The sequence below is a fragment of the Rhizobium sp. SG741 genome (assembly GCF_012275435.1).
Lineage (GTDB): Bacteria > Pseudomonadota > Alphaproteobacteria > Rhizobiales > Rhizobiaceae > Rhizobium > Rhizobium lusitanum.
In genome coordinates this window covers 284,622-397,562 of the sequence record NZ_JAAZQP010000005.1, presented here as the reverse complement: position 1 = coordinate 397,562, position 112,941 = coordinate 284,622, and the positions used below count along the sequence as shown (strand labels likewise).

The window sequence follows — 112,941 nt, the reverse complement described above, 5'->3', positions numbered from 1 at the left end:
AACGTGATCGCGAAAAACGGGAATGAGGCCAAATCTTGGCCACATTCCTGTTATCGAAGCTTTTATGGCAAAGAAAAGCTTGCGGCGCTTCGCGGGCGCGTCATAGGCTGGTAAGGAATTTTCAAGTATAAGCCATCTATGATTCCGTTTCATGCTTCGAAGGGGAGCGGCGAAACAGGTCGAGCTGCCGCTCTTCGCATTTATGGGCCAAGTCAGAATGCGCATTCGTCACCTTGCTTACATCTTCCTGATGACGCTGGCACTCGCCGGCTGCAACGACGCGTTGGATACCGCGTCGATCGACCTGTCGAAGGTGACGAACAAGGTCGAGCAGCCGCTACCCAGCCATATCCTTGCCGACATGGCGAAAAAGGGCATGGACCGCAATTCGCCGATCATGATCCGCATCTTCAAGGAAGAAGGCGCGATGGAGATCCTGAAGGCGAACCAGAACAATCGTTTCGAAGTGATCGCCGCTTACAATATCTGCGCCTGGTCCGGCCGCCTGGGCCCGAAGGTCAAGGAAGGCGACCGGCAAGCGCCGGAAGGCTTCTACATGCTGACGCCGGCCAATCTCAATCCGAATTCAAAATACTATCTCGCCATCAATACCGGCTTTCCGAACCGTTATGACGCAGCCAATGGCCGCACCGGCGCCAATCTGATGATCCACGGCGCCTGCTCGTCGTCGGGCTGCTATTCGATGACCGATCAGCAGGTGCTGGAAATCTATGCCTTCGCGCGCGACGCCTTCAAGGGCGGCCAGAAGGCCATTCAGCTCGAGGCTTTCCCCTTCCGCATGACGGCGGAAAACATGTGGAAGCACCGGCTCAGCCCCAATATCGAATTCTGGAAGATGCTGAAGGTCGGCTATGACAACTTCGAAGTCACCAAGCGGCCGCCGGAAGTGGAAGTCTGCGAGAAGAAATACGTCTTCAACCAGCAGGCCAGCGGCCCGTTCAACGCCGGCGGCAAATGCCCCGTGATGACGACGCCGCCTGCCTTGCAGATGGCGCTTGCCACCTACGACAAGCAATATCAGGCCGATTATGCTGCGGCCACGAAGAAATATAGCGACATGGCCTGGTACGATCCGACCGAAGCCGAGCGCAAGGCCGTCGTCGCCAAGCAGCGCAAGGGCCACGATCTTGCCTATGCTCCCACAGGCACCGCGCTTGCCGCCGGCAAGATGATGAAGGTCGCCGATCTCGAGTCGATGATGTCCAATCAATCGGCGCAGCAGATCGCACGCGGCGGCACCGTGGCCAGCCCGACGACGACCGCAAGCATCCGCCTGGCGACATCAGCTCCCGATGCGGCGGCACAACAGACCGGCGGTCCGCTGGTTGCGGCCAACATTCCGGCGAATGTCCCGATCCCGATGGCCAATCCGATGAGCCCGGTCGTCTATCCGTTGGCCTATGCGCAAAATCCGGCTGTCGAAACCGCACAGACCGAGCCGGCAAAGAAGCCGCCGTTCTGGAAGTTCTGGGCGAAGAGTGAATAGTTTCGACGCCGAGATCTACGATCTGCGCGGACTGAAGTGCCCCTATCCGGCGATCAAGACGGAAAAGCGCCTGCGCGGCATGCCGAGCGGCACCACATTGACGGTCGAAACGACCGATCCCCTCGCCGTCATCGACATTCCGCATCTCTGCAACGAAAAGGGCCATGCCCTGCTGGCGAGCGAGAAGACGGAAAGCGGCCATCGCTTCGTCATCCGCAAGGGGTGATCCATTGTCGCCGCTGGGCCATCCTCGCGGTGCGAGGATGGCTTCGCTCTCGCCTCACCATGAGGATGAGGGTCGTTCGGCCGTGTTTTGGTGACGACGAATTTCGCAGCAACGCGAGTGGATCAGCCTCGCCCTGAGGTGGCCCGCAGGGCCCTCGAAGGGCGAGGCGGGTTGCTTGGCACCTAGAGCGGCTACGCGTTTCACGGAATCGCTTAACCGCTCTATGTTATTGTTTTTACGCAATTCCGGATGGAAAACCGCTGCACGCTTTTCCTGGAATTGCTCTAGAACCTCATCCCCGGCACCGCCAGCGGATTGTCCTGAAGTGCGGCCCGATCAGGCATATCGACCTGCGGCTTGCTGAGAAACGCATCGAACAGGCCTTTCACGAAATCCTGCGGCAGATCCTTGGTGATGATCACCATGCGCGTCCGCCGGTCCTGAGGATCGGGCCAGGCAGGCAGGCGCACCGGCGGATGGAAGATATTCTGCACGCCGTGCAGCACGACCGGACGCTCCGGCCGGTCGGACACGGCAACGATCGCCTTCATGCGCAGCAACTTTTCGCCATGCGCCGAACGCAAAAGATCGATGAACATGTCCAGCGCCATCGGATCGATAGGCTGGGTCTCAACGATCGAGAACGACCGGATCGATCCGTCATGGCGGTTCACGTCATGGGCGTGCTGATGCCGATGGCCATGATGGTGATGGCCGTGCTCACCGTGATGATGGTGGTGATGATCGTGGTCGTCGTGGTGATGGTGGTTATCGTCGGCCTCCAGCTCGTCATGCAGCCAGCGGCCGACATCGGCGATCTTCGACGCCGGGTCGTAGAGACCGTTGATGAGAATGGCGGCGCGTCCGGCCTCGTCGCTGTCGGCGTTCAGGATCTGCGCGCGCGGATTGAGCGCCCTCAGCCGGCCTTCCAGCAGGTTTTCGGGTGTTGCGCCGGCAATCCCGGTCTTCGAGACGATCAGGCGGTCGGCGACCGCCACCTGCTTGCGCGCCTCTTCATGGTTGTCGAGCGTCTGCAGCCCGTTGACGGCATCGACGACGGTAATGACACCATCGAGATCGAAATTGGCCGCGATGATCGGATTGCCCATGATCGACTGCATGACAGGAGCGGGATCGGCAAGACCTGTTGTTTCGATGACGACACGCTTCAGCGGCCGGATACGGCCGGTCTGCATGGCGTCCATGAGGTTCGCGAGCGTATCCACCAGCTCACCGCGCACCGTGCAGCACAGGCAGCCGTCGGACAGCTCGATGATGGAATCGCCGGAGCTCTCGACGAGCAGATGGTCGATGCCGACATCGCCGAACTCGTTGATGATGACCGCCGCATCGCGCATGTCCTCATCCTTGAGGATGCGGTTGAGCAGGGTCGATTTACCCGCCCCGAGAAAGCCGGTCAGGATCGCGACCGGCACTCTTTGCTGCGAAACGCTCATGGTTCCAATCCGATATCAGAAAGTGGGACGCGGCATAGGGATCGGCACATTGTCCGCCGCCCGACCGGAGATGGCAATCTTGTCGCCCTTGATGGCTTTGTCGCCCTTGGCGGTGGCATCGTCCTTGTCGCCCTTGCTGGCGGTCATGACGTCCTGGCCACCGATCAGGCCGGCATAGATGAAATTCGGCTCGTGATCCATTTCATGGATATAGGGCGACTGTACCTTGGTGCGGCCGAACGGATCGCGCGTTTCGCTGCGCGCCTGCGCGCCCTTGGCGCTGCAGATATCGGCGGTAACATCGGCGACCTCGGCCGACTGAGGCGTGTCGGGCCGCAGGCTTGCCAGCGTCTCCCTGCCGGAAAGCTGATTCTGGAAACCCTTCTCCAGAAAATTGGCGGAATCGTCGGCGCGCGCCGCTAGGCTGTCGGTGCCGAGCACGACTGAGATCAGCGTGCGGCCGTTGCGGGTCGCCGATGCGATCTGGTTGAAACCGGCAGCACAGATGAAGCCGGTCTTCATGCCGTCGGCGCCATCGAAGCGGCCGATGAGCATGTTGATGTTCGGCACCTGCTTCACGCCGTTGGTAAAGCCTTCCAGCGCGAAATAACCGGCATATTGCGGAAACTCGCGGCGCAGCGCGACGCTGAGAACGGCAAGGTCACGCGCCGTCGTATATTGCCCCTTGCCCGGAAGGCCGTTCGGATTGATGAAATGCGTGTCACGCATGCCGAGGCGAGCTGCCTCCGCGTTCATCCGCGCCACGAAGGCCGGCTGCGAACCGCCCACGGTCTCGCTGACCGCCATGGCAAGATCGTTTGCCGATTTGACCAGCATCATCTTCAAGGCATTGTCGAGCGTCATCTTCTGCCCGGGCTTGAAATACATCTTCGCCGGCGGCTGCGCGGCGGCGAGCTTCGACATGACGACGGGCGTATCGAGATTGATCTGGCCGGACTGGATGGCGCGGAAGGTGACGTAACTGGTCATCAGCTTGGTGAGCGAGGCGGGATACCAGCGGCGGAACGCCTCCTGCTGGTCAAGCACGCGCCCGGTGCCGACATCGACGAGGATATGCGGGTTGGCTCCGGCCGTTTGCGCGGTCGACAGGAAAAGCATGGATGCGGCTGCGGCCACGGGAACGAGCCGCAGGGCGGCATACAAACGATTCTGCTTCGTCGGCACGATCTATCCTTCAGAGGTCCGGAATTTTCTCGAAAGCTTCGTCTATTTAACCTATATGGCTAGGAGAAGGCAAAGGCGATTGACGACTTTATTTCCCCGTAGGCGAGACGCTTTGGCATCACGACCTTTTGATCGTGCGTGATATTGGAAGATGCGCTGCGCCGGCCAAGGCTATGCGACGAACCGATGAGTTGAACCAGAACAGATATTGAGCAGCAGGAACATCAGCATGCCGATCTTGAACAGAGCCGCAGAACTCCAGGGCGAAGTGACCGAATGGCGCCGCTATATCCACACGCGGCCGGAGCTTCTCTATGCGGTTGAAAATACCGCCGCTTTCGTCGCTGAAAAACTACGCTCCTTCGGCGTCGACGAAGTGGTGACCGGCATCGGCCGCACCGGCGTCGTCGGCCTGATCCGCGGCAAGGGCGAAGGACGCACGGTTGGCCTGCGCGCCGATATGGACGCGCTACCGCTCACCGAGATCACCGGCAAGCCCTGGGCTTCCGAAACACCGGGCAAGATGCATGCCTGCGGCCATGACGGCCACACCGCCATGCTTTTGGGTGCCGCGAAATATCTCGCCGAGACCCGCAACTTCAACGGCAATATCGCCGTCATCTTTCAGCCGGCCGAAGAAGGCGGCGCCGGCGGCGACGCCATGGTCAAGGATGGCATGATGGAGCGCTTCCAGATCGCCGAAGTCTACGGCATGCACAACCTGCCGGGCCTGCCCGTCGGCCACTTCGCCATCCGCAAGGGCCCGATCATGGCGGCAACGGACGAATTCACCGTTTCCATCAAGGGCGTCGGCGGCCATGCCGCCATGCCGCACAAGACGATCGATCCGATCGCCATCGGCGCGCAGATCGTCTCCAACCTGCAGCTCATCGCCTCGCGCAGCGCCAATCCGCTGAAGTCGGTCGTCGTCTCCGTCACCACCTTCAACGCCGGCAACGCGCACAACGTCATCCCGAGCGAGGCGAGCTTTGGCGGCACGGTGCGCACGCTCGATCACGAGATGCGCGATCTCGCCGAACAGCGCTTCAAACAGGTCGTCTCCGGCATCGCCGCCAGCCACGGCGCGGAGGTGGCGATCGAGTTCCACCGCAATTACCCCGTCACCTTCAACCATGCCGACGAGACCGACCACGCCATCGCCATCGCCGAGGAAATCGCCGGCGCGGGCAATGTCGTCCCCGACATCGACCCGATGATGGCCGGCGAGGATTTCTCCTACATGCTGCTCGCCCGCCCCGGCGCCTTCATCTTCGTCGGCAACGGCGATTCGGCCGGCCTCCACAACCCGGCCTACGACTTCAACGACGAAGCCATCGCCCACGGCATTTCCTACTGGGTGCGGCTCGCCGAACAGCGCCTCAACGCCTGAGACACATCAACCATTTCCCGTGCGCCTACCCGGGCGCGCGGCACAGCAAAAGCGAATTGTCCCGAGGACGTAAAAGGGCTTGGCTTCGGGCCTTTGCTTTTGTATGGATCATCTCAAGTGGTCTCGTAGCTCAGCAGGATAGAGCACCAGATTCCTAATCTGGGGGTCACGCGTTCGAATCGCGTCGAGATCACCATTTCACTTATCTTCTCTCTGACGCGACCTCAGCAGCCTTTGCGTCAATACCACAGTCAGGTTATCTTTCATCTATGACGCGAGTGATGGTGATCGGCAATGCAGGCGGCGGAAAGTCGACGATGTGCAAGGCGTTGAGCTCATCACATGCTTTGCCTCACCTCGCAATCGACAAGATTCAGTGGAAGCCGAACTGGGTCGAGGCATCGCAGTCCGAATTTGCAGCGTCCCATGACGCCTGGCTTTCGCAAGACCGATGGCTGATCGACGGCTACGGATCGTGGGAGTCCGTTCAACGTCGCATGAATATGGCCGATACGATTGTCTTCGTCGATCACCCGATATGGGTTCACTACTGGTGGGCCGCCAAGCGCCAGGTGAAGTCGCTCTTCCTTGGCCGCGCGGACGGACCTGACGGATGCCCCATGTTTCCGGTTACCATTCGTCTCTTCAAAATGATGTGGTGGCTGCATCGGGAAATGCGCCCAAAACTGCTTGCCGCGATCGAAATTCACCGCGGACGGGCGCGGATCATCCATATTCGCTCACCAAAAGAGCTTGCCGAGTTTGCCGCCAATCCAAGATAGGCAACCAGATAGCTGTCTCCACATGTCGCTCTTGCAACTTCGCCCCTGAATTCTGATTGTTATCTGTCGTCTGGATATGGCTGGCATCGAAGTGTCGGAAGGGGAGTAGGAATGGCAGAACACCAGGCCCCAACTGCTCCGACCAACACCGTGGTCCTGATTGAGCCGAGCTTGCTCAACCTGCAAGGCTTTGAAGAGGCACTTGCGCGGGGATGGTCACCTGATCCCAGACGCCAGCAAGACAAAGTCTACGCTGAAGCCGAACTCGAGATGCTCAGGCATGACAGGGCAGGTTTCCTGAGCCGCCTTATATCCAGTGAAGTCATCGCCACATCGGTATCGAACCGAGCGCCTCAATATCTCGCCATTCAGCCATTCTGGATCTGGGACGGGGGTTTCTGCGGTTACATTACACTTCGCCATCTGCCCGGAACAACTCGATTTCCGCTGCATGTGCCGGGTCATGTGGGTTACTCTATAGTTCCCTGGAAGCAGGGCAGAGGATATGCCACTCAAGCGCTGCTGCTCCTGTTGCCAATCGCGGCGAAAACCGGCCTCGCGAGAATAACCGTCATCTGCAACGAGAATAATCTCGCCTCAAGGCGGGTCATCGAGAAAGCGGGAGGCATGCTCCAGCGCACAGGCACCGATCCATCGGATTCCCCGGACATAACCAAGCTGTTCTTCGACCTACCGACTACGCATAATTAAAAGCATCAGATGCGTCGCGAACCCGCGTCGGGGGACAAGGGCACAAGCAGCACCTCACCCCACCGCGATCCTGTTCCTCACCAGCCTGACGCCGGGGATAGACTCCGCCACCGTAGTCGCCCGCTTCACCTCCTGCTGGGTGGCGACGGTGCCGTCCAGGCGGATCTCCTGGCCGGCGGCGGTCACCGTGACATCGGACGCATCGATCCCGCCGGCGACGGCGAGTGCATTGGCAACTGTGGACTCCAGTGCCGAGCGTCTGGACTGCTCACTTTCCAGATCGAGCTCCATGCCGTGAAATGTCGCCGCTTTGAAAACCATCCATTACCCTCCGCATCCGAGTGGACGGAAAACGCAGCACTTCGCATTTGGTTCAATAATTGGCTGAAAATATCATCGAATCAGTGGTTTCGCCTTAAACGCGCATCGGCGGCCGGAGGGGGTTGCATGGCATCACACTTGCCGCTTCCCGCGATCCCCTGTAGAGCCTTAGGGAATTTCGGCAATATGCGGATACCTGAATGACCACCGGCAGCAAGGCGCGGCGCCGCCTGACGATATTGGGTTCGACCGGCTCCATCGGCCAGAATACGCTTGATGTCATTGCGCAGTTGGGCGGACGCGAAGCTTTCGACATCGCCGCGATCACCGGGCATGACAATATCGACCTTCTGGCCGAGCAGGCCAAAGCCTGTGGCGCTGCTTTCGCCGTCACCGCGAATGAGGATCGCTATCAGGCGCTGAAGGACGCGCTTTTTGGCACCGGCATCGCTGTTGGTGCCGGCAGAAATGCGCTGATCGAAGCCGCCTCCATGCCATCGGACTGGGTGATGGCGGCGATCGTCGGCACCGCCGGCCTTGCGCCGACACTGGCGGCCGCCCGCCGCGGCGCCGATATCGCTCTTGCCAATAAGGAATGTCTCGTCTCGGCCGGCGAACTTTTCGTGCGCGCCGTGGCCGAAGGCGGCGGCCGGCTGATCCCGGTCGACAGCGAGCACAGCGCCATTTTCCAGGCGCTGGAGGACGATCAGCAGCACGCGGTGGAGCGCATCATCATCACCGCGTCCGGCGGCCCCTTCCGCACCTGGTCGCGCGAACAGATGGCCAATGTTACGCCGACGATCGCCCGCGCCCATCCCAATTGGTCCATGGGCTTCAAGATCTCCATCGGCAGCGCCTCGATGTTCAACAAGGCGCTGGAGATGATCGAGGCCAAGCACCTGTTCAACGTGCGCCCCGACCAGATCGAAGTTGTCGTTCACCCGCAATCCGTCATTCATTCCATGGTCGGCTACAGCGACGGTTCTGTGCTGGCGCAGCTCGGCTGTCCCGATATGCGCACGGCGATCGGCTATGCGCTCACCTACCCCGCCCGCACCAAGCTCAGCGTCGATCGGCTCGATTTCGCCAAGTTGGCGCGGCTGGATTTTGAGGCACCGGACGAGGTTCGCTTCCCGGCATTGCGTCTTGCCCGCACCGCGCTGGAGCGCGGCGGCCTGCAGGGCGCGGTCATGAATGCAGCCGAGGAAATCGCCTTCCATGCCTTCGTGGACGGCCGCATCGGCTTCCTGGAAATGGCCGATATCGCCGAAGCCGTGATGGACGAGATGATCGCGACCGGCAGCGCCGAAACCATGGATGCCGTTTTTGCCGCCGATGAGGAAGCGCGCGGCCGGGCGGCCCTGCTTGTCGCGCAAAAAGAAAAGGCCGCGTAAGCCGCGGCCTTCCTGAGGTCAAACGTAAGCAGCCGCTTCAGGCAACTGCGCGGGCCAACGCACAGCGCGACCACAGCGCATGCAGCGCGCCGACCAGATGCTCGATATCGCCATCCGAATGCAGCGGCGTCGGCGTGATGCGCAGGCGCTCGGTCTTCTTCGGCACTGTGGGATAGTTGATCGGCTGGACATAGACGCCGCTGTCGAGCAGCAGGTCGGAAATCCACTTGCACTTGGACGCATCGCCGACCAGGACCGGCACGACATGGCTCGGGTTCGGCATGTGCGGAATGCCGGCAGCATCGAGCTGGGCGCGCAGCCTGCGCACGCGATCCTGATGGCGCATGCGTTCGAACTGGCTGACCTTCAGGTGCTGGATGGAGGCGACGGCGCCAGCGGCAAGCCCCGGCGGCAACGAGGTGGTGAAGATGAAGCCCGAGGCAAACGAGCGGATGAAATCGCACAGCGCCGTTGATGCAGCGATATAGCCGCCCATGACGCCGAATGCCTTGCCGAGCGTACCCTCGATGACGGTCAGACGATCCATCAGGCCTTCGCGCTCGGCAATGCCGCCGCCGCGCGGGCCGTACATGCCGACGGCATGCACTTCGTCGAGATAGGTCATGGCGCCATACTTGTCGGCGAGATCACAGATCTCCCTAATCGGGGCGATATCGCCATCCATGGAATAGACGGATTCGAAAGCGATCAGCTTCGGCGCCTTCGGATCGGCAGCCTTCAGCTTCGCCTCGAGATCGTGCAGGTCGTTATGCTTCCAGATGACCTTGTCGCACTTCGCATAGCGAATGCCTTCGATCATCGATGCATGGTTGAGCGCATCGGAGAAGATGATGAGGCCGGGAATGCGCGCGCCGAGCGTGCCGAGCGTCGCCCAGTTGGAAATATAGCCCGACGTGAAGATCAGCGCGGATTCCTTGCCGTGCAGATCGGCGAGTTCCTGCTCAAGCAGAACATGGTAGTGGTTGGTGCCAGAAATATTCCGGGTGCCTCCCGCACCCGCGCCACAGTGATCAATCGCCTCTTTCATCGCCTCGATCACTTTCGGATGCTGGCCCATGCCGAGATAGTCGTTGGAACACCAGACGGTCACTTCCTGCGGGCCATTGGGCGTATAGCGTGTCGCGCGCGGAAAATTGCCCCGGCGGCGTTCCAGATCGGCGAACACACGATAGCGGCCTTCATCGTGCAGGCCGTCCAGCTCACCCTTAAAAAATGCTTCGAAATCCATAATCTGCTCCAGAACCATGCAACCGTTTTTCATAAATGCCGGTCTGCACGTCAACCCCTCCGTATCGCTTTCGCGCGCCACTGCGGCAATTGGCCCATAATTTTGAACAATTCCAGACAAGAATAAATGATCGCGTCAAATTGACAATCCAAACCATGACCGAAACGAAGGAGCCGGAGCGGCGGTTCAAGCCGCCGCTCCGGCACGTTTCATAGCGGACCTATGCGGCAGCCACGGCGCGCTTTGCCATGACCTTGACCAGATTGGCGCGGTATTCCGCCGTCGCATGCAGGTCGGACAGCAGAGCCGCGGGATCGACGGTCACGCTCGTGATGGCATCCGGCAACCAGTTCGCCGCAAGTTCCCGTTCCATGTCGGTTTGACGGAATACACCGTCCGCGCCGGCACCCGTGACCGCGACGCGCACGCCTGCCTCGCTCCTGGCGACGAAGACGCCGGTCATGGCGTAGCGCGAGGCCGGATTGGGGAATTTGGCGTAACCCGCCTTTTCCGGCGCCTCGAAGGTGACGGCGGTGATCAATTCGCCACCTTTCAACGCCGTCTCGAACAATCCTTCGAAGAAGTCTTCAGCCGCGATCTGCCGTCGGTCGGTGACGATGGTGGCGTTGAGCGCCAGCATGGCGGATGGATAATCCGCCGCCGGATCGTTGTTGGCGACGGATCCGCCGATCGTGCCCATATGGCGGACATGCGGATCGCCGATCATGCCGGCGAGCTCGCAAAGTGCCGGACAGACAGAGCGGATCGCAGCCGAAGAAGCAACCTCGGCATGGGTGGTCGCCGCCCCGATGGTGACCCTGCGACCGTCGACACGAATGCCTTTCAGCGAAGGGATATGCCTGAGATCGACGAGATCGCTCGGCGAGGCCAGACGCTGCTTCATGGTGGCGATCAGCGTCATCCCACCAGAGACATATTTGCCCTCGTCGGCGTCAGACAGAAGCTTGACAGCCTCGTCGACCGAGGAGGCGCGGTGATAGTTCGTTGCGTACATGATCTTCTCCTCCTCTCTTCAGGCCACGGCCTGCGCCGCTTCCCACACCTTGAGCGGCGTGGCCGGCATGGTAAGCTTGTTGTTACCTATGGCATCGGTGATGGCGTTCATCAGCGCCGGCGGCGAACCGATGGCGCCCGCCTCGCCGCACCCTTTGATGCCCAGTGGATTGTTCGGGCATGGCGTGTTCTGGTGCGAGATCTTGAAGGACGGCAGGTCGTCTGCACGCGGCATGGTATAATCCATGAAACTTGCCGTCAGGAGCTGGCCGCTCTCGTCGTAATGCACGGCCTCCAGCAGCGCCTGGCCGACACCCTGCGCGATGCCGCCATGCACCTGCCCTTCAACGATCATCGGATTGATGATGTTGCCGAAATCGTCGGCCGCGACGAACTGGATGATCTCGGTCTTGCCGGTTTCCGGATCGACCTCGACCTCGCAGATGTAGCAGCCGGCCGGGAAGGTGAAATTCGCCGGATCGTAGAAGGCGGTTTCCTTCAGGCCCGGCTCCATTCCGGCCGGCAGATTGTGCGCGGTATAGGAGGCGAGCGCCACCTGAAACCAGGGAAGCGCCTTGTCGGTGCCGGCGACCTTCACTTCGCCATTCTCGATGACGATATCGCTTTCGTCGGCCTCCATCAGATGCGCGGCGATCTTCTTCGCCTTCGCCTCCACCTTGTCGAGGGCCTTGACCACGGCGGACATGCCGACCGCGCCGGAGCGGGAACCATAGGTGCCCATGCCCATCTGCACCTTGTCGGTATCGCCATGGACGATGGAGACACTGTCGATCGGCACGCCGAACCGGTCGGCAACGAGCTGCGCAAAGGTGGTCTCATGCCCCTGGCCGTGGCTGTGCGAACCGGTAAGCACTTCCACGGTGCCGACTGCATTCACCCGGACCTCGGCCGATTCCCACAGGCCGACACCGGCGCCGAGCGATCCCACCGCCTGCGATGGCGCAAGACCGCATGCCTCGATGTAGCAGCTCATGCCGATGCCGCGCTTCATGCCGCGCCGGGCAGCCGCCGCCTTCCGGACGGGGAAATCGTCCCAGTCTGCCTGTTGCATCGCGGCATTGAGCGAAGCTTCGTAATCGCCCGCATCATAATTCATGATGACAGGCGTCTGATGGGGGAACGAGCGGATGAAGTTGATCCGCCGCAGTTCCGCCGGCGAAATCCCAAGTTCGCGGGCAGCCGTTTCGACCGTGCGCTCCAGCACATAGGTCGCTTCCGGACGCCCGGCGCCGCGATAGGCATCGACCGGCACGGTGTTGGTATAGACGGCACGGACGTTGGCATGGATCGCGGGGATGGCATATTGGCCCGACAGCAGCGTCGCATACAGATAGGTCGGTACGCATGAGGAGAAGAGCGACATGTAAGCGCCAAGATTGGCGATCGTGTCGACCTTCAACGCCGTGATGCGGTGCTGCGCATCGAAGGCCATCTTCACCTTGGAGACATGGTCGCGGCCATGCGCATCGGTGAGGAACGCTTCGGTGCGATCGGCCGTCCATTTGACCGGCACGCCGGTCTTCTTCGACGCCCAGAGGCAGACGATCTCTTCGGGATAGATGTAGATCTTCGAGCCGAAGCCGCCGCCGACATCGGGCGCTATGACGCGCAGCTTGTTTTCCGGCGCGACATTGTAGAAGGCGCTCATGACAAGCCGCGCTACATGCGGGTTCTGGCTCGTCGTATAGCAGGTATAGTGATCTTCGGACGAATCGTAGATGCCGAGCGTGGCGCGCGGTTCCATGGCATTCGGCGAAAGCCGGTTGTTGTAGATCTCGATATCGGTGACATGCGCAGCCTCGGCAATCGCCTTGTCGGTCGCCGCGGCGTCGCCAAGCTCCCAATCGAAGATCAGATTGCCTGCGGCTTCCGGGTGTATCTGCGGCGCACCGGCTTTCAGCGCGTCCACGGCTTGGACGACTACCGGCAGTTCCTCATAGTCAACCACCACGGCCTCGGCGGCGTCGCGTGCTTCGCCAAGACTGTCGGCAACAACGATTGCAACGGCATCGCCGACATAGCGAACCGTATCGACCGCCAGCGGCCGCCACGCGCCCATCTTCATCGGCGAACCGTCCTTGGAGTGTATCATCCAGCCGCAAATGAGGTTGCCGATCCCATCGGCCAGCAACTGCTTACCTTCGAGCACACCGATCACGCCCGGCATCGCCAGGGCCGCGGCCGTGTCGATGCCCTTGATCTTCGCATGCGCATATGGGCTGCGGACGAAATAGGCATATTTCATGCCCGGCGTCACCATATCGTCGGTGTAGCGCCCCTTGCCCATCAGAAATCGCTTGTCTTCCTTGCGCGCAACCCGCGCACCAATGCCTTCAACGCCCATCACATCCTCCATTGGGGTTCCGGGGCCGGCAAACGCCAAGATAGCAGTCCAGGCGCTTCGCCAGACAATCTCGGTGAAATTCTATTCGGCCGCCCGATTGGCGGCGTGCATTTCGGCATTGGCTGACAGCACCGCCTGGACGATATTGTGGTAGCCGGTGCATCGACAGATATTGCCTTCAAGCTCGCTGCGCACCGTCTTCTCGTCCAGCGCTCCGCCATGACGGTTGATCATGTCGACGGCCGTCATCACCATGCCCGGGGTACAGAAGCCGCATTGCAGGCCATGATGCTCCTTGAAGGCGGCCTGAACCGGATGCAGCTCGCCATTGGCGGCCAGACCCTCGATGGTTGTGATCTTGGAACCGGAAGCCTGCACGGCCAGGATCGAACAGCTCTTGATCGACTTGCCGTCCATATGAATGACGCAGGCACCGCACTGGGTCGTGTCGCAACCGACATGGGTTCCCGTCAGGCCAAGCTTTTCCCTGATGAAATGGACAAGCAGCGTACGATCCTCGCACTCGCCGCTGACCGCACGGCCGTTCACCGTCAAAGTCACTTTTGCCATATTTTCCTCCTAGCCTCTCCTCCAGAGGCAAAGAGCATCATTTGACTTTTTTGCAGTCCAATCAACCTCTACTTTAGAAACGCGGCAGATTTTCTACGCCGCACCGAGTGTTTTATTGTCCGAATAAGAAGCCGCCTTCGTTCAGCAACAAAAAAACTGTTCGCGCCCAATGGACAATCATATTTTGCACGATATTTTCCATAGTTGCAGGACTGACAAAGACAGCCCATCGTGGTGGAGCTGAAGAATTGGGACGACGTTGCCGTGTTCGGCTTAACTAACGTTGGAGAGAGTAAATGAAAAAAGTTCTTATGCTCGCATTGATCGGCTTGTCCATCGCAAGCTGCACCCCGACTGAACAGGGCGCTGGCATCGGTGCCGCATCCGGCGCCATCATCGGCGGCGCGGTTACCGGCAATGTCCGCGGCGCTGCCGTCGGCGCGGCCATCGGCGGTGTTTCCGGTGCCGTCATCGGCAGCGTCCAGGAGCAGCCCGGCCAGTGCTACTATCGCGACAGGTACGGTCGTCGCTACATCGACGATTGCCCGCGCGGCGGCTATCGTGGTGGCTACGGCGGCTACTGATCGATCCTCGATCGAGATACCGAAGTCCCGGACCACAAGTCCGGGACTTTCTGATTCCAGCCAGGCGAAATGTCTTGGCTTCGACATGGCGGCGGCAACTCTTGCGCGTCGCCGCAAAGCTCGCCCAAACATGCAAGAACCCCACCGAAAATCCGGGCGTTCGCCCCTCGACGGTCATCTTTTCCAGGTTTTTGACTCCAAAACGGTACACCTGAGGGGCTTTTGCCTCTATGGTGACCGCGCGTTAACCCGGGGGAAACGTAAACCTGAGTAAGTTCTCATGTAACCGTAAAGCGGCGTATGCATAAAAGAACTGGACCGAGGAAGAGTATTGCGTATCGGCAAGCAGGAACCGTTGCAGCGGTTGCGGCAGCGCTTGCGCTCGGGCCCGTTTACGTTGAAAACGCCTTTGCTTTCAAGATTTTCGGCATAAGGCTATGGGGCAAGGACGACACCGCGGATCAGGTTTCCGACCCCGTCCGCTACACGGTCGATCTGAAGGCGGACAATCTCGACAAGGATCTGAAGGAAGCCTTGAGCGGTAGCTCGATGCTGATTTCCGACAAGGACAAGCCCGTCTCCGGCGACCTCGGCGTTGTCGTCAAGGCACGCGACGACCGGGACCGGCTCGTCGCCACGCTCTATGAAAAAGCCCGCTATGGCGCCGTGGTCACCATTACCATCAACGGCACCAGCCTCGACGCATTGCCGCCGACGCCGACCTTCGATCGCTCAAAGCCCGTTGCCGTCACCATCAGCGTCGATCCCGGTCCGCTCTTCAAGCTCGGCAACATCAGCTTGCTCGGCGATGCCGCCGGTCTGGACGCATCGCGTTATGGGCTGGTGCGCGGTGGAGACGCAAGCTCGCTGACCATCCTGAAAGCCGCAGACAAGATCGTCGCCGACTTCAAGAATGAAGGTCATCCGCTTGCCAGGTTGAACAAGCGCGACGTCGTCGCCGATCATGCGACCAATACGGTCGATGTGTCGATGAGGATCGATAGCGGCCCCGTCGCCCCTTTCGGCAATGTTGCCGTCACCGGCCAGAAGTCCGTCGATCCGGATTTCATCAAGCGCTACGCCCGCATCAATGAAGGCAAACCGTATTCGCCGGACGAGCTGAAGAAGGCCTCGGACCGCCTGAGAAAACTCGGCGTCTTTTCCAGCGTCACCATCCGCGAGGCCGACAAGCTGGCGCCGGACGGCAGCATTCCCACGACCATCGAGGTATCCGAAGGCAAGCAGCGCTATTTCGGTGTCGGCGCGCAATATTCCACCATCGATGGCTTCGGCCTGCAGGGCTATTGGGGACACCGCAATCTGACGGGACGCGCGGATTCGCTGCGTATCGAAGGATCCGTCTCCCGCCTCGGCGAAACGACCGATATCGGCCAGCTCGACTATACCGCCGGCATCACCTACGTCAGGCCCGCGACCTTCTATCCCTCGGCAACCTTCACCACCGGGCTGAAGATGCAGAGCCTGCATCCGGATGCCTATGATGCGAACACCGTCACGGCGAGCGCCGGTCTTGCCTACGAATTGAACGATCGGGACACCGTCTCCGCCGGCGGCGAGGTAAGCTACGAGTCGGACACGACCGACGCCTTCGGAAAGCACAACTATCTGACGGTGGCAATCCCGCTCGAATACGTTCGCGACACGCGCGACAATAAGCTCGACCCGACGGAAGGCTACCGTGCCTCGGTCCTGGCAAAGCCGAGCTATGAAACAATGGGCGGCACGGTGTTCAGCTCCTTCGAGGGATCCATCACCGGCTATCAGGGTGTCGGTGCCAACAACAATGTCGTGTTTGCCGGCAAGCTTGCCGTCGGCTCGCTGCTGGGTGCGAACAGTATCGAGGATATTCCCGCCACCCGGCGCTTCTATGCAGGTGGCGGCGGCTCGGTGCGCGGCTACGGCTATCAGGAAATCTCGCCCTACAACTCCAACGGCGATGCGCTCGGCGGACGCTCCTATGCGACAGCCTCGTTTGAAGCCCGCGTGAAGATCACCGACACGATCGGCGTCGTGCCTTTCGTCGACATGGGCAGCGTCACCGACAGCACCTTTCCGGACTTTTCCGATCTGCGCATTGGCGCGGGCGTCGGCCTGCGCTACGCTACGCCTTTCGGTCCGATCAGGCTCGATGTCGCCGTTCCGTTGAAGAAATATAACAACGGCACAGCCTATGGCATCTATGCCGGTATCGGCCAGGCCTTCTGACCGAACGTACAGTTGTCGCGGACGCTTCAGCACACGGTTACAACACTGAGGTTACTATCGCTTTCATGAGCATATTGATTCGAATTCTCGGGAAATTGGCACGCTGGATCGCCTACGCGGTCGTGGCGATCCTCTTGCTCGTGATCGCGGCTGTGCTCGTTGTCGGCCTGGTGCCTTCCGCAACCGGCTATGCCGTCGACCAGGTGGCAAAGCTCGCCTCGACACCCGACCGCACCATCACCATAGCAGCGCCTTCGGGGCTGCTCAGCGGCAATCTGCGGGTCGGCTCGATCACGGTCGCAGACACGAAGGGCGTTTTCGCCAAGGTCCAGAATCTCGCCGTCGACTGGTCGCCGGTATCGCTGCTGACAGGCACATTCCATGCCGATCGCGTTGCGGCAGACGTGGTCGACTTCCAGCGCTTGCCCGTCTCGACGGCCGCACCCGCACAGGAACCTCAAGCTGCGAGCAATAGCAGCAGCGGCTTTTCCCTGCCGATCGCCATCGATATCGGCGCCATCGCTCTGCCCGACCTCCGCATCGGACAGGCGGTTACTGGACAGGATTTCGGCCTGGCTGCCGATGGCAAAGTCAAGGCCAATAGCAGCAGCATCGGCCTGACACTCAATGCCAGCAGGCATGATGTGCCCGATGCCAAGCTCTCCGCCGACATCGCTTTTGCGCCAACCGAAAACCAGTTGAAGCTGAAGACGCAAATCTCCGAACCGCGCGACGGCATGCTGGCGGCTCTCCTGCACCTTCCCGGCAGTCCGGCCATCAATATCGACCTCTCAGGCGACGGTCCGCTTTCCAACTGGGCCGGCAAGCTGCAGGCGGCACTCGACGGCAAGCCGACGGTCGCCATCAACGGTCATCACAGCCTTTCCGCCGACGGCCTGCACCATATCGACGTCAAGGGCGGCGGCGACGTGGATTCGCTGCTGCCGCCAACCATGCGGCCTCTCTTTACCGGCCAGACGACCATCGACCTCTCGGCAACCTTCGACGGCAAGGGCAAGATCGACATTCAGACCGGCAATCTTGCCACCGGCAGTGTCGTCATCGCCGCCTCCGGTACGCTCGATCCCGCCGGCAACAACAGCCTCAATGCCAATTTGATCGGCACCTCAGGCCCCGTGGATTTCCGCTGGCCGATGGAGGACGGCGAGGTCCGCGCCCTGATTTCACGGGTCGATATCGCGCTGACGGGGGCAGCGCAATCGGTGAAGATCGATGCCAAGGCCGCGCTCGACAGCGCCAGTGTGCCGCAGGGCCAGATCGGCCAGGTGAACTTCAGCGCCAAAAGCGATGCCTTCAATCTGGCGACCATGTCCGGGCCGCTGCAACTGCGTCTCGTCGTCGGCCAGACGGCCTTCTTCAGCCCGGATCTCAATCGGCTGATCCGTGCGCCGATCTCCTTGACCGCACCGCTGCAGATTTCGCCTGACACGATCGGCTTCAACAACACGACGCTCGAAAGCGCCAGCATCGGCGGCACCGTCAACGGCAAGTATACACTGTCCTCGAAGGCGATTACGGGCAATTTCAAGCTGTTCGCCCTGCCCGGCGTGCTGCCGGACAGCGTATCGAACAAGTTCGAAGGGACGATTTCGATGGAGGGCCAGGTTGGCGGCACGGTGCCGACCAAGATGACACTCTCCAATCTGGCGGTGAAATCCAACGTTGCCGAAATCAGCGGCAATGTCGCGCTCAACGACCAGTCGCTGACGTCGGATCTTTCCGGCAAGCTGCTTGATCTTTCCAAGCTCATCCCGAATGCCGAAGGTCAGGCCGACATCGGCCTCAAGGCCAAGGGGCCGCTCACCGCGCTCGGCATCGATGCAACGGTAAAGGCCGTCAACGTCAAGCTGGCCGGACGGCTTCTCGATACGCTCGATATCGACGTGACCGGGACCGCCGACCCCAAGGCTCCGCAGGCAAACATCCAGGCGAGCGGCGCGATCGACGGGAAGCCGATCCGCATCACCGCCGACGCCGTTTCCAAGGACGGCCGCACCAGCATTCCCTCGCTATCAGCTGAAATCGGCGCGAACAAACTGCAGGGCAAGCTGGATCTGTCGCCGAGTTTCGAACCATCAGGCGCGCTGACATTCGATCTGCCCGATCTCGGCCTGCTCGCGGCGCTCGCCGGGCAGAAGGCCGAGGGCGACCTCAAGGGCTCGCTCGATATAGCGAGCGCCAACGGCAAGATCGGACTGAAGGTGAACGCCAACGGCAACGGCATCCGCCGCGACGATCTCGTCATCAGCAAGCCGGCCGTGGCGCTCAGCGTCGACGACCTCAAGGCATTCTCCGCCAATGGCAGCATTCGTGCCGCTGCTGTTGCCTCCGGCTCCAACCGCATCGCCGACCTCGGGCTGACCTTCACCCAGCAAGGCAGCCGCACGGATTTCGATCTGAAGTCGACCTATGACAACGCGCCTCTGACCGCGAGCGGCAATGTCGAAACCGCCGGTGGCCAGACCACAATAAGCCTGGACACTTTCGCCGGCGCGCCGCGCACGATACCGGTAAAGCTCGCCTCGCCGACCAAGATCGTCGTCAAGGACGGTGCGGCCGCGCTGAACGGGCTGACGATCCAGACAGGCGGCGGCTCGGTCACCGTCGACGGCACAGCCGGTCAGGCCCTGAACATCAACGCCAAGATCGCCAACCTGCCGGCGAGCCTCGCCAATGTCTTCGCGCCGACGCTCTCAGCCGAAGGCGTCATATCCGGCACGGTGACGGTTACCGGCAAGGCCACATCGCCTGTCGTCGCCTTCCAGACCAATTGGTCGGGCGCGGCAACCAGCCAGACGAAATCCGCCGGCCTTGCGCCGCTCGGCATCAAGGCTGACGGTAAATTCGCCGACAATGTCGTCACGATCAACACCAACCTGACCGGCCAGAATGGCCTGGCGCTCAATGGCGGCGGCACCGTCGCCATCGCCGGCAGCAAGGCAATGTCGCTGAAATTTTCCGGCAATCTGCCGTTCGATGCCCTTGCCGGCCAGCTTGCCGCCCAAGGCATGGTCATGACCGGTACGGCAAGGATCGACATGCAGGTGGCAGGCACGACGGCAGCTCCCGCCGTCACCGGCACGATTTCCACCGACGGGGCCAAGCTCGTCGATGTCCGCCGAAACCTGACCCTCAACGGCCTCGCCGTGACCGTGACGCTCGACGGCAAGCAGGCCGTCATCTCGCGGCTGAGCGGCAATCTCGCCAGCGGCGGCAGCATATCGGGCACTGGTACGGTCGGCATCACCCCGGACGGCGGCTTCCCGGCCGACATTCAGGTGAAGTTCAACAACGCGACCTATGTCGACGGAACCCTAGTGGCAGCAACCGTCAACGGCACGCTCGGCATCAAGGGTCCGATGCTGACAGCCCCGATGCTGACGGGCAATCTCAGGATCAACAAGGCGTCGATCACCATTCCAGAAAAGCTGCCCGCCTCGCTGTCCGAGATCAACATCAAGCACAAGAATGCTTCTGCTGCGGTCAATGCCCAGTTCAAGGACCAGAAGCCGGAAGCGCCGAGGAGCAAATCGACGACCCTCGGCATCGACCTGCAGCTGGAAGCGCCATCGCAGATTTTCGTGCGCGGCCGCGGCATCGATGCCGAACTCGGCGGCAACATCTCAGTCCGCGGCACCGCGTCAGAACCGGTCGTATCCGGCGGCTTCACCATGCGGCGCGGGCGCCTGACCATCCTCAGCCGCCGGCTGGATTTCACCGACACCAGCAAGATCACCTTCGGGGGAGACCTGATCCCGGCGCTCAACATGGAGGCCACGTCGTCGGTGAGCTCCACCACCATCACCGTCGATGTCACGGGTCTCGCCACCGATCCGCAGATCGGCTTCTCCTCCTCGCCTGCCCTGCCGCAGGACGAGGTGTTGGCGCAGCTGATCTTCGGCCAGTCCATGTCGAAACTATCGGCCATGCAGATCGCCCAGCTCGCCGATGCCGCAAGCCAGCTGGCCGGCGGTCGCTCCACGTCGCTGTTCGAAGGCCTGCGCAGCCATCTCGGCGTCGACGATCTGGACATCTCGACGGATGCGAACGGCCAGGCGCAGGTCGGAGCCGGCAAATATCTGAACAAGCGTACCTATATCGAGCTGCAGCAGGGCGCCGCCAACAAAACCAAGGCGATCATCAATCTCGATGTCGGGCGCGGTGTGAAGCTGCGCGGCGCCGCGGGCTCGGACGGCGCCGGCGAAGCCGGCATCGTCTACGAGCATGAGTATTAGGATCTAGAATCCGAGCTTGCTGGTCTTCAGCAATATATTGGATTCCGTTGTGTTTATGCCATTGATCAGCCGGATCCGGCGCAGCGTCTCATCGAAGGAAGCGAGGTCGCGATCCTCGAGTTCGGCTATGAAATCCCATTTGCCGTTGGTGCTGTGCAGCGCCCTCACCTGCGGCAGGCCGCGAAGCTGGTCGGCGACCTTGTCCGCCAACTTGCCGAGCACCTCGATGAGCACGATGGCCCTGACGCCAGCGGCGCGGGTTTCGTGGCCGGTTCGGATGGTGAAGGCGGCGATGGTGCCGTTTTCCACCAGCCGCTCTATCCGCGCGGCGACAGTGGCGCGCGAAGCGCCGGTTGCCGCTGCCAGGGACGAAACGGAGATGCGCGCGTTGTTGCGCAGAGCACTGAGGAGGTCGCGGTCAAGGTCATCCATATGCTTATCATTCTGGTAAATCGCATTGATCAATCTGTCGAAAGCTAATCTATTTTCGACAATTTTCCATCTTTTTGCTGTCACGCAGACAATCAATAATGCGGCCCGACAGCCTCTTGAGCGGTTCAGCTCTTCACCGAATCTCTGAACCACTTTATCTCATTGTCTTCACGTAATTCCGGACGGAGGCCGCTACGCGCCTCTCCTGGAATTGCTCTAACCCCTCGGAGCGACGCCGATGAATACGCAATCCACACCCATTACATTGATCGGCGTTCCCCTTGAGGAAGGCTCCGGCCGCCGCGGCGCCGGCATGGGCCCGACGGCGCTCCGTATCGCCGGCATCGAAACGACGCTGATCGAACTCGGCCACCGCGTCACCGACAGCGGCGACCTGCGTCCCGCTCCCGCCGCCGACCTGCCGGAGCATCCGCATGCCCATAACCTGAAGATCGTCGGCGCCTTCACGCGCGCGCTCGAGGCCAAGGTCTATGATGTCGCATCGTCCGGAAGCTTCCCGCTGATCCTCGGCGGCGACCACAGCCTCTCCATGGGCAGCGTTTCCGGCATGGCGCGCCATGCGGCGGAGGTCGGTCGTCCCCTCTTCGTCCTCTGGCTGGACGCACATTCCGATTTCAATTCGCCCGCCACATCGCCATCGGGCAATATTCACGGCATGCCCGTCGCCTTCTTCTGCGGCGAGGCCGAAATAGCAGGCGTTCTGCCGGCAGGCAGGCCGCTGGTCGATCCGACGAAGGTTTTCCAGGTCGGCATCCGCTCCGTCGATCCGCACGAGCGCGAGGAAATCCGCGAGCATGGTGTCAACGTCTTCGACATGCGGTCGCTCGACGAACAGGGCGTGGCTGCCATCATACGCAAGGTGCTCGATACGGTCAGCGCCGCCAACGGCCTGTTGCATGTCAGCTTCGACGTCGATTTCATTGATCCTGAGATAGCGCCTGGCGTCGGAACGACCGTGCCGGGTGGCGCGACCTATCGCGAGGCCCATCTCATCATGGAAATGCTCTCCGACAGCAGCCTGGTTTCGTCGCTCGATCTGGTCGAACTCAATCCCTTTCTCGACGACCGTGGCAAGAGCGCCCGCGTCCTCGTGGAAATGGCGGCAAGCCTCTTCGGCCGGCGCATCTTCGATCGTCCTACAAGAGCGGCGTAGCCGCGCATTTTCATGATCCCGAACCAACGTAGTCGGGATCATGCCCGTTTCGGCGGACAGGTACGTTTCGTCCTCTTACTGTCGAAACCGCTTGTATAGGTTTAGGTTTAAGCAATGTTCTTGCTCTATCGTCACGCTAATACGCCGAATCTGGCGTCACGTTTCAAATGGGAAGAACGTTCATGGCCACGATCAATTCCACCAGCTTCAGCGGCGATACTCTGGAGATCATTGCCTTTCGCCTTCATGAGCAGGAGTTCTGCGTCAAGACCACCACGATCCGCGAAATCCGCGGCTGGGCGCCGTCCACGCCAATTCCGCACGCGCCGGCCGATGTCATCGGCGTCATGAACCTGCGCGGCTCGGTCATCCCGATCATCGATCTTGCCTACAAGCTCGGCATGCAGAGCACCGTCGCCAACGAGCGCAGCGCCATCGTCGTCGCCGAAGTCCACAACATGGTCATCGGCATGCTGGTCGATCGCGTCTCCGACATCCTCACGATCGCCTCGAGCCAGGTGCAACCGGTTCCGGAAGTCACGGCATCCTTCGACCGCGCCTATTGCGAAGGCATCATCGCCACCGAGAACGGCATGATCTGCTTCCTGAACCTCGCCAAGATGTTCAAGGAAAGCGAAGCGGAAGAACTCGCCGCATAGTTCTAGCGGAACGTCCCTTTTTGAGAACCGTCACCTTCTCGGTGGCGGTTTTTTATTTGGCATTGAGATAGCTCCACCATCGATTCTGGAGCGAGGGTAAAAATACAATCTAAACATTCCCGCGAAGCGGATGCGCTACATACGCCTGCCAAATCGCTCTCCTTGCAATCCCGGCGAGGCCCCTCTATTTTTCGCTTGGGCACATGAACCAAAAGGAGGTTGCCTATGACATCGCGGGACGCCTGATACACGACTACCGTGACTACTGCCTTTCCAAAGGCATCGACTACGCATGCTTTCAATCCGTACGGCCGCACGACGATACCACGCTCTTCTGCAGCGCTGGCATGCAGCAGTACAAGCCGCTCTTCTCCAATCCTTCCCACAAGGGTACCCTCTCGAACAGTCAGGCTTGCCTGCGGATGGGAGATCTCGACGAGATTGGCGACGGCACACACTTCCTCCACTTCACAATGCTTGGGCTATTCTCCTTCCGGGAGATGACGCTGTCCGATGCCATCGAGTTCTGGCTTGAATTCCTCGCGCGAACCGGGGTGTGGCCGGACCATGTCACGATCCATCCGGACAGGATCGACGAATGGACGCCGCTCTATCGCGGTCGTATTCCCATCGTCGTGGATCCGGAATGCATGTGGAGCGACGGCAGCATCAGCGGATACTGTACCGAGTTCTACAAGGACGGGATCGAGATCGGCAATATCGTCAATCCGCTCGGCACCTGTATCGACGCCGGCTTTGGAGCTGAGCGCCTCGACATGCTTTCGAACGGGACCTCGCCGGAGAACGCTCTCGAGACGCTCTGCAGCACGGTTCTAAAGATCATCGAGAGCGGCTACCGTCCGGGGAACAAGGAGCAGGGCTATGTGCTTCGCAAGCTCCTGCGCCGGGTCCACTCCCTCGGCGGCTCGTTGGACCACCCGTTCTTCCAGGAAGAGGTGGAGCGTCAAAACCGTCTCGTTCGGAAGTATGAGCGGCTCCGTCACAGCTATCCCGACAAGTCCATCGAATGGTGGTTCGACACCCATGGCATCGACCCGGAGACGATTTCGTCTTACGGAACCTGATGCAACGATTTGGGTGTCCCGCAAGTCGCATTGACGAACGGGACACCTAAAACCAGGAGCCTTGTCTCTGCGGACCGCCCCAGATGGCGGCGGAGGAGCCCAGCAGCACGAAGAACAGCGTATAGATCCAGCCGAGATCGCTGACGCAACTCCTCCTCATTTCAAAGACCGGCACTTACACCTTAGCGGGAATCGTATTCGCGGACGGATTCTCACCTCTCCATCCCATTATCCTCGTCAACCTGTATGCTAAGCCGGTTTTACTTTTTCGGCCGGCGCCGGCCTGTGGATCAGCGGGGCCGCCTCCAGCACGAGAGGGCTCAACCCGCTATCGCCATGGTCGATGAGCTCGAAAAGCTGACGCCGCATGCGCGGCTCCCAGAATTTGTTGATATGCGTGGCGACACCGTTCACCGCTTCGCTTGCAGGCTGCGTCTTGAAGAAGGTCGCGATCTGGTTCGCCATATAGATGAGCTTCGTTTCGGTCTTGCCGTGAGGCTTGTCGTCAGGCGACATCGGCGATGCTCCCCGTAATAATGCGATGCGGATGGGTGAAAATCTCGAAGTCGTCGCCACGCACGAGCGCCACAAGCGTCAGGCCGGCCTCGTCGGCCGTGCGAATGGCAAGCGCCGTCGGCGCGGAAATAGCGACGAGCACTGAGCTGCCCAATATGGCAGCCTTCTGCACCATCTCGACGGATAGCCGGCTGGTGACGGCCACCACGCCGTCCGCTCCCTTGCGACCGGAGCGGATGACGGCACCGCAGAGCTTGTCCAGCGCATTGTGCCTGCCGACATCCTCGCGCACGGCAAGCAGTCCTTCTGCCGGGATATAGAACCCCGCTCCATGCACGGCCCGCGTCTCGCGGTGCAGCGGCTGGGCGTCATTGAGGAGAGCGATGGCGCGGACGATATCCTTTTGCGACAGTGACAGCGCAACCCCGGAAACATCCGGCACCTTGCGCACCGCCTGCTCGATCGATTCGATGCCGCAGAGACCACAGCCGACGGGACCCGCCATATGCCGCCGCCGGACACGCAACGCGTCGGCCACGTCATCGACCAGCGTGATCTGCACATCGATCCCTTGCTCGTCCTCGATAGGCTCAACGGCGGCGATCTGGTCGATATTCGTAATGATGCCCTCTGTCAGGCTGAAGCCGACAGCAAAATCCTCGAGATCGGCGGGCGTTCCCATCATGACGGCATGCGAAGAGCCGCCATAGGAAAAGGCGATCGGTACCTCTTCGGGGACGATACGCGAACCCGAATTGATGACGCCGTTGCGGCGCGCGGTTTCGGGGACGGTGGTGGTGGGGGTGAATTTGGTCATTACCGGGTCTCCCCTTCTCCCCCTCGGGGAGAAGGTGGTGCGGAGCGCCGGATGAGGGGGGCGAGGAGCGACAGCTCCGCGCGCAAGCGAAGCGCAGTTCTAACCACGCGGAAACACCTCCTCATCCGCCCTGCGGGCACCTTCTCCCCGAGGGGAGAAGGGGAAAGCATATCCATCGTCACTCCGCAGCCTCCATTTTCCCGGCAATACGGCGAGACTGCCGGGCCTGCTCATCGTATTCGACCTGCCACCGCGACGGGCCGTTGGACGGCGAGACCTGTACCGCCGTCACCTTGTATTCCGGGCAGTTCGTCGCCCAGTCGGAATAGTCCGTCGTGATGACATTCGCCTGCGTGTCCGGATGATGGAAGGTCGTGTAGACGACGCCCGGGGCGACGCGGTCGGTGATCAGCGCCCGGAGCGTCGTGTCGCCGGAGCGGCTCGTCAGCTTGATCCAGTCGCCGTCGCGAATGCCGCGCTGCTCGGCATCGTGCGGATGCATCTCCAGAAGGTCCTCTGCGTGCCAGACGACATTCTCCGTTCGCCGCGTCTGCGCGCCGACATTGTACTGGCTGAGAATGCGTCCGGTCGTCAGCAGCAGCGGGAAGCGCGGGCCGGTGCGTTCGTCGGTCGCGACATATTCCGTGCGGATGAACTTGCCCTTGCCGCGCACGAAGCCATCGACATGCATGATCGGCGAACCAAGCGGCGTCTTCTCGTTGCAGGGCCACTGCACCGAGCCCATTTTTTCCAGATAGTCGTAGGAAACCATGGCAAAGCTCGGCGTGGTCGCAGCGATCTCGTCCATGATCTCGGACGGATGCGTGTAGCTCCAGCGCAGACCCATGGCCTGCGCCATCTTCTGCGTCACTTCCCAGTCGGCATAGCCGTTGCGCGGGCTCATGACCTTGCGCACGCGGTTGATGCGGCGCTCGGCATTGGTGAAGGTGCCGTCCTTTTCGAGGAAGGTCGAGCCGGGCAGGAAGACATGGGCGTAGTTGGCCGTCTCGTTCAGGAAGAGATCATGGACGACGACGCATTCCATCGCGGCAAGGCCGGCGGCGACATGCTTGGTATCCGGATCGGACTGCAGGATGTCCTCGCCCTGGATGTAGAGACCCTTGAACGTGCCGTCGACGGCGGCGTCGAGCATATTGGGGATGCGCAGGCCCGGCTCCTTGTCGAGCTTCACGCCCCAGAGCTTCTCGAAGATATCGCGCGTCGCATCGTCGGAGACGTGGCGATAGCCCGGCAGCTCGTGCGGGAAGGAGCCCATGTCGCAGGAGCCCTGCACATTGTTCTGGCCGCGCAGCGGGTTCACGCCGACGCCGGGCCGGCCGATATTGCCCGTCACCATGGCGAGATTGGCGATCGCCATGACGGTCGTCGAGCCCTGGCTGTGTTCGGTGACGCCGAGGCCGTAATAGATCGCGCCGTTGCCGCCCTTGGCAAAAAGGCGAGCGGCACCACGCACGAGATCGGCGGGAACGCCGGTGTATTTTTCCGTTTCCTCAGGGCTGTGCTGCGGCTCGGCGACGAAAGCAGCCCAATCCTCGAATTCGGACCAGTCGCAGCGTTCGCGGATGAATTTTTCGTCGAACAGGCCCTCGGTAACGATGACATGGGCGAGCGCCGTCAGCACGGCGACATTGGTGCCGGGCTGCAGCGGCAGGTGATAGCTCGCCTCGACATGCGGCGTGCGCACCAGATCGATGCGGCGCGGATCGATAACGATGAGCTTGGCACCCTGGCGCAGGCGCTTCTTCAGGCGCGAAGCGAAGACCGGATGGCCGTCCGTCGGGTTGGCGCCGATGACGAGGACGACATCGGAATGCTCGACGCTGTCGAAATTCTGCGTGCCGGCAGAGGTGCCGAAGGCCTGACCCAGGCCATAGCCTGTTGGAGAGTGGCAGACACGGGCGCAGGTATCCACATTGTTGTTGCCGAAGCCGGCGCGCACCAGCTTCTGCACCAGGAAGGTCTCCTCATTGGTGCAGCGCGACGAGGTGATGCCGCCGACGGATTCGCGGCCATACTGATATTGAAGGCGTTTGAACTCGGTGGCTATATGGGCAAAGGCTTCGTCCCAGGTGACTTCACGCCAGGGATCGCTGATCTTTTCGCGCACCATCGGGTTGAGGATGCGGTCCTTGTGGGTCGAATAGCCATAGGCGAAGCGGCCCTTGACGCAGGAGTGGCCGCGATTGGCCTGGCCGTCCTTCCAGGGCACCATTCGCACCAGTTCCTCGCCGCGCATCTCTGCCTTGAAGGAACAGCCGACGCCGCAATAGGCGCAGGTGGTGACGACCGAATGCTCCGGCTGGCCGATAGCAATCACCGATTTTTCGGTCAGCGTCGCCGTCGGGCAAGCCTGCACGCAAGCGCCGCAGGAGACACACTCGCTGTCGATGAAATGCTCATGCATGCCAGGCGAGACGCGCGAGCCGAAGCCGCGGCCCTCGATGGTCAGCGCAAACGTGCCCTGCACCTCTTCGCAGGCACGCACACAGCGCGAGCAGACGATGCACTTCGAAGGATCATAGGTGAAATAGGGATTAGACTCGTCCTTCGGCATCCATTTCAGATTGATGTCGCCGCTGTTGCGCGCCTTGACGTGATTGTCGCCCTCATAGCCATAGCGCACATCGCGCAGGCCGACCGCACCGGCCATGTCCTGCAGCTCGCAATCGCCATTGGCGGCGCAGGTCAGACAGTCGAGCGGATGGTCGGAGATATAAAGCTCCATCACGCCACGGCGGATATCCTTCAGTCGATTGGTTTGCGTGTGCACCACCATGCCCGGAGAAACCGGCGTCGTGCAGGACGAAGGCGTACCATTGCGGCCTTCGATCTCGACGAGACAGAGGCGGCAGGAACCAAAGGCATCGACCATGTCGGTGGCGCAGAGCTTCGGCACCTTTATGCCGGCTTCCATCGAGGCGCGCATGATCGATGTGCCCTCGGGCACGGTAATCGGGCGACCGTCGACGGTCAGCGTCACCATGGTTTCGGAGCGGGAGGCGGGTGTGCCGTAGTCGATTTCTGGAACGAGAGACATGGGTCTTACTCCGCCGCTTCAATCAAGGGAATCGGAGAGAAATCCTCCGGGAAATGGGTCATCGCGCTCATGACGGGATAGGGCGTGAAACCGCCGAGCGCGCAAAGCGAGCCGAACTTCATGGTGTTGCAGAGATCGGCGAGCAGAACCCTGTTCTTCTCGGGCTCGATACCGCGGGCGATCTTGTCGGCTGTTTCGACGCCGCGGGTCGAGCCGATGCGGCAGGGCGTGCACTTGCCGCAGCTTTCGACCGCGCAGAACTCCATGGCAAAGCGCGCCTGTTTCAGCATATCGGCGGTATCATCGAAGACGACGATGCCGGCATGACCGATGAGGCCGTCCTTGGCGGCGAAGGATTCGTAGTCGAAGGGCGTATCGAACAAGGCGCGCGGGAAGTAGGCGCCGAGCGGTCCACCCACCTGCACGGCCTTCACAGGTCGCCCGGTCGCGGTGCCGCCACCGATCCTGTCGACGATATCGCCGAGCGAGAGGCCGAAGGCCGTCTCGTAGAGGCCGCCATGTTTGACGTTGCCGGCAATCTGCAGCGGGATCGTGCCGCGAGAACGGCCCATGCCGAAATCGCGGTAGAAGGCCGCACCCTTGTCCAGGATGACGGGTACGGAGGCGAGCGAAATGACGTTGTTGATGACCGTGGGGCAGTTGAACAGGCCCTTATGGGCTGGTAGCGGCGGCTTGGCGCGCACGATGCCGCGCTTGCCCTCGAGGCTGTTGAGCAGCGCCGTCTCCTCGCCGCAGACATAGGCACCAGCGCCGGTGCGGATTTCCATATCGAACGCCTTGCCGGAACCAAGCACGGATGCACCAAGAATGCCGGCTTTACGGGCGATTTCGACCGCTTCGGTCATCGCGGCGATCGCATGCGGATATTCCGAACGCGTATAGACGAAGCCCTTGGTCGCGCCGGTCGCCAGGCCAGCGATCGCCATGCCCTCGATCAGCACGAAGGGATCGCCCTCCATGATCATCCGGTCGGCGAATGTGCCGCTGTCGCCCTCGTCGGCGTTGCAGACGATATATTTGCGGTCGCCCGGCGCATCGAGCACGGTCTTCCATTTGATGCCGGTCGGGAAACCCGCCCCGCCACGGCCGCGCAGGCCGGAGTCCGTGACGTCCTTGACGATGTCGGCCGCTGCCATGCCGATGGCGCGGCGCAGACCCCTAAGGCCGCCATGGGCCTCATAATCTTCCAGTGAAAGGGGATCTGTAATGCCGCAGCGGGCAAAGGTCAGACGGGTCTGCTCTTTCAGAAATGGGAGGTTTTCGACCTCCCCAAGACAGAGCGGATGCTCGCCGCCTTCGGCGAGCCCGGCATCGAATAGTGCGGGAACATCCCTGGCCTTCACCGGCCCATAGCCGATGCGCTTGCCGCCGATCTCGACTTCGACCAAAGGCTCCAGCCAGAACATGCCGCGCGAGCCGTTACGCACAATCCGCGCGTCGAGGCCGCGTTTGGCGACTTCCTGCGCAATGGCCTTGGCGACCTTTTCAGCCCCGAGCGAGAGGGCGGCGGCGTCGCGGGGAACATAGATGGTCAAGGTCACTGGCGCGCCTCCTTCACGAGGTCTTCGACGCTCTCGTCGTCAAGCCGCCCGTAAAGCTCGCCATCCAGCATTGCCGCCGGCGCGCAGGCGCAAAGCCCGAGACAGTAGACCGGCTCAAGCGTGACATCGCCATCCAACGTGGTCTGATGAAAATCGATGCCCAGCAGCTGCTTGATGCGTTCGGCAAGAGCATCGCCGCCCATCGACTGACAGGCCTCGGCACGACAGAGCTTCAAGACATGGCGGCCGGCGGGATGGTCGCGATAATCGTGATAGAAGGTCATGACGCCATGGACTTCGGCGCGCGAAAGGTTGAGTGCCCTAGCGATCAGCGGCAGCGTGTCTTGCGGCACGTAGCCGAACTCTTCCTGAATCCCATGCAGGATCGGCAAAAGCGGCCCTTCCATCGACTTCATGGTGTCGATGATAACGCCGGCACGGGTCGCGATATCGCCCGCGCCCAAATTCAAACTCATAAGCATCCTCCTGCGCATAACCCCGAAAACCGCTGGCGATTTTCGGAAACGCTTATGCGGCATTTCCTCCGTGGGCGCGCGATCGATGCACACCTGGGACAAAAGTCGCAGGGAGGAGGCTAAGGATCAATAAGGCAGTCCCGTCGTTCGATAGAAGATTTCTATCGATCCTTATCGCGTTCCGCGAGCAATCTCGCCTCATGCAACAGGGCCGAGACGAGCGGTGTGAAAGGCTCGCGATGCGTAGCGACCAGGCCGACGAGATGTTCGGCATCCGGCTCTGTGATCGGGATCTTGCGGATATCGGCCGGAAAGCCGAAGGAATCGGCGATATTCTTCGGCATGATGCTCGCCCAACGTCCGGTCTGGACATGAGAAAAAAGCACGATCATCGAATTGGATTCGAGCGTCGGCTTCGCCACGGTGCCGGCCTCCGCCAGATGCCGGTTGATGATGCGGCGGTTCTGCATGTCGGCCGTCAATAGACAAAGCCGAAGGTCGCCGACTTCCTTCCAGGTCACGCTCTCACGCTCGGCAAGTGGGCTGCCCGCCGCGGTGATCAGGTGATAGCGCTCGGCATAGAGCGGTACGCTGGTGACGCGGCCAAGCGGCTCGTTTTCCAGATAGGTGATACCGGCATCGATCTCGAGATTTTCGAGCAGGCTCAGAACCTGCAGCGAGTTGCGCGATGTGATGGAGAAGGTGACATCGGGGTGCCGCTCCTGGAAAGGCGTGGTGATCTTCGACACCATGGCAAGCGCCGTCGGAATGGCGGCAATGCGGATATGGCCGGCAAGGCCTTTGCGCGCCGCCCGCATTTCCTCGCGCATGGTTCGGCTGTCGCCGACGATGCGCCTTGCCCATTCCAGCACGCGCTGCCCCTCCGGCGTCAGCCCCTGAAAGCGCGAGCCGCGACTGACGAGCATGACGCCGAGCTGATCCTCCAGCTGCCGGATCGCCGCGGACAAGGTCGGCTGCGTCACGCCGCATTCCTCGGCGGCGCGGCCAAAATGCTTCTGGTTGGCAAGCGCGATGAAGAATTCCAGCTTGTCGATCATTCAACTCTCCCGAATGAGACAGTTAAATGGGCTGGGCCGTCAGCGCAACATTGGAAAAAGGAGTGCGGCAAAGGCCGGATCACCGCAACCCACGGGCAATCACGCGCCGCCGCCGATTTCGAAGACGGTGCGCCGATTGCTGTCATCAAGAGGCCAGGCATTTTCGACGTCGGAAAGTGGAACGGTTTTGAAGGCAATCTTGAAGTTTCCCGGCACTGTTGCCCGGAGCAGCTCGGCGGTCGCGTTGATGATGCGGTCGAGAGCGATGCTTCCTATGCCGCTGCCCATCAGCGTGATGGCCGACGACCGAAGCACGGCGCTTGGCAGGCTTATCTCTGCACCGCTGATTGAGCCGACCTGAACATAGCGGATCGGTACCGCATCCTTGCCGGCCTTGGCTGCCGCGATGAGAAGGCTTTGCGCACTTTCACCCCACAAATAGTCGATGACGATATCCACGCCGGACGCGAACTGCTCCTTGAATGCATCTTCCAGAACCGATTTATCCTGGACGAGCGGAATCGTCACATCAGCGCCAAGCCCTTCCAGATCCTTGAGACTGTCGGCATTCCGGCCTGTCGCGATGACTTTGCTCGCGCCGAGATATCTAGCGATCTGAACAGCCAGCCGACCCGAGGTCCCGGTTGCGCCGTTGATCAAAACGGTCTCTCCGGATCTGAGCTTTGCCCGCTCTTGATAGGCCGCCCATGACGACATTCCCGGATTGGCGATAGCCGCCGCCGTGACATCATCGAGCTCCTCGGGCAGTTCAACGCACTGGGCGGATCGCACCGCGGCAAGCTCAGCCATGCTGCCATAAGGTGCGTTCGGCAGAACGAAATAAACCCGCCGACCGTCGTCAAGCCGTCCCACACCATCGATCCCCACGATGAAGGGAAATTGATTGCCGGAGCTATAATGCTTTCCCGACGCCCGGCTCTTCACGACCTGGCTGATTGCGGCGGCACTGACGGAGACAAGCTTTTCATCTGCGGATGGGACAGGCGCCTTGAAATCACCAAAGACAGGGACTCGTCCCGCGTCCAGTACGATTGCAGCTTTCATCGCATATTTTCCTTTTTGATCATCCATATTATGTGCATAATGCACGCATAAAGGAGACGAGCGATGGCGTCAAGAAATAATGTGCAAAATACACATATACAGCAGCAATTCCGGAAGCTCCACGCAGCAGTGCTGGATATCGTCAGCGTGATAAACCGACCGCAGCGCGACGAAGTGCTCATCAAGGAGGCCGGAATTCCGCTCGAGCGGGCGCTTTTTCCCCTGCTGGTCTCAATCGAGCGCTTCGGTCCGATCGGTGTCGTCGATCTGGCGGACCGCATCGGCCGCGACTATACGACCGTCAGTCGCCAGGTCGCGAAGCTTGAGAGCCTCGATCTCGTTGCGCGGCAGGCCGGTGCTGCGGACCGCCGTGTGCGTGAGGCTGTTATTGCACCAAAGGGAAAGCTCATGACGGACGCGGTGGACGCTGCCCGTGACAGGATCGGCAGTGCGATCCTTGGAGCTTGGGATATCAACGACATCGATGAGCTTGTCAGGCTCATGCGAAAATTTGCCGATGCGTTGAACGAGGATCCCCCAACTGCGTAGGAGCAACAGACCGGTGGGTGCAAGTTCAGGTAGTCGAGAGACTATTTCGTCCAGATCCTGGCCGGCTCGCAATCGCTACCGCAGTCATTTCGCTTGCGGCAGCGCCTCTCCTGAAACTCTTAGTAACCCATCTCACTACCGGCAGATGAACCTTCAATGAGCGCTATGGCGCCTCGTTCGCGAGAAACTGCATTTCTTGCGCGGGCCGTTTTTTCCAGAAGCTTCGCAAATTCGCTCAACGACACGCGATCGGCACGAAGCATTTGCCGGATCACCGGGTCCCGCAAAACTTCCGACATCGTCATTTCACTATTCTGCACGGACTATTCTCCTTCAATGCCATGAAGGCGTATTAGCGCTCCCGCGTAACACTGTCGTGTCGTGCAGTTGACGATACGATGATGAATTGAAGGCCAAAACGAGGCTTGGAATGTTTCCGAGCTTCTTGTCGCCGTTCACCTCGGCCTATAGGGCAAAAAGTTCGCCGCACCCGACGTTCCGGGGAAAGCGGCGGCATTCCGTCGTCAGCCGACACGCCCGACAGAGACGATCAACAATCGCTCTGACAGAAGGCCTCCTGCAGCCAATTGACCACGGTGCAGATTTCCGAACGGGCGACGGCATAGTGAATGAGCCGCCCCTCACGGCGCGTATCGACCAGCTTTTCCAGGCGCAGCCGCGCCAGATGCTGGGAAACCACCGCCTGCGGCAAGTTAAGAAGCGCCTCGAGTTCCATCACGGTTTTTTCGCGCTTGGCGAGCATGAACAGAATCACCAGCCTCGTCTCATGCGAGAGCGCTTTCAGCAAGACGCTCGCACTGCGCGCCTTCCCTGTCATTTCCTCGATATTATGCTCTGCGGCACCGCCTTGCGGTGGAGACGACGACATATCACACAGCCTCTAGTGAGAACTAACATAGGGATATGCTTATAATATTATGAATCCGCAAGTTGATTCAAAAGACACGGAGACCAAAAAAGGTCCGATTTCTCAGCAGATAAGCTGCCCGCCATTGATCTCGATCACCTGCCCGGTGATGTACCCGGAGAGCATCGGTGCGGCGAGGAAAAGATAGGCGGGGGCACAATCTTCCGGTGTACCCAAACGCTGAAGCGGAATCGACCGGCGCGTCTGCTCCAGTTTCTCCCGTGAGGAGTAACGCTCATGGAAATCGGTTGATATCGTGCCGGGCGAGACGCAATTTACCCGGATGCCGTCGGGCGCCAGCTCTCGTGCCAAGGCCTTCGAATAGGTGGCGACGAAAGCCTTCGATGCGGAATAGATGGCAGAGCCGGGGCTGCCGCCGGTCAGAGCGGAAATCGATACGGTGTTGACGATCGCGGCTTGCCCTGCGGCCCTGAGCAGCGGCAACAATCCTCTCGTCACCTCCATGACAGCGGTCTGATTGAGGTGGACGATTCTTTCATATTGCTCGTCCGTCACTTCGCCTGCGGGAAAGCGGCCGACCATGGTGCCGGCATTATTGACCAGCACATCGACGCGATCGAATCGCTCGCTGGCGGCGCTGACGAAATCCCGCGTGCCGTTGCCGGCGGCGAAATCGCCTGAGATCAGAAAGGCGCGGCGGTCGGTTTCCGCCTCCATCAGGAAATCGGGCAAGTCGCGTGCGGAGCCGCGCCCGATATGGACGAGAACGTGGGCACCGCAATCGAGAAACTGCCTGGCCACTTCCAGCCCTATGCCGCGACCGGCGCCGGTGACCACGACGTTGCGATTTTCGAACAGCTTCGGATGAAACACGACGATCTCCCCAGTCACACAATCCGCGCGTCGGTAATTGCGGAATTTTCACTTTATCATATGATGACAAAAAAACGAAAGAAAGGGAGCGAAGATCATGTTTCTATCCGGACGCCAGACGGAGATACTCGACATCGCCAAGGCGGAGGGGCGCGTGCAGGTGGAGGAACTGGCGCTGCGCTTTTCGGTGACGCCGCAAACCATCCGCAAGGACCTCAACGATCTCTGCGACGGTCGCGTGCTGTCGCGCGTGCATGGCGGCGCGATCTTTCCCGGTGGAACCGAGAATGTGAAATATGAGGCGCGCCGCTCGATCGCCGCGCCCGAAAAGCAGGCGATCGGCCGCGCAGCCGCCGGCCTCATCCCGAACAACAGCTCGCTTTTCATCAATATCGGCACGACGACGGAAGCCGTCGGGGAGGCGCTGCTCGGCCATCACGAGCTGATGGTCATCACCAATAACATCAATGTTGCCAATAAGTTGCGGATATTCCCATCCATCGAGGTCGTCATTGCCGGCGGCGTCGTGCGCGGTTCCGATGGCGGGATCGTCGGCGAGGCAGCCGTCGACTTCATTAAGCAGTTCAAGGTCGATTACGCCGTCATCGGCGCCTCGGCTATCGACGGTGATGGCGCGCTTCTGGATTTCGATTTCCGCGAAGTGAAAGTGGCGCAGGCGATCATCGCCAATGCCCGGCATGTCATTCTCGTGGCCGACAGCACCAAGTTCGAACGTACCGCCCCGGTGCGCATCGGGCATCTATCGCAAGTGCACACTTTCGTTACCGACGAATGTCGCGTCGAATCCGTGCGGACGACCGCGGCGGAGCATGACGTTCGCCTCGTGGAAACCTCCCGCCGACAGATCTGACCGGCTCGCTTTCTGCAAAAAAACGTTCGTTTGACATTCGTATCTATTTCGTTTTAGATGGATTGATTTTCGAATTTCCATCTTCACGAGATGGGCTGACCTTTGCGGAGGGGCGGGTGAGCGAACAGATCTACGACATTTTCGTTATTGGCGGCGGCATCAATGGTTGCGGTATCGCCCGCGACGCGACCGGACGCGGCTACAAGGTCGCCCTCGCCGAAATGAACGATTTCGCCTCCGGTACATCGTCCGGCGCCACCAAGCTCATCCATGGCGGGCTGCGTTATCTCGAGCACTACGAATTCCGTCTCGTGCGCGAATCCCTGATGGAGCGCGAAGTGCTTTGGGCTATGGCGCCGCACATCATCTGGCCGATGCGCTTCGTCCTGCCCTATCACAAAGGCGGCATCCGTCCGGCCTGGCTCATTCGCCTCGGCCTTTTCCTCTACGATCATCTCGGCGGCCGAAAGCTGCTGCCGCCGACGGCGACGCTCGATATGAAGACCGACCCGGCCGGCAAACCGCTGAAGGCGCTCTTCACCAAGGCCTTCGAATATTCCGACGGCTGGGTGGATGATGCCCGAATGGTGGTGCTGAACGCCCGCGACGCTGCAGACCGCGGCGCCACGATCATGCCGCGAACGAAGGTGATTTCCGCCCGCCGTGAAGACGCGGTCTGGACAATCGAAACGGAAAACACGATCACCGGCGAGAAGCGTCTGTTCCGGTCGCGCCTGCTGGTCAATGCCGCCGGCCCCTGGGTCGATCACGTTCTGTCCGACGCCTTCGGCAAGAACCAGGTGCACAATGTTCGCCTGGTTCAGGGCAGCCACATCATCGTGCGCAAGAAGTTCTCCGATCCCCGCGCCTATTTCTTCCAGAACCCGGACAATCGCATCATCTTTGCCATTCCTTACGAACAGGACTTCACCCTGATCGGCACCACGGATCGCGACTACAAGGACGACCCGAAGGATGTGAAGATCAGCGACGAGGAAACCACTTATCTGTGCAATGCCGCCAGCGAATATTTCAAGGAGCCGGTACGAGCAGAGGATATCGTCTGGACATATTCGGCCGTACGCCCGCTCTACGACGACGGCGCCTCGAAGGCGCAGGAGGCGACGCGCGATTACGTGCTGAAGGTCGAAGGCGAGGAAGGCCAGGCACCATTGCTCAACGTCTTCGGCGGCAAGCTCACCACCTATCGCCGTCTGAGCGAACATGCGCTGGAGAAGATCGGCGAGGCCATCGGCCTCAAGGGCACGCCATGGACGGCCAAGAGCTCGCTGCCGGGCGGCGACTTCCCGGCCCGCGGCTATGATGCAGAAGTCGCCAAGCTGAAGTCACGCTATCCCTTCCTTGCCGATCAGCATGCGCGCCGGCTGGTGCGCCGTTACGGCACCCGCGCCAGCATGATCCTCGCCGGCGCAAAGACGATCGCCGATCTCGGCCGCTGCTTCGGAAGCGATCTCTACGAGGCGGAGGTGCGCTATCTGATGGAACATGAATGGGCCTACACGGCTGCTGATATTCTCTGGCGCCGCTCCAAGAAAGGCCTTTACCTTTCGAAGGAAGAAGCAGTGGCGCTTGACGGTTACATCGCCGAGAGCCGAGTCCACGCATAAAGCTCTCGCCTCAATCTTCGGGGTCGAGCAAGCGCGGGCCCGCCCCCTCTTCGGAAAGCCTGTCCCAGGGATTTCGCAGCGGACAGCTTTCCAGCGAGAGGCAGCCGCAACCGATGCAGCCGTCGAGCTGATCGCGCAGGCCTTGCAGGCGCCTGATCCGGGCATCGAGATCACTCTTCCATAGTTCAGAAAGCGCTTTCCAATCGGCCGCCGTCGGCGTGCGCCCCTGCGGCAGTGCCTCGAGCGCCGCCTGAACGTCGGCAAGGGGAATGCCGACCCGCTGCGCCACCTTGATGACGGCGACCCTGCGCAGCACCTCGCGGGGATAACGGCGCTGGTTGCCACGGCTGCGATGGCTGTCGATCAGCCCCTTCGCCTCGTAAAAATGCAGCGCCGAAACCGCCACGCCGCTCCGCGCCGCCACCTCGCCGACCGTCAGCAGTCTGGAAAATTGATTGGGCTCGATTTTTTCCATGATACGCTATTGACCTCAACTTTACTTGAGGTCTTATAACCCGGGCTCCAAACCGCGTAAAGCAGGAGCAAGACATGACAGAATCAACCCGGCTGGCGATCGTTTATGGCAGCACGCGTCCGGGCCGCCTATGTGACCGGGTGGTCAATTGGGTCGCCCGGGAACTGGTGCACTACCCCCTCATTGAGATCGACATCATCGATCCCCTCGAATTCGATTTACCGTCCCAACATGAGCGCGAGCACGCTGGAGTCGCCGCGCTTTCCGCCCGGCTTTCGCGGGCGGACGCCTTCATTGTCGTGACGCCTGAATACAATCACAGTTTCACGGCCTCGTTGAAATTCGTGCTCGATCTCGTATACGAGCCATGGCACGGCAAACCCGTCGCCTTCGTTTCCTATGGCGGCATCTCCGGCGGCCTGCGCGCCGTCGAGCAGTTGCGGCTGGTCTTTGCCGAACTGCATGCCGTGACCGTGCGCGACACCGTGAGCTTCGCCAACCCCTGGGGCAGGTTTGCCGAGGACGGCTCGCTCGAAAATCCGATCGAGGCGCGTCAATCGCTGGTTCGATTGATCGCGCGGCTGAACTGGTGGAATGCCGCCCTGAAACCGGCCCGCGTCACCCGGCCCTATCGCTCGGTCGCTGCCTGATCATCACGCGCAATATCCGAATCCGGTCTTTCGTTTCTGGCAGGTGCGAAAGGCTGGTTTGACGTCCGGGCCCTCCTCCACCACGGACCCGGACGTCTATCACTCGCCGGAGCGAGACACAGTTGGCGCATAATCGCGACGATACTTGCCGATACCGCATCGATGGCTTAACCCACTACGGAGAAGATTTCGGCGGGGAGGCTGATGGATAAGACCGCGCGCCTGGGAGGAGCGGATTTCATGCGCGCCGTCGCATGTCTGATGGTCCTCGTTCACCATCTCGTGCTTCGAATGAATTTCTACAAGATCCCTCCGAGCCTGGATCTGACCTTCATATTGGCTCGTTTCGGCAATCACGGCGTCTCGGTCTTCTTCGTGCTTAGCGGCTTTCTTCTCGCACGTCCCTTCTGGCTGGCTCTGGATAAAGCCCAGCCGCTGCCGTCGCTGAAGATTTACGCGATGCGCCGAGCCGCGCGCATCCTTCCGGGCTTCTGGGTCGCCCTGACGGTCGGCTTCGTGATCAGCTTCACGATCTATGGCTTTCCGCTCGATGCGGAGCTCGTCAGCCGCTATGTCGCCGGCTTTTTCCTGATGAGCCAATGGCATTGGCGCACCTTTTTCCCGGTACAGGGCGACGGGCCATTGTGGTCGATCCCCTTCGAGACGACCTGCTATGTCCTGTTGCCGATTGGCCTCCTGCTGCTGTTCAATGAGAAGCTCAGAGCGCGCTCCGCTCTCGTCAGTCGCCTGCTATGGATCGGCATCATCGCGGCCGCTCTGATCGGCCATTGGCTGATAGTTACCTATCTTCCAACGGACAGCGCCGGGCGGGGATGGCAATATGGCTTTCAGGGCGGCGCCAAGGAATGGATGCCGCGCTACAACCCCATCGGCTTCTTCGCAATATTTGCGATCGGCGCACTGGCGGCCGGAATCCAGACCATCGTCCCCGCCCGCCGTTCGACAATATACGATGTCATAGGCGCGCTTGCGATCATCATGGGCGCATGGCAGCTACCGCAGTCGATCGGCGGTCCAGGAGAAGGCTATGCCTGGCTCGGCATTCCCTATCAATTCCCGCTGCTTCCGCTGGCGGTCGCCATCGCTCTTTGCACTCTGCCGCAATCGCTGTTGCTGGCAAAGGTGCTCGACAACCGCCTAAGCCGCTATGTCGCCACCGTCTCCTTCGGTGTTTACATCTGGCAGGATATCGTCCTGACGCTGATGCCACAGCTCCTCCCCTCGTCCTTCGGCTCAGGCTCGGACGACGTGCTGGGCGGTTGGATAGTCTCAAGCCTGATCGCAACCGCCATCATCTTCGCCATCGGCACGCTAAGCTATATGCTGCTGGAACGCCCCGTCATCGATTGGGCACGGACACGAGAAAACAGAGCCACCCGACCCGCCACTGCGTGACGGGTCGGGGAGAATATCATCGCGGAACGGAAGCGCCTCAGACGCGCGTCGCCTCCAGACGCTCCTCATCGAGAACGATGCCGAGACCCGGCGCTTCCCCGAGATCCAGCCAGCCCGCTTCGTGCTTCAACGGCGATGCCATCGGATAGTCGCGGCGCGCCTCGCTCCATTCCGGATTGTCATAGGGATATTCGAGCCAGGCGACATCGCCGACCCCTGCGCTCAAATGCGCATTGGCGAGAACGCCGATGCCGTTCGTCCAGGAATGCGGGGTGAACTGCACGCCCGCCTCGCGCGCCTGATAGACGAGCCGCCGGCAACCGGTGATGCCGCCAACGAGCGCCACATCGGGCTGCACGACATCGAAGGCGCGCTCCTCGATGATGTCGCGGAACTCATAAAGCTCTCGCGTCATCTCGCCGCCGGCGATGCGCAGCGATGTCGCCTGCTTCAGCTCCTTCATGCCCTTGCGGTCGGACCGATGCAGCGGCTCTTCCATCCAGTAGACGCCGAGACGTTCCAGTTCTCTCGCTACCGTCAACGCATCCTTGAAGGTCCAGGAGAGCGTCGTATCCCAGGGCATGCGCCAGCCCTGATTGCAATCGACCATGAGCTCCAGCCTGTCGCCGACGCGGGCGCGGATCGCCTCCAGCGCCTTGACGTCTTCGCGCCAGCCGCCACGGCCGCCCGCCGACGAGGAGAAGCGCACCTTCATCGCCGGAAAGCCTTCCTCGATGTAGCGCTCGGCCTGATCGGCCATTGCTGACGGTTCGCGCAGCACGCCGGAGGATGCATAGAGCCGCACGCGGCTGGCGCGGCCGCCCAGCATGCGCCAGACAGGCTCGCCGGTGACCTTGCCGGAAAGATCCCACAGCGCCAGATCCATCGGCCAGCAGCGGCCATAATGGAAGTTGATATGCGACAGCACTTCGTAGTGACGCTCGAGATGCCGGGGATCCTGCCCTATGAACAGATCCTCATGGCCCTCGAAGCCCTTCATGAGATCGCCGGAGCCGATGCCTTCGCGGCCCTCGTCATCCCTGACGCGCACGATGGTCGCATCGAAGTGCCGGCGCGGGCGGCCGTCCCAACTCGCCTTGAACGCCGGATCGAGCGGCAGGCGATGATGGGTGATCTCTATGGAAACGATCTTGCTCACGGTAGCTACCCTCTCTCCCCAAGCATGATCCCGAAACACCCGAAGCCGCTTTCGAGACCATGTTGATTTTTATGTCTTAGCCGAATTGCTGCCAGATGGTCTTGTAGTCGCAATATTTGTCGATCGCATGCACCGAGCGGTCGCGCCCAAAACCAGACTGCTTGAAGCCGCCGAAAGGTGTGGCGAAGTTCGACATGTCATAGGTGTTGATCCATACCGTGCCAGCATGGATCGCTTCGGAAAGGCGATGCGCCCGATCCATATCCTTGGTGAAGACGGCGCCGGCGAGCCCGTAGATCGTATCGTTGGCGATCCCCAGCGCTTCCTCTTCCGTATCGAAGGGAATGGCGGCAAGCACAGGCCCGAAGATCTCCTGCCGCGCCAGGCTCATGTCATTGGTCATGTCGACGAAGACGCCCGGCGAGACATAGTATCCCCCGGTCTCGCTCAGAACACGCTCGGCTCCGAAGGCGCGGCGCGCGCCTTCCTTCTCCCCGGCCGCAATCATCGCCAGCACCTTGTTCATGTGCTCTTCCTCGATCAGCGCGCCGATCTGGGCGCCGGGATCGAGCGGGTGCTTCAGCGCGATATCCGAGCGCGTCACCGCCTCGATCTTCTCGATCAACTTTTCCTGCACCGAGCGCTGCACGATCAGCCGCGTCGAGGCATGGCAAGTCTCGCCGGAATTGTAGAAGCAACCCCAGGCGGCAGCGACCGCGGCCGCATCGAGATCGGCATCCTCGAAGACGACGAGCGGCGACTTGCCGCCGAGCTCCAGCGCCACGCGCTTGACGTTCGATTGCGCCGCATAACCCATGATCAGCTTGCCGACCTCGGTCGAGCCGGTGAACGCGACCATGTCGACATCCATGTGCAGCGCCAGCGGCTTGCCCGTCTCCTCGCCGTAACCGGTCACGACGTTGAGGACGCCAGCAGGCAGGCCCGCCTCGAAGCCAAGTTCGGCCAGGCGGATCGCCGAAAGCGAGGATTGCTCGGCCGGCTTCAGCACCACGGAATTCCCGGCAGCGATAGACGGCCCGAGCTTCCAGGCATCGATGATCATCGGATAGTTCCAGGGCGTGATCGCGCCGACCACGCCAATCGGCACCTTGCGCACCAGTGCGCGGGCATTCGGGCCTGTCGGGGCGATCTCGTCATACATCTTGTCGATCATCTCGCCGTAGAACTGGATACCGTCGGCGCAGAGACGCACGTCGACACCAAGCGACGCCATGACGGGCTTGCCGACGTCAAGCGTCTCCAGCATGGCAAGCTCATCGCCATGGGCACGGATCAGCTCGGCCCATTTCAGCATGATCCTCTTCTTTTCCAGCGGCTCCTTCTTGCGCCAGACACCACTTTCGAAGGCGGCGCGGGCGGAAGTGACGGCGGCGTCGATATCGGCGGCATTGCCGCGCGCCAATTGCGCGCCGGGCTTGCCGTCCATCGGGCGGATGCGGGTGAAGGTCTCGCCGGAAGAGGAAGCGCGAAAGGCGCCGTCAATGAAGTGGCGCCCCTCGAGCTTCAGGCTGGAGAGAACATTTTCCCAATAATCGCGTGTGTATTCCTTGGTCATCTCAGATTCCTTTCGGCAGCGCCATGACGGCGGCCGCAAAATGATCGATGTCGGCATCCGTCACATCGCGGATGGTCGAGCGCCGCATGGGCTGGTTTTCCGGCGCGCGCATCTCGCGGGCAAGATCGGTGGCATCGAACGGCTTAAAGGCCGATGGCAGCGACCGCGTGATCCCGCAACGATCCATCCAGTCGGAGACGAAGGCCGGCAGTTCGGCGGCATTGGCCACGCCGCAAGCCTTTGCCGCCGCATTCAGTTCTGGCGTATCGGCTTCGACCAGCCAGCCAAGCGTCGCCTCGAAGCCGAGCGCGGTCGCAAGACCATGATGGACCGGCGCCAGGCCCGCCAGAGCATGGCTGACATTGTGGGCGATCGCCGTGCCGCAATTGTCGATGGCGATGCCGGCAAAACAGGAACCGAGCAGCACATCGCCACGGGCGGCGATGTCATCCGGCTGCTTGACCGCCGTCTCCAACGCGCCTGTTATCAGCCGCAGCGCCTGATGCGCATAGAATTGGGCGCCGCGATGGGTGTTGCGGTTCGTCGCCGCCTCGAAAGCATGGATGAAGGCATCAAGGCCGCACCACGCCGTCAGGTTGGCCGGCAGCGTCTTCGTCAGCGCCGGATCGAGGATGACGAGATCCGCCTTCGTCTCCGGACCCCAGATCCAGAGCTTCTTGCCTTCCGGCCCGGCAAAGATGTTCGTTGCCGAGGTCTCCGAACCCGTGCCGGCCGTGGTGGGCACCATGATCTTCTTCAGCGGGTTCTTCGGCAGCGGGTTGGCGGCCAGTGCGTAGTGCATCGGGTCCTTGCCGGAGGCTGCGCAGCAAGCGACGATCTTGGCGATATCCAGCGCCGAGCCGCCGCCGATGCCGATCACCATATCCGCGCCCTCAGCGACCTGAATGGCGGCCTGCAGATGCGCGAGTTTCGGCTCGCCGGAAAAGTCCGAGAAGACCTGCGTCTTTACACCGGCTTCCGCGAGCTCAGCGCCGATCTTGCCGGCAAGGCCCGACTGCGCCAGGAAAGCGTCGATGACAAGCAGAACGGCTCCGACGCCATCGAAGGATTTGACTGCTGCGGGAAGGTCGGACAGGGCGCCGTCGCCGAAACGAATGTCTGGGATGGCGGAAATGGAAAAGGACACGAGGGATCCCCTGATAAATGCGGCTGATATGATGTCGTGATCCTGCATCACAATTTCAGATCTTCAAATCCGGGCAATTATCAGGAATATTGATGATCTGAAGTTATGGAGAGCCCATGCTCGAGAAAATACCCCTGGAAGCCTTCCGCGTCTTCGACGCCGCCGCCCGCGCGATGAATTTCTCCAGCGCCGGCCGAGAGCTGAACATCACCCAGGCCGCGGTCAGTCGCCGCATCAAGGGACTGGAGGACCACCTCGGCGCGACGTTGTTTACCCGGCGCGGCCGGAACCTGGCACTGACGCCGGAAGGCGAACGGCTGTTCCAACGTGTACGCGCCACGCTGGAATATCTGGAAGAGAGCCTGGAGCCCTTCCGGGCCGGCACGGGCGAGATTATCTCGATTGCAGCAAGCGGCTCCATCTCGCATCTCTGGCTCGGACAACGACTGAGGGATTTCGGTAAGGAAAGCCCTGGGATCTCCGTGCGCCTGCTGACGACAGACGTCCATTCCGAACTCGCATCGGAGAACAACGATCTCATCATCATCTATTCCACCGGCGAGCATCCGCGCTGGAGCCTGACGCCGCTGATGAAAGAGGTGCTGGTGCCCATCGCATCACCAGACTACCTGGCAATCCGCGGATTGAACCCGCAGGCATTGACGTCGGTTGATATTGCCGCGCTAGATCTTATCGATTACGAGCGTGCCAACGCCCACTGGATCAGCCTACGTCAATGGTTCGGCCGTATCGGCGACCCCTTGAAAGGCAAGCTGCCGAGACCGCGCCTTTCCTTTTCGACCTATATCATGGCTGTGGAGGCGGCGCTTAGGGGCGAAGGCATAGCGCTTGGCAGTCTCGGCCTTGTCGAAGAATATCTGCAATCCGGCGCGCTCGTCACCGTCGGTACCGACCGTGTCGAGAGCGGCTTCGGATACTATCTCGGCGCACCACGCTTCCGTTCGCTCTCTCCGGAAGCGTTGCAGTTACACCGGTTCCTGCTGCGCGGACAACAGGCCTGATGCGATTTCGGGAGGAATATCCCCGCTGCTTTCGCCGTGAGAAGTCGGAGATTTAAAGGGGTTGCGGTCGCTCACCACCTGCCCTCGTGGTTCGAGGGCGCTTACGCGCCACCTCATCATGAGGGCTAACCCGCTATGCCAGACCTCATACTCGACAAACCTCACGCCATTGGAACTAGCTTATGCTACGACGCCCGCTCCATCCTCACCCTGAGGGGGAAGCTCCTGAGCTTGTCGAAGGGGCGAAGCCTCGAAGGGCGAGAATGGCCCCCAGGCCCTCTGACAAAAAAAGCGGCCCATAGGACCGCTTTCATCTCAACTATTGCATCCGGATCGCATCAATCCTGCGGGATCGAGCCGCGCAGATGCGAGAGTTCCATGATGAAATGCTCAAGGCGCGATTTGTGCTCGTGATGCTCGGCATCTTCAAGCTCGGCCTTCGCAGCATTGATGCGGCGCTCCAGCTCGTCGCGGCTCATGTCCTCGACCGTAACGGCGGATTCGGCCAACAGCGTGCAGCCCGTCGGCAGGATGTCGGCGAAACCGCCGAACACGACGTAATCCTGCTTCTTGCCCGAGGCCAGGTGCACCTTCACGACACCCGGCTTGATGGTGGTCATGGTCGGCGCGTGATGCGCCATGACAGTCATCTCGCCTTCCGAGGCAGGGATGACGACATCGATAACCTGCTCCGACAGGAGCAGGCGCTCCGGAGAAACCAGTTCGAAATTGAAATTGTCAGCCATGACCCGTCACTTCTCGATTGTCTCATTCGCAAGGCAAGGGCGCGCGGGCAATGCCGCGCGCCGATGGATTGGCCTTAGGCAGCCAGCTTCTTGGCCTTTTCGATCGCTTCTTCGATCGAGCCGACCATGTAGAAAGCGGCTTCCGGCAGGTGGTCGTATTCGCCGTTGACCAGGCCCTTGAAGCCCTTGATCGTGTCTTCGAGCGCAACGAGCTTGCCCGGCGCACCGGTGAAGGCTTCGGCGACGAAGAACGGCTGCGACAGGAAGCGCTCGATCTTGCGGGCGCGGGCAACGGCCAGTTTGTCTTCTTCGGACAGTTCGTCCATGCCGAGGATGGCGATGATGTCCTGGAGAGCCTTGTAACGCTGCAGGGTCGACTGGACCTTACGAGCGATTTCATAGTGCTCTTCGCCGACGACCATCGGGTCGAGCATGCGCGAGGTTGAGTCGAGCGGGTCGACAGCCGGGTAGATGCCCTTTTCAGCGATCGAACGCGACAGAACCGTCGTCGCGTCCAAGTGGGCGAACGAAGTAGCCGGCGCCGGGTCGGTCAAGTCGTCGGCCGGAACGTAGATGGCCTGAACCGAGGTGATCGAGCCCTTGGTCGTCGTGGTGATGCGTTCCTGCATCTGACCCATGTCAGTGGCGAGCGTCGGCTGATAGCCCACGGCCGAAGGAATACGGCCGAGCAGAGCCGACACTTCCGAGCCTGCCTGGGTGAAGCGGAAGATGTTGTCGACGAAGAACAGAACGTCCTGACCTTCATCGCGGAAGTTCTCGGCAACCGTCAGGCCGGTCAGAGCGACGCGGGCGCGGGCGCCCGGCGGTTCGTTCATCTGGCCGTAAACCAGGGCAGCCTTGGAGCCTTCGCCGCCGCCGTGCTTGTTGACGCCGGATTCAATCATTTCGTGGTAAAGGTCGTTGCCTTCACGGGTACGTTCACCCACGCCTGCGAACACCGAGTAACCACCGTGCGCCTTGGCGACGTTGTTGATCAGTTCCATGATAAGAACGGTCTTGCCGACGCCTGCGCCGCCGAACAGGCCGATCTTGCCGCCCTTTGCGTAAGGTGCGAGCAGGTCAACGACCTTGATGCCGGTGACCAGGATCTGGCCTTCGGTCGACTGCTCGACGTAAGACGGCGCGTCCTGGTGGATGGAGCGCTTATGGGTCGTGACCAGCGGGCCGGCTTCGTCGACTGGCTCGCCGATGACGTTCATGATACGACCGAGCGTTTCATGACCGACCGGAACCGAGATCGGCGCACCGGTATCCGAAACGATCTGGCCGCGAACCAGACCTTCGGTGGAGTCCATGGCGATCGTGCGGACCGAGTTTTCGCCGAGGTGCTGCGCGACTTCCAGAACAAGGCGGTTGCCGTTGTTACTGGTTTCGAGAGCATTCAGGATCTTCGGCAGATCGCCATCGAAATGAACGTCAACGACGGCGCCGATAACCTGCGTAACCTTGCCGACCGAAACTGCGGCCTGAGCTGCGTCAGCCATAATCTTACCCTCTTTTCCTAGCCTCAGAGCGCTTCCGCGCCCGAAATGATTTCAATCAATTCCTTGGTGATCTGCGCCTGACGCTGACGGTTGTAGCTCAGTGTCAGCTTGTTGATCATCTCACCAGCATTGCGCGTCGCATTGTCCATCGCACTCATCTTGGCGCCCATTTCGCCGGCAACGTTCTCAAGGAGCGCGCGGAAGACCTGGACGGAGAGGTTGCGCGGGATCAGATCCTCGAGGATCGAAGCCGCATCCGGCTCGTATTCATAAACTGCACCCTTATGGGCAGCATCTTCTTCGACGGCGGCGGGAGCCGAAGCCGGGATGAGCTGCAGCCCGGTCGGCACCTGGCTGATCACCGACTTGAACTCGGAGTAGAACAGCGTGCAGACATCGAACTCGCCGGCTTCAAACATCTCGATGATGCGCTTGCCGATGGCATCCGCATTCTCGTAGCCGATGCGCTTGACGTCGCGCAGTTCCTTGCGCTCGACGATCAGGGAAGAATACTCACGACGCAGGATGTCGTAACCCTTCTTGCCGACCGTGAAGATCTTCACTGTCTTGCCTTCGGAAAGCAGCTTGCGAATGTGATCGCGGGCAAAGCGCGCGATCTGCGAATTGAAACCACCGCAAAGGCCGCGTTCAGCCGTGCAGACCACGAGCAGATGCACATCGCTCTTGCCGGTGCCGGTCATCAGCAGAGGCGCGCCGTCAGCTTCGCTGACAGCAGCCGTGATGTTGGCAAGAACGGCGCCCATGCGCTGCGAATACGGCCGCGCGGCCTCCGCCGCCTCCTGGGCACGCCGAAGCTTCGCCGCGGCGACCATTTTCATCGCCTTGGTGATCTTCTGCGTCGCCTTGACGGAGGCGATCCGGTTTTTCAGATCCTTAAGTGAAGGCATCCGGTATCCGTCCTAGAAGTGAGGTCCGATCAGGCGAAAGACTTGGCGTAGCTGTCGAGAGCAGCCGTAAGCTTGCCCTTGGTCGCGTCGCTGATAGCCTTTTCGGTCCGGATCGTATCGAGGATCTCCTTGCCTTCCGAACGGAGGTAGGACAGCAGACCCTGTTCGAACTTGCCGACCTGCGGAACCGCGACCTTGTCGAGGTAGCCGTTGACGCCGGCAAAGATCACCGCAACCTGCTCTTCCGTCTTCAGCGGCGAGAACTGCGGCTGCTTCAGGAGTTCGGTCAGGCGGGCACCGCGGTTCAGCAGACGCTGCGTTGCGGCATCGAGGTCCGAGCCGAACTGAGCGAAGGCGGCCATTTCGCGATACTGCGAGAGTTCGCCCTTGATCGAGCCGGCAACCTGCTTCATCGCCTTGATCTGCGCGGACGAACCGACGCGCGAAACCGACAGACCGACGTTAACGGCCGGACGAATGCCCTGATAGAACAGGTCGGTTTCAAGGAAGATCTGGCCGTCGGTGATCGAGATCACGTTGGTCGGAATGAAGGCCGAAACGTCATTGCCCTGCGTTTCGATGACAGGCAGAGCGGTCAGCGAACCGGCGCCCAATTCATCGTTCATCTTGGCAGCGCGCTCGAGAAGGCGCGAATGCAGGTAGAAAACGTCGCCCGGATAGGCTTCGCGGCCCGGCGGGCGGCGCAGCAGCAGCGACATCTGGCGGTAGGAAACGGCCTGCTTCGACAGGTCGTCGTAACCGATCAGCGCATGCATGCCGTTGTCGCGGAAATATTCGCCCATGGCGCAACCGGCGAACGGAGCCAGGAACTGCATCGGAGCCGGATCGGACGCCGTGGCGGCGACGATGATCGAATACTTCAGCGCGCCGCGCTCTTCGAGCACCTTGACGAACTGAGCAACGGTCGAACGCTTCTGGCCGACGGCGACGTAGACGCAGTACAGCTTTTCGCTGTCCGGGCCGGCATCGTGGATGGCCTTCTGGTTCAGGATCGTGTCGAGAAGAATGGCGGTCTTGCCGGTCTGGCGGTCGCCGATGACGAGCTCGCGCTGGCCGCGTCCCACAGGGATCAGCGCATCGATGGCCTTGAGGCCGGTCGACATCGGCTCATGAACCGACTTGCGCGGAATGATGCCCGGAGCTTTCACGTCGACGCGCGAACGGCGGGTCGCATTGATCGGGCCTTTGCCGTCGATCGGATTGCCGAGCGCGTCGACGACGCGGCCAAGCAGTTCCGGACCGACCGGAACGTCGACGATCGCGCCGGTGCGCTTGACGGTGTCGCCTTCCTTGATGTCGCGGTCGGAGCCGAAGATGACCACACCGACGTTGTCGGCTTCAAGGTTCAGCGCCATGCCGCGGATGCCACCCGGGAATTCGACCATTTCGCCGGCCTGGACGTTATCCAGACCGTAGACGCGGGCGATGCCGTCACCGACGGAAAGAACCTGGCCGACTTCGGAGACTTCAGCTTCCTTGCCGAAATTTTTGATCTGATCTTTCAGAATTGCGGAAATTTCCGCGGCGCGGATATCCATCAGCCGACCTCTTTCAATGCAAGCTTAAGGGTGGAGAGTTTGGTGCGAAGGGACGTATCGATCTGACGCGAACCAACCTTGACGATCAGGCCGCCGAGGATCGACGGATCGACCGTGACGGCAATCGCCACGTCCTTGCCGGTGACGCCCTTCAGCGCCGCCTTCAATTCATCTTCCTGCGCTTGGGTAAGCGCATGCGCCGAGGTGACCTCGGCGGAAATCTCGCCGCGATGCTGGGCGGCGATGATACGGAAAGCCTTGATCATGCCCGGCAGCGCAAAAAGGCGCCGGTTCTTGGCCACAAGCTTCAGAAAATTGGTAACGAAGGCGCCGAAGCCAGCTTTAGTCGCCAGCGCCTCAATCGCGCCGACCTGCTCCTCAGACGAAAAGACCGGACTGAGGACGAAGCGCTTCAGATCGGCGCTGTCATCGAGCATGGCTTGGAACCGATCAAGATCGGCGGTCACTGTCGGTACTGCGCCCTCCTCAAGGGCCAATTCGAACAATGACGAGGCATATCGTTCTGCAACACCAGAAATATGCTGGGATGTGTCTGCCACGGGCACAAATTTCCCTGATTTCAACCCAAGAACTCGGCTTCCGGGTGACGGAAGCCATATATCCTTGAATTCGTTTTGATTTCCCCCAGAAATCAGCAGGAGTACGTTCCTACCTCATCCGAAATTCGGGGTTCGTCTAACATAGGATATTGAGACTCGCAACACGCGTATCCACGGAATACGCCATTCGGGTGAAATTATGATGGCAAAAATCGAAAAGCGTGGGGATAGCCGGCGAGATAACAGCCCGAGCACACCCGATTTGGCTCAAATATAGCCCAATCCATAAAGAAGAGGTAGCGCCGCCAAAACGACCTGCACAACCAGAAGGAGCAGATTGAGCCAAACGCTCCCCCGGTCGGACATGATCGAGAGAATACGGCCGAACGCGGCGACCGCGAAGGATGCTCCAAGAGCGGTATAAATCCACGTCTGCTGCAACATGATAGCAGTTAGCCCGAAGCCGATATAGAAGCCGCCCCCCGATCGACCCACCGCGTACGCATCGGGGTACCCTTCGCGCACCTGCAATCGAAGGAAGCGATAGGTGTAGCCCGGCGCGAACATCATGAAGAGGCCGATCAGCGCCGTAAACGCCGCCGAGCAAAAGGCAAGCTGCTCGCCGAATTCGGTTGGAAAATAGAATTCCATCGGTCGCCCCTAAAAGATCGATCGGTGCGCAAATCACCTGAATGAGACGGCCGACTTATGGCATGATCCGGCCGATCAGGGAAAGGCGTCGCCACCATATCAACCGGGTCAATCACAGAAAGCTCTGTGGATCGATGTCGAGCTGCACCTGCACCGAGCCGCGCTCCCTGGGCGATTGCGCCAGCATGGCCCGGAGGAACCCCTGCATGTCGGAATTGCGCCGGCCGTGCACGAGCAGCCGGAACCGGTGGCGGCCGCGCACCAGGGCAAGCGGCGCTTCGGCCGGCCCGAGCACGGAAATGCCCTGCACCTGCGGCGCGGCGTTGCGCATGCTGCGGGCATGGGTCTCCGCATCCTGGCGGGTTTCGGCCGATACGATGATCGAGGCGAGCCGGCCGAAGGGCGGCAGCACCGCCCTCTCGCGCTCGGAAATCTCGCGCTCATAGAAGGCGCCGGCATCGCCTGAGACGATCGCCTGCATGACGGGGTGCTGCGGCTGGTAGGTCTGCAGCAATCCGTGGCTCTTCAGCCCGGTTCGGCCTGCGCGTCCCGTCACCTGAGACAAAAGCTGGAATGTCCGCTCGGCGGCGCGCGGATCGCCATTGGCAAGGCCAAGATCGGCGTCGACAATGCCGACCAGCGTCATCAGCGGAAAATTGTGGCCCTTGGCGACCAACTGCGTGCCGATGACGATATCCGCCTCACCCTTGGCAATGGCTTCGAGCTCCAATCTCAGCCGCTTGACGCCGCCCATGATGTCGGAAGAAAGCATGATCGTTCGCGCTTCAGGAAAGTGCCGCTCCACTTCCTCGGCAATGCGCTCGACGCCAGGCCCGCAGGCAACGAGGTGGTCGAGCGTGCCGCATTCCGGGCAGGCTTCCGGCGTGCGCTCCGCATAGCCGCATTGATGGCACTGGATCTGCCCGCGAAACCGGTGCTCCACCAGCCAGCTTGAACATTGCGGGCACTGGAAACGATGGCCGCAAACGCGGCAAAGCGTCAGCGGCGCATAGCCGCGCCTGTTGAGGAATAGCAGCGCCTGCTCGCCCTTGGCGACCGTCTTGCCGATGGCGCGGAGCAAGACAGGCGAGAGGAAGCCGCCGCGTTCCGGCGCGTGGCGGCGCATGTCGACCAGATGCAGGTCGGGAAGGGCGGCATCGCCGAAGCGCGTCGGCAGGTGAATGGTGGTGTAGCGCCCGCTCTGTCCGTTGACCTGGCTTTCGACCGAGGGCGTGGCGGAAACCAGCACGACGGGAAAATCGCCGATGCGGCCGCGCACGACGGCCATGTCGCGCGCATTGTAATAAACGCGATCCTCCTGCTTATAGGCCGGATCATGCTCCTCATCGACGATGATCAGGCCGAGCTCCTCGAAGGGCAGGAACAGCGCCGAGCGTGCCCCGGCCACGACCCTGACCTCGCCCGTCACCGCCTGCCGCCAGACCTTCTCGCGCATACGCGGCGCGAGATCCGAGTGCCATTCCGCCGGCTTGGCGCCGAAGCGATCCTGGAAGCGCTCGAGGAAACTTGCCGTCAGCGCGATCTCGGGCAGCAGGATCAACACCTGCTTGCCGCGCCTCAGCGTTTCGGCGATTGCCTCGAAATAGACCTCCGTCTTGCCGGAGCCGGTAACGCCGTCGATCAGCGAAACCGCAAATTCGCCCTTGCGCACATCGGCCAATATCTCGTCGGCCGCTTCCTTCTGCGGCCCCTCCAGCCGCGAGCCGATATAATCCGGATCGGGCCGGGCGACGACAGGTGGCGGCGGCAGGAAGATGGTTTCGAAAATACCTTGCGAGATCAGCCCATCGACGACGCTTGTGGAAACGCCGGCCGCATGCGCCAGGCCGATGCGTGTCCATGACAGCCCGTCGGCGGCGGTCTCCATGACCTTGGCGCGCGCCGGCGTCAGCCGCTCCGGCTGCCCGCCGATGAAGCGCAACCCCTCGATCATCGGCTCGGGATCGAAGGCGGCCGGCGCGCGCAAGGCCATGCGCGCCACCAGCCCCGGCGGCGACAGCGTATAGGTGGCAACCCAATCGATGAAATCGCGCATATGCTTGCCGAGCGGCGGGCAATCGAACACACGACTGATGGGGCGAAGCTTCTTCGGATCGACGCCGCCATCCTCGTCGCCATCCCAGACGACGCCGATGACCTGCCTCGGCCCGAGCGGCACCTGCACGACAGAACCCGGCTCGACCGCCATCCCCTCAGGCACCGCATAGGAATAGGCCTTCGGCGCCGGCAGCGGCACCAAAACCGGAACCGTGCGGCTCATCACAAGTTTCGCGGGCGCAGCCTCGAAAAGCGCACCGAACAGATCGGAAGAATCTTTATTCATTGCGCCAGACCATGCCCCGGACGGGCACAAAAGAAAACCCGGATTGCCGGATTGCTACTATTCGTCTTCATCATCGATCACACCGGTCAGCCGCATGCCGTCGATCCAGGTGGCACCGTCTTCGCGGATCACCCGGCGCGGCCGCACGCCGCAACGCTCGCGCACGGCAGCGGCCAGAACCTCGGAATGGGTGACGATCCAGATCTGGCTGGTCTTGGCCGCTTGCGCGATCATCTCGGCAAGCGGCACCAGCATGTCGGGATGCAGGCTCGCCTCCGGCTCGTTGAGCGCAATCAGCGGCGGCAGGCGATAGGACATCAGCGCAGCCGCCAGGCCGAGGAAACGGATCTGGCCGTCGGACAATTCGCGCGGCTGGAAGACGCGATTGGGGAATTCGGGCAGCATCAGGCCGAAATCCGCCGTTTCCTGCGGCTCCGGCACGACGAGGCGCGCCCCACCAAGGGCGGCGGCAATGACGCGATCGAGTTCGACGGTATCTTCGCGTGTGTGGACAAGCGTGGCGAAGACGGCAGCGATATTGGCGCCGTCCTCGTCCAGCATCGGAGAGGTCACTGCAAGGCAGGGCGCGCGCAGCGGCGAGCCGCGATCGGTGCGAAAGCCATGGTAGAACCGCCAGGCATCGACGGCCCGTCGGAACGTGCCGACCTCCGGATAATATCCGGCATCGCCGAGCAGAGCGATCGCCGTTTCGGATGTCAGCGCCTGCTCGGGATGCGCCTGCATGCGGCCATTCTCGCCACGAACGGAAATGCCCGGTCCGTCGCGCTTCATCATCGTCACCGACCGCCGGCCCGTTTCGATCGACAATTCCTCAGCCTTGACTTGCGGCTCCAATGGAAAGCCGGCAGAGGCAAGCGGCGGCCGCATGCCGGCCTCGATCCAATAGCGGAAAGTCGCTGCCCTCTCCATGTCGAGCAGTTCGACATCGAAACGGATGCGGGCTGATTCATGCGAGCGCCGCTTGCCCGACCACATGGCCGAGAACATGCCGCCCTCGCTGGAAATCTCATGCGCCAGCCGCCCACGGACCGCCGCCTGCACGAGCTGCAGCGAACGATAGAGATTGGATTTGCCGACGCCATTCTCGCCGATGAACAGGTTGACATCGGCGAGATCCATTCGGATCGAACGCAAAGAGCGGTAATTCTGGGCGAACATCGAGCGAAGTTGCATGCCCCGGTCTAGCCGATTCCCGATTTAAAGAGAATGCGCGGCCAAGGCCTCGTCCTGCTGCCTGGGCGAAACGAGCGGCGAGAACCTCGCATTGCCGTCAGCCGCGAGATCGACGACCGTGTGCTTCTCCAGCGCTTTCGTCACCTCGTTGACGTCGCCGTCGAGATGCTCGACGGGAATGAGATTGCCGACGAGGAAGTCGAACTGGTCGCCGCGCTTGTTCAGAAGCTCGTGAAAGACAGTCATATCGCGCAGCTCGGTTGACCATCTGGCGAGCCAGTAGAACAGGCCGGAATTGCGCGCCGTCAGGTGCACCGGCAGGATCGGCAGATTGTATTTGCGCGCCAGACCCACGGCGGATGTCTTCCACGGACGCTCGTTCAGCTTGCCGTCCGCCCAATAGGCGATGCGGCCGGACGGAAAAAGCACGGTGACCTTGCCGTCGGCGACGGCGCGATTGGTCAGCTGCAGCGTCTCGCGCGTCTTCGGCTTGCTCTTGTGCTCCTCTCGCCATTCCACCGGAATGATCATCTCGGCGAAACGCGGATTGACGCGCACGGCATCGCGATTGGCAAAGATCATCATGTCGGGCCGGCGCGATTTCAGGAGATCGAAAACGGCGACGCCGTCGGCAATGCCGGTGGGATGATTGCTGACGAGAATGAAACCGCCGGATGCCGGGATGCGATCGGCGTGGGTGACGTCGATGTCGAGCTGGAGCAGATCGCTCATATATTCGAAGCATTGAAAGCCGGACAACTTGGCGACATCATTGGCGAATTCGATCGCCTTGTTGTAGCGCAGCAGCGTGTAGAGAAAGGGGCGCATGACCGGCCAGAGCGGATTGCGAACGATCTTTTCGCCACGTTCGGCGATCAGCATATCGACAATATGTCCCGGCTGACCCTGCGACACCAAAGCGATCGCTTCTGCAATCTGTCCCAATGCAGTTATCGAACCGCGGCGTGCCATGAAGTATCCTGAATGGTTGGGGTATATTCTATTGCAACCGAATATGATCGAAGCATGACAAGCGCCTCGCATATAGCCGCCAAATCATCGGGGATTTAGGAACGGGCCCATATGCAGTTTTTTGGAGTGCCGTTGCTCCCGCAGCACATCGGAAATGCAAGCAGTGCAACGGGAAAGTTAGTGATTCCATAACCTTCCCTAATTCAAAGTGGCAGAAGGAATCTGAATTTCAAGGGGTTTTCCACTGAACGAATTGTTGATCATTGCCGACTCAAGGTTGATGGCGGAGCGTAGCCGCTGGCTCGACGCGCTCGGTCAGGAGCGGCGGCTCTCCGCCCACACGCTGAATGCCTATGAGCGCGACACGCGGCAATTCCTCACCTTTCTCACCGGCCATCTCGGCGGCCCGGCAACGATCGCGGATATCCACGCGCTGCGCCCCGCCGATTTTCGCGGTTTTCTCGCCGCGCGCCGAAAAGAAGGGGCCGGCGCCCGTTCGCTCGGGCGCAATCTTGCCGGCCTTCGTTCGCTGCTGCGCTATCTCGAAAAGAAGGGCCTGGTGAATGCCGCAGGCGCGGCGGCCGTGCGCTCGCCGAAACAGCCGAAATCGCTTCCCAAGCCGCTTTCCGATACGCAGGCCATCACGGTGGTCAGCGATGAGGTACAGTTGCATGAGGAGCCATGGATCGCTGCGCGCGATGCGGCCGTGCTGACCCTGCTCTACGGCTGCGGCCTGCGCATTTCCGAAGCGCTGGATCTGAAGCCGCAGGATATGCCGCCGGGCGCGACTGCGCTGCGCATCACCGGCAAGGGCAACAAGACGCGGCTGGTGCCGCTACTATCAATCGTCGTCGAGGCGGTCGATCGCTATCGCGCGCTCTGTCCCTATCATCTCGACGCGGACGGCCCCCTCTTTCGCGGCGCGCGCGGCGGCAAGCTGCAGCCGGGCATCATCCAGCACGGCATGCAGAAACTGCGCAGCGCCTTCGGCTTGCCCGATACCGCAACGCCGCATGCCTTGCGCCACTCCTTCGCGACGCATCTGCTGGCGGGCGGAGGGGACCTGCGCACCATCCAGGAATTGCTCGGCCATGCCAGCCTGTCGACGACGCAGGTCTATACCGGCGTCGATTCCTCACGGCTTCTGGAAGTCTACGATCGCGCCCATCCGCGAGCGTAAGAAAAGATTAACCCCTTGCGTTAAGGGAATATGCGTTTCGCAAGGATAGAGCAGAAACATGTTTCGACATGCCTCCCGAAAGCCGCTTTCAAGCTTTAGAAGTCATGTCCTCTGTCAGCGGAAGGTTTAGATGATTTCTGCCCTCGGATCCAGGACGATGCGGTCACCGACGCCGGCGATCGGTGGCATGCTCCTTTGGCTCGCCACGGCCTTTCCGCTGATGCTGGCGATCATATTGATCGCAACCATGCTGACGCTGCAATCGGCGCACGCCGATGAGACGGTGTCCGACAGCTGCGGCGGGAAGGATCTGATGGCGGAGCTGCAGAAAAGCGATCCGGCCAAATACGCCTCCATCATCGCGGCAGGCGACAAGGTGGAGAATGGCAAAGGCATCTTCTGGAAGATCGAGAAATCAGGCCTGAAGCCTTCCTGGCTGCTCGGCACCATGCATGTCTCGGATTCGCGCGTGCTCACCATGCCGAAGGGCGCGCCGGAGGCCGTAGCGGCCGCCGATACGATCGTCGTCGAATCCGACGAAATTCTCGATGACAAGAGGGCAGCCGCGGCCCTCTTCGCCAATCCGTCGCTGACGATGCTCACCGACGGCTCGACCATCAGCCAGCATCTGTCGCCCGAGGATAACGCCAAGCTCGAAGCGGGACTGAAGGCGCGCGGCATTGCGCTTGCCGCTGTCTCCCGCATGCAACCCTGGCTGATTTCGAGCTCTTTCGAGATGACCGGCTGCGAAATCCACCGCAAGACCGCCGGCGCGAAATTCCTCGACCAGAAGCTGGCAAGCGACGCCGCCGCCGAGGGCAAGCAGGTCAAGGGCCTGGAGACGCTGGCCGAGCAGGCCAAGGCCATGAGCGATCTGCCGATCGCGCTGCATCTGAAGTCGCTGATCCAGACGCTCGAACTCGGCGACAAGATCAACGACGTCAACGAAACGATGACCGATCTCTATCGTGCCGGCAATATCGGCGCGATGATCCCGATGCTGAAGGTAATCGAGCCGGACCAGAACATCTCTGACGACGACACGGCGGCCTTCGAGCAGCGCATCATCCTCGATCGCAACAAGGTGATGGCCGAACGCTCCGCACCGATCCTCGACAAGGGCAACGCCTTCATCGCCGTCGGCGCGCTGCATCTGGCCGGCGACCAGGGCCTGGTAGCGCTGCTGCGCAAGCAAGGCTTCACGGTAACGGCAGTAAACTGACCGCGCTCATCCGTCTGCCGAAATTGGCGAGCATTGTTATGACGATCAGCCGGTGGAATGGTGTAATCAGCGCTATATAGATCCGCCCGAGCCATATCTTTCGCCTGACCAGTGTCGTCGCATCGACCAGCCGACGCCCCTGGTCGTCGTGCCGCACGTCGATGACGACACGAAAATCGAGGTGGCGATCATCGAACCCCAGAACGACTTGATTGTCCGACTTGCTGACGACCGGAAAGAACCCGATCGTTTCCAGCTCACCCGCCACCAGGCTACGGCTGGATCTCAATCCGAACAGATCAGTCACGGCGTCGCGCAGCCGCACCAATAGCCGCACCCACAGCGGAAACCGGCCAAGCATGGCATGCGCAGCCGTAATTGCCGTAAAATCCGATCTCGCGACCTGCAGCTCATAGCAATCCGCCCAATCCGCACCCGGCAGCGCGGGATGCGGCATATACGGTATCACCATCCGAGGCCTTGCAGACATCGTCTCGCCCGTTGCGTCCATACCAGCAAGCTATCACACTCAGCACATCAACCTGAACAGACAAATGCCGGCTGCGACGATTGTGCAGGTGGACGGACGGCTAGCGCACAGCCGATCCGTTAGCCGGCAATATTTTCATACGCCAGGACGTCTCCGGCTTCAGATAGGCTGTCGCAATTGCCCGGACATCCTGCGCTGTTATGGACTGGTAGCCGTCGATGCTGCCGCGAATCCGCTCGAGACGCCGGGCATCCGTCTGGGCACCATGCAAGCTCTCCAGCCAATAGCCGTTGGTCTGCTGCGAACGCTTTATCTCCTCCACGATCGGAGCCTTGGCGCGCGTGAGTTCGTCCGGTGAAACGTCCCTATCCCGCAAATCGGCGCTGATCTTGTCCACCAGATCGAAGAAATGATCCACCTTCGCCGGAACTGTCTCGACGTAGACATAGGCAAAGCCATAGCCCGGGATCGATCTGGACAGGTCGACGTCGCCCTGTGGGCTGTAAGTCGCGCCCTCGGCAATGCGGAACTGATCGATCAGACGATTCCGGAAGATCGCTCCTGTAACATTGGCGGCAACGGCGCGCGGCAAATCGGAGAGAAAATCGCCGATCGGCATGGCAACAAGCGCGCCGGCATTGTCGCTTCGCCCGTCCTGAAGCCGCACGACCGGTTCCGGCGTCGGTGCCGGAAAAAGCGCGCTACTGTCGGTCCGCTCCTGCGCATCGGGCCGGGCCGGCAGCGCACCGAAGGTCTGTGCGGTCATGCGGATCGCATCATCCACCTGAACATCGCCGGCGATGATGACTTCGATCTGCCCCTTGGAAAGGAACGGCCGCAAGAGTGCCTCGAAATCTTCCGGCTTGGTGTTGAGCAACTGTGTCCGGTCCGGAAAAGTCCAGCGCGGATCATTAGAATGCAAAAGCCCGGGAAGATCGCGGCCGACCACGGTCCCTGGCGTTGCCTGAAGCTGCGTCAGACTGTTCAGATAGGCCTGTTGCACCCGCTTGAAGACATCAGGACGGTAGGCTGGATCGGAGACATAGGCCGTCAGAAGCTGCAATTGCGTCGCCAGGTCGCTCGGCCGCGTCGCCCCCTCGAATCTGAAGGAGCCATCCTGGATGGAAAAGTCGCTGCCGACGACGTTGCTGGCGAACGCCTTCTGCAAGTCATCGTAGCTGATTGCTTTGAGGCCGGACAGCGGCACCGCCGGCGCCGCCCATATTGGCAGCGGGCGGTCATGCGGCAGATCGAGCCGGCCGCGACCGATATTTGCACGAACCAGGACTTCGTCGGCGCGGAGCTTTGTCGGCTTGACGGTCAGGCGGACGCCGTTGGCAAAGCGTACCATCGTCACGCCGAGATCATCGACGACTCGCTGTTCGACGACGGCTCCGGCCTTCCCGAAATCGGTATACGGCCAGACAGCCGCTCTCGTATGCTCCGGCGCAGTAACCGGCACGGCGCGCGAGTCCGCATAGGCCTTTTCAACAGCCGCGACACCGCCCTCGGGCATTTGCGGGATCTGCAGTACCAGTTGCGGACCGCTGCCCGCAAAGGCAGCCTGGAGACTCTGGTTGACCTCAGCCGCTGTCAAGCCTTTCATCGCAGCATCGAAGAGCGAGAGGTCTTCCGCCGGCGAGGTGAAGACCACGCCTTCGCCGACACTCCAGGCCAAAGATCCGGCAATGTCCGGGCTCGTGCGCGTTGCAGCGCCGCCCGCAGCCGCCTGCAGCGTCGACCGGTATTCGGCAATCTCGCGATCGATCTCGCTTTGCGCAGCACCGAACTCGGCAATACGGCGCTGCTCCTGATCGATGGCGGCAAGCGCCGCCTGCCACTTGTCGGGATCGCTATCGGCGGCAATCATCGTGACGTGCGCGGACTTCAACAGATCCTGAGAACCTGCCTGCGCGCTGACGAAAGGCGGGTTGGGCTGTTGCGCCAGAACGGAGATGCGCCGGTTGAGAACAGCCAGCCCTATCCCGTCGATCAACTGCTGACGACGCTTGGCAACCGTGTCCTGCGAACCATCATAGGGACGCGTCCAGGCGATCTGCACGCGGGTGGCGCCACCCGGCACGACCACAGTTCCAACGCGCTCCCCGTGTTTTTCAAGAGCGCCCAGATCGGGCTCCGCCGGCGCCGGTGTATTTGACATCCAATTGCTGAAGCGGCTGCGGATGTCGGCTTCGAGGGCCGCCGCATCGATATCGCCGACCACGATCAGCGTGGCGCGTTCCGGCCGATAATTGGTGCGATAATAGTCCCGCACCAGATCGACCGGTGCGTTGCTGATGATGTCAGTCTTGCCGATAGGCGGACGCAGCAGCACGCGCTGGCCGGGCAGCAGCAGGTTCATGAAGCCGGTTCCGCCCCGATATTGCGGCGTATCGCGCAGCTTCTCCTCCGAGAGGATGACGCCGCGCTCGCGGTCGAAGGCGCCGGCGTCCAGCGTGAGTTCGCTCGCCGTCTCGCGCATCAGCATCAGGCCGGTGGAAACCGTCTCGGCATCGGCCTCAGGCAGATCGAGCGCATAGACGGTTTCGTTGTAGCTGGTCGAAGCGTTCGTATCCGCGCCGAAGGCCAGGCCGAGGCGCTGGAGGATTCGGGTCATCTCGCCTTCGGGAACGTGGGTCGAACCCTTGAACGCCATATGTTCGAGAAAATGCGCCAGCCCCTGCTGATCGTCTTTTTCCTGGAGCGAACCGGTGCCGATGCGAAACCGGATCGCCACCTGCCCTGCGGGCGTCGCATTATGCATGATGGCGAAACGCATACCGTTGGGCAGCGTGCCGAAACGGAGATCGGGCTCCGCCGGCAGATCGCTGGCGGCCTGCGGCCAACCGACATCAGGCGTTTCGGCATGAGCCGGGAGCACACCAGTCGCTAGGACCGTGAAGGCGACAACAATGAACAGTTGTAGGGATGCGGCAATAGCTGGGATTTGGCGTGACATGCTTGCTTCGGTGATTGGGGGAGCTTCGATGATGCGATGCACGAGAGGCCCCGTTCATCGCATCATCGCATGTGCATTGCAATCCCAGTATTCGACCGAGCTTAAACGCCGTTCTTACATGTGGATCGGCTTGAAGAAGGTCGCGAGCGCTGCCTCCTTCACGGCTTCCGACATGGTCGGATGCGCATGGCAGGTGCGGCCGAGATCTTCCGACGACCCACCGAATTCCATCAGCACGGTAATCTCGTGGATCATCTCACCGGCGCCGAAGCCGACGATATGGCCGCCCAGAACCCGGTCCGTTTCCTTATCGGCCAGGATCTTGACGAAACCATCGGTCGCCAGCATGGCGCGGGCGCGGCCGTTGGCGGAGAACGGGAACTTGCCGACCTTGTAGGCGATGCCCGCGGCCTTCAGCTCTTCCTCGGTCTTGCCGACGGAGGCGACTTCCGGCTGGGTGTAGACGACGCTCGGGATGACGTCGTAGTTCACATGGCCCGCCTGGCCGGCGAGGATCTCGGCGAGCGCCACGCCCTCGTCTTCCGCCTTGTGCGCCAGCATCGGGCCCTTCACCACGTCGCCGATGGCATAGATGCCGGCAACGTTGGTCTTGAAGTGGCCGTCGATCTCGACGCGGCCGCGATTGTCGAGCACGACGCCGGCCTCTTCCAGGCCAAGGCCTGCCGTATAGGGCTTGCGGCCAGTCGCGACCAGCACGACATCGGCGTCGAGCACGACCTTGTCGCCGCCCTTGACCGGCTCGAAGGTAACCTTCGCGCCACCGCCGGACTTCTCGACGCCGACCACCTTGGCGCCGAGATGGAATTCCACGCCCTGCTTGGCCAGCATGCGCTGGAACTGCTTGGAGACTTCGCCGTCCATGCCGCCGAGGATGGTGTCGAGATATTCGACGACGGTAACCTTGGCGCCGAGGCGCGACCACACCGAGCCGAGCTCGAGGCCGATGACGCCGCCGCCGACGACGATCATCTTGCCCGGCACCTTGTCGAGCGCGATGCCGCCGGTGGAGGAGATGATGATCTTCTCATCGATTTCGAGCGGCACGCCCGGAATGCCGGCAACGTCGGAGCCGGTGGCGATGACGATGTTCTTGCCCTCGATCTCCGTCACCTTGCCGTCGTCGGCCGTCACGGCAACCTTGCCGGCGGAAACGATCTTGCCGGTGCCCTGGAAGGCATCGATCTTGTTCTTCTTGAAGAGGAAGGCGACGCCATCGACATTCGACTTAACCGTCGCGTCCTTGTGGGCCATCATCTTGCCAAGGTTCAGCGTCGGCGCTGCAACCTCGACGCCGAGCGCGTCCATGCCATGGCCGGCCTGATGGAACACTTCGGAAGCGTGCAGCAGCGCCTTGGAGGGAATGCAGCCGATGTTGAGGCAGGTACCGCCAAAGGTCACTCGCTTTTCGACGACCGCCACCTTCAGGCCGAGCTGCGCCGCCTTGACTGCGCAGACATAGCCGCCCGGGCCGGTTCCGATAATGATCACATCGTAGGACATGGTTTAATTTCCTTGTTTTCTATCTCTGTTAGTCGGCCGCCCGCGCCAAGGCGAGGCGGATGCCGAAGCCGACGAGCGCCGCTCCGGTGATGCGGTTGAACCATTTGCCTGACGCGATGAAGCGATCGCGAACCGGCTTGACGGTGAAAAAGGTGGAGACGCCGGCAAACCAGGCGACCAGAGCCGCCGCCATGCCGATGCCGTAGCTGAACTGGATCAGCGCCGGCGTGTCGTGATGCACGAGCGTCGAAAACAGCGACAGGAAAAACAGCACCGGCTTCGGGTTGAGCGCATTGGTGATGAAGCCCGTCGCCAGGCAACGCCAGACGGAGACCGGCTTGCGGTCGGCATCGGTGATCTCGATTTCCGCTACCTTGAAGCCCGGATCGCGGAACGACTTGAGGCCGAGATAAACGAGATAGAGAACGCCGGCCCATTTGATCATGCTGAACAGGACAAGCGATTGCGAGACGATCAGGCCGAGGCCGAGGATGGTGTAGCTGATGTGGAAGAGCAGCGAGAAGCCCATGCCGAGCCCGGTCATCATGGCGGCACGGCGGCCATGCACGATGCTCTGGCGCAGGATGACGGCAAAATCGGCGCCGGGAATGACGATGAAGATCGAGAACACCGCCATCAGGCCGAGGAATTCGAGAATATATTGCATGAAAGCCACCCTTCCGCTTAACGGCCACCGCTCACGTCGAGCAAGGCACCCGTTATATAGGATGCGTGAGGCCCCAGGAGATAGAGGATGGAGTCGGCCACCTCGTCGGCCGTTCCGGCACGCTTCATCGGCAATTGCGGAGCGATGTCGCGAGCCCGGTCCGGCAGGCCGGCGGCGGCGTGGATATCCGTATCGATGATGCCGGGCCGGACGGCGTTGACGCGGATGCCTTCGGCCGCCACCTCGCGCGCCAGACCGACCGTGAAGGTATCGATCGCCCCCTTGGAAGCGGCATAATCGACATATTGCCCGCCGCCGCCGAGCGTGGCGGCCAGAGAAGAAACGTTGACGATCACGCCGCCCTTGCCGCCGTGCCGAGTCGACATGCGGCGCACCGCTTCCGCCGCGACCAACATCGAGCCGGTGACATTGACGCGGAACATGCGGTCGATCCGCTCAGGCGTCATTTCGTCGAGGCGCTGGATCACACCAACGATGCCGGCATTGTTGACGAGGCCATCGAGGTGGCCGAAATGCGCGTCGATCGTGGCAAAGATGGATTTGATGTCCTCGGGCTTGCCGACATCGCCGGGGATTGCGATCGCCTCGCCCCCGGCCTCGCGGATCGTCGCCACCACAGCCTCGGCCGCCTCCTTGTTGGACGCGTAGTTGACCGCCACCGCCCAGCCATGCTGAGCAGCGGCCACTGAAACAGCCGCGCCAATGCCGCGGCTGCCGCCGGTTACGAGAAGAACGGGTGCACTCTCGCTCATTGATAGCATCCTTTCAGGCTGAGGACGTCCCAGGGCGCAACGGTTGCCTTGCCCTCGCCCCAAAGAGAAGACTTCTGGATCGAGGGTCCGAGCGCCGGCAGGAAAAGCCGTTCCGCCGCACTCTCGCCCTCGGTCGGAAGCGCGCTGATATGGCCCTTCAGGTCCGAGGCATAGACCATGCCCTGCCAGACGGTGCAGGCCCTTAGATCGGCCCCGGTCACATCACCTTCCGGGCACCCGAACATGATCCTGCCATCGGCGCGCTTTTGATCGTCGGTGCGCATGACAACGCCATCAGCCACGACATTGGTGTTGCGCACGGCAAGCTTGAACTTATTGCTGACGGATGATTCCGACCCCATGGGCTCGAAGCGCAGCTCATAGGCGTCATCCATATCGCCGTAGACGGCCTTTTCCTGCACGCATTCGCCCGCGAGAGCCAGTGCCGGATTAACAGCAAAGGCCATCATCGCCCAGCGCACCGGAGCCAGCCGCGTCATCATGCAGTTAGTCAACATCGTCATTCCCCTCCCGGTTCGCGCCGGCCATCGGCGTTCTCTGTCACGCCGAAGTCGGTGAACAGAACCAGCGGCCGCCCGCCGGCATCGAGGCCCCAGAAGACCGGATAGAAGCCATCGCCCCAGCCGCTCCAGAAGATGGCGACATTACCACGCTCGCCGGCCACCGGCCGGTGCATGGCATATTTGTCCTTGTTCGCCTTGAGCTCGGGCGCCAGGACATCGTCATAGTAGTTGATATCCGAGGACGACTTCTCGGCCCGGACCTGCTTTTCCCGCTCCTGAATGAGAGCATAGGTATCGGCATCCATATAGCAGCCGAGGCCAGCATCCACCGGATAGCCGAAGAACTCCTCACCCTTCAACGCATTGATATCCTGGCCCGGAATGAGCGCCAGCTCCCAGCGCACCGGCTTGCCCTCGGCAAACCGAATGCTGCCGGCGGCGATGCGGCCGAAGGCTTCATAGAGCGTCACTGGATAATCGCCCGGAGGCACGGTCCTGACCAGCGCCGGACGGCCCGGTCCGACCAGCGGATCGCTGGCAACGATGCGGCCGGACGTCAGTTCGACATTGCCGATGCGAAGGACGGTGATCGATCGTGCAGCAAGACCGGCGTCGCTGAGCGACGCCAGATCGAGGTTGCTGCTAAGCTTGGAAACGTCGAACTCATCCGCGCCGGCGGATGATGGCACCCATGCGGCGACGGCGCACAACAATCCGCGCAGCGTCCGCATGGGCCATGTCGACATGATCCAACGCTCCCTTAGAGATCGAGAACCAGGCGTTCCGGATCTTCCAGGCTTTCCTTGACGCGCACGAGGAAGGTCACGGCTTCCTTGCCGTCGACCATGCGGTGATCGTAGGAGAGCGCCAGATACATCATCGGACGGATGACAACCTGACCGCCGATGGCGACCGGACGCTCCTGGATCTTGTGCATGCCGAGAATGCCCGACTGCGGCGCGTTCAGGATCGGCGAGGACATCAGCGAACCATAGACGCCGCCGTTGGTGATGGTGAAGGTGCCGCCCTGCATGTCAGCCATCGACAGCGTGCCGTCACGGGCAGCTTTTGCCAGACGGCCAAGCTCCTTCTCGACCTCGGCGATCGACATCTGGTCGGCATCGCGAATGACAGGAACGACGAGGCCCTTGTCGGTACCGACAGCCATGCCGACGTGGCAGTAGTTCTTGTAGATGATGTCGGTGCCGTCGATCTCGGCGTTGACGGCCGGCAGTTCTTTCAGGGCGTGCGTGACGGCCTTGGTGAAGAAGCCCATGAAGCCGAGCTTCACGCCATGCTTCTTCTCGAAGATGTCCTTGTACTTGTTGCGCAGGTCCATGACCGCCTTCATGTCCACCTCATTGTAGGTGGTGAGCATGGCGGCGGTGTTCTGCGCATCCTTGAGGCGGCGGGCGATCGTCTGGCGCAGGCGGGTCATCTTGACGCGCTCTTCGCGGCTGACGTCCTCGACGGCGGTCGGCGCGCGCGCGGCGACCGGAGCAGCCGGCGCGGCGGCAGGCGCCGAGGAAGCCTTGGCGATGGCGGCGATGGCATCGCCCTTCAGGACCTGACCGCGCTTGCCGCTGCCATCGACCTGATCGGCGGAGATATTGTTCTCGGCGAGCAGCTTGGCGGCGGCCGGAGCCGGCGGCATGGCGGAAGCCGAAGCGGAAACGGTTGCTGCAGCAACCGGCGCGGCAGCGGCAGGAGCAGCCGGAGCGGCAGCCTGAGCCGGAGCGGCGGCGGCACCGTTGCCGGCACTGATCTGGCCGAGCAGCGCGCCGAGGCCTACGGTCTCCCCGGCCTGGGCAACGATTTCGGACAGCGTGCCAGCCGCAGGTGCTGGAACTTCGATCGTCACCTTGTCGGTTTCAAGCTCGAGAATCGGCTCATCGGCCTTGATGGCATCGCCGACCTTCTTGAACCAGGTGCCGACGGTCGCCTCGCTGACGGACTCGCCGAGGGTAGGAACGCGGATTTCAGTGGCCATTGTTCAGATCCTGATTTTTCGTCGTTATACGTTAAGTAGATGATCCGGCAGCAGATGGCCGGAGAATGATCGATGGCATCGGCGAGATTTCGGTGCGGAAGCCGAGTCCTGCAAGAAGGACGGGATCAGCATCGCAGAGCGCCTTAGCGGTGTCGGCATCTTCTGTCTCGATGATCGCCATGCCAAAGGCACCGGCGGCAGCGAAGACCGGGCCGACGACAATGGCCACCCCGGTTTGCGCATGCCCGTGCCAATAGGCGGCATGTTGCTGCATGGCCGCCATCTCCTCCCCAGTGGCGTCATGTGGAAAGCTGGGACGCGGCGGCACGAGTTTCATATGAAAATAAGCCATCGTCCCACCTCCCTATCCTCTTTGCTCGATGACCTTGTCAGAAAACCGCTTCGCACTTTTCTGGATCATGCTTCAACCGCCAAGCGCATCCTCAAGGAACGCCGCAAGCTGCGTCAGATGCTTGGACATCAGGCCCGTCGCCGGAGAGGCGGCGGCCGGACGGCCGGTGTAGCGAACGCGCTGGTACTTGGCATCGATATGGGCGAGCACCCATTCCAGATAGGGATCGATGAAGGACCACGCGCCCATGTTCTTCGGCTCTTCCTGGCACCAGACCATCTCCGCATTGCGGAAGCGGCTGAGCTCATTGATGAGCGCCTTGGCCGGGAACGGGTAGAGCTGTTCGATGCGCAGCAGGTAGATATCGTCGATGCCGCGCTTCTCACGCTCTTCCAGAAGATCGTAATAGACCTTGCCTGAGCAGATGACGACGCGACGGATCTTGTTGTCCTTCTGCAGTTTGATCGGGCCGTCCTTGATCACTTCCGCATCGTCCCAGAGCAGACGGTGGAAGGAGGTTTCCCCCGCCATTTCCGCCAGGCTCGACACGGCGCGCTTATGGCGCAGCAACGACTTCGGCGTCATCAGGATCAGCGGCTTGCGGAAGTCACGCTTCAACTGACGGCGCAGGATATGGAAGTAGTTTGCCGGCGTTGTGACGTTGGCGACCTGCATGTTGTCTTCAGCGCATAGCTGCAGATAGCGCTCGAGGCGGGCCGACGAATGTTCCGGACCCTGACCCTCATAGCCATGCGGCAGCAGGCAGACGAGGCCGGACATGCGCAGCCATTTGCGTTCGCCCGACGAGATGAACTGGTCGAAAACGACCTGCGCGCCGTTGGCGAAGTCGCCAAACTGGGCTTCCCAGAGCGTCAATGCGTTCGGGCGGGCCAGCGAATAGCCGTATTCGAAACCGAGAACAGCCTCTTCCGAAAGCATCGAGTTGATGACTTCATAGCGGGCCTGGGTCGGCGACAGATTGGCGAGCGGGATGTAGCGCTCTTCGGTTTCCTGATCGTAGAGAACCGAGTGACGCTGCGAAAATGTGCCGCGTTCGCAATCCTGGCCGGACAGACGGATCTTGTGGCCCTCGACAACAAGCGAGCCGAAAGCGAGCGCTTCCGCCATCGCCCAATCGATGCCTTCGCCTGTTTGCACCATGTTGGCGCGGTTTTCCATGAAGCGTTGAATGGTGCGGTGCGCGTGGAAGCCGGCCGGAATTTCCGACAGCTTGCGGCCGATCTCCTTCAGCGTCTTCATCGGCACGGCGGTCTTGCCGCGGCGCTGCTCGTCGGCATTGTCAGCCGCATGCAGGCCCGACCATTCACCGTCCAGCCAGTCGGCCTTGTTCGGCTTGTAGTGCTGGCCGGCCTCGAACTCCTGCTCGAGATGGGCGCGCCAATCAGCCTTCATCTTTTCGACTTCGCCCTCGGTCAGCACACCTTCGGCGACCAGCCGCTCGGAATAGAGCTGCAGAACCGTCTTGTGGGCGCGGATGACCTTGTACATCTTCGGCTGCGTGAAGGACGGCTCATCGCCTTCGTTGTGGCCGTAGCGGCGGTAGCAGAACAGGTCGAGGACGACAGGCTTATGGAACTTCATGCGGAATTCGGTGGCGATCTTGGCCGCATAGACAACGGCTTCCGGATCGTCGCCGTTGACATGGAAGATCGGCGCTTCGATCATCTTTGCGACGTCGGACGGATAGGGCGACGAGCGCGAGAAGGCCGGATTGGTGGTGAAACCGATCTGGTTGTTGATGATGACGTGCATCGTGCCGGCAACGCGATGACCGCGCAGGCCGGACAGGCCGAGAATTTCGGCAACCACGCCCTGGCCGGCGAAAGCCGCGTCACCGTGGATCAGCAGCGGCACGACCTTGGCGCGTTCGGACAGCGGAATGATGTCGCCATCCCATTGGGTGGCGCCCATATCCTGCTTGGCGCGGGCCTTGCCCATGACGACCGGATTGACGATTTCCAGATGCGACGGATTGGCCGTCAGCGAAACGTGCACCTTGGCGCCATCGAAATCGCGGTCGGAGGACGCGCCCAGATGGTACTTGACGTCACCAGAGCCTTCGACTTCATCCGGCGCGTAGGAGCCGCCCTTGAACTCGTGGAAAATCGCCCGGTGCGGTTTGCCCATGACCTGAGAAAGCACGTTCAGGCGGCCGCGATGGGCCATGCCGAACAGAGCCTCCCTGAGGCCGAGCTGACTGCCGCTCTTCAGGATCTGCTCCAGCGCCGGGATCAGCGATTCGCCGCCGTCGAGGCCGAAGCGCTTCGTGCCCTTGAACTTGACGTCGAGAAACTGCTCGTAGCCTTCGGCTTCGATCACCTTCTGCAGGATCGCCTTCTTGCGCTCGGGATTGAAAGCAATACCCTTATCGACACCCTCGATGCGCTCCTGGATCCAGGCCTTCTCTTCCGGATTGGAGATGTGCATGAATTCGACGCCAAGCGTCGAGCAGTAGGTGCGCTCGAGGATCTCGATCATCTCGCGAATGGTCGCATATTCGAGGCCAAGCACGTTATCGATGAAGATCTTGCGATCGAGGTCGGCCTCGGTAAAGCCGTAGGCTTCCGGCGACAGCTCCTTGTAGTCCTCGACCGCAGCGGCGATGCCGAGCGGATCGAGCTTTGCATGCAGGTGACCGCGCATGCGGTAGGCGCGGATCATCATGATGGCACGGACGGAATCGCGCGTCGCCTGCAGGACGTCGGCGGTATCGGCCGGCGCGCCGGCGGTTTCCGCCTTGGCCTTGATCTTGGTCTCGATAACCTTCTCGACAATGCCCCAATCGCCGTCGAGCGCGGAAACCAGGTCGCCCTTTGCCGGGATCGGCCAGTTCTTGCGCTGCCAGGAGGCGCCCTTGGCCGCCCTCTTCACGTCGTCAGGACTGTCTTCCAGCGCCTTGAAGAATGACCGCCACTCGTCGGAAACCGACGATGCGTCGTCCTCGTAGCGCGCATAAAGCTGCTCGATATAGGCAGCATTCGCGCCATCCAGGAACGAGGTGATCTGAAATTGCTCGTTGGCTTCTTGCCTTGCCATGGTGATATGCGGACAGCCTCGTCCGCCTCCCGACTTGTTTGCATTGCCGGCTTATGGACATCCGGCGACCGTATTTCGTCCACGGCCCATTGGGCCGCACATCTGTTTCCAAAAATTGGAAGGCCGGACGGGATATGCGGCTGCCGCTCCCCGTCCGGGTCTTGCTATAGGTAAGATCAGCCCTTCAGGACTTCCACCAGCGTCTTGCCGAGACGCGCCGGCGACGGCGACACGCGGATGCCCGCCGCTTCCATCGCTGCGATCTTGTCTTCCGCTCCGCCCTTGCCGCCAGAGATCACGGCGCCAGCATGGCCCATGGTGCGGCCGGGAGGTGCCGTGCGGCCGGCGATGAAGCCGACCATCGGCTTCTTGCGGCCCTTCTTGGCTTCGTCCTTGAGGAACTGTGCCGCGTCTTCTTCCGCCGAACCGCCGATTTCGCCGATCATGATGATCGACTTGGTTTCGTCGTCGGCGAGGAACATTTCCAGGATGTCGATGAATTCGGTGCCCTTGACCGGATCGCCGCCGATGCCGACGGCCGTCGTCTGGCCGAGACCTTCATTGGTGGTCTGGAATACGGCTTCATAGGTCAGCGTACCCGAACGCGAGAGAACGCCGACCGAGCCCTTCTTGAAGATGGATCCCGGCATGATGCCGATCTTGCATTCGTTCGGGGTGAGCACGCCGGGGCAGTTCGGTCCGATCAGGCGCGACTTCGACTTGAGAAGGCGAGCCTTGACCTTGACCATGTCGGCGACCGGAATGCCTTCCGTGATGCAGACGATGAGCGGCACCTCGGCTTCGATCGCTTCGAGGATCGCGGCTGCGGCACCCGCCGGTGGCACGTAGATGACCGAAGCGTTGGCGCCGGTCGCTTCCTTGCCTTCGGCGACCGACTTGAAGATCGGCAGCTTTTCGCCGTCCTTGCCGGTCCAGGTTTCGCCACCCTTGGAGGGATGGATACCGCCGACCATCTTCGTGCCATGATAGGCAAGCGCCTGCTCGGTGTGGAAGGTGCCGGTCTTGCCGGTCAGGCCCTGAACCAGAACCTTGGTGTCTTTGTTGATGAGAATAGACATGCGAGGCCTTTGCTACGAGAGGTTGGAAGACGCGGAGGCGACGCGACGATAGACACCGCTGACGACCTCCTGCCATGTATCGCTGCCGGCGGGCGAGAAAGTGACGCCCATCCGGTAGCAGTCTTCATTTTCGAACTGGAATAGAGTGCGCTGCGCACCGCGCGGCGAGACTTTCGTCAGGACAAGCCTATCCTCGACCCACTCGCCGGAGGCCGGCGAGGCGGGCGCGAAGCCCAAGCTGTCGAACTGATAGAGCTTGTAAGCCTGATCCGCACCGTCGAAGCTGAGAATGTTCCGGGATTCGAAAGAGGTATCGCCGTCCCGCGTCTGCACGTAGCGCTGCTCGACGAAGAACCCGCCGAACAGACACTCGGCCGTGAGCCGCGCGGTTGCCGTGCCTTCCTTCGTCCAGGCCGAAGCCGCGACACGCTCTTCCCCTTCCCAGGTGCCGGCAAAGGCACCGAGGCGAAGATGAGCGGCCGTTGGAGCAAAGGAGGCAGCCATCCCGATCAGCCCTTGACTGCCTTGACGATCTTCTGGGCGGCATCGTCCAGGTCATCGGCGGAGATGACGTTGAGACCGGATTCGTTGATGATCTTCTTGCCGAGCTCGACATTGGTGCCTTCGAGGCGCACGACGAGCGGAACCTTCAGACCGACTTCCTTGACGGCTGCGAGCACGCCTTCGGCGATGACGTCGCACTTCATGATGCCGCCGAAGATGTTGACCAGAATGCCCTGGACGGCCGGATCGGCAGTGATGATCTTGAAGGCGGCCGTAACCTTTTCCTTGCTGGCGCCGCCGCCGACATCGAGGAAGTTCGCCGGCTCTGCGCCGTAGAGCTTGATGATGTCCATGGTCGCCATTGCGAGACCGGCGCCGTTGACCATGCAGCCGATGTTGCCATCGAGAGCGACATAGGCAAGGTCGTATTCGTGGGCCTGGATTTCCTTCTCGTCTTCTTCAGACGTGTCGCGCAGCGCGCGGATGTCTTCATGACGGAAGAGTGCGTTGCCATCGAAGGAGACCTTGGCGTCGAGGACGCGCAGGCGGCCGTTGGTCATGACGATCAGCGGGTTGACTTCCAGCAGCGCCATGTCCTTTTCGACGAAGGCCTTGTAGAGGATCGGGAACAGCTTGGCACCGTCCTCGCGGGCAACCCCTTCGAGCTTCAGCGCGTCGGAAATGGCAGCCGAATTGTCAGCTGTGACGCCCGTCGACGGATCGATGGCAACGGTGATGATCTTTTCCGGTGTATCGTGCGCGACGGTCTCGATGTCCATGCCGCCTTCGGTCGATACGACGAAAGCGACCTGACCGACCGAGCGGTCAACCAGGATCGAGAGATAGAGTTCGCGATCGATATCGGCGCCGTCTTCGATGTAGAGACGGTTGACCTGCTTGCCGGCCGGGCCGGTCTGCTTGGTTACCAGCGTGTGGCCGAGCATTTCCTTGGAATTGGCAACGACGTCCTCGACAGACTTGGCAAGGCGAACGCCGCCCTTGGCGTCCGGGCCGAGTTCCTTGAACTTGCCCTTGCCGCGGCCGCCGGCATGGATCTGGCTCTTGACGACGTAAAGCGGGCCTGGAAGCTGCTTGGCGGCAGCGGCGGCTTCGTCGGCGGAGAAGATTGCAACGCCGTCCGCGACGGGTGCGCCATAGCTCTTCAGCAGAGCCTTGGCCTGATATTCATGAATGTTCATGGACTTATCCCTGTTATAGCGCGGAAATTACTTCAGCGACGGCGCGATGGCGATGCAGGCTTCGCAAAGGCCGGCGACGGACGCGACCGACTTGTCGAAGGCTTCCTTCTCGGCCTTGTTCAGGTCGATCTCGATGATACGCTCGACGCCGCCGGCGCCGATGACGGTGGGAACGCCGACATACATGTCCTTGACGCCATACTGACCATTGAGATGGGCAGCGCTGGGCAGGACGCGCTTCTTGTCCTTGAGATAGGATTCGGCCATTGCGATGGCGGAGGCGGCCGGAGCGTAATAGGCCGAGCCGGTCTTCAGCAGACCGACAATCTCGGCGCCGCCGTCACGGGTGCGCTGGATGATTTCTTCCAGGCGCTCAGCGGTGAGCCAGCCCATGGTGACGAGGTCCGTCAGCGGAATGCCGGCAACGGTGGAGTAGCGGGCAAGCGGAACCATCGAATCGCCATGGCCGCCGAGAACGAAAGCGGTGACGTCTTCGACCGATACGTTGAATTCCTTGGCGAGGAAAAGGCGGAAGCGCGACGAGTCGAGCACGCCGGCCATGCCGACGACCTTGTTGGCCGGCAGGCCCGAGAACTTCTGCAGCGCCCAGACCATGGCGTCAAGCGGATTGGTGATGCAGATCACGAAGGCGTTCGGGGCATACTTCTTGATGCCGGCGCCGACCTGCTCCATGACCTTGAGGTTGATGCCGAGAAGATCGTCGCGGCTCATGCCCGGCTTGCGGGCGACACCGGCGGTGACGATGCAGACGTCAGCACCTTCGATCGCGGAGTAGTCGCTGGCGCCGGTCAGGTTGGCGTCGAAGCCTTCGACCGGCGAAGACTGGGCGATGTCGAGACCCTTACCCTGGGGAATGCCGTCCGCGATGTCGAACAGGACGATGTCGCCCAGTTCCTTCAAGCCGGCGAGATGCGCCAGCGTGCCACCAATCATGCCAGAACCAATAAGTGCGATCTTGTTGCGCGCCATTTCGGTGTATCCTTTGCGATCAAAATCCGTGGCGGGACGCCGAGCGAGGCATCCACAATAGCCGCCAATCGCATAGACCCAAAGGTGCAAATTGGCAATTGATTATTTTGAGAGCAGCAATTTCAATCGGTTAGATCGTAAAATTCTTACGTAAACGTAAGTCACTCTGTCACCGAATTGTTACTCGGCCGCGCGTTTTGCCCGAGTCTGCGCCAGATAGTCTGCGCTGCGCATCTCGAAAAGCCGGGATGTCGTGCGGTCGAATTCGAAGCCTTCGGTCCCGCGCCTTTCCACCAGAAGATCCTCCGGCATCGCAGCCGCGGAAACATAAAGCCGGATGGCATGATCGTAGAGCGTATCGATCAGAATGATAAAACGTTTCGTCTGATTGCGCTTTTCCGGCCCGAGCTTCGGCACGCGATCGAGGAAGATCGTGTCGAAGCGCTCCGCTATGGCGAGGAAATCTGCGGGGCCGAGCGGCACCTCGCAAAGATCGGCGAAGGAGAAGCGCGCCATGCGATCGACTGCCAGCGGCACATGGATGGAGCGCCCCTTCCTGGGGATCTCCGTCGGCTGCGCCTTGCGTCCATGCAGCGCCTGCATCCAGGATGCATCCATCGCCATATCGGTGCGGTCATCGATCGGGGTCAGATAAACAGGCTGGCTGTTCAGCTTCTCCATGCGGTAGTCGGTCGGCGAATCCAGTGTCACGACATCGACATGGCGCTTCAAGAGATCGATGAAGGGCAGAAACAGGCCACGATTGAGCCCATCGCGATAGAGATTGTCCGGTTCGACGTTCGATGTGGCGATCAGCACGCATCCGAGCGAGAACAGCTCGGAAAACAGCCGCGACAGGATCATCGCATCGGCGATGTCGGTGACGGTGAATTCATCGAAGCAGAGCAGTTCGGCCTCGGCGTAGAGATCTGCGGCAACCGGCGGAATGGGGTCTGCCTGCTTGGTCTCGCCGTTCTTGAACTTCAGCCGCTGCGCCGCGATGCGATTGTGCACATCGGTCATGAACTCGAAAAAATGCGCGCGGCGCTTCTTCTGGCAGGGCGCCATGGCGAAGAACATATCCATCAACATCGTCTTGCCGCGCCCGACGCTGCCGTGGATATAGAGCCCCTTGACGGTCTCGACCGACTTCTTGCGCGTGGCAAACATCCAGCCGAGCGCGCTCGACTTGCTGGCGGGCCGCTTCCGCTTCAGATCGGCAAGCACCCGATCCAGCAGTTTCGCCACATTCATCTGCGCCGAATCCACCTGAAGCGATCCGGAGACCGTCAGCGCCTTCAGCTGCTCGCAGACGCTGTGGGAATAGTCGGGCATGGGCTGCATGGGGAAATACCCGCCTGTGCAAAAGGGAACACGCCCGAGGCGCGGCCCTATCGGAGAAGCTTATCGGCTGAGGCTGAGAGGCTGACCGGAAGCGGTCGAGCCATCAAAGCGCGCGTCGGCCGTCTTGTAGAGCGTTCCGATCGTGCTGCCATCGCGGTTCTTCAAGAGAACCTGCTTGCCGGAGACTTCCCAGGATCCCATTGCGGTGAGCTCGCCCGAGCAGCCACGCGTGCCGCCACGCGAGCCGCTGCCGAGGTTGGTGAGCGTCAGGAACATGTCGCAGCTCGATCCGCCGTTGCTGACCTTCCAGCTGCCGACCATCGATTCCTTGGTGACGTCCATGGCGGAAGCAGCCATCGCCTGCTGTTGCTGCGGGTTGCCACCGCTCGGCGCGTTCGTCGGCGCTGCTGGAAACTGCGAACCATTGGCGCCGTTCACAGGGGGAAGCTGACTTGACTGAACGGAGGGGACAGGCTGTGCCTGCAATGGCGGGGCCGAATAATTGTCGTTGTATGCTGTGCGCTGGCAACCGGCAAGCGACAGACCTATCGCAGCAGCCGTCACTGCATATCTGAACTGCATCATCACACTCCTAATTAATTGTCCACCGCTGACATTTGCAAAGTAATGCTCAATGACGTGGGAATTATCGTATTTCACTTTGGTTAATCAAGTCGATACCGCCACAAATTGCCGTCGGCCATAGCTGGACAAGAATCGGGTGGTTTCAAGGCCTAACCCGGCGAACCTCTTCCAGATAGAAGCGATCGGCAAATTCCTGCATGCTTTTGTCGCGCGCTCGATCTTCGCGGAACCTGCCTGAGAAGTCAGAATAGCGTGCGAGCGAGGCCGTCAGAAATTGCGTGAGGGGCAGTGGCGGGACGCCCTCTCCCATTTCGCGCGTCTCTTTCTTGACCGCCACCAATTGCAGAATTGTTGCCCGAATATCCTTGGCTATGTCGATGTCTGCGAGACATTCGAGCATGTTCATTGGCGGCAATTTGGCAAAATCCGTCTGACACATCCATTCGAGCGCTATCGCCGGACGAATGGAATAGAGCAGCTTCTTCAAGCGAACAGGCTCGGCTCCATCGTCTGGCTGATGCCGCTTCATTAAGCCGACATAGTGCTGAGCGACCTTCTCCGGCACCATGATCGCATCCAGCAGCGCGCCGAGGCGATCTCGAAAGCCGGGCTCTTCCTCATAGACGATCGGTGATTTCAGCCATTCGACAAGAACGGCATTGCCCTTCAGTGCCAAAAGCAGCGCCTTGCGCAGATCCCACCCACCGGTATCGATATCGTCAACGATGGGAAACTCGATGACGTCCCGATGCGGGAACAAAGTCAGATGATCCCGCTCCTGCCTGATATAGATGAAGCGGCAATCATAATCGCTATCGGGCGAGGGAAAGCCCCAGGCGCGGCTGCCGCTTTCGATGGCAAGACCGATGCGAATGCCCTCGGCCTTGACCGAAGCAAGCCGCAACCGAATTTCGGCCACGGCCTCTGGCGCAAAGCCTTCTATCGTCATGCGAACATAATCCTCATCGCCGCCGAATTGGCGAATGATGGTCGACGGTCAAACCCGCCGTTCGACCATCATCTTCTTGATTTCGGCGATTGCCTTGGCCGGGTTCAGACCCTTCGGGCAAGTCTGGGCGCAGTTCATGATCGTATGGCAGCGATAGAGGCGGAATGGATCTTCGAGATTGTCGAGACGTTCGCCCTTGGCCTCGTCTCTGGAGTCGATCAGCCAGCGATAGGCCTGCAGCAGGACGGCAGGACCGAGATAGCGGTCGCCGTTCCACCAATAGCTCGGACAGGAGGTCGAGCAGCAGGCGCACAGGATGCATTCGTAAAGGCCGTCGAGTTTCAGGCGGTCTTCGTGGCTCTGCTTCCATTCCTTGGCCGGCGGGGGCGATACCGTCTTCAGCCAGGGTTCGATCGAACGATGCTGGGCATAGAAATTCGTCAGATCCGGCACGAGATCCTTCACGACGGGCAGATGCGGCAGCGGATAGATCTTCACGGTACCCTTGATCTCGTCCAGACCCTTGGTGCAGGCGAGCGTGTTGGTGCCGTCGATATTCATCGCGCAGGAGCCGCAGATGCCCTCGCGACAGGAGCGGCGCAGCGTCAGCGTCGGGTCGATCTTGTTCTTGATGTAGAGCAGACCGTCGAGCACCATCGGGCCGCAATCGTCGATATCGATGTAATAGGTATCGATGCTCGGATTCTGGCCGTCGTCCGGGCTCCAGCGATAAACGCGGAATTCGCGCGTATTCGTGGCGCCGACCGGCTTCGGCCAGACCTTGCCTTCGCGCATCTGAGAGTTCTTGGGGAGAGCGAGTTCAACCATGGTCAGTTCCTCTCAGATCAGTACACGCGTGCCTTGGGCTCGATCTTGTGCGGATCGATGCCTTCGGCGATCAGGTCAGTATGGACGGGACGATAGTCGAGCTTCACATCGCCGGCCTCGTTGACCCAGGCAAGCGTATGCTTGCGCCAGTTCTCGTCGTCACGGCCGCCGAACTTGCCCTCGGTGTAGTCCTCGCGAGCATGCGAGCCGCGGCTTTCCTTGCGTGCCTCGGCGCCGTAGATCGTCGTGATGGCATTGGACATCAGATTGTGCAGTTCCAGCGTCTCGACGAGATCGGAATTCCAGATCAGCGAACGGTCCGTGACCTTGATGTCGGACAGTTCCTTCCAGATCTCCGAAATACGGCGGCAGCCGGATTCCAGCGATTCCTGCGTGCGGAACACCGCGGCGTCTTCCTGCATGGCGCGCTGCATCCTCTCGCGCAGGGCCGCCGTCGGCGTGCTGCCGCTGGCGTGACGCAGACTGTCGAAGCGTTCCATGATCTTGTCGCAGGCGGCAACGTTAACAGGCGGAACCGGGCCGACGCGGTCGATGACCTGACCGGCGCGGATGGCTGCGGCACGGCCGAAGACCACAAGGTCGATCAGCGAGTTGGAGCCGAGACGGTTGGCGCCGTGCACCGAGGCGCAACCGGCCTCACCGACGGCCATCAGGCCCGGCAGAATGCGCTCGGGATTGTTGCTGTCGGCATTCAGCACTTCGCCCCAATAATTGGTGGGAATGCCGCCCATGTTGTAGTGGACGGTCGGCAGCACCGGGATCGGCTCGCGGGTCACATCGACGCCAGCGAAAATGCGCGCGCTCTCGGAAATGCCAGGCAGGCGTTCGTGCAGCACGGCCGGATCGAGATGGTCGAGATGCAGGAAGATATGGTCCTTGTTCTTGCCGACGCCGCGACCCTCGCGGATTTCCAGCGTCATGCAGCGTGAAACCACGTCGCGCGAGGCAAGGTCCTTTGCCGAAGGAGCATAGCGTTCCATGAAGCGCTCGCCCTCGGAATTGACGAGATAGCCGCCTTCACCGCGCGCGCCTTCGGTGATCAGACATCCCGAGCCGTAGATGCCGGTCGGGTGGAACTGCACGAATTCCATGTCCTGCAGCGGCAGACCGGCGCGGGCCACCATGCCGCCGCCATCGCCGGTGCAGGTATGGGCAGACGTTGCCGAGAAATAGGCGCGGCCGTAGCCGCCGGTCGCCAGCACCACCATCTTGGCGGCGAAGCGATGGATCGTGCCATCGTCGAGGCACCAAGCGACGACGCCGGTGCAGCGGCTGCCATCGTCCGACATGATGAGGTCGAGCGCGAAATATTCGATAAAGAATTCGGCGTTGTTGCGCAGCGACTGGCCGTAGAGCGTATGCAGGATGGCGTGGCCGGTGCGGTCGGCGGCAGCGCAGGTGCGCTGCACCGGCGGTCCATCGCCGAAATTCTGCATGTGGCCGCCGAACGGGCGCTGATAGATCTTGCCTTCCTCATTGCGCGAGAAGGGCACGCCGTAATGCTCGAGCTCGTACACGGCCTTCGGCGCTTCCATGACCATATATTGCATGGCGTCGACGTCGCCGAGCCAGTCCGAACCCTTGACGGTATCGTAGAGGTGCCACTGCCAGCTGTCCGGCGTCATGTTCTGCAGCGAGGCAGCGATGCCGCCCTGGGCTGCGACCGTATGCGAGCGGGTCGGGAAGACCTTGGTGATGCAGGCGGTGCGGAAGCCCTGCTCGGCCATGCCGAGCGTAGCGCGCAGGCCGGCACCGCCGGCGCCGACGACGATCACGTCATAGGAGTGATCGACATATTTGTAGGCTTTGCCATTCTGAGCGGGTGAGGTCGGTGCCATGATACAATTATCCTACGAACGCGATCTTCAGAATGGCGAAAAGACAGAGTCCCGCCACGAAAATCGCGAAGAATGTGTTGAGCATGAGAAGGACGATCTTGCCGAATTCGCCGTGGACATAATCCTCGATGATGACCTGCATGCCGAGCTTCATGTGAATGACGCCGGAGATCACCATGAGCCCCATGATGACGGCGACGAGCGGGTTCGACAGCGCATGCACGACTTCCGCGTAAGGCGCGCCGGCATAGATCAGCAGGAAAATGACGAAGAAAATGAAGAGCGGAACGTTGGCGACGGCGGTCAGGCGCTGACGCCAGAAATGATCTGTGCCTTCCTTGGCGGAACCGAGACCGCGGACTTTACCCAAAGGGGTGCGCATATCCATGAGAAATATCCTCTAAAGCATGATCCCGAAAATCATCGAGCGGTTTTCGGAAACGATCACACCAATCAACCCAGCCTGATGACGATGCCGATGATCCAGACCAGCACGGTCAAACAGATCGACGCGATAAGCGTGACCTTGGCCATCCTGGTCGAGACGGCAGGATCGAAACCGTAACCGAGATCCCAGACGAAATGGCGCAGGCCGCCGATCATGTGATGCAGCAGCGCCCATGTATAGCCGAACAGGATGATCCGGCCGATGATCGTGCCCAGGATCCAGTTGACCAGATCGAAATAGCCCTGGCCGGTCGCCGCGGCGATCAGCCACCAGGCAACCAGCACCGTGCCGAAGTAGAGCGCGCCGCCGGTGATGCGGTGAACGATCGACATGACCATGGTGGGAATGGGTTTGTAGATTTGCAGATGCGGCGACAGGGGCCGGTTTTGTGTGACGTTCGCCATCAGAACCTCGCGGCGTTACGATACGCTTAAAACCCGGATATCCGGGACAACGCGCGCGCAGAGACATGCTGTGTGCGTTGCATCATTGCGACCATTAATCACCCGGACGCCTATCGACAAGCACAATTGATGCCTGCACCGAATTTAATCGATTGGGATCGCTTTGCACTTTAGCGAGTATGCAAGGACGCGCTCCCCATTCGACCTCATTTACCATTTCCTCAACCCTGACGTGGACTTCGCGCCGGTCTTGGGGCAATCTGCCGTTAAGATTTCATTAACCGACCCAAACGGGGGCGAATCATGAGCTTGCATCTTTTCAGGGCATCAGCGCTCGTTTTGGCGGCAACAGCCGCATTTTCGTCAAGCGCGGTGCTGGCAGGCGATTACCGTCACTGGCATCACCGCGACCATTCGGGCCTCGTGCGCCTGAACCAGACATCGGCGCCGCAGGGTTTCGGGCAGCGGCAGCCGGCCAGAATCATTCTCATGGAACCACGCGAAGCCGCAGACACCGGCACCTATGCCGGTACGGCCGATGTCTATCAGGCGAATGGTGGCACCTATGTCGTCGGCTATGGCGGCTACAACCCCTATGCCCGCCCTGCCGCGATGCAGCCAAGGCCGCGCGCCAAGGTCATCAACGTACGTTATGCCGACAATCCCTGCTCGTACGAAGCCGGCGTCTGCGTGATCAGGCCCTGACGGTCTTCAGCCGGCAAGAAACCGCCAGACAGTAGTCTTCTTGATCTCGCTGTCCTCCAGCGCCCGCGTTACCGGCACCTGATAGGTCGCCTGCTCTTCCAGGCGATCCTTGGGAAGATAGGCCCTGCCGGGATCACCGACCAAAACCAGCTTCCCCTCACCTGCCAATTGCCGCAGCCAGGGAACCAGGCTCCCGGCAAAATCGTGATCGTAAAAGACGTCACCAGCAAGTATGACGTCGGCATCCACCGCACGGCCGATGATATTATCGCCGGCGAAGTCGAGATCGACACTGTTTTCGACCGCATTCAGTCGTAACGCGGTACCGGCCCATGGATCGATATCGACCGCCAGCACATGGCGGGCGCCGGCGCGCTTCGCCGCGATCGCCACAAGCCCGGAGCCGCTGGCGAAATCCAGCACCGTCCGGCCGGCAACCATTTCAGGATGGTCGAGAATGTAGCGTGCCAATCCTTGCCCGCCCGCCCAGGCAAAGGCCCAGAAGGGCGGCGGCAGGCCGATCTCTTCCAACTCCTCTTCTGTCTTCAGCCAGAGTTCATGTGCTTCGCTTGCCAGATGCAGCCGGACCTCCGGCACATGCGGCGGCGCCATGAGGCTGGTATTGGCGCGGATGAAGCTTTCCGGATCGGTTTTCAACGATTCCTCGAACCGGGATCAGACGGGAGGATTGTCAAGTTCGCCCATGCGGCAAACTTCGAGCCATTCTTCGTCGGTTACCGGCTGGACCGAAAGCCGCATGGAGGTGACGAGCGCCATCTGCGACAGCTTCGGGTTGGCCTTGATGTCCTTCAAGGAAACAAACTTCGGCATGTCGCGGACGGCGCGGATATCGACACATTCCCAGCGCGGGTCGTCCTTGGCGGTCGAATCCGGATGCGCCAGCGCGCAAACCTCGACGATACCGACGATCTCCAACCCATCATTGGAATGGTAGAAGAAACCCTTGTCGCCGATCTGCATCGCCCGCATGTTGTTGCGGGCGAGATAGTTGCGCACGCCGGTCCATTCGGTCCCCTTTTCGCCAGCCGCCTTCTGCTGCTGCCACGACCAGGAAGACGGCTCGGATTTATAGAGCCAATGCGCCATGCCTCATGCCTCCGGATTGTTGAAGACCCAATTGAACGGCTTGATCTCGACGCTCTCGAACAGGCCGGCCTTCGTATAGGGATCGGCATCCGCGATCGCCTTGGCCGCTTCGATGGTCTCGGCGCTGACGACGACGAGGCTGCCATTCGGCTTGCCGTCGGCATCGAGGAAAGGCCCCGCTATCTTCAGCGTTCCTTCGGCATTCAGCTTGTTCAGATGCTCCACATGCGCCGGGCGCGTCTCCATGCGGACATTCAGATGACCGGGTTTATCCTTGCAGACAAAGGCGAACAGCATTGCTTGGGCTCCTTCAGATATCGAGAAAACTATTCCGTGGTGATAGGCCGCGTCATCAATTGGCCGATGGCGGTCGCTATGTCGAGCTTGCCGTCGATGATGGCCGAAACTGCTTCGGTAATCGGCATGTCGACGCCGATTTCGCCAGCCAACCGCGCGGCGATAGAGGCGGCATAAGCACCTTCAACCAGCGTGCCGTGCGTCGGATCGCCCGCTTCTCCGCGACCGAGCGCGATGCCGAATCTGAGATTGCGGGATTGATGGCTGGTGGCCGTCAGCACGAGGTCACCGAGACCGGAGAGCCCGCGCACCGTCTCCGCCTTGCCGCCCTTGGCCGCGACGAAGCGTGACATTTCGGCCAGGCCGCGGCTGATCAGGGCCGCACGCGCGGAATCGCCGATGCCACGGCCTTCGACGATGCCGCAGGCAATGGCCAGCACATTCTTCAAGGCGCCACCGAGCTGCACGCCGATGCGATCGTCCGATGCATAGAGACGGAAACTCGGACCGGAGATCGCCTGCGCAAGCCTTTCAGCAACGGCCATGTCGGCCGCCGCGATCGCCATGGCCGTCGGCAGGCCCTTGGCGATATCGGTGGCAAAGCCCGGTCCGGAGAGGACGGCGATGGCATGCTGCGGCAGTTCCCGCTCGAGCATGTCGGTCAAAAGATCACCCGAGACCTTGTCGATGCCCTTGGCGCAGGTGACGACGACAGCGTCCTTGGCAAGGTAAGGCCCATAGAGCTTGGCCGCATCGGCCTGCGTCTGCGACGGCATGGCGAAGAGCACGATGCCGGCATCGGAGATGGAATCAGGTTCGGCCGAAAACCGCAGCGAATCCGGAAGCAGGATCCCGGGCAATACGGCATCATGCATCCGGTCGGCTGCAAGATCTGCCATCAGCCCCGCCTTGCGCCCGACGAGCGTCACATCGCTGCGGCCGGTCAGTGCGATGACGGCCGCGAGCGCCGTGCCGAAGGCGCCTGCGCCGATGACTGCGATCCGTTCGTTGCCGCTCATGCCTTCGCTCCGCGTTTGCCATGACCCAGGAGAGTTTCCGCCTTCTGATCCAGCGGCCAGCGCGAACGCGGCTGCACATCGAGATCGTCAGGTGCTGCGCCCTTTGCCATGCGCTCCAGTCCGGCCCAGGCGATCATGACGGCATTATCCGTACACAGTCTCAATGGCGGCGCGATGAAGCGAAAGCCGTTGGTGTCGCAAAGCTCCTGCAGGGTGCGGCGCAGCTCGAGATTGGCGGCAACGCCGCCGGCGACCACGAGCGCCGGCGTTTCCGTCGTCTTCGGGAATTCCGCCTTGAAGCGTTGCAGGCCGCGGCCGATGCGATCCTTCAACGTGCGCGAGACCGCCTTCTGGAAAGAGGCGCAGATATCGGCAATGTCCTGCTCCGTGACCGGCGCGATGGCCGTTGCCGCCTGTCGTACCGCGGTCTTCAGGCCGGAAAAAGAAAAATCGAGGCGCGTTTCGCCGACGAGCGGCCGCGGGAAATCAAAGCGATCCGCATTACCGCTTTTGGCCGCCGCCTCAACGGCCGGGCCGCCGGGATAGGGAAGACCCAGGAGCTTGGCTGTCTTGTCGAAGGCTTCGCCCAGCGCATCGTCGATGGTCGTGCCCCAGCGCTCGTATTCGCCGACGCCGCGCACGAGGATAAGCTGCGTATGGCCGCCGGAAACGAGCAGCATCAGATAGGGAAAGGCAAGCCCATCGGTCAGCCTCGCCGTCAGGGCATGGCCTTCCAGATGGTTGATGGCATAGAGTGGCTTGCCTGTGGCGCGCGAGATCGCCTTGCCGGTCATCAGGCCGACAAGCAGCCCGCCGATAAGGCCTGGGCCTGATGTTGCGGCGATGGCATCGACGTCCAAGAGCGACACATTGGCGCGTTTCAATGCCTCGTCGATCAGCGTATCCAGCGCCTCGACATGCGCACGCGCAGCAATTTCCGGCACGACGCCGCCATAAGCGCTATGCTCCTCCAACTGGCTGAGGACGACATCGGAGCAAATCGTGGACGTGCCGTCATCGCGGCGTTCGACAATGGCTGCAGCGGTTTCGTCGCAGCTTGTTTCGATGCCGAGAATACGAAAAATGGACGCCATGGAAGCTGTTCGTTGCCTTTTGGTCGATTGCGATGAAGCGGAAATATGGTTACGGGAACTGTCGGTAACAACGGATCAAAGCGGATGCAAACAAAACCTTTCCGGATCGGCACGCGCGGCAGCCCGCTGGCGCTCGCCCAGGCACATGAGGCACGCGACCGCCTGATGGCGGCGCACGGCCTTCCGGAGGAGATGTTCGAAATCGCCGTGCTCACAACCAAGGGCGACCGCATCACCGACCGCTCGCTGGCGGCGATCGGCGGCAAGGGCCTGTTCACGGAAGAGCTTGAAGAGAAGCTGGCCTCGGGCGAGCTCGACTTCGCCGTGCACTCGGCCAAGGATATGGCGACGAAACTTCCGGAAGGCCTGGCGCTATCAGCCTACCTGCCGCGCGAGGACATCCGCGATTCCGTCATCGGCCGCACGGCACCGAGATTGATCGAGCTGCCGCGCGGCGCGACCGTCGGTTCCGCGTCGCTGCGCCGCCAGGCGCTGATCCGCCGGCTGCGCCCCGATATCAACGTCATCACCTTTCGCGGCTCGGTCCAGACCCGGCTGCGCAAGCTGGAAGAGGGGCAGGCAGACGCAACGCTGCTCGCCGTTGCCGGCCTGAAGCGGCTCGGCAAGGTCGAAGTCATCACCGATATCCTCGATCCCGACGAATTTCCGCCGGCACCGGCACAGGGCGCGATCGCCATCGAAAGCCGCATTGGCGACGCCAGGATGAACGACCTGCTCGCCGCCATCAATGACGGCCCTACCTTCGATACCGTCTCCTGCGAGCGCGCATTTCTCGCCGCGCTTGACGGCTCTTGCCGCACGCCGATTGCCGGCTATGCAATTTGCGAGGGGGATCACCTGCGGTTCTTCGGCATGATCCTGACGCCTGATGGACAGCAGGTGCATACGACCACCATCGAGGGCAATCGCCGCGACGCCGAGGCGCTCGGCACCAATGCCGGCCAGGCTATACGCGCCGAGGCAGGCAGCACCTTCTTCGAAGACTGGATCTGACATCCGATGCGCGTTGTCGTCACCCGTCCCCAGCATTCGGGTGAACGCACCATCCGGCGACTGACGCAGATGGGTCACGAGGCGCTGCTGCTGCCGCTGGCAGAGCCGGTCCATCATGCCGACGAGGCCAGGCGCGCGCTCCTGGACACACAAGGCGCCATTGCCGTCACCAGCGCCGAAGCGATTCGGGTTCTGGCCGCATTGGGATCCGATCTCGGGCCTTATCTCGGCCGACCGCTCTTTGCGGTCGGCAAGGCAACCGCCAAAGAGGCGGCAAGCCTCGGCTTCACCAATGTCGTCATATCCGAAGGGGGCGGCACGGAACTTGCGGCCTTGATTTCCGACCACGCGGCAAGCCTTGCCAAGGCTCCCCTCCTCTATCTCGCGGGCCATCCCCGCGCCGCCGGCTTCGAGGCGAGATTGGCGGAGCTGCAACTGCCGTTCCACACGGTTGAATGCTACCGGATGCGGGATATCGCTCCGAAAGATGATATTCTTCGCCGGCTTTTTATCGATATCAGCGCCAATGCGGTGCTGCTTTATTCCCATCAGACGGCGCAGCGTTTTTTCGGCCTGTCTTTCGTGCAGGAAAATCCTGAGATCTTCGCCGAAACGCACTTCCTCTGCCTGAGCGAGGCCATCGCGGGAGCGATTCCCCCTCAGATGCGTTTACACGTCGATATCGCTGACATGCCGAATGAGGACCGACTTCTGGCGCTGCTCGACGCTGAGTAAGGCCGCAATTTTGATCTAAGGTCTTTCCATAATCGCCTTGCCTGTCTAACTTCGTTGCAGCGCATGAAAAGAGGACCTCATGGTACCGGGAAAACCGCCTAACCATTCGAAGCCCAATGACGAGCCGGTCACGATTGATCTGGAGGCCGAAAAAACTGCGCAGGACGCAGCCCCCGAGGATATGACGGAGCACGCCCACGGCGAGTTCGGCTCATCCTCCGCCAATGAAGTGGAAATGCCGCTGGAGGCGGACAAGGAGCCGCTGCGCGAGGAGCCTCGCGAGCCTACCCCTGATCCCGTCCCGGAAGAGCCGCAGGCCACCACGACGCGACAGGCCGAACCTCATGCCCCCTATGCAGAACATCAGCAGCGACGGGAAGGTTCAACCTCCGGCCTGATCGCCGCCGGCATCGTCGGCGGCCTGATTGCGCTCGTTTGCGCCGGCGCCGTTCAATATGCCGGCCTGTTGCCGGGCGGCGGCTCGCGCAAGGACAATTCCGCCGATATTGCCGCACTGAACGCTGAGATCGACGGGCTGAAGCAGAGCATCGCCAGCCTCGCCGCAGCGCCTGCCGCAAAGCCCGACGGCGCTCTTGCTGCCCGCATTTCAGCGCTCGAAACGGCTGCCGCCAACGGCACCTCGACCGGTGGATCGGCGGGAACGGCAAGCGCCGATGCTGATCAGAAGATTGCTTCCCTGAGTGCGGAAGTCGATCAGCTGAAGGCGGACCTCGGCAAGGCAACCCAAAGCCAGGCCAGCTCCGACGCCGAGGTCGGCAAGCGTCTCGACGACGCAGAGAAGAAACTCAATCAACCGAGCCAGGAAAGCGCGGTCGCCCGCGCCATTGCCGCCGCGGCACTGAAGGCGGCGATCGACCGGGGCGGCCCCTTCCAGCCCGAGCTCGACACCTTCGCCAACGTCGCCTCGGACGACCCTGCCGTTGCCGATCTCAAGACCTTCGCCCAGACCGGCGTTCCCTCCCGCGCCGACCTGATCCGTCGGGTCACGGATGTCGCGACCGCGATCGTCGCTACGACTGAGAGCAACGATCCGAATCAGAGCTGGAGCGACCGCCTGATCTCGAGCGCCAAGACCCTGGTGCAGGTCCGCCCCGTCGGCAACGTTCCCGGCGACAGCGTCGATGCGATCGCCGCGCGCTTCGAAGACAAGGTGAAGAATGGCGATCTGCCGGGTGCGGTGACCGAATGGAACAGCCTGCCCGATGCCGCCAAGTCGGCCTCCGCCGCCTTCAAGCAATCGCTGGAAGCCCGCATCCGCGTCGAGGATCTGGTGAGCGATGCGCTGTCGAAGGCAATCGCCAACACCGGGAAACAGAATTAAGGACGGAGCGCAGGAATGATCAGACTGCTTATCTTCGCCGTTTTCGTCCTGGCTCTCGGCTACGGCTTCTCTTGGCTCGCGGATCGCCCCGGCGATCTTTCGCTGGTCTGGGAAGGCCAGCTTTACCAGACCAGGCTGATCGTGGCCGCCGGCATCCTGATTGCGTTGATCGCCGCCGTCATGATTGTCTGGTGGTTCCTGCGTTTGATCTGGACCTCGCCACATTCCGTCACCCGCTATTTCCGCGCCCGTAAGCGCGACCGCGGCTATCAGGCGCTCTCCACCGGGTTGATCGCCGCCGGTGCCGGCAACGCCCTGCTCGCACGGAAGATGGCGGCGCGCACGCGCGGCCTCATCCGCGCCGATCAGGAACCCCTCATCAACCTGCTCGAGGCGCAGGCGGCTCTGATCGAAGGCAAGCACGACGAGGCGCGCCAGAAATTCGAGCTGATGGCCAACGATCCGGAAACGCGCGAGCTCGGGTTACGCGGCCTCTACCTCGAAGCCAAGCGCCTCGGCGCGCACGAAGCGGCGCGGCAATATGCGGAAAAAGCGGCCGATCAGGCTCCCTATCTGCCCTGGGCGGCACAGGCGACGCTGGAATATCGCAGCCAGGCCGGCCGCTGGGATGATGCCATCAAGCTTCTCGACCAGCAGAAGATCGCCCACGTCGTCGACAAGACCACCGCGAACCGCCAGCGGGCCGTGCTGCTGACGGCACGCGCCAACGACAGGTTGGAGAGCGATCCGGCCGGTGCCCGCGACGATGCGCTTGCGGCCGTGAAGCTGGTGGATGATTTCGTGCCGGCGGCGCTGATAGCGGCGAAAGCTCTCTTCCGCGAAGACAAGGTGCGCAAGGCCGCCTCCATGCTCGAGCAGGTCTGGAAAGCGCATCCGCACCCCGAGATCGGCAGGGCCTATGTGCGTGCCCGCAGCGGCGATTCCGTCATCGACCGGCTGAAACGGGCCGAACGGCTGGAGGCCATCCGCCCGAACAATGTCGAAGCGTTGCTGCTGACGGCAAAGGCGGCGCTGGATGCCGGGGATTTCAACAAGGCCCGCGCCAAGGCCGAAGCCGCCGCGAGGATCGATGCGCGCGAAGGCGCCTTCATGCTGCTGGCTGATATCGAGGAGGCCGAAACCGGCGATCAGGGCCGCGTGCGTCACTGGATGGCGCAGGCATTGCGCGCCCCGCGCGACCCGGCCTGGGTCGCCGATGGTTTCGTATCCGATAAGTGGCTGCCGCTATCGCCCGTGACGGGCCGCCTCGACGCCTTCGAATGGAAGGCCCCCTTCGGCCAGATCGAGGGACCTGTGGAAGAAGGTTCTGCCGTGTCCGTCGATGCAGCGTTGAAATCGCTGCCGCCGGTGCGCGAGGCAGCTTCCGCAACCGTGCCAGCGAAATCGACCTCACCGAAAGTTGCATCGCCGGCAGCCGATGCCTATGTCATGGAGTTGGAGCCGGCGGTGGCAAAACCCGCGCCCGACGCATCCGCCGCAGCGCCAGAGCCGGCTCAGCAGGAGCCGGAACCACGGCCCTTCTTCGGCGGTGCGCCGGACGACCCGGGTGTGAAAAATCTAAAACTTGAACCGGAACCCAAGACACGGCTCAAGTTATTCTAAAGCATGGTGCCCAAGAACCCTGCTCGACTTGTTTTAAGAATGGAATCGGATGTTTGAACGCTTTCAGGAATTCTTCCATAACCTGACCCAGGATCGCCCCAAATCCGGCTTTGCTCCCGATGATCCGCGCATAGCGGTGGCGGCGCTCTGCATCCAGGTCATGGAAGCGGACGGCAAGATCGAGAACAGCGAGAAGAAGCGGCTTCGCAAGCTGCTGAAGGAGCAATATGGCCTTGACGGCCGTCAGCTCGATCGGCTGATCGCCGCCGGCGAGGAGGCCGAAAGCGAGGCCGTCGACTACTATCGCTTCACCTCGGACTTGAAGCGCCATCTCGACAATGCCCAGCGGCTGGAGCTGCTCGGCATCCTCTGGGATATCGTCTATGCCGATGGCGAGCGCAGCGAGATGGAAGATCACGCGATCTGGCGCATCGCCGACCTCATGGGCATTTCCGATCGCGAACGCATCATGAAGCGCCAGGAGGCAGCAGCCCGCGCGCCCGGTTCCAAGATGGAGACAGGCAATGATGATTGAAGCGCCGGAGAGCGCTGGCCGCCCCATTTTGATCGTGCTCCATCAGGAGCACTCCAGTCCGGGCCGCGTCGGCCAGATGCTGCTGCAAAAGGGCTACGATCTCGATATCCGCCGCCCGGTTCTCGGCGAAGGCCTGCCCTCCACGCTTGCGGCCCATGCCGGCGCCGTCATCTTCGGCGGCCCGATGAGCGCCAACGACCCGGACGAGTTCGTCAAGGCCGAGATCGACTGGCTGAAAATCCCGCTCAAGGAAAATCGCCCCTATCTCGGCATCTGTCTCGGCGCGCAGATGCTCGCCCGTCATCTGGGCGCCAAGGTGAAGGCGCGCGACGACGGCAAGACCGAGATCGGCTGGTATGCGCTGAACCCGACGGAAAAGGGCCGGCTGCTGATGCGCTGGCCGCAGATGGTCTATCATTTCCATCGCGAGGGTTTCGAACTGCCGCGCGGCGCCGATCTGCTTGCCACGGCCGAGACCTATCCCAACCAGGCCTATCGCTACGGCGCCAACGCCTGGGGACTGCAGTTCCATGCCGAACTCACGCGCGCCATGATGCAGCGCTGGGTCGTGCATGGCGAGCACCGTTTCTGCATGCCGAACGCCCAGCAGGGACGCGAGCATCTGGAAGGCCGCATGATCTTCGACTCGGCGCTCAAGGCCTGGCTTTCCGAATTCCTCGACATGGTTTTCGAAGGCAAGCAGGCCATGGCTGCCTGAGGCGGCCAATAGTTTAGTCCGCGGCAAGAATTCGATTATGCCGCTCGACCGCCTGGCGCACCGATCCGGCATATCGCCTGAGCTTTTCATCGTCTGACACGAGAGTATCCCTAACGCATCTCGGGATCTCCAGCTGGACGCCGGCATTCCGGCTGCCGCGGTTGCATATGTTACCGGCCGCCGTTCCCGCCAGAGCCTCGCCTTTGGCCCTCGCAACGGCTGCAAAGCCATCCTCCCGCAACGCCTGAACGATCAGATCGCGAAGCGCGGTATCGAGGCCGCCAACCCAGCTTGTTTCCGGGTCGCCCCTGTCCGTTCGGCCGTGAATGGCGACGACGATCGGTGATTTTGACACCAGACCGAGAGCCATCGGCTCGTCGAAACGTTCGGAGGTGACGTGCAGCTCATGGTGCGACCTGTCCGTAGCCAACCCCTCGAAGCAGTAGAAGGAAAGGCTCTCCGCCGCTATTTCAAGCGTGATCTGCGAGGTGGCCGGCTCAATGAAGCCGCCATGCGGAGCGATAACAACGACACGCGACGACCGATCCTCAATACGGATGCGATAGTCAACGCCCTCCGCTTCATGTTCGCGCAGCGCTGAAAACGAACCGTATCGATCACGCTGCCTTTTCATTCGGCAACCTCACGCCGGCTGCGGCTCGCCCTTGCGATCGGGCGCGTTCAGGCTGTCGATCCGGCGAAGCTGCGGGAAGCCCGTCGCCCAGAGGGCGGCGACGGCGAGCGTGCCGACGCCGCCGATGACGACGGCGGGGATCGCGCCGAAATAATGGGCCATGGTGCCGGCGCGGAACTCGCCGAGCTCGTTCGACGCCCCGACGAAGACCATGTTGACGGCGTTGACGCGGCCGCGCACATGATCCGGCGTCCAGAGCGTGATCAAGGTTTCGCGGACATAGACCGAGATCAGGTCGGATGCCCCCATGATGGCGAGTGCGGCAATCGACAGCCAGGCCGTATGCGAAATGCCGAAGATCAGCGTTCCCAGGCCGAACAAGGCAACGCCGATGAACATGCAGATCCCGGCGCGATGCCGGATGGGATAGGTCGCCAGAAACAGGCCCATGGCGATCGCGCCGAAGCTCGGCGCCGCGCGCAGCAGGCCGAGGCCCCAGGGGCCGAGCGTCAGGATATCGCGTGCAAAGATCGGCATCAGGGCAACTGCGCCGCCGAGCAGCACGGCGAAGAGATCGAGCGAGATCGCGCCGAGCACCACTTTTTCCGACCAGATGAACCGGAAGCCGGCGAGCATTTCGTTCAGGCTTCGCGCCTCATGGGCGACGCGCTGCTGCGGCTTCGGGATCAGGAAGGTCAGCACCGAACCGGCCGCAAAGAAAAGAACGGCCACAGTATAGGCAACCTCGGGACCGACGCCATAAAGCAGGCCGCCGGCCACCGGCCCGAGAATAGCCGCAGCATCCCATGACATCGAATTCCACGTGATGGCATTCGTCAGGTCTTTGGGCGGTATGAGATTGGGAGCCAGCGATTGCGTCGCCGGCGTCATGAAGGCGCGCTCGATGCCGAAGACGGTGAGGATCATGAAGACCGGCAGCGGTGCAAAGGTGCCGGAGACCGTCAGGAACAGTAGGGCGGCCGTACAGAGGGTGCCGATGAAAATGCAGGTGGCGGCAATCATGCGCCTGTTATAGCGGTCGGCAACCGTGCCCGTCACAAGGATAAGCAACAACGAAGGCAGGAACTGTACCAGGCCGATAAGGCCGAGATAGATCGGCTGGCCGGTATGCGCATACATTTGCCAGCCAACGGAAACGCTGACCATTTGGGTGGCGAAGCCAGTCAAAAACCGCGCAAAGAAGAAATAGGTATAGGCGATGTGCCTGAAGGCGGCAAACCGGTCTCCGCTTGCAGCGAACGACATTGGGCGAGACTTTCCGGCGCGGCGGCCTGCACTAAAAGCACGCTCGGCTGCCTTTTAAACATGATTCAACATGCATCAGTGCATGGGACTTGCCCGTTTAGTCGTCAATGTCTACATGTCTGTCAACCGCGAAATGGAGACGGATATGCTCGCCTTATTTCAAACCATTGATCTGGCTTTGAATCTTTATACCTGGGTGCTGATCGCCAGCGCCATCTTTTCATGGCTCCATGCTTTTAATGTCATCAATTCGAGCAATCAGTTCGTCAACTCGGTCGGCAATTTCCTCTATGCCGTGACGGAGCCGGCACTGCGCCCGATCCGCCGCATCCTGCCCGATCTCGGCGGCATCGACATCTCGCCCGTCATCCTGCTCCTGATCATCTTCTTCGTCCGCTCGCTGATGTGGAACTCGCTGGTTCCGCTTTTCTTGCGGTGAGCACGCCCTGGCAGGTGTCTTCGGATCACCTGCGACTATCGGTCCGTCTCACGCCCAATGGCGGTCGTGACGCGATCGATGGCGTGGAGACCGGCAACGAGGGCGAGTGCTATCTGAAGGCGCGTGTCTCGGTCGCCCCGGAAAAGGGTAAGGCCAACAAGGCGCTGATCGCGCTCATCGCCAAGAGCATCGGCATTCCCAAATCCGCGCTCAGCCTGGTCAGCGGCGAGACCGCGCGTAAAAAAATCCTCCGGATCGAGGGCGAGCCGGAGGATTTGATAGAAAGATTAAAGGCTATCGCGAAGAACTGATCAGGCCTTCTTGGCGCGCTCGATGGCTTCGAGAATGAGCTCGCCAGCTTCCTTGGAGCCGCCCCAGCCAAAGATCTTCACCCACTTGCCGGGCTCCAGATCCTTGTAGTGCTCGAAGAAGTGCTCGATCTGCTTCAGCGTGATCTCGGGCAGGTCGGTATGTTCCCTGACCTTCTCGTAGCGCAGCGTCAGCTTCGGCGAGGGAACGGCAATGATCTTCTCGTCCCTGCCGGAATTGTCTTCCATCTTCAGCACGCCGATCGGGCGGACATTGATAACGCAGCCCGGAACCAGCGGACGGGTGCTGGCGATGAGGACGTCGATCGGGTCGCCGTCTTCGGAGAGCGTGTGAGGCACGAAGCCGTAATTGCCCGGATAGGTCATCGGCGTGTAGAGGAAACGGTCGACGACCAGCGTGCCGGCCTCCTTGTCCATTTCATACTTGATCGGATGACCGCCGACCGGCACTTCAACGATGACGTTGACGTCTTCGGGCGGGTTCTTGCCAATGGAAATCGCGTCGATGCGCATGCGTGTCCCCTAATAAGGATGGTTGCCGCCAGCCAAATAATAGGAATCATGGCGCAACGCAACAATCCATCGAGAAAGCAGAGGATTTAGTTGGCGTCAGGGCCAGACGAAGCCGATCTTCTTCAGCTGTCGATGATCGAAGGTTTCGATGCCCTCGCAGAAATCGGCGCCACCCTGCCCTCGATAGAACTGGTAGGCATTTTCGTTTTCCTCGAGGCACCAGACGACGAGCCCCTTGCAGCCGAGCGACTTCAACAGCCGGCGCGCCTCGCCGAAAAGCATCCGCCCGAGGCCGAGGCCCTGATATTGCGGGCGCAGATAAAGCTCATAGATCTCGCCTTCCTGCGGAAGGGCGCGGGCGCGGTTGAGCCCAAGCGTGGCATAGCCCGCAATCTCGCCGGCGACATCGAGAACCAAGAGCGTGGCCGGACCGCTGGTTGCCTTGCGCCACCAGGATTCGCCGCGGCGTTCGATCATCTGGCCGAGTGCGCGATGCGGGATAATGCCGGCATAGGTGTACTGCCACGACTGGCGGTGCACCTCCGAAATGGCCCGGGCGTCATGGGGTTCTGCCCGCCGAACATCAATCGACAACGTCTTCATAACGTCTACTCTGGTCTCGCGACTCCGAATTAACCATCCTCATTCATAAAGACGGCAGACTTGCCCACAGCCTTTATCCGTGGATGATCGCTGAAAATTAACGCCTTTTTAACCTTTCCCACAAGGGTCCAAAAATCGAACACACAAAATAAAACCCCGGCACAATGGCCGGGGTTGATTGGTTCGAAGCGGTACAGGCTTTGCCGTTACGCGGAACGCGCCTTTTCGAAGCGCTTGCGCTCGTTCGGGTCGAGATACATCTTGCGCAGGCGAATCGACTTCGGCGTGACTTCCATCAGCTCGTCGTCCTGAATCCAGGAGAGAGCGCGGTCGAGCGTCATGCGGATCGGCGGGGTCAGCTTCACGGCTTCATCCTTGCCGGCGGCGCGGATGTTGGTGAGCTGCTTGCCCTTGAGCACGTTGACTTCGAGGTCGTTGTCTCTGGAGTGAATGCCGATGATCATGCCGGCATAGACCTTTTCACCCGGTTCGATGATCATCGGACCGCGGTCTTCCAGGTTGAACATCGCGTAGGCGACTGCTTCGCCTGAAGCGTTGGAGAGCAGGACGCCGTTGGTGCGGCCGCCGATCGCGCCCTTGAAGGGCTGATAGTCATGGAACAGGCGGTTCATGATCGCGGTGCCGCGCGTATCCGTCAGCAGTTCCGACTGATAGCCGATGAGACCGCGGGTCGGCGCGAAGAATTTCAGGCGCAGGCGATTGCCGCCGGACGGACGAAGCTCGACCATTTCGGCCTTGCGCTCCGACATCTTCTGCACGACGACACCCGAATGCTCTTCATCGACGTCGATGACGACTTCTTCGATCGGCTCCAGCATCTGGCCGGTGGCTTCGTCCTTGTGCATGACGACGCGCGGACGCGACACGGCAAGCTCGAAGCCTTCGCGGCGCATGGTTTCGATCAGAACAGCAAGCTGCAATTCGCCGCGGCCGGAGACGTAGTACGAATCCTTGCCTTCGGCTTCCTCGATCTTCAGCGCGACATTGCCTTCGGCTTCCTTGAAGAGGCGATCGCGGATGACGCGTGAGGTAACCTTGTCGCCTTCAGTGCCAGCGAGCGGGCTGTCATTGACGATGAACGACATGGTGACGGTCGGCGGATCGATCGGCTGGGCGTGCAGCGCCTCGGTGACGGACGGATCGCAGAATGTGTCGGCGACGGTACCCTTGGACAGACCGGCGATGGCGACGATATCGCCTGCATGAGCTTCCTCGATCGGCGTGCGCTCGATGCCGCGGAAGGCGAGGATCTTGGAAATGCGGCCGGTTTCGATCAGCTTGCCATCCTGGCCCAGAACCTTGACGGACTGGTTCGGCTTGATCGAGCCGGAATGAATGCGGCCGGTGATGACGCGGCCAAGGAAGGGATTGGCTTCGAGAAGCGTGCCGATCATGCGGAATGCGCCGTCTTCTTCGCCGACACTCGGCTCCGGCACATGCTTCAGCACCAGATCGAGAAGCGGGCCAAGGCCATCCTCGACGGGGCCTTCCGGCGAATAGTTCATCCAGCCGGCGCGGCCCGAGCCATAAAGGATCGGGAAATCGAGCTGCTCGTCGGTGGCGTCGAGCGCTGCGAAGAGATCGAAGACCTCGTTGATGACTTCTTCGTGGCGCGCATCCGGACGGTCGATCTTGTTGATCGCGACGATCGGGCGGAGGCCGACTTTCAGCGCCTTGCCGACCACGAACTTGGTCTGCGGCATCGGGCCTTCCGAGGCATCGACCAGCACGATGGCGCCATCGACCATCGAAAGGATGCGCTCGACTTCGCCGCCGAAGTCGGCGTGGCCAGGCGTGTCGACGATGTTGACGCGAACGCCCTTCCAGACAACGGAGGTCGCCTTGGCGAGAATGGTGATGCCACGCTCTTTTTCCAGATCGTTGGAATCCATCATGCGCTCAACGGTGCGCTGGTTCTCGCGGAAGGAACCGGACTGCTTCAGAAGCTCGTCAACGAGGGTGGTTTTCCCATGGTCAACGTGCGCGATGATCGCGATGTTGCGGAGTGTCATAATGTTATATCTCTGAGGCTGAGGCGCGATATAAAGTAAACACGCCAATTACGTTTGGCGCGCTCATAGCCTTTTTTTCGCGATTGCGAAAGGGGGGAGGCGCGAAAGCTCGCTTGCACGCCTCTTCAACCCATCGACAACATGGTCCCGACCTTCGAGCCCAAGGGCAAGGATCAGGCCGCCAGCCCCTTCTTCTTCAGCATCGCATCCGGGCTCGGCAGCTTGCCGCGGAAGGCCTTATAGGAGTCTTCCGGGTCGATCGAGCCGCCGACGGAATAGATGTTGGCCTTGAGTTTCTCGGCCATCTCGGCATTGAAAGCATCGCCGGTTTCCTCGAAAGCGGAGAAGGCGTCCGCATCCAGCACTTCCGACCACATGTAGGAATAGTAGCCGGCCGAATAGCCGTCGCCGGCGAACACATGCTGGAAATGCGGGGTGGCATGACGCATGACGATCGATTTCGGCATGCCGATCTCGGCAAGCACTTGCCCCTGCACCGCCATCGGATCCTCGACGGCGCCGCGAGTGTGGAACGCCATGTCGACCAGCGCCGACGAGGTAAACTCCACCGTGTTGAAGCCGGCATTGAAGGTGCGGGCTGCCAGCACCTTGTCGAGCAGCGCCTGCGGCATCGGCGCGCCGGTCTCGTAGTGGACGGCATATTCCTTCAGAATGGCAGGCACGGTCAGCCAGTGCTCGTAAAGCTGCGACGGCAGCTCGACGAAATCGCGGGAAACGCCGGTGCCCGATACCGAGGGATAGGTGACGTTCGACAGCATGCCGTGCAGCGCATGGCCAAACTCGTGGAACAGCGTGCGGGCATCGTCGAGCGACAGCAGCGCCGGCTTGCCTTCGGCCGGCTTGGCGAAATTGCAGACATTGTAGATGATCGGCAATTCGCCCAAGTCACCGTTCTTCAATGGCAGTTTGTGCTGCGATTGGAACGAGCTCATCCAGGCGCCGGAGCGCTTGGAGCTGCGGGCAAAATAATCGCCGAGAAACAGCGCGACGAGCCTGTCGGAACGGTCGCGGATCTCGAAGACACGCACATCGGGATGATAGGCGGGAACGCCCTTCTGCTCGACGGCATGAATGCCGAACAGGCGGGCGGCGACATCGAAGCAGGCGGCTATGATCTTTTCCAGCTGCAGATAGGGCTTGAGTTCCGTTTCGGAGAAATCGAACTTCTGCGTGCGGATCTTTTCGGCATAGTGCCGCCAGTCCCAGGGCATGACCTCGTGGTTGCGGCCTTCCTCGGCGATCAGCGCGGCAATATCCTTTTCTTCTTCGGCAGCGCGTGCTGCCGCCTTCGACCATACGGTCATGAGGAGGTCATTCACTGCGTCAGGCGTCTTCGCCATGGTGTTGTCGAGCTTCAATTCGGCAAAGTTGCCGTAGCCGAGCAGCCTCGCCTTCTCGGCTCTGAGCGCCAACATCTCGCGAATGATCTCGCGGTTGTCCGTCTTGCCGCCATTGGCGCCGCGTGCCACCCACGCCTTGAAGGCCTGCTCGCGCAGATCGCGGCGCTCGGATGATGTCAGGAACGGTTCGATGATCGAGCGCGACAGCGTGACGGCATATTTGCCCTCTTCGCCGCGCTCGCGCGCCGCGGCCGCCATTGCATCGCGCAGATAGCTAGGAAGGCCGGCGAGATCGGCCTCCTCCGACAGCAACAGCGCCCAGTCCTTTTCATCGGCAAGCACATTTTGCCCGAACTGCGCACCGAGGCCGGCAAGCTTTTCGTTGATCGCGGAAAGCCGCTCCTGCTCCGCTTTCGGCAGCTTGGCACCCGACTTCACGAAACCCTTCCAGTGCCGTTCGAGCACGCGGGTTTCCTCCAGCGTCAGACCGAGTTCGTCACGGCCCTCCCAGAGAGCGTCGAGGCGGGCAAAGAGCGCGGCATTCGTGCCGATCTTGGAATAATGCCGCGCCATCTTCGGCGCGATCTCGCGCTCCAGCGCCTGGATCGTCTCGTTGGTATCAGCACCGGCCTTGTTCCAGAACAGCGCCGATATGCGCGACAGCTCATCACCGGCGAGTTCGAGCGCTGTCACCGTATTGGCGAAGGTCGGCGCATCGCTGTCCCCGGCAATCGCATCGATCTCCGCCTCGTGGAACACAAATGCGGCGTTGAAGGCGGGAGCGAAATCCGTGTCCTTCACCGCGTCGAAGCGTGGCAGCCCTTGATGTCCGGTCCATTCGACGAGCGCGGGATTGACGGCGGCGTGGGAAGACATGCAGGGCATCCTTTCGACAGATATCTGATCGAAGCACGATATAAGGCCCGCCCCGCCAAATTGGTATGGCGGCGACAAACAAATTCATGGGGAAGGGTCAGGCCTTGCGCCAGCCGAGCAGGCCAGGCGTGGCATGCCAGAGCGCCTGCGCCGCAAAGCCCATAAAGAGCACGCCGGAGCAGCGCACGATCAGCCGTTCATGCGCGCGATAGAAACGTCGCACAGCCCCCGCGCCGATAATGCTGATCAGGATGATATCCGCTGTCACGAAGCCGGCGAAGGAAACCGTGAGCAATAGCGGCAGCGCGCTGAAAGTCAGCGCTCCGGCGGAACCCGCCACCAAAGCGGTGAACGTCGCCAGCGCAACCGGATATCCTTTCGGGTTGGTGACGCCGAAGATCAGGCCCCGGCGGAACGGCCGGTCGACATTGACAAGCGATTTCCCATCTCCCTTTGGCTTGGCCGTCACCGCGCTCCAGCCGATCCAGGCAAGATAGAAGCCGCAAAGCAATCCGAGCAGATCGAAGACGAAGGTGCCGATGGTCTTGGCGCCGACGATGGCGACCAGCGCAAGCGAGGACCAGACGATATCGCCCAGCAGATGGCCGCTGACGAAAAATGCGCCGGCCTTGCGCCCTTGCCCCGCGCCGATGCCCAGCAGCGCCAGAAAAGCCGGGCCCGGAATAAGGACATAAAACAGCGCGGCCAGGAAAGCGCCGACAACGAGCGATTGCATCATGATGGAGGTCCCCACTGCTGATCGCGAGAGAGTAGCAACCTGCTGAATCGGGTCAAGTCGCTGTTCGTTTTATGACAGAAGAAGCCGTTGTGTTCATGGGTTTAAACCAATAAGAACGTATCGGGGCCCAAGAACTGAAAAGCGTAGGTAGGGAAGCGCTTATGAACAGCAGGATTAATACGGATTCGCTCGCCTTTCTTGTGAGCGATTGCGCCCGATTGATCAGGACGGCCTTCGAGCGACGTATTCTTGTCGCAGGGCTCGGCCTGACAGCGGGTGAAGCACGAACGCTGATGCAGGTCGCTGCCATTAACGGTAGTCGGCAGCTCGACATCGCCTCCCGCATGGGGTTGGAGCCGATGACTGTCAGCGCCTTTCTGGACAAATTGCAGGCGCGGGGCCTGATCGAACGCCAACCCGACCCGCTCGACCGCCGCGCCAAGCGGATCGTCTTGTCGGAAACGGCCGCCGCCAAGCTGAAGCAGATCGACAGAGAGGTCTGCGAGGTCGAGCGCAATGCGACGCAAGGCTTCGATCAGGGATTGCAGACGCAGCTGCACGACGCGCTCTGTACGTTCCGCAGCAATCTGCAGAAGGCAGAACTGCCCGCCGAGACCGAACGTGAGCTGAGGCCGGTCGACTAGAGCGATTCCGGGAAAAGTGCGTAGCGGTTTTCCGTCCGGAATTGCGCAAAACAACAACATTAAGCGGTCAGGCGTTTCACGGAACCGCCTGACCGCTTAATGTCCGGCACAGTTCCGCTTTCCAGCAAGAAAAACCCGCCTCCGGCAACCGGAAGCGGGTCTTTTGTTGTTTGGATTCTGATTACTTCGACAGGTTGCGCTTGGCGAGCGTGCGCAAGCGCAAAGCGTTGAGCTTGATGAAGCCGGCTGCGTCCTTCTGGTCGTAGGCGCCCTGATCGTCCTCGAATGTGACGAGCTTATCGGAGTAGAGCGACTTCGGGCTTTCGCGGCCGATGACCATAACATTGCCCTTGTAGAGCTTCAGCGTCACTTCGCCTTCGACATGTTCCTGGCTCTTGTCGATGAGGGCCTGCAACATCTCGCGCTCCGGCGAGAACCAGAAGCCGTAATAGATGAGCTCGGCATAACGCGGCATCAGCTCGTCCTTGAGGTGCGCGGCACCGCGGTCGAGCGTGATGGATTCGATGGCGCGATGGGCGGCGAGCAGGATCGTGCCGCCGGGCGTTTCGTAGACGCCGCGCGACTTCATGCCGACATAGCGGTTCTCGACGAGGTCCAGACGGCCGATGCCATTGTCGCGACCGTAATCGTTGAGCTTTGCCAGCAGCGTCGCCGGGCTCAGGTGCTGACCATTGATCGAGACGGCATCGCCCTTTTCGAAGCCGACCTTGATAACCGTCGCCTTGTCGGGAGCAGCTTCAGGGGAAATCGTGCGCATATGCACATATTCCGGCGCTTCCTGCGACGGATCTTCCAGCACCTTGCCCTCCGAGGAGGAGTGCAGAAGGTTGGCATCGACGGAGAACGGCGCCTCGCCCTTCTTGTCCTTGGCAACCGGAATCTGATGCTTCTCGGCAAATTCGAGCAGGTCGGTACGGCTCTTGAACGACCAGTCGCGCCAGGGAGCGATGATCTTGATGTCGGGGTTCAGCGCATAGGCCGACAGTTCGAAACGAACCTGGTCGTTGCCCTTGCCCGTCGCGCCGTGCGCGATGGCGTCAGCGCCGGTCTTTTTGGCGATCTCGATCAGGTGCTTGGAGATCAGCGGGCGGGCGATCGACGTGCCGAGCAGGTAGACGCCTTCGTAGACGGCATTGGCGCGGAACATCGGGAAGACGAAATCGCGCACGAATTCCTCGCGCACATCCTCGATATAGATTTCCTTGATGCCGAGCATTTCGGCCTTCTTGCGCGCCGGCTCCAGCTCTTCGCCCTGGCCGAGATCGGCGGTGAAGGTGACGACTTCCGCACCCAGCTCCGTCTGCAGCCACTTCAGGATAATCGAGGTGTCGAGACCGCCGGAATAGGCGAGAACGACTTTCTTCACGTCTTTATGTGATGCCATGATGAGATCCGTTTCAATGCAAGCCGAAGGAAAGGCCCGCAAACCCTGTATCGCGGCACTTTTAGCGAGATTATCGCGAGGCGCAAGGGGAAGTGCGGCGGAGCGCCTCGCACGGGTTCGACGCGGGTTTGACTCGCCTCGGGAAAGCACCATATTCGGCGGCGAGCAAGCAATGCCTCGGAGGGCACCCTTTGACCGATATTCAAGACATTTTCAAGAAATCCAATGTAGCCGTCATCACCGGCGGCGCGTCCGGCATCGGCTTTGCCGCGGCGAAATATTTTGCTTCGCTCGACATGAGCGTCGTCATTGCCGATCTCGGCGGCGACCGCCTGGCGGAAGCGAGCGCCGAGCTCAAGACGATCACAGGCGAGGAGCATGTGATGGCCATCGAGACCGATGTTTCCAGCAAAGACTCGTTGGAGGCGTTGGAGCGCGCAGTCCTGCAGCGCTTCGGCCGGGTGCATGTGCTGATGAACAATGCCGGTATCGGACCGGAAACCTCGATCTTCAGCGCACAGGCCGGCTGGGATGCCATTCTCGGCGTCAATCTGCTCGGCGTTATCAACGGCACGCGGACCTTCGGGCCCGGCATGCTGGCCCATGGCGAGCCGGGTGTTATCATCAACACCGGCTCGAAGCAGGGCATCACCACGCCGCCAGGCAATCCGGCCTACAATGTCTCAAAGGCCGGCGTGAAGGTGTTCACCGAAGCGCTGCAGCACGAGCTACGCAATACAGCGGGCGCGAAAATATCAGCCCATCTCCTTATCCCCGGCTTCGTCTTCACCGGCCTCACCAAGGGCGAGCGCAGGGAAAAGCCGGCCGGTGCCTGGACGCCGGAACAGACGATCGACTTCATGGTGGAGAGCCTGAAGCGCGGCGACTTCTATATTCTCTGCCCGGACAATGACGTGGCCCGTCCGACCGACGAGCGCCGCATGCTGTGGGCCGCCGGCGATATCGTCGAAAACCGTCCGCCGCTGTCGCGTTGGCACCCCGACTATGCCGACCAATTCAAGGCATTTCTCGAAAAGAAGGATTGATTTGCAATCCCCCCAAAGCCGGATAAGAGAACACGGATCCCTATCCGGCTTTCGGAGCATCTCATGGACTTCATACCCAGCCTGCCGACCCTTCTCGCCTTTTCGGCGGCAAGCCTGTTGCTGGCGCTGACCCCCGGTCCCGACATGACGTTGTCGATCAGTCGCGCTTTGGCTCAGGGCAAGAAGGCAGCGCTTTTCGTCGTTCTCGGCACCAGCCTCGGCGTCATCGTTCACACCTGCCTGGTGGCCTTCGGCATTTCGGCGCTGATCACCGCTTCGCCGGTCGCCTTCACGGTGCTGAAAACGGGTGGTGCCGCCTATCTCCTGTGGTTGGCGATCCAGGCGATCCGCTTCGGCTCCAGCCTGTCGATCAAGAAGGTCGATGCCGTCAAGGGCACGCCGCTCGCCAATATTTCCACCGGCTTCTCAGTCAATCTGCTGAACCCCAAGGTCATCATCTTTTTCATGACCTTCCTGCCGCAATTCGTCACGGCAGGCGATCCGGCCGTGACGCACAAGCTGCTGTTCCTCGGCTTCTTCTTCATCGTCATCGGCATTCCGGTGAACGTGCTCATCGTTCTTGCCGCCGACGGCCTGTCGTCCTGGCTGCAGAAGAACCGGGGCGTCATGCGCGGCCTCGACTATGCCTTTGCCACCGTCTTCTCGATCTTCGCGGTGAAGATCTTCTTCACTCAGGCTCGTTGAGGACGGGGCCTCGCCCGGCGAACCGGCCGGCGATCCACCAATAAACGGTGGCGCTGGCTGCCCCCAAGAAGGCGAAGCAGACCGCGATCGTGATCAGATTGAGGGTCTGCGGCTTTTCCACGCCGCCGGAAATCAGGATGGAGGCCACCGCAGACAAGACGGCGCCATAGATCGCATAACCGTACCAGCGACGCATACCGCGCCATTCCAGAATGGGGATGACGATGAGCGACGGCAGAATGCTGACGATCATTGCGAGCTTGGTGAGCGCAATCGTCAGGACGAAAAGTTCGGGGGCGGCCGTCTCCGGCACCGTCCACGCTGCAACGCAGGCCAGCACGAAGCCCATCAGAGCGCAGGCGGCGACATAGCCCCACAGGAGGCGTATCGGCTTGCGCAGCCCAACGAGCATCGATCTCAATCCTCGCCGTGATTGGCGATCATCATCGCTTCGAAGGCCAGGCGTTCGGTCTTGCGCATGCGCTCCGATTCCGACTTTAGCTGGCCGCAGGCGGCGAGGATATCACGCCCGCGCGGCGTGCGGATCGGCGAAGCATAGCCGGCCGAATTGATGAAATCAGCGAATTTCTCGATCTGCTCCCACTCCGAACACTGGTAATTCGTGCCGGGCCAGGGATTGAAGGGGATCAGGTTGATCTTGGCCGGAATGCCCTTCAGCAGCTGGATCAGCCCCTTCGCATCCTCGAGGCTGTCGTTGACGCCCTTCAGCATCACATATTCGAAAGTGATGCGCCGTGCGTTCGAAAGGCCGGGATAGGCGCGACAGGCATCCATCAACTCCTTCAGCGGATATTTCTTGTTGATCGGCACCAGCATGTCGCGCAGGTCGTCGCGCACCGCATGCAGAGAGATCGCCAGCATGACGCCGATCTCATCGCCTGTGCGGTAGATTTCCGGCACGACGCCCGAGGTCGAAAGGGTGATGCGTCGCTTCGACAGAGAGAGGCCGTCGCCGTCGGAAGCGATCAGCAGCGCCGTCTTGACGCTGTCGAAATTATAGAGCGGCTCGCCCATGCCCATCATGACGACATTGCTGACCTTGCGGCCTTCCGCCGGCATGACAGTGCCCTGCGGCGCTTCGCGGTCGGGGAAATCACCGAGCCGGTCGCGCGCCAGAAGCAGCTGCGACAGGATCTCTTCCGCCGTCAGGTTGCGCACCAGGCGCTGCGTGCCCGTATGACAGAAGGAGCAGGTCAGCGAACAGCCGACCTGGCTGGAAATGCAGAGCGTGCCGCGGCCCTCTTCCGGAATATAGACGGCCTCGATCTCGACGGGACGGCCGGCGCCGCGCGGCGGGAAACGCAGCAGCCATTTGCGGGTGCCGTCGTTGGACACCTGTTCCTCGACGATTTCGGGACGTGCGATGGTGAAATGCGTCTTCAGCATTTCGCGCATGTCCTTCGAGACATTCACCATGGCATCGAAATCGGAGACACCGCGCACGTAGATCCAGTTCCAGAGCTGGCTGACGCGCATCTTGATCTGCTTGTCGGCAACGCCCTTTTCCTTGAGCGCGGCACCCATTTCCTCGCGCGTCAGACCGATGAGCGACGGTTTCGGCGAAAGCTCCACCGGCTGCGACAAGGGCATCGGCTTCAGCTTGGGATGGGTCATGATATCGGTGGCGGACATAGGATCATTCCAACGGTTCACATCGGCGATGCCGCAAAAGCTGAAGGAAGCTGCGGATGCGGGCAAGGCACGGAAATCTGAAGATTCATGCGGTGGCGGGACAAGCTGTCTGCCGCACACCTGCTGTTGGCGCGGCCTTTAGCACTAATTTCCGCTCGCGTCATCCCTTTCCCTCAAAAGCAAAGGCCGGCGTGCTTGCCGGCCTTGTCATCACGGTCGCGGCGGCAGGACGATCACATTGACGTGATCCCTTGGCCCTCGAACTTACTTGCAGTTCTCGATCTGCTTCAGCGCGGCGGTAACGCCCTTCAGCGAATAGGTATAGGAAGTGGCCGTACCCTTTTTCGAAGTCGCCGAAACCTTCAGCGAATGGCCTGATTTGAGGGCTGCGACCAATGCAGGCTCCTGCGCGGCATTCTCGACCCAGGCAGCCTTGTCCTTGGTGAACATCACGAAGGTCTTGTTGTCGATGATGACGTCGACCTTCGAATTGTCCTTGAGCGGATAGCCCATCATCGCCTGCGGTTCATAGGAGATATTCTGGCCCGGACGCTGGGACACGATGAAGAAATTGTCGCCATGGTCTATGCCGGCCGTCGGCGCCTTGGCGGTGGGCACGGAGAGAACGTAGCAGACCTTGCCCGCCGCGGACTGGTACGAATAGGCGCCCCAGGCGTCGAACTGCTGGATGCGCGTCGGAGCCGCCGGCGCTGCTGCTGCCGCTGCCTGCGTCTGCTTCTTGGTCTGGGCGGAGGCAATGCCGGTGCCGGCGAGAACAAGCGAGAGGGCGATTGCGAAGCTTTTTACAAACATGGTTTCCTGCCGATTTCTTGCGGTCCAGAGCGCGTGGCGAGTCGATTAACGCACGCCTATGCTCGTGAGCTGCCTTATTTTGACTTTATTCAGGTTACCAAACCGTCAACGGAGCACTAACCGCCCTTGGCTCCGTGCCATTTCAACCCAGGTATTGCGCAGAGCTTGAAACGCTTCAGAAGGAATTGGAAAACCCGGATGGTGGAACACCACCCTACGGGATCGATTTAAGACAGAAAGATTCAGGCAAGAATTTGTCCTCGCTAAAATCAGTGAGGCCTCATAAAGGTCTGGAAACCCGAGAGGATTCAGATCGACCCCTGTTGGGCGGGCATCAAGCCGTTTTTACCGCCTCTGGCTCGTTCTCCAACGCCCTGTCGGCAGCGTCGTAATGTTCCTGGCGGATATGGCCCCTGATCATACTGAAGGCGAGCGTCAGCACCGCGACATCGTCCGTAAAGCCGACTACGGCAAAAAAATCGGGGATAATATCGAACGGCATGACGAAATAGCCGAGCGCAGCCAGCAGGATGCCGCGGACACGAGTCGGTGTCTGCGGATCGAACGAGCAATAGAAAGCGGCCACGACGTCACGGGAAAACGGGATATGACGAGCCGCCTTCCGCAAGGTCGGCCAGAATTTGCTGCGCACCGTCTTCTCCTGCTCCTTTTGGGTTTCTTCATCACCAGGCATCAGGATTTCCCCGTACTTGATGTCATCCATTCCATTCACCTCTATCGAGACCCGTTGCCCGGGCCGTGTAAACATATGGTGATCGCATCAGGTGATTCAATCGATCCGCCGGGCCGCCGCCTTCTCCATCGCCTTCGCGAGCTTGATGTCGTGATCCGTCAGACCGCCAGCATCATGCGTCGTCAGTTTGACGTCGACACGGGAATAGACATTGAACCATTCCGGGTGATGATTGAATTTCTCCGCCGAAAGCGCCGCCTCTGTCATGAAGCCGAAGGCCTCGACGAAATTGCGGAATTTGAACGTCTTCGAAATCGAAATGCGGTCGGCCGAAAGCGTCCAGCCGTCCAGTTCCTTCAGGCTTTCATCGATTGCGGTCGGCTCCAGCTTCTCGTATTTCATGGCAAGGTCACTCCTCTCTAGCGATTGAACGATATCATGGATCGTCAAAGGATTCTTTTTGTCTGCGCCGGCAACATCTGCCGATCGCCGCTTGCCGAAGGCATTTTCAGGCATCTGGCGACCGAAGCCGGTCGCTCCCTTGAATTCGAGATCGATTCGGCCGGCATCGGCGGCTGGCATCAAGGCGAGCGACCGGATCGCCGTTCGGTGGCCGTTGCCGCCGGCCACGGAATCGATATTTCCAGCCAGCGCGCCCGCCGCATCGCATCATCAGATTTCGGCAGGTTCGATCTGATCCTGGCAATGGATCAAGACAATTTAAAGAATCTGCGCAAGGTCGCGCCTGCCGATCTTCACGGCAAGCTGCACCTCTTCAACGCCCTCGCGCTTGGCAGCAACAAGGACATTCCCGACCCGTATTATGGTGGCCGCGATGATTTCGAGGCTGTTTACACCATGCTCTTGGCCGGCTGCAGCGCGTTGTTGCCCAAGGCCGGGAAGGCGCTGTGGGGTTCGTGAAGCGGAAATATCTCTTCGGTGAGATAGGGTCCGCCGCCAACCGATTCGCGCGATGACAGAAGCACGAAGCGCCCCACCGTGAACGGCTGGGTATAGAAGTTGCCGCGGCCGGAGAGGTAGTGCACGACATCGTCGACCCGCGAGGACTTCAATCTGGCGAGCGTGACGTGCGGCGTGAACTTGCGGGGATCGGACTGTAATCCGATGCGCTGGCAGATGCGCTCGATCTCGCCTTGCAGCGCGTACATGTCCGGTGTCTGCGAGACCCCGGCCCAGACCGAGTGCGGCTTCTTGGAACCGAAGGAGCCTATGCCCTCCAGACGAAGCTGAAATTCTGGGCGATCTATCCGGTCCAGCCGGTCGACGATCTCATCAGCCGTCCGACCATCGACATCGCCGATGAACCGAAGGGTGATGTGATAATTTTCAACGTCGATCCACCTGGCTCCGGGAAGACCACCGCGCAACAACGAGAGGCTCATGGCCGCGTTGCGCGGAATTTCGAGGGCGGTAAAAAGTCTCGGCATCACGAGCACTCCCCGAATCTCTTGCAGGTATAAGTAGGGAATCACGCATTTGCAGTCGGTGCAAGCACCTATTTCGCACCTGCGTCAATCATCCCTACGAAAGTGACAATAGCTGGCAGAATGCGCTCGACCATTACATCGACGCCCTTAGGATTCGGATGCATGCCGTCGGACAGCTGCAAATCCGCATGCGTGGCCACGCCGTCGAGGAAAAACGGATAGAGCGCGAGCTGATATTTGTCTGCCAGGCGCTTGTAGATGGGATTGAACTTCTCGGCATAATCCGCCCCCATGTTCGGCGGTGCCAGCATGCCGACGAGGAGAACCGGGATCTTTCGCTGCTTGAGCTGGCCGATCATCGTTTCGAGATTCTTTTCCGTCTGTTCCGGTGGAATGCCGCGCAGGGCGTCATTGGCGCCGAGCTCGAGAATCACCCCGTCCGTGCCGTCGGGCACGGACCAGTCCACGCGGGAAAGCCCGCCGGATGTCGTGTCGCCCGATACGCCGGCATCGGCGACGGCCACATCAAGCCCCTTGGCCTTCAGCGCCGCCTCCAGTTTGGCGGGAAAGCCGTCGCCCGGCGGCAGTTGATAACCGGCCATCAGGCTGTCGCCCAATCCGACGAGCTGGATGGTCCGCGCCTCGGCGGCATCCACAGCGCCAAACAAAAGACCGAAAGTGATGACAGCGAAGTGAAACGCAGCAACTTTAAAACTCATGATCGATTTCCTAAATTCGCTGTCCGGGCCAATTTGCGCCCGCCACTATCTCTGATGTTCTCTGATATATAGGGCGTTCGCATTGGCAAAAACCATCATCGAGCTGAAGAAGGCGGATTTGACGCTCGGCAGTGCCGCCGCCTCCGTCCATGTGCTGAAGGGCATCGACCTCACAGTCATGGAGGGCGAGGCCGTGGGTATCGTCGGCCCTTCCGGTTCCGGCAAGTCGACGCTGCTGATGGTGCTGGCCGGCCTCGAGAAGCTCGACAGCGGCGAATTGCTGATCCGCGACACGCCTCTCCATAGTCTGAGCGAAGACCGCATCGCCGATTTCCGCGGCCGCAATATCGGCATCGTCTTCCAATCCTTCCATCTCATCGCCAATATGACGGCGCTGGAAAACGTTGCCGTGCCGCTGGAACTCGCCAACAACAGAGACGCCTTCGACATCGCCCGGCGGGAGCTGCAGGCGGTCGGTTTGGGAGAGCGGCTCAATCACTATCCCGGCCAGCTTTCCGGCGGCGAGCAGCAGCGCGTGGCGATTGCCCGCGCACTTGCGCCCTCGCCTGCTGTCCTCATCGCCGACGAACCGACGGGCAATCTCGACACGGATACCGGCCGGCAGATTGCAGACCTGCTCTTTGCCCAGCAGGCCGAGCGTGGCACCACCATGCTGCTCGTCACCCACGACCCGGCGCTTGCCGCCCGCTGCTCGCGCCAGATCCGCGTACGATCAGGTGAAATCGAGAAGGATAGCGCTCCGTCACGCGTCAATCAGGCGGCCATCGCATGAACATGGCGGGGATGCGCCTGACTCTCGCCTTCCGCCTTGCCTTGCGCGAACTGCGCGGCGGTCTTGGCGGCTTCTATATCTTCCTCGCCTGCATCGCGCTCGGCACCGGCGCCATCGCCGCCGTCAACTCCGTATCCCGCTCGATCACCGATGCCATCTCGACGCAGGGCCAGTCGCTTCTGGCCGGCGACGCCCGCTTCGAGCTGCGCAATCGCGAGGCAAGCCCTGAGGAACTGGTCTATCTCCAAGGCCTCGGCAAGCTCTCCCGCTCCACCAGCTTGCGTTCCATGTCCCGCCTGCCCGACGGCTCCAACCAGGCGCTGGTCGAGGTCAAGGCGGTCGATGACGCCTATCCGCTCTATGGCACCTTTCAGGCCGATCCCGACCAGCCGCTATCGACCCTGCTTGCCGCCAAGGATGGCGCCTATGGCGCCGTCGTCGCTCCCCTCCTGCTTGAGCGTTTGAACCTCAAGGTCGGCAGCGATCTGCTGCTGGGCAATACAAAGCTCCACATCAGCGGCACCATCACGAATGAGCCGGATGCCGTCTCCGAAGGCTTCGGCTTCGCCCCCCGCCTGCTCACAAGCCGCGATGCCTTGGCCGCCTCCGGCCTGATCACCACTGGCAGCCTCGTCGAGCAGGCCTACAGGATCCGCATGGACGATCCCGCGACCGGGCTGCGCAACCTCGGCGATCGCGCCAATGCCGCCTTCCCGCAGGCCGGCTGGTCGATCCGCACCAGCGGCCGCGCCGCACCCGAGCTTGCCGACAACATCACCCGCTTCTCGCAGTTCCTGACATTGGTGGGACTGGCGGCTCTCATCGTCGGCGGCGTCGGCGTCGCCAATGCCGTGCGCGCCTTCCTCGATTCGAAGCGCACCACCATCGCCACCTTCAAATGCCTGGGCGCCCCGGCCTTCGTCGTGGTGCTGATCTATCTCATCCAGATTGCCGTCATTGCGCTCGCCGGTGTTGCTGTCGGCCTTGTCCTCGGCGCCATCGCGCCGTTGGTGGCCTCGCAATTCATGGCGGAATTCCTGCCCATATCGACTGCACCGCGGCTCTATCCCGGCCCCTTGATGCTGGCGGCCCTCTTCGGCCTGCTGACGACGCTTGCCTTTGCCATTCCGCCGCTCGGCCACGCCCGCGAGGTGCCGGCGACGGCACTTTTCCGCGAACAGGGCTTTGAAGCGCGCCGCCTGCCCGGCTGGCCCTATCTGCTCGCCGCCGGCGTGCTGATGGCGGCTCTTGTGGCTCTCGCGATCGTCACCGCCTATGATCGCTTCATCGCCATCGTCTTCGTCGTCTCCATCGCCGCCGCCTTCGTCGTGCTGCGCGTGGTCGCCGCACTCCTCTCCTGGCTCGCCCGCCGCAGCCCGCGTGTGCGCTCGCCGGCCCTGCGGCTTGCGATCGGCAATATCCACCGGCCCGGCGCGCTCACGGGTTCCGTCGTGCTGTCGCTCGGCCTCGGCCTGGCGCTTCTGGTGACCCTGACGCTGATCGACGGCAACATGCGCCGCGAGCTGACCGGACGCATGAGCGAAAAGGCGCCGAATTTCTTCTTCGTCGATATACAGGGACCGGAACTCGAGGGCTTCCGCAAGATCGTCCTCAACGAGGACCCCAAGGGCAAGCTCGTCGAGGCGCCGATGCTGCGCGGCCGGATCGTCGCCTTCAACGGCGAGGATGTCACGAAAATGAAGGTGCCGGCGGCCGGACAATGGGTGTTGCGCGGCGACCGCGGCATCACCTATGCCGAGACCTTGCCCGAAAACGCCGCCCTTACCGAAGGGCAGTGGTGGGACAAGGATTATAGCGGCGAGCCGCTGGTCTCCTTTTCCAACGATGAAGGCAAGGCGCTCGGCCTGAAGATCGGCGACAAGGTGACTGTCAATGTCCTCGGCCGCAACGTGACGGCAAAGATCGCCAGCTTCCGCAAGGTGCAATGGCAGTCGCTGTCGATCAACTTCGTGATGATCTTCTCGCCCAACACCTTCAAGGGAGCCCCGCATGCGTGGCTGGCAACCCTGACCGATGCCTCCGCCACCTCGGCGCAGGAGGCGGCGATCCTGAGGAAAGTCACCAACGCCTATCCGACCATCACCAGCGTCCGCGTCAAGGATGCCCTCGATGTCGTCAATACGCTTGTGGGACAGCTCGCCACCGCCATCCGCGCCGCCGCCTCGGTCGCGCTTATCGCGTCCGTGCTGGTGCTCGCCGGCGCGCTTGCCGCCGGCAATCGCGCCCGCACCCATGATGCGGTCATCCTCAAGACGCTCGGCGCGACGCGGGCAATGTTGATCCGTGCCTTCAGCTACGAATATCTGATCCTCGGTTCGGCAACCGCCGTCTTCGCGCTGATCGCCGGCTCCGTCTCCGCCTGGTACATCGTCAGCCGCATCATGCACCTGCCCTCGACCTTCATGCCCGATGTCGCTTTCTCCACGCTCATCATCGCCCTGGTGCTGACGGTCGGCATCGGTCTGATCGGCACCTGGCGCATCCTCGGCCAGAAGGCGGCGCCCGTTCTGCGCGAACTGTGAATCGCCTTCGCGGATTAACCGAACGCCGCGAAAGCCGCCCGATATTACGCCGATTTAACACGGCGCCAACAGCTAGACCCTTGTGTATAAGGCATGAAAGCCTCATATTCTGTGCAGGCATGCTGGAGCTCCGCAGCGGCGCCTGGGCCTGGAAGGCCCGACACCGTACTCACATCGGAGCTTAAAAGAGGAAAACATGGCTGACTTTCGCAACTACCAAAACCGGGCGCAGAGCGGTGCGCAATCCGGTGCGATGATAGACGAAGGCCTTCGAGCTTACATGCTCAAGGTCTATAACCTGATGGCGCTGGGTCTGGCGATCACGGGTGTTGCCGCCTATCTCTCCTTCACCCTCGCTTTCGCCAACGGACAGATCACGACCTTCGGTCAGGCGATCTATCTGAGCCCGCTGAAGTGGGTGGTGATCTTCGCTCCGCTGGCAATGGTCTTCTTCCTGAGCTTCAGGATCAACCGCATGAGCGTAGCCGCCGCGACGACGACCTTCTGGGTCTATGCCGCGCTGGTGGGCCTGTCGCTGTCGTCGATCTTCATCATCTACACCGGCCAGAGCGTGGTGCAGACCTTCTTCGTGACCGCCGCCTCCTTCGGCGCGCTGTCGCTCTTCGGCTACACGACGAAGCGTGATCTCTCTGCGATGGGCTCGTTCATGATGATGGGTCTCTTCGGCCTGATCATCGCCTCGCTCGTCAACATCTTCCTGGCTTCGTCCGCCTTGCAG

At 61.3% G+C, this 112,941-nt stretch carries 108 protein-coding genes and 1 tRNA gene (1 of these 109 cut by a window edge); 37 read left to right on the top strand and 72 right to left on the bottom strand.

The window, feature by feature from the left end; genetic code table 11:
- Positions 1-217: 217 nt before the first annotated feature.
- On the top strand, positions 218-1,507 hold the full coding sequence (locus FHT29_RS16045; RefSeq protein ID WP_037196923.1) for a murein L,D-transpeptidase family protein: 1,290 nt from the start codon (positions 218-220) through the stop codon (positions 1,505-1,507).
- Positions 1,500-1,733, top strand: coding sequence for a sulfurtransferase TusA family protein (locus FHT29_RS16040; protein WP_047553517.1), 234 nt, complete (start codon positions 1,500-1,502; stop codon positions 1,731-1,733). The genes FHT29_RS16045 and FHT29_RS16040 overlap by 8 nt, the downstream gene beginning before the upstream one ends.
- Before the next feature lie 284 nt (positions 1,734-2,017).
- Here the strand turns inward: FHT29_RS16040 and FHT29_RS16035 are convergent, their stop codons facing one another.
- Both FHT29_RS16035 and FHT29_RS16030 read right to left on the bottom strand, forming a co-directional pair.
- Entirely contained in the window at positions 2,018-3,190 is a 1,173-nt protein-coding gene (locus FHT29_RS16035) for a GTP-binding protein (RefSeq protein WP_037196729.1), read from the bottom strand.
- Between the two features lie 15 nt (positions 3,191-3,205).
- The gene (locus tag FHT29_RS16030; RefSeq protein WP_037196730.1) at positions 3,206-4,375 is read right to left on the bottom strand and encodes a D-alanyl-D-alanine carboxypeptidase family protein; all 1,170 of its coding nucleotides are present in this window, start codon (positions 4,373-4,375) and stop codon (positions 3,206-3,208) included.
- A gap of 229 nt (positions 4,376-4,604) precedes the next feature.
- On the opposite strand from FHT29_RS16030, the gene FHT29_RS16025 reads away from it, so the two are divergent.
- From FHT29_RS16025 to FHT29_RS16010, 4 genes are all read left to right on the top strand, one after another.
- Entirely contained in the window at positions 4,605-5,765 is a 1,161-nt protein-coding gene (locus FHT29_RS16025) for a M20 aminoacylase family protein (protein ID WP_047553519.1), read from the top strand.
- 119 nt (positions 5,766-5,884) lie between these two features.
- Positions 5,885-5,961 (top strand) — tRNA-Arg (locus tag FHT29_RS16020).
- Positions 5,962-6,034: 73 nt separating this feature from the next.
- Positions 6,035-6,547, top strand: a complete 513-nt coding sequence (locus FHT29_RS16015; protein ID WP_037196733.1) for a flagellar protein FlaR — start codon at positions 6,035-6,037, stop codon at positions 6,545-6,547.
- Positions 6,548-6,658: 111 nt separating this feature from the next.
- Positions 6,659-7,258 carry a GNAT family N-acetyltransferase gene (locus FHT29_RS16010; RefSeq protein ID WP_037196735.1) on the top strand — a complete coding sequence of 200 codons (600 nt, stop codon included), beginning with the start codon at positions 6,659-6,661 and terminating at the stop codon, positions 7,256-7,258.
- Positions 7,259-7,312: 54 nt separating this feature from the next.
- Here FHT29_RS16010 and FHT29_RS16005 read toward each other — a convergent pair whose 3' ends face one another.
- On the bottom strand, positions 7,313-7,579 hold the full coding sequence (locus FHT29_RS16005) for a BON domain-containing protein (protein WP_047637841.1): 267 nt from the start codon (positions 7,577-7,579) through the stop codon (positions 7,313-7,315).
- A gap of 200 nt (positions 7,580-7,779) precedes the next feature.
- Between FHT29_RS16005 and dxr the strand changes: the two genes are divergently transcribed.
- On the top strand, positions 7,780-8,973 hold the full coding sequence (dxr, locus tag FHT29_RS16000; protein WP_113118697.1) for a 1-deoxy-D-xylulose-5-phosphate reductoisomerase: 1,194 nt from the start codon (positions 7,780-7,782) through the stop codon (positions 8,971-8,973).
- A 37-nt stretch (positions 8,974-9,010) separates the two neighbouring features.
- On the opposite strand, the gene hemA is transcribed toward dxr, so the two are convergent.
- The 4 genes from hemA to FHT29_RS15980 form a co-directional block, all read right to left on the bottom strand.
- Positions 9,011-10,222, bottom strand: a complete 1,212-nt coding sequence (hemA, locus tag FHT29_RS15995) for a 5-aminolevulinate synthase (protein WP_168599844.1) — start codon at positions 10,220-10,222, stop codon at positions 9,011-9,013.
- A gap of 220 nt (positions 10,223-10,442) precedes the next feature.
- Positions 10,443-11,237 carry a xanthine dehydrogenase family protein subunit M gene (locus FHT29_RS15990; RefSeq protein WP_037196741.1) on the bottom strand — a complete coding sequence of 265 codons (795 nt, stop codon included), beginning with the start codon at positions 11,235-11,237 and terminating at the stop codon, positions 10,443-10,445.
- Positions 11,238-11,255: 18 nt separating this feature from the next.
- On the bottom strand, positions 11,256-13,601 hold the full coding sequence (locus FHT29_RS15985) for a xanthine dehydrogenase family protein molybdopterin-binding subunit (RefSeq protein ID WP_113118698.1): 2,346 nt from the start codon (positions 13,599-13,601) through the stop codon (positions 11,256-11,258).
- Positions 13,602-13,682: 81 nt separating this feature from the next.
- On the bottom strand, positions 13,683-14,171 hold the full coding sequence (locus FHT29_RS15980) for a (2Fe-2S)-binding protein (protein WP_037196745.1): 489 nt from the start codon (positions 14,169-14,171) through the stop codon (positions 13,683-13,685).
- A gap of 296 nt (positions 14,172-14,467) precedes the next feature.
- Between FHT29_RS15980 and FHT29_RS15975 the strand changes: the two genes are divergently transcribed.
- The 3 genes from FHT29_RS15975 (at position 14,468) to FHT29_RS15965 (ending at position 21,237) form a co-directional block, all read left to right on the top strand.
- On the top strand, positions 14,468-14,755 hold the full coding sequence (locus FHT29_RS15975) for a glycine zipper domain-containing protein (protein WP_037196746.1): 288 nt from the start codon (positions 14,468-14,470) through the stop codon (positions 14,753-14,755).
- A gap of 300 nt (positions 14,756-15,055) precedes the next feature.
- On the top strand, positions 15,056-16,981 hold the full coding sequence (locus FHT29_RS15970; protein ID WP_047553527.1) for an autotransporter assembly complex family protein: 1,926 nt from the start codon (positions 15,056-15,058) through the stop codon (positions 16,979-16,981).
- Positions 16,982-17,046: 65 nt separating this feature from the next.
- Positions 17,047-21,237 (top strand): translocation/assembly module TamB domain-containing protein, encoded by a 4,191-nt coding sequence (locus FHT29_RS15965; RefSeq protein WP_047553530.1) that lies wholly within the window; start codon positions 17,047-17,049, stop codon positions 21,235-21,237.
- Between the two features lie 3 nt (positions 21,238-21,240).
- Here the strand turns inward: FHT29_RS15965 and FHT29_RS15960 are convergent, their stop codons facing one another.
- On the bottom strand, positions 21,241-21,669 hold the full coding sequence (locus FHT29_RS15960) for an Lrp/AsnC family transcriptional regulator (protein ID WP_037196925.1): 429 nt from the start codon (positions 21,667-21,669) through the stop codon (positions 21,241-21,243).
- Positions 21,670-21,907: 238 nt separating this feature from the next.
- On the opposite strand from FHT29_RS15960, the gene rocF reads away from it, so the two are divergent.
- From rocF to FHT29_RS15945, 3 genes are all read left to right on the top strand, one after another.
- Positions 21,908-22,843 carry an arginase gene (gene rocF, locus FHT29_RS15955; RefSeq protein WP_037196750.1) on the top strand — a complete coding sequence of 312 codons (936 nt, stop codon included), beginning with the start codon at positions 21,908-21,910 and terminating at the stop codon, positions 22,841-22,843.
- Positions 22,844-23,025: 182 nt separating this feature from the next.
- The gene (locus tag FHT29_RS15950; protein ID WP_034481767.1) at positions 23,026-23,502 is read left to right on the top strand and encodes a chemotaxis protein CheW; all 477 of its coding nucleotides are present in this window, start codon (positions 23,026-23,028) and stop codon (positions 23,500-23,502) included.
- Positions 23,503-23,705: 203 nt separating this feature from the next.
- Positions 23,706-24,587, top strand: a complete 882-nt coding sequence (locus tag FHT29_RS15945) for an alanine--tRNA ligase-related protein (protein WP_047553535.1) — start codon at positions 23,706-23,708, stop codon at positions 24,585-24,587.
- A gap of 249 nt (positions 24,588-24,836) precedes the next feature.
- Here FHT29_RS15945 and FHT29_RS15940 read toward each other — a convergent pair whose 3' ends face one another.
- The 7 genes from FHT29_RS15940 to FHT29_RS15910 all read right to left on the bottom strand — a co-directional run bounded on the left by FHT29_RS15940 (position 24,837) and on the right by FHT29_RS15910 (position 33,139).
- Entirely contained in the window at positions 24,837-25,103 is a 267-nt protein-coding gene (locus tag FHT29_RS15940; RefSeq protein ID WP_037196755.1) for a formate dehydrogenase subunit delta, read from the bottom strand.
- Positions 25,093-25,920, bottom strand: a complete 828-nt coding sequence (gene fdhD, locus FHT29_RS15935; RefSeq protein ID WP_092573216.1) for a formate dehydrogenase accessory sulfurtransferase FdhD — start codon at positions 25,918-25,920, stop codon at positions 25,093-25,095. Before fdhD ends, FHT29_RS15940 begins: the two co-directional genes overlap by 11 nt.
- A 178-nt stretch (positions 25,921-26,098) precedes the next feature.
- A complete protein-coding gene (fdhF, locus tag FHT29_RS15930) occupies positions 26,099-28,978 on the bottom strand; it encodes a formate dehydrogenase subunit alpha (RefSeq protein ID WP_168599843.1) in 2,880 nt (959 codons plus the stop codon).
- Positions 28,979-28,983: 5 nt separating this feature from the next.
- Entirely contained in the window at positions 28,984-30,540 is a 1,557-nt protein-coding gene (locus FHT29_RS15925) for an NADH-quinone oxidoreductase subunit NuoF (RefSeq protein ID WP_168599842.1), read from the bottom strand.
- On the bottom strand, positions 30,537-31,016 hold the full coding sequence (locus tag FHT29_RS15920) for a formate dehydrogenase subunit gamma (protein WP_168599841.1): 480 nt from the start codon (positions 31,014-31,016) through the stop codon (positions 30,537-30,539). Before FHT29_RS15920 ends, FHT29_RS15925 begins: the two co-directional genes overlap by 4 nt.
- A gap of 161 nt (positions 31,017-31,177) precedes the next feature.
- Positions 31,178-32,074 carry a LysR family transcriptional regulator gene (locus FHT29_RS15915; protein ID WP_168599840.1) on the bottom strand — a complete coding sequence of 299 codons (897 nt, stop codon included), beginning with the start codon at positions 32,072-32,074 and terminating at the stop codon, positions 31,178-31,180.
- A 99-nt stretch (positions 32,075-32,173) separates the two neighbouring features.
- Positions 32,174-33,139 (bottom strand): zinc-binding alcohol dehydrogenase family protein, encoded by a 966-nt coding sequence (locus FHT29_RS15910; RefSeq protein ID WP_047554353.1) that lies wholly within the window; start codon positions 33,137-33,139, stop codon positions 32,174-32,176.
- 63 nt (positions 33,140-33,202) lie between these two features.
- On the opposite strand from FHT29_RS15910, the gene FHT29_RS15905 reads away from it, so the two are divergent.
- Positions 33,203-33,688, top strand: a complete 486-nt coding sequence (locus FHT29_RS15905) for a MarR family winged helix-turn-helix transcriptional regulator (protein WP_047553546.1) — start codon at positions 33,203-33,205, stop codon at positions 33,686-33,688.
- 119 nt (positions 33,689-33,807) lie between these two features.
- On the opposite strand, the gene FHT29_RS15900 is transcribed toward FHT29_RS15905, so the two are convergent.
- From FHT29_RS15900 to FHT29_RS15890, 3 genes are all read right to left on the bottom strand, one after another.
- Positions 33,808-34,008, bottom strand: a complete 201-nt coding sequence (locus FHT29_RS15900; RefSeq protein ID WP_131511877.1) for a hypothetical protein — start codon at positions 34,006-34,008, stop codon at positions 33,808-33,810.
- Positions 34,009-34,238: 230 nt separating this feature from the next.
- On the bottom strand, positions 34,239-34,577 hold the full coding sequence (locus FHT29_RS15895; protein ID WP_037196764.1) for a metalloregulator ArsR/SmtB family transcription factor: 339 nt from the start codon (positions 34,575-34,577) through the stop codon (positions 34,239-34,241).
- A gap of 102 nt (positions 34,578-34,679) precedes the next feature.
- Entirely contained in the window at positions 34,680-35,450 is a 771-nt protein-coding gene (locus FHT29_RS15890) for an SDR family oxidoreductase (RefSeq protein WP_168599839.1), read from the bottom strand.
- 97 nt (positions 35,451-35,547) lie between these two features.
- Here FHT29_RS15890 and FHT29_RS15885 point away from each other — a divergent pair, with 97 nt between their 5' ends.
- Both FHT29_RS15885 and glpD read left to right on the top strand, forming a co-directional pair.
- The gene (locus FHT29_RS15885) at positions 35,548-36,321 is read left to right on the top strand and encodes a DeoR/GlpR family DNA-binding transcription regulator (protein WP_034511659.1); all 774 of its coding nucleotides are present in this window, start codon (positions 35,548-35,550) and stop codon (positions 36,319-36,321) included.
- Positions 36,322-36,437: 116 nt separating this feature from the next.
- Entirely contained in the window at positions 36,438-37,949 is a 1,512-nt protein-coding gene (gene glpD / locus FHT29_RS15880; RefSeq protein ID WP_047637958.1) for a glycerol-3-phosphate dehydrogenase, read from the top strand.
- A gap of 10 nt (positions 37,950-37,959) precedes the next feature.
- Here the strand turns inward: glpD and soxR are convergent, their stop codons facing one another.
- A complete protein-coding gene (soxR, locus tag FHT29_RS15875) occupies positions 37,960-38,424 on the bottom strand; it encodes a redox-sensitive transcriptional activator SoxR (protein ID WP_168599838.1) in 465 nt (154 codons plus the stop codon).
- A 74-nt stretch (positions 38,425-38,498) separates the two neighbouring features.
- Between soxR and FHT29_RS15870 the strand changes: the two genes are divergently transcribed.
- Both FHT29_RS15870 and FHT29_RS15865 read left to right on the top strand, forming a co-directional pair.
- Entirely contained in the window at positions 38,499-39,074 is a 576-nt protein-coding gene (locus FHT29_RS15870) for an NAD(P)H-dependent oxidoreductase (protein WP_037196772.1), read from the top strand.
- A gap of 204 nt (positions 39,075-39,278) precedes the next feature.
- A complete protein-coding gene (locus FHT29_RS15865) occupies positions 39,279-40,490 on the top strand; it encodes an acyltransferase (protein WP_168599837.1) in 1,212 nt (403 codons plus the stop codon).
- A gap of 37 nt (positions 40,491-40,527) precedes the next feature.
- On the opposite strand, the gene FHT29_RS15860 is transcribed toward FHT29_RS15865, so the two are convergent.
- From FHT29_RS15860 to FHT29_RS15850, 3 genes are all read right to left on the bottom strand, one after another.
- Positions 40,528-41,649 (bottom strand): mandelate racemase/muconate lactonizing enzyme family protein, encoded by a 1,122-nt coding sequence (locus FHT29_RS15860; RefSeq protein WP_168597576.1) that lies wholly within the window; start codon positions 41,647-41,649, stop codon positions 40,528-40,530.
- 76 nt (positions 41,650-41,725) lie between these two features.
- The gene (locus FHT29_RS15855; RefSeq protein ID WP_168599836.1) at positions 41,726-43,225 is read right to left on the bottom strand and encodes an aldehyde dehydrogenase; all 1,500 of its coding nucleotides are present in this window, start codon (positions 43,223-43,225) and stop codon (positions 41,726-41,728) included.
- 1 nt (position 43,226) lies between these two features.
- Positions 43,227-44,372: an iron-containing alcohol dehydrogenase gene (locus tag FHT29_RS15850; protein ID WP_037196926.1), complete on the bottom strand. Its 1,146-nt coding sequence runs from the start codon at positions 44,370-44,372 to the stop codon at positions 43,227-43,229.
- Between the two features lie 116 nt (positions 44,373-44,488).
- Between FHT29_RS15850 and FHT29_RS15845 the strand changes: the two genes are divergently transcribed.
- Positions 44,489-45,394 (top strand): LysR substrate-binding domain-containing protein, encoded by a 906-nt coding sequence (locus FHT29_RS15845; RefSeq protein WP_037196780.1) that lies wholly within the window; start codon positions 44,489-44,491, stop codon positions 45,392-45,394.
- 338 nt (positions 45,395-45,732) lie between these two features.
- Here the strand turns inward: FHT29_RS15845 and FHT29_RS15840 are convergent, their stop codons facing one another.
- The 9 genes from FHT29_RS15840 to FHT29_RS15800 form a co-directional block, all read right to left on the bottom strand.
- Positions 45,733-46,140: a F0F1 ATP synthase subunit epsilon gene (locus FHT29_RS15840; RefSeq protein ID WP_034511671.1), complete on the bottom strand. Its 408-nt coding sequence runs from the start codon at positions 46,138-46,140 to the stop codon at positions 45,733-45,735.
- A gap of 74 nt (positions 46,141-46,214) precedes the next feature.
- A complete protein-coding gene (gene atpD, locus FHT29_RS15835; RefSeq protein WP_047553576.1) occupies positions 46,215-47,645 on the bottom strand; it encodes a F0F1 ATP synthase subunit beta in 1,431 nt (476 codons plus the stop codon).
- A gap of 23 nt (positions 47,646-47,668) precedes the next feature.
- Positions 47,669-48,553 carry a F0F1 ATP synthase subunit gamma gene (locus FHT29_RS15830; RefSeq protein WP_037196784.1) on the bottom strand — a complete coding sequence of 295 codons (885 nt, stop codon included), beginning with the start codon at positions 48,551-48,553 and terminating at the stop codon, positions 47,669-47,671.
- A 29-nt stretch (positions 48,554-48,582) separates the two neighbouring features.
- Positions 48,583-50,112: a F0F1 ATP synthase subunit alpha gene (atpA, locus tag FHT29_RS15825; RefSeq protein ID WP_037196785.1), complete on the bottom strand. Its 1,530-nt coding sequence runs from the start codon at positions 50,110-50,112 to the stop codon at positions 48,583-48,585.
- Entirely contained in the window at positions 50,112-50,678 is a 567-nt protein-coding gene (locus FHT29_RS15820; RefSeq protein ID WP_080760447.1) for a F0F1 ATP synthase subunit delta, read from the bottom strand. Before FHT29_RS15820 ends, atpA begins: the two co-directional genes overlap by 1 nt.
- Positions 50,679-50,939: 261 nt before the next feature.
- A complete protein-coding gene (locus FHT29_RS15815) occupies positions 50,940-51,323 on the bottom strand; it encodes a hypothetical protein (RefSeq protein ID WP_047553580.1) in 384 nt (127 codons plus the stop codon).
- A 112-nt stretch (positions 51,324-51,435) separates the two neighbouring features.
- Positions 51,436-53,667, bottom strand: coding sequence for a primosomal protein N' (locus FHT29_RS15810; protein ID WP_047553582.1), 2,232 nt, complete (start codon positions 53,665-53,667; stop codon positions 51,436-51,438).
- Positions 53,668-53,724: 57 nt separating this feature from the next.
- The gene (locus FHT29_RS15805) at positions 53,725-54,861 is read right to left on the bottom strand and encodes an AAA family ATPase (RefSeq protein ID WP_047553584.1); all 1,137 of its coding nucleotides are present in this window, start codon (positions 54,859-54,861) and stop codon (positions 53,725-53,727) included.
- A gap of 24 nt (positions 54,862-54,885) precedes the next feature.
- Positions 54,886-55,833, bottom strand: a complete 948-nt coding sequence (locus FHT29_RS15800) for a 1-acyl-sn-glycerol-3-phosphate acyltransferase (protein ID WP_047553586.1) — start codon at positions 55,831-55,833, stop codon at positions 54,886-54,888.
- Between the two features lie 244 nt (positions 55,834-56,077).
- On the opposite strand from FHT29_RS15800, the gene FHT29_RS15795 reads away from it, so the two are divergent.
- Positions 56,078-57,013 (top strand): tyrosine recombinase XerC, encoded by a 936-nt coding sequence (locus FHT29_RS15795; RefSeq protein ID WP_047553589.1) that lies wholly within the window; start codon positions 56,078-56,080, stop codon positions 57,011-57,013.
- 130 nt (positions 57,014-57,143) lie between these two features.
- Positions 57,144-58,235 (top strand): TraB/GumN family protein, encoded by a 1,092-nt coding sequence (locus FHT29_RS15790; RefSeq protein ID WP_168599835.1) that lies wholly within the window; start codon positions 57,144-57,146, stop codon positions 58,233-58,235.
- Here FHT29_RS15790 and FHT29_RS15785 read toward each other — a convergent pair.
- From FHT29_RS15785 to sdhC, 21 genes are all read right to left on the bottom strand, one after another.
- Positions 58,213-58,692: a DUF2867 domain-containing protein gene (locus FHT29_RS15785; protein ID WP_246703040.1), complete on the bottom strand. Its 480-nt coding sequence runs from the start codon at positions 58,690-58,692 to the stop codon at positions 58,213-58,215. The two genes, FHT29_RS15790 and FHT29_RS15785, sit on opposite strands and share 23 nt — an antisense overlap.
- 133 nt (positions 58,693-58,825) lie before the next feature.
- Entirely contained in the window at positions 58,826-61,684 is a 2,859-nt protein-coding gene (locus FHT29_RS15780) for a M16 family metallopeptidase (protein WP_210166053.1), read from the bottom strand.
- Positions 61,685-61,798: 114 nt separating this feature from the next.
- On the bottom strand, positions 61,799-63,205 hold the full coding sequence (gene lpdA, locus FHT29_RS15775; protein WP_037196795.1) for a dihydrolipoyl dehydrogenase: 1,407 nt from the start codon (positions 63,203-63,205) through the stop codon (positions 61,799-61,801).
- 28 nt (positions 63,206-63,233) lie between these two features.
- A complete protein-coding gene (locus FHT29_RS15770) occupies positions 63,234-63,872 on the bottom strand; it encodes a LysE family transporter (RefSeq protein WP_047553600.1) in 639 nt (212 codons plus the stop codon).
- 17 nt (positions 63,873-63,889) lie between these two features.
- A complete protein-coding gene (locus FHT29_RS15765; RefSeq protein ID WP_047553603.1) occupies positions 63,890-64,645 on the bottom strand; it encodes an SDR family oxidoreductase in 756 nt (251 codons plus the stop codon).
- A complete protein-coding gene (locus FHT29_RS15760; RefSeq protein WP_047554361.1) occupies positions 64,642-65,145 on the bottom strand; it encodes a hypothetical protein in 504 nt (167 codons plus the stop codon). The genes FHT29_RS15765 and FHT29_RS15760 overlap by 4 nt, the downstream gene beginning before the upstream one ends.
- Positions 65,146-65,165: 20 nt before the next feature.
- Positions 65,166-65,915, bottom strand: coding sequence for a DUF4241 domain-containing protein (locus FHT29_RS15755; protein ID WP_047553607.1), 750 nt, complete (start codon positions 65,913-65,915; stop codon positions 65,166-65,168).
- A gap of 14 nt (positions 65,916-65,929) precedes the next feature.
- Positions 65,930-67,159 (bottom strand): 2-oxoglutarate dehydrogenase complex dihydrolipoyllysine-residue succinyltransferase, encoded by a 1,230-nt coding sequence (gene odhB / locus FHT29_RS15750; protein WP_037196801.1) that lies wholly within the window; start codon positions 67,157-67,159, stop codon positions 65,930-65,932.
- 31 nt (positions 67,160-67,190) lie between these two features.
- Positions 67,191-67,511 (bottom strand): YciI family protein, encoded by a 321-nt coding sequence (locus FHT29_RS15745; RefSeq protein ID WP_037196803.1) that lies wholly within the window; start codon positions 67,509-67,511, stop codon positions 67,191-67,193.
- A gap of 72 nt (positions 67,512-67,583) precedes the next feature.
- Positions 67,584-70,568, bottom strand: coding sequence for a 2-oxoglutarate dehydrogenase E1 component (locus FHT29_RS15740; RefSeq protein WP_037196805.1), 2,985 nt, complete (start codon positions 70,566-70,568; stop codon positions 67,584-67,586).
- Positions 70,569-70,744: 176 nt separating this feature from the next.
- The gene (gene sucD, locus FHT29_RS15735) at positions 70,745-71,647 is read right to left on the bottom strand and encodes a succinate--CoA ligase subunit alpha (protein WP_037196807.1); all 903 of its coding nucleotides are present in this window, start codon (positions 71,645-71,647) and stop codon (positions 70,745-70,747) included.
- Between the two features lie 12 nt (positions 71,648-71,659).
- The gene (locus FHT29_RS15730) at positions 71,660-72,151 is read right to left on the bottom strand and encodes a DUF1579 family protein (RefSeq protein WP_168599834.1); all 492 of its coding nucleotides are present in this window, start codon (positions 72,149-72,151) and stop codon (positions 71,660-71,662) included.
- Between the two features lie 5 nt (positions 72,152-72,156).
- Positions 72,157-73,350, bottom strand: coding sequence for an ADP-forming succinate--CoA ligase subunit beta (gene sucC, locus FHT29_RS15725; RefSeq protein WP_168599833.1), 1,194 nt, complete (start codon positions 73,348-73,350; stop codon positions 72,157-72,159).
- Between the two features lie 27 nt (positions 73,351-73,377).
- Positions 73,378-74,340 (bottom strand): malate dehydrogenase, encoded by a 963-nt coding sequence (mdh, locus tag FHT29_RS15720; protein WP_037196811.1) that lies wholly within the window; start codon positions 74,338-74,340, stop codon positions 73,378-73,380.
- A 180-nt stretch (positions 74,341-74,520) separates the two neighbouring features.
- The gene (gene zapE / locus FHT29_RS15715; protein ID WP_168599832.1) at positions 74,521-75,684 is read right to left on the bottom strand and encodes a cell division protein ZapE; all 1,164 of its coding nucleotides are present in this window, start codon (positions 75,682-75,684) and stop codon (positions 74,521-74,523) included.
- 60 nt (positions 75,685-75,744) lie between these two features.
- Entirely contained in the window at positions 75,745-76,266 is a 522-nt protein-coding gene (locus FHT29_RS15710) for a protease inhibitor Inh/omp19 family protein (protein ID WP_047554363.1), read from the bottom strand.
- A gap of 145 nt (positions 76,267-76,411) precedes the next feature.
- Positions 76,412-77,218: a nucleotidyltransferase domain-containing protein gene (locus tag FHT29_RS15705; protein ID WP_168599831.1), complete on the bottom strand. Its 807-nt coding sequence runs from the start codon at positions 77,216-77,218 to the stop codon at positions 76,412-76,414.
- Between the two features lie 48 nt (positions 77,219-77,266).
- A complete protein-coding gene (locus FHT29_RS15700; RefSeq protein ID WP_047553621.1) occupies positions 77,267-78,046 on the bottom strand; it encodes a succinate dehydrogenase iron-sulfur subunit in 780 nt (259 codons plus the stop codon).
- 17 nt (positions 78,047-78,063) lie between these two features.
- Complete coding sequence (gene sdhA / locus FHT29_RS15695) at positions 78,064-79,905, bottom strand: succinate dehydrogenase flavoprotein subunit (RefSeq protein ID WP_037196817.1); 1,842 nt, start codon at positions 79,903-79,905, stop codon at positions 78,064-78,066.
- A 7-nt stretch (positions 79,906-79,912) separates the two neighbouring features.
- Positions 79,913-80,293 (bottom strand): succinate dehydrogenase, hydrophobic membrane anchor protein, encoded by a 381-nt coding sequence (sdhD, locus tag FHT29_RS15690; RefSeq protein ID WP_037196818.1) that lies wholly within the window; start codon positions 80,291-80,293, stop codon positions 79,913-79,915.
- A 65-nt stretch (positions 80,294-80,358) separates the two neighbouring features.
- A complete protein-coding gene (sdhC, locus tag FHT29_RS15685; protein ID WP_037196819.1) occupies positions 80,359-80,757 on the bottom strand; it encodes a succinate dehydrogenase, cytochrome b556 subunit in 399 nt (132 codons plus the stop codon).
- Between the two features lie 303 nt (positions 80,758-81,060).
- Between sdhC and FHT29_RS15680 the strand changes: the two genes are divergently transcribed.
- Positions 81,061-81,462, top strand: coding sequence for a hypothetical protein (locus tag FHT29_RS15680; protein WP_047553625.1), 402 nt, complete (start codon positions 81,061-81,063; stop codon positions 81,460-81,462).
- Positions 81,463-81,468: 6 nt separating this feature from the next.
- On the opposite strand, the gene FHT29_RS15675 is transcribed toward FHT29_RS15680, so the two are convergent.
- From FHT29_RS15675 to tsaD, 5 genes are read right to left on the bottom strand one after another with little or no spacing between them, the layout of a single operon-like run.
- Positions 81,469-82,119 (bottom strand): methyltransferase, encoded by a 651-nt coding sequence (locus FHT29_RS15675; RefSeq protein ID WP_047553628.1) that lies wholly within the window; start codon positions 82,117-82,119, stop codon positions 81,469-81,471.
- 18 nt (positions 82,120-82,137) lie between these two features.
- A complete protein-coding gene (locus FHT29_RS15670) occupies positions 82,138-82,569 on the bottom strand; it encodes an EVE domain-containing protein (protein WP_037196822.1) in 432 nt (143 codons plus the stop codon).
- A gap of 3 nt (positions 82,570-82,572) precedes the next feature.
- Entirely contained in the window at positions 82,573-82,866 is a 294-nt protein-coding gene (locus tag FHT29_RS15665; protein WP_037196823.1) for a YciI-like protein, read from the bottom strand.
- Between the two features lie 29 nt (positions 82,867-82,895).
- The gene (locus FHT29_RS15660; RefSeq protein WP_047553631.1) at positions 82,896-83,885 is read right to left on the bottom strand and encodes an NAD(P)H-dependent glycerol-3-phosphate dehydrogenase; all 990 of its coding nucleotides are present in this window, start codon (positions 83,883-83,885) and stop codon (positions 82,896-82,898) included.
- The gene (gene tsaD / locus FHT29_RS15655) at positions 83,882-84,979 is read right to left on the bottom strand and encodes a tRNA (adenosine(37)-N6)-threonylcarbamoyltransferase complex transferase subunit TsaD (protein ID WP_047553634.1); all 1,098 of its coding nucleotides are present in this window, start codon (positions 84,977-84,979) and stop codon (positions 83,882-83,884) included. Before tsaD ends, FHT29_RS15660 begins: the two co-directional genes overlap by 4 nt.
- A gap of 84 nt (positions 84,980-85,063) precedes the next feature.
- On the opposite strand from tsaD, the gene hemC reads away from it, so the two are divergent.
- From hemC to FHT29_RS15625, 6 genes are all read left to right on the top strand, one after another.
- Positions 85,064-85,993: a hydroxymethylbilane synthase gene (gene hemC, locus FHT29_RS15650; RefSeq protein WP_037196827.1), complete on the top strand. Its 930-nt coding sequence runs from the start codon at positions 85,064-85,066 to the stop codon at positions 85,991-85,993.
- A gap of 6 nt (positions 85,994-85,999) precedes the next feature.
- Positions 86,000-86,728: a uroporphyrinogen-III synthase gene (locus tag FHT29_RS15645; RefSeq protein ID WP_047553637.1), complete on the top strand. Its 729-nt coding sequence runs from the start codon at positions 86,000-86,002 to the stop codon at positions 86,726-86,728.
- Between the two features lie 79 nt (positions 86,729-86,807).
- A complete protein-coding gene (locus FHT29_RS15640; protein ID WP_047553639.1) occupies positions 86,808-88,070 on the top strand; it encodes a mitofilin family membrane protein in 1,263 nt (420 codons plus the stop codon).
- Between the two features lie 15 nt (positions 88,071-88,085).
- On the top strand, positions 88,086-89,693 hold the full coding sequence (locus tag FHT29_RS15635; protein ID WP_047553641.1) for a heme biosynthesis protein HemY: 1,608 nt from the start codon (positions 88,086-88,088) through the stop codon (positions 89,691-89,693).
- 49 nt (positions 89,694-89,742) lie between these two features.
- The gene (locus tag FHT29_RS15630; protein ID WP_037196832.1) at positions 89,743-90,228 is read left to right on the top strand and encodes a TerB family tellurite resistance protein; all 486 of its coding nucleotides are present in this window, start codon (positions 89,743-89,745) and stop codon (positions 90,226-90,228) included.
- Positions 90,218-90,946, top strand: a complete 729-nt coding sequence (locus tag FHT29_RS15625; protein WP_131511879.1) for a glutamine amidotransferase — start codon at positions 90,218-90,220, stop codon at positions 90,944-90,946. Before FHT29_RS15630 ends, FHT29_RS15625 begins: the two co-directional genes overlap by 11 nt.
- 13 nt (positions 90,947-90,959) lie before the next feature.
- On the opposite strand, the gene FHT29_RS15620 is transcribed toward FHT29_RS15625, so the two are convergent.
- The gene (locus FHT29_RS15620) at positions 90,960-91,580 is read right to left on the bottom strand and encodes a poly-gamma-glutamate hydrolase family protein (protein WP_047553645.1); all 621 of its coding nucleotides are present in this window, start codon (positions 91,578-91,580) and stop codon (positions 90,960-90,962) included.
- 9 nt (positions 91,581-91,589) lie between these two features.
- Positions 91,590-92,846 (bottom strand): MFS transporter, encoded by a 1,257-nt coding sequence (locus tag FHT29_RS15615; protein WP_047553648.1) that lies wholly within the window; start codon positions 92,844-92,846, stop codon positions 91,590-91,592.
- Between the two features lie 115 nt (positions 92,847-92,961).
- On the opposite strand from FHT29_RS15615, the gene FHT29_RS15610 reads away from it, so the two are divergent.
- Together FHT29_RS15610 and FHT29_RS15605 are read left to right on the top strand one after the other, a co-directional pair.
- Entirely contained in the window at positions 92,962-93,285 is a 324-nt protein-coding gene (locus FHT29_RS15610) for a YggT family protein (protein WP_092573259.1), read from the top strand.
- A complete protein-coding gene (locus FHT29_RS15605) occupies positions 93,282-93,596 on the top strand; it encodes a DUF167 domain-containing protein (RefSeq protein WP_047553651.1) in 315 nt (104 codons plus the stop codon). The genes FHT29_RS15610 and FHT29_RS15605 overlap by 4 nt, the downstream gene beginning before the upstream one ends.
- On the opposite strand, the gene ppa is transcribed toward FHT29_RS15605, so the two are convergent.
- From ppa to FHT29_RS15580, 5 genes are all read right to left on the bottom strand, one after another.
- Positions 93,597-94,127 (bottom strand): inorganic diphosphatase, encoded by a 531-nt coding sequence (gene ppa / locus FHT29_RS15600; protein WP_037196836.1) that lies wholly within the window; start codon positions 94,125-94,127, stop codon positions 93,597-93,599.
- A gap of 96 nt (positions 94,128-94,223) precedes the next feature.
- On the bottom strand, positions 94,224-94,730 hold the full coding sequence (locus FHT29_RS15595; protein WP_034509000.1) for a GNAT family N-acetyltransferase: 507 nt from the start codon (positions 94,728-94,730) through the stop codon (positions 94,224-94,226).
- 206 nt (positions 94,731-94,936) lie between these two features.
- Positions 94,937-96,763: a translational GTPase TypA gene (gene typA, locus FHT29_RS15590; RefSeq protein ID WP_037196837.1), complete on the bottom strand. Its 1,827-nt coding sequence runs from the start codon at positions 96,761-96,763 to the stop codon at positions 94,937-94,939.
- A 173-nt stretch (positions 96,764-96,936) separates the two neighbouring features.
- Complete coding sequence (locus FHT29_RS15585) at positions 96,937-99,000, bottom strand: M3 family metallopeptidase (protein ID WP_168599830.1); 2,064 nt, start codon at positions 98,998-99,000, stop codon at positions 96,937-96,939.
- Between the two features lie 97 nt (positions 99,001-99,097).
- Positions 99,098-99,739, bottom strand: a complete 642-nt coding sequence (locus FHT29_RS15580; RefSeq protein WP_168599829.1) for a LysE family translocator — start codon at positions 99,737-99,739, stop codon at positions 99,098-99,100.
- Between the two features lie 161 nt (positions 99,740-99,900).
- On the opposite strand from FHT29_RS15580, the gene FHT29_RS15575 reads away from it, so the two are divergent.
- On the top strand, positions 99,901-100,383 hold the full coding sequence (locus tag FHT29_RS15575; protein WP_037196841.1) for a MarR family winged helix-turn-helix transcriptional regulator: 483 nt from the start codon (positions 99,901-99,903) through the stop codon (positions 100,381-100,383).
- A 181-nt stretch (positions 100,384-100,564) separates the two neighbouring features.
- On the opposite strand, the gene FHT29_RS15570 is transcribed toward FHT29_RS15575, so the two are convergent.
- Positions 100,565-101,788: an argininosuccinate synthase gene (locus FHT29_RS15570; RefSeq protein WP_037196933.1), complete on the bottom strand. Its 1,224-nt coding sequence runs from the start codon at positions 101,786-101,788 to the stop codon at positions 100,565-100,567.
- 191 nt (positions 101,789-101,979) lie between these two features.
- Here FHT29_RS15570 and FHT29_RS15565 point away from each other — a divergent pair, with 191 nt between their 5' ends.
- The gene (locus tag FHT29_RS15565) at positions 101,980-102,834 is read left to right on the top strand and encodes an SDR family NAD(P)-dependent oxidoreductase (protein WP_037196842.1); all 855 of its coding nucleotides are present in this window, start codon (positions 101,980-101,982) and stop codon (positions 102,832-102,834) included.
- Between the two features lie 63 nt (positions 102,835-102,897).
- On the top strand, positions 102,898-103,539 hold the full coding sequence (locus tag FHT29_RS15560) for a LysE family translocator (RefSeq protein ID WP_037196843.1): 642 nt from the start codon (positions 102,898-102,900) through the stop codon (positions 103,537-103,539).
- Here the strand turns inward: FHT29_RS15560 and FHT29_RS15555 are convergent.
- From FHT29_RS15555 to FHT29_RS15535, 5 genes are all read right to left on the bottom strand, one after another.
- Positions 103,523-103,951: a hypothetical protein gene (locus tag FHT29_RS15555; protein ID WP_168599828.1), complete on the bottom strand. Its 429-nt coding sequence runs from the start codon at positions 103,949-103,951 to the stop codon at positions 103,523-103,525. The two genes, FHT29_RS15560 and FHT29_RS15555, sit on opposite strands and share 17 nt — an antisense overlap.
- 5 nt (positions 103,952-103,956) lie before the next feature.
- On the bottom strand, positions 103,957-105,192 hold the full coding sequence (rlmN, locus tag FHT29_RS15550; RefSeq protein ID WP_037196845.1) for a 23S rRNA (adenine(2503)-C(2))-methyltransferase RlmN: 1,236 nt from the start codon (positions 105,190-105,192) through the stop codon (positions 103,957-103,959).
- A 264-nt stretch (positions 105,193-105,456) separates the two neighbouring features.
- Positions 105,457-106,005, bottom strand: a complete 549-nt coding sequence (locus FHT29_RS15545) for an invasion associated locus B family protein (RefSeq protein WP_037196846.1) — start codon at positions 106,003-106,005, stop codon at positions 105,457-105,459.
- A gap of 334 nt (positions 106,006-106,339) precedes the next feature.
- The gene (locus FHT29_RS15540; RefSeq protein WP_168599827.1) at positions 106,340-106,729 is read right to left on the bottom strand and encodes a YkvA family protein; all 390 of its coding nucleotides are present in this window, start codon (positions 106,727-106,729) and stop codon (positions 106,340-106,342) included.
- 66 nt (positions 106,730-106,795) lie between these two features.
- Positions 106,796-107,101, bottom strand: a complete 306-nt coding sequence (locus FHT29_RS15535) for a 4a-hydroxytetrahydrobiopterin dehydratase (RefSeq protein WP_092573185.1) — start codon at positions 107,099-107,101, stop codon at positions 106,796-106,798.
- A 36-nt stretch (positions 107,102-107,137) separates the two neighbouring features.
- Between FHT29_RS15535 and FHT29_RS15530 the strand changes: the two genes are divergently transcribed.
- On the top strand, positions 107,138-107,620 hold the full coding sequence (locus tag FHT29_RS15530) for a low molecular weight phosphotyrosine protein phosphatase (protein ID WP_037196850.1): 483 nt from the start codon (positions 107,138-107,140) through the stop codon (positions 107,618-107,620).
- Here FHT29_RS15530 and thpR read toward each other — a convergent pair.
- Both thpR and FHT29_RS15520 read right to left on the bottom strand, forming a co-directional pair.
- Positions 107,551-108,147: an RNA 2',3'-cyclic phosphodiesterase gene (gene thpR / locus FHT29_RS15525; protein ID WP_037196852.1), complete on the bottom strand. Its 597-nt coding sequence runs from the start codon at positions 108,145-108,147 to the stop codon at positions 107,551-107,553. The two genes, FHT29_RS15530 and thpR, sit on opposite strands and share 70 nt — an antisense overlap.
- 68 nt (positions 108,148-108,215) lie before the next feature.
- Positions 108,216-108,866 carry an arylesterase gene (locus FHT29_RS15520; protein ID WP_037196853.1) on the bottom strand — a complete coding sequence of 217 codons (651 nt, stop codon included), beginning with the start codon at positions 108,864-108,866 and terminating at the stop codon, positions 108,216-108,218.
- An 82-nt stretch (positions 108,867-108,948) separates the two neighbouring features.
- Here FHT29_RS15520 and FHT29_RS15515 point away from each other — a divergent pair, with 82 nt between their 5' ends.
- The 3 genes from FHT29_RS15515 to FHT29_RS15505 form a co-directional block, all read left to right on the top strand.
- Entirely contained in the window at positions 108,949-109,659 is a 711-nt protein-coding gene (locus FHT29_RS15515) for an ABC transporter ATP-binding protein (RefSeq protein WP_047553670.1), read from the top strand.
- Entirely contained in the window at positions 109,656-112,202 is a 2,547-nt protein-coding gene (locus FHT29_RS15510; RefSeq protein ID WP_047553672.1) for an ABC transporter permease, read from the top strand. The genes FHT29_RS15515 and FHT29_RS15510 overlap by 4 nt, the downstream gene beginning before the upstream one ends.
- Before the next feature lie 196 nt (positions 112,203-112,398).
- Positions 112,399-112,941, top strand: partial view of a Bax inhibitor-1/YccA family protein gene (locus tag FHT29_RS15505; RefSeq protein WP_037196856.1) — the 5' portion only. 198 nt of this gene lie beyond the right edge of the window; only the first 543 of its 741 coding nucleotides appear in the window; it begins with the start codon at positions 112,399-112,401; the stop codon falls past the right edge of the window.

Excerpts from the sequence above, each read along its gene's own strand:
- FHT29_RS15950 (WP_034481767.1), top strand. The coding sequence starts at position 23,026 with ATGGCCACGATCAATTCCACCAGCTTCAGCGGCGATACTCTGGAGATC.
- FHT29_RS15805 (WP_047553584.1), bottom strand. The coding sequence starts at position 54,861 with ATGCAACTTCGCTCGATGTTCGCCCAGAATTACCGCTCTTTGCGTTCG.
- FHT29_RS15830 (WP_037196784.1), bottom strand. The coding sequence starts at position 48,553 with ATGCCTTCACTTAAGGATCTGAAAAACCGGATCGCCTCCGTCAAGGCG.
- thpR (WP_037196852.1), bottom strand. The coding sequence starts at position 108,147 with ATGCCGAGACTTTTTACCGCCCTCGAAATTCCGCGCAACGCGGCCATG.
- zapE (WP_168599832.1), bottom strand. The coding sequence starts at position 75,684 with ATGCAGCCCATGCCCGACTATTCCCACAGCGTCTGCGAGCAGCTGAAG.
- FHT29_RS15985 (WP_113118698.1), bottom strand. The coding sequence starts at position 13,601 with ATGGGCGTTGAAGGCATTGGTGCGCGGGTTGCGCGCAAGGAAGACAAG.
- FHT29_RS15585 (WP_168599830.1), bottom strand. The coding sequence starts at position 99,000 with ATGTCTTCCCACGCCGCCGTCAATCCCGCGCTCGTCGAATGGACCGGA.
- FHT29_RS15840 (WP_034511671.1), bottom strand. The coding sequence starts at position 46,140 with ATGGCTGACAATTTCAATTTCGAACTGGTTTCTCCGGAGCGCCTGCTC.
- FHT29_RS15570 (WP_037196933.1), bottom strand. The coding sequence starts at position 101,788 with ATGGCATCACATAAAGACGTGAAGAAAGTCGTTCTCGCCTATTCCGGC.
- FHT29_RS15530 (WP_037196850.1), top strand. The coding sequence starts at position 107,138 with ATGGATCGTCAAAGGATTCTTTTTGTCTGCGCCGGCAACATCTGCCGA.
- FHT29_RS16045 (WP_037196923.1), top strand. The coding sequence starts at position 218 with ATGCGCATTCGTCACCTTGCTTACATCTTCCTGATGACGCTGGCACTC.
- FHT29_RS15960 (WP_037196925.1), bottom strand. The coding sequence starts at position 21,669 with ATGGATGACCTTGACCGCGACCTCCTCAGTGCTCTGCGCAACAACGCG.
- hemA (WP_168599844.1), bottom strand. The coding sequence starts at position 10,222 with ATGGATTTCGAAGCATTTTTTAAGGGTGAGCTGGACGGCCTGCACGAT.
- fdhF (WP_168599843.1), bottom strand. The coding sequence starts at position 28,978 with ATGTCTCTCGTTCCAGAAATCGACTACGGCACACCCGCCTCCCGCTCC.
- FHT29_RS15740 (WP_037196805.1), bottom strand. The coding sequence starts at position 70,568 with ATGGCAAGGCAAGAAGCCAACGAGCAATTTCAGATCACCTCGTTCCTG.
- FHT29_RS16025 (WP_047553519.1), top strand. The coding sequence starts at position 4,605 with ATGCCGATCTTGAACAGAGCCGCAGAACTCCAGGGCGAAGTGACCGAA.
- FHT29_RS15535 (WP_092573185.1), bottom strand. The coding sequence starts at position 107,101 with ATGAAATACGAGAAGCTGGAGCCGACCGCAATCGATGAAAGCCTGAAG.
- lpdA (WP_037196795.1), bottom strand. The coding sequence starts at position 63,205 with ATGTCCTACGATGTGATCATTATCGGAACCGGCCCGGGCGGCTATGTC.
- FHT29_RS15810 (WP_047553582.1), bottom strand. The coding sequence starts at position 53,667 with ATGAATAAAGATTCTTCCGATCTGTTCGGTGCGCTTTTCGAGGCTGCG.
- FHT29_RS15630 (WP_037196832.1), top strand. The coding sequence starts at position 89,743 with ATGTTTGAACGCTTTCAGGAATTCTTCCATAACCTGACCCAGGATCGC.
- FHT29_RS15645 (WP_047553637.1), top strand. The coding sequence starts at position 86,000 with ATGCGCGTTGTCGTCACCCGTCCCCAGCATTCGGGTGAACGCACCATC.
- FHT29_RS15665 (WP_037196823.1), bottom strand. The coding sequence starts at position 82,866 with ATGCTGTTCGCCTTTGTCTGCAAGGATAAACCCGGTCATCTGAATGTC.
- atpA (WP_037196785.1), bottom strand. The coding sequence starts at position 50,112 with ATGGATATCCGCGCCGCGGAAATTTCCGCAATTCTGAAAGATCAGATC.
- sdhD (WP_037196818.1), bottom strand. The coding sequence starts at position 80,293 with ATGGATATGCGCACCCCTTTGGGTAAAGTCCGCGGTCTCGGTTCCGCC.
- FHT29_RS15945 (WP_047553535.1), top strand. The coding sequence starts at position 23,706 with ATGAACCAAAAGGAGGTTGCCTATGACATCGCGGGACGCCTGATACAC.
- FHT29_RS15620 (WP_047553645.1), bottom strand. The coding sequence starts at position 91,580 with ATGAAAAGGCAGCGTGATCGATACGGTTCGTTTTCAGCGCTGCGCGAA.
- sdhC (WP_037196819.1), bottom strand. The coding sequence starts at position 80,757 with ATGGCGAACGTCACACAAAACCGGCCCCTGTCGCCGCATCTGCAAATC.
- FHT29_RS15730 (WP_168599834.1), bottom strand. The coding sequence starts at position 72,151 with ATGGCTGCCTCCTTTGCTCCAACGGCCGCTCATCTTCGCCTCGGTGCC.
- FHT29_RS15965 (WP_047553530.1), top strand. The coding sequence starts at position 17,047 with ATGAGCATATTGATTCGAATTCTCGGGAAATTGGCACGCTGGATCGCC.
- sdhA (WP_037196817.1), bottom strand. The coding sequence starts at position 79,905 with ATGGCACCGACCTCACCCGCTCAGAATGGCAAAGCCTACAAATATGTC.
- FHT29_RS15870 (WP_037196772.1), top strand. The coding sequence starts at position 38,499 with ATGACAGAATCAACCCGGCTGGCGATCGTTTATGGCAGCACGCGTCCG.
- FHT29_RS15700 (WP_047553621.1), bottom strand. The coding sequence starts at position 78,046 with ATGGTTGAACTCGCTCTCCCCAAGAACTCTCAGATGCGCGAAGGCAAG.
- FHT29_RS15555 (WP_168599828.1), bottom strand. The coding sequence starts at position 103,951 with ATGCTCGTTGGGCTGCGCAAGCCGATACGCCTCCTGTGGGGCTATGTC.
- hemC (WP_037196827.1), top strand. The coding sequence starts at position 85,064 with ATGCAAACAAAACCTTTCCGGATCGGCACGCGCGGCAGCCCGCTGGCG.
- FHT29_RS15975 (WP_037196746.1), top strand. The coding sequence starts at position 14,468 with ATGAAAAAAGTTCTTATGCTCGCATTGATCGGCTTGTCCATCGCAAGC.
- FHT29_RS15705 (WP_168599831.1), bottom strand. The coding sequence starts at position 77,218 with ATGACGATAGAAGGCTTTGCGCCAGAGGCCGTGGCCGAAATTCGGTTG.
- FHT29_RS15765 (WP_047553603.1), bottom strand. The coding sequence starts at position 64,645 with ATGAGCGAGAGTGCACCCGTTCTTCTCGTAACCGGCGGCAGCCGCGGC.
- FHT29_RS15855 (WP_168599836.1), bottom strand. The coding sequence starts at position 43,225 with ATGACCAAGGAATACACACGCGATTATTGGGAAAATGTTCTCTCCAGC.
- FHT29_RS15660 (WP_047553631.1), bottom strand. The coding sequence starts at position 83,885 with ATGAGCGGCAACGAACGGATCGCAGTCATCGGCGCAGGCGCCTTCGGC.
- FHT29_RS16005 (WP_047637841.1), bottom strand. The coding sequence starts at position 7,579 with ATGGTTTTCAAAGCGGCGACATTTCACGGCATGGAGCTCGATCTGGAA.
- FHT29_RS15755 (WP_047553607.1), bottom strand. The coding sequence starts at position 65,915 with ATGTCGACATGGCCCATGCGGACGCTGCGCGGATTGTTGTGCGCCGTC.
- FHT29_RS15910 (WP_047554353.1), bottom strand. The coding sequence starts at position 33,139 with ATGAAAGCTGCAATCGTACTGGACGCGGGACGAGTCCCTGTCTTTGGT.
- FHT29_RS15895 (WP_037196764.1), bottom strand. The coding sequence starts at position 34,577 with ATGTCGTCGTCTCCACCGCAAGGCGGTGCCGCAGAGCATAATATCGAG.
- typA (WP_037196837.1), bottom strand. The coding sequence starts at position 96,763 with ATGACACTCCGCAACATCGCGATCATCGCGCACGTTGACCATGGGAAA.
- FHT29_RS15940 (WP_037196755.1), bottom strand. The coding sequence starts at position 25,103 with ATGTCGCCTGACGACAAGCCTCACGGCAAGACCGAAACGAAGCTCATC.
- fdhD (WP_092573216.1), bottom strand. The coding sequence starts at position 25,920 with ATGACCAAATTCACCCCCACCACCACCGTCCCCGAAACCGCGCGCCGC.
- FHT29_RS15545 (WP_037196846.1), bottom strand. The coding sequence starts at position 106,005 with ATGTTTGTAAAAAGCTTCGCAATCGCCCTCTCGCTTGTTCTCGCCGGC.
- FHT29_RS15560 (WP_037196843.1), top strand. The coding sequence starts at position 102,898 with ATGGACTTCATACCCAGCCTGCCGACCCTTCTCGCCTTTTCGGCGGCA.
- tsaD (WP_047553634.1), bottom strand. The coding sequence starts at position 84,979 with ATGGCGTCCATTTTTCGTATTCTCGGCATCGAAACAAGCTGCGACGAA.
- FHT29_RS15865 (WP_168599837.1), top strand. The coding sequence starts at position 39,279 with ATGGATAAGACCGCGCGCCTGGGAGGAGCGGATTTCATGCGCGCCGTC.
- FHT29_RS15780 (WP_210166053.1), bottom strand. The coding sequence starts at position 61,684 with ATGTCACGCCAAATCCCAGCTATTGCCGCATCCCTACAACTGTTCATT.
- FHT29_RS15540 (WP_168599827.1), bottom strand. The coding sequence starts at position 106,729 with ATGGATGACATCAAGTACGGGGAAATCCTGATGCCTGGTGATGAAGAA.
- ppa (WP_037196836.1), bottom strand. The coding sequence starts at position 94,127 with ATGCGCATCGACGCGATTTCCATTGGCAAGAACCCGCCCGAAGACGTC.
- sucD (WP_037196807.1), bottom strand. The coding sequence starts at position 71,647 with ATGTCTATTCTCATCAACAAAGACACCAAGGTTCTGGTTCAGGGCCTG.
- FHT29_RS15770 (WP_047553600.1), bottom strand. The coding sequence starts at position 63,872 with ATGCAATATATTCTCGAATTCCTCGGCCTGATGGCGGTGTTCTCGATC.
- FHT29_RS15595 (WP_034509000.1), bottom strand. The coding sequence starts at position 94,730 with ATGAAGACGTTGTCGATTGATGTTCGGCGGGCAGAACCCCATGACGCC.
- atpD (WP_047553576.1), bottom strand. The coding sequence starts at position 47,645 with ATGGCTGACGCAGCTCAGGCCGCAGTTTCGGTCGGCAAGGTTACGCAG.
- FHT29_RS15915 (WP_168599840.1), bottom strand. The coding sequence starts at position 32,074 with ATGATCGACAAGCTGGAATTCTTCATCGCGCTTGCCAACCAGAAGCAT.
- FHT29_RS15800 (WP_047553586.1), bottom strand. The coding sequence starts at position 55,833 with ATGGCACGCCGCGGTTCGATAACTGCATTGGGACAGATTGCAGAAGCG.
- mdh (WP_037196811.1), bottom strand. The coding sequence starts at position 74,340 with ATGGCGCGCAACAAGATCGCACTTATTGGTTCTGGCATGATTGGTGGC.
- FHT29_RS15625 (WP_131511879.1), top strand. The coding sequence starts at position 90,218 with ATGATGATTGAAGCGCCGGAGAGCGCTGGCCGCCCCATTTTGATCGTG.
- FHT29_RS15760 (WP_047554361.1), bottom strand. The coding sequence starts at position 65,145 with ATGACGCGGCTGGCTCCGGTGCGCTGGGCGATGATGGCCTTTGCTGTT.
- FHT29_RS15710 (WP_047554363.1), bottom strand. The coding sequence starts at position 76,266 with ATGCAGTTCAGATATGCAGTGACGGCTGCTGCGATAGGTCTGTCGCTT.
- FHT29_RS15990 (WP_037196741.1), bottom strand. The coding sequence starts at position 11,237 with ATGTACGCAACGAACTATCACCGCGCCTCCTCGGTCGACGAGGCTGTC.
- FHT29_RS15510 (WP_047553672.1), top strand. The coding sequence starts at position 109,656 with ATGAACATGGCGGGGATGCGCCTGACTCTCGCCTTCCGCCTTGCCTTG.
- FHT29_RS15980 (WP_037196745.1), bottom strand. The coding sequence starts at position 14,171 with ATGGCAAAAGTGACTTTGACGGTGAACGGCCGTGCGGTCAGCGGCGAG.
- FHT29_RS15920 (WP_168599841.1), bottom strand. The coding sequence starts at position 31,016 with ATGAGTTTGAATTTGGGCGCGGGCGATATCGCGACCCGTGCCGGCGTT.
- FHT29_RS15670 (WP_037196822.1), bottom strand. The coding sequence starts at position 82,569 with ATGGCGCATTGGCTCTATAAATCCGAGCCGTCTTCCTGGTCGTGGCAG.
- FHT29_RS15640 (WP_047553639.1), top strand. The coding sequence starts at position 86,808 with ATGGTACCGGGAAAACCGCCTAACCATTCGAAGCCCAATGACGAGCCG.
- odhB (WP_037196801.1), bottom strand. The coding sequence starts at position 67,159 with ATGGCCACTGAAATCCGCGTTCCTACCCTCGGCGAGTCCGTCAGCGAG.
- FHT29_RS15845 (WP_037196780.1), top strand. The coding sequence starts at position 44,489 with ATGCTCGAGAAAATACCCCTGGAAGCCTTCCGCGTCTTCGACGCCGCC.
- FHT29_RS15680 (WP_047553625.1), top strand. The coding sequence starts at position 81,061 with ATGAGCTTGCATCTTTTCAGGGCATCAGCGCTCGTTTTGGCGGCAACA.
- FHT29_RS16035 (WP_037196729.1), bottom strand. The coding sequence starts at position 3,190 with ATGAGCGTTTCGCAGCAAAGAGTGCCGGTCGCGATCCTGACCGGCTTT.
- FHT29_RS15520 (WP_037196853.1), bottom strand. The coding sequence starts at position 108,866 with ATGAGTTTTAAAGTTGCTGCGTTTCACTTCGCTGTCATCACTTTCGGT.
- FHT29_RS15790 (WP_168599835.1), top strand. The coding sequence starts at position 57,144 with ATGATTTCTGCCCTCGGATCCAGGACGATGCGGTCACCGACGCCGGCG.
- FHT29_RS15615 (WP_047553648.1), bottom strand. The coding sequence starts at position 92,846 with ATGTCGTTCGCTGCAAGCGGAGACCGGTTTGCCGCCTTCAGGCACATC.
- dxr (WP_113118697.1), top strand. The coding sequence starts at position 7,780 with ATGACCACCGGCAGCAAGGCGCGGCGCCGCCTGACGATATTGGGTTCG.
- FHT29_RS15785 (WP_246703040.1), bottom strand. The coding sequence starts at position 58,692 with ATGCCGCATCCCGCGCTGCCGGGTGCGGATTGGGCGGATTGCTATGAG.
- FHT29_RS16010 (WP_037196735.1), top strand. The coding sequence starts at position 6,659 with ATGGCAGAACACCAGGCCCCAACTGCTCCGACCAACACCGTGGTCCTG.
- FHT29_RS15635 (WP_047553641.1), top strand. The coding sequence starts at position 88,086 with ATGATCAGACTGCTTATCTTCGCCGTTTTCGTCCTGGCTCTCGGCTAC.
- FHT29_RS15610 (WP_092573259.1), top strand. The coding sequence starts at position 92,962 with ATGTCTGTCAACCGCGAAATGGAGACGGATATGCTCGCCTTATTTCAA.
- FHT29_RS15885 (WP_034511659.1), top strand. The coding sequence starts at position 35,548 with ATGTTTCTATCCGGACGCCAGACGGAGATACTCGACATCGCCAAGGCG.
- FHT29_RS16015 (WP_037196733.1), top strand. The coding sequence starts at position 6,035 with ATGACGCGAGTGATGGTGATCGGCAATGCAGGCGGCGGAAAGTCGACG.
- rocF (WP_037196750.1), top strand. The coding sequence starts at position 21,908 with ATGAATACGCAATCCACACCCATTACATTGATCGGCGTTCCCCTTGAG.
- sucC (WP_168599833.1), bottom strand. The coding sequence starts at position 73,350 with ATGAACATTCATGAATATCAGGCCAAGGCTCTGCTGAAGAGCTATGGC.
- FHT29_RS15905 (WP_047553546.1), top strand. The coding sequence starts at position 33,203 with ATGGCGTCAAGAAATAATGTGCAAAATACACATATACAGCAGCAATTC.
- FHT29_RS15580 (WP_168599829.1), bottom strand. The coding sequence starts at position 99,739 with ATGATGCAATCGCTCGTTGTCGGCGCTTTCCTGGCCGCGCTGTTTTAT.
- FHT29_RS15815 (WP_047553580.1), bottom strand. The coding sequence starts at position 51,323 with ATGGAATTCTATTTTCCAACCGAATTCGGCGAGCAGCTTGCCTTTTGC.
- rlmN (WP_037196845.1), bottom strand. The coding sequence starts at position 105,192 with ATGTCCGCCACCGATATCATGACCCATCCCAAGCTGAAGCCGATGCCC.
- FHT29_RS15575 (WP_037196841.1), top strand. The coding sequence starts at position 99,901 with ATGAACAGCAGGATTAATACGGATTCGCTCGCCTTTCTTGTGAGCGAT.
- soxR (WP_168599838.1), bottom strand. The coding sequence starts at position 38,424 with ATGGAAAAAATCGAGCCCAATCAATTTTCCAGACTGCTGACGGTCGGC.
- FHT29_RS15970 (WP_047553527.1), top strand. The coding sequence starts at position 15,056 with ATGCATAAAAGAACTGGACCGAGGAAGAGTATTGCGTATCGGCAAGCA.
- FHT29_RS15745 (WP_037196803.1), bottom strand. The coding sequence starts at position 67,511 with ATGGCTTATTTTCATATGAAACTCGTGCCGCCGCGTCCCAGCTTTCCA.